We start from the raw sequence: 115,343 nt of genomic DNA on the forward strand, positions 1-115,343 counted from the left end.
CAGCCCTCGGCGTAGGCCTGCATCATGGCGTACTCGATGCCGTTGTGGACCATCTTCGAGAAGTGGCCGGCGCCCACCTTGCCCGCGTGGACGTAGCCGTACGGGCCCTCCGGCTTGAGCGCGTCGAAGATCGGCCGGAGCCGGTCCACGTGCTCCTTGTCGCCGCCGACCATCAGGGCGTAGCCGTTCTCCAGGCCCCAGACGCCGCCGGAGACACCGGCGTCGACGAAGCCGATGCCCTTGGCGCCGAGTTCGGCGGCGTGCTTCTCGTCGTCCGTCCAGCGGGAGTTGCCGCCGTCCACGACGGTGTCGCCGGCCTGGAGCAGGCCGCCGAGCTCGTCGACGACGGACTGGGTGGGCGCGCCGGCCGGGACCATCACCCAGACGGTGCGCGGGGCGTCCAGCCGCTCGACGAGTTCCGCGAGGTCCTTGACGTCGGAGAGGTCGGGGTTGCGGTCGTAACCGAGGACGGTGTGGCCGGCGCGGCGGATGCGCTCGCGCATGTTGCCGCCCATCTTGCCGAGACCAATCAGACCGAGCTGCATATCAGTTCACTACTTCCTGAGTTCGCGGTAAACGGCCACGAGGGCGGCGGTGGAGGGGTCGAGGCCGGGGACGTCGGCGCCGGTGGTGAGGGCGGGCTCGACCCGCTTGGCGAGCACCTTGCCGAGCTCCACGCCCCACTGGTCGAAGGAGTCGATGCCCCAGACCGCGCCCTGGACGAACACCTTGTGCTCGTAGAGCGCGATGAACTGGCCGAGGACCGACGGGGTCAGCTCGGGGGCGAGGACGGTGGTCGTGGGGTGGTTGCCCTGGAAGGTGCGGTGCGGCACCTGCTCCTCGGGCACCCCCTCCGCGCGGACCTCGTCGGCGGTCTTGCCGAAGGCGAGCGCCTGCCCCTGCGCGAACAGGTTGGCCATCAACAGGTCGTGCTGCGCCGCGAGTTCGTCGCTCAGCTCGTCGACGGGGCGCGCGAAGCCGATCAGATCGGCCGGGATCAGCTTCGTGCCCTGGTGGATCAACTGGTAGTAGGCGTGCTGCCCGTTGGTGCCGGGCGTGCCCCAGACCACCGGACCGGTCTGCCACTGCACGGGCCGGCCCTCGCGGTCCACCGACTTGCCGTTGGACTCCATGTCGAGCTGCTGGAGGTAGGCGGTGAACTTCGACAGGTAGTGCGAGTACGGCAGCACCGCGTGCGACTGCGCGTCGAAGAAGTTGCCGTACCAGATGCCCAGCAGGCCCAGGACCAGCGGGACGTTGGCCTCGGCGGGCGCGGTGCGGAAGTGCTCGTCGACGACATGGAAGCCGTCCAGCAGCTCCCGGAAGTTCGCCGGGCCGATCGCGATCATCAGGGACAGGCCGATGGCCGAGTCGAACGAGTAGCGTCCGCCGACCCAGTCCCAGAACTCGAACATGTTGTCCGGGTCGATCCCGAACTCGGTGACCTTCTCCTCGTTCGTCGACAGCGCGACGAAGTGCTTCGCGACAGCCTTCTCCTCCCCGTCCAGGCCTGCGAGCAGCCAGGAACGGGCCGAGGTGGCGTTGGTGATCGTCTCGATGGTGGTGAAGGTCTTGGACGCGACGATGAACAGCGTCTCGCCCGGGTCCAGGTCCCGGACCGCCTCGTGGAGATCGGCGCCGTCGACGTTGGAGACGAACCGGAAGGTCAGCGAGCGGTCCGTGTGGGCCCGCAGCGCCTCGTACGCCATCGCGGGGCCGAGGTCGGAGCCGCCGATGCCGATGTTGACGACGTTCCTGATGCGCCGGCCGGTGTGACCGGTCCAGCGTCCGGAGCGGACCTCCTTGGCGAAGGCGGTCATCTTGTCGACGACCCGGTGCACCCGGGGCACGACGTTCTCGCCGTCGACCTCGATCACCGCGTCGCGCGGGGCCCGCAGCGCGGTGTGCAGGACGGCGCGCCGCTCGGTGTTGTTGATCTTCTCGCCCCGGAACATGGCGTCCCGCAGCCCGAACACGCCGGTGGCGGTGGCGAGTTCCTGGAGCAGGGCCAGCGTCTCGTCGGTGACCAGGTGCTTGGAGTAGTCGACGCGCAGGTCACCGACGCGCAGCACGTACCGCTCGGCGCGCCCGGGGTCCGCCGCGAACAGCTCACGCAGATGGGTCTGCCACTGGGCGCGGTGGTCCGCCAGCGCGGCCCACTCGGGCCGCCGCGTGAGCAGGGGTGACTCAGACATGGGAGGGGGTCTCCTTGGTGCCCTCGCCCCGCAGGGCGACGGCGTACATCTCGTCCGCGTCGAGGCGCCGCAGCTCCTCGGCGATGAGTTCGGAGGTGGTGCGGACCTTCAGCGCGAGGGTCCGCGGGGGCTGGCCCGGCAGGGAGAGCGTGGCCAGGGGGCCCTCGGGGCGGTCGATGACGATGTCGCCGCCCGCGGTGCCGAGCCGCACGGCCGTCACGACGGGGCCCGCGGTGACGACCCGGTCGATCGTCACGTTCAGCCGCGCCTCCAGCCAGCGGGCCAGCAGCTCGGCCGCCGGGTTCTCCGCCTCGGCCTCCACCGCGCCCGAGACGATCGGCACCCGGGCCTGGTCCAGGGCCGCCGCCAGCATCGAGCGCCACGGGGTCAGCCGGGTCCAGGCGAGGTCGGTGTCGCCGGGGGCGTAGGAGCGGATGCGGCTCCGGAGCGCCTCGATCGGGTTCTCGACGGCGTAGAGGTCGGTGATCCGGCGCTGGGCCAGTGCGCCCAGCGGGTCCTTGGACGGGTTCTGCGGCGCGTCCACCGGCCACCAGACGACGACCGGCGCGTCCGGCAGCAGCAGCGGCAGCACGACGGAGTCGGCGTGGTCGGACACCTCGCCGTACGTGCGCAGGATGACCGTCTCGCCGGTGCCGGCCTCGGAACCCACCCGGACCTCGGCGTCCAGCCGGGACTGTGTGCGCTCGCGCGGGGTGCGGGCGTGCCGCTTGATGACGACCAGGGTGCGCGAGGGGTGCTCGTGCGAGGCCTCCTCGGCGGCCTTGATCGAGTCGTAGGCGTTCTCCTCGTCCGTGACGATGACCATCGTCAGGACCATGCCCACGGCTGGTGTGCCGATGGCGCGGCGGCCCTTCACCAGCGCCTTGTTGATCTTGCTTGCCGTGGTGTCGGTCAGGTCGATCTTCATGGCCTGCGCCAGCTCCGTCCGTCTCGTGCGAGCATCTCGTCGGCTTCCTCGGGTCCCCAGCTGCCCGATGCGTACTGCGCCGTCTTTCCGTGTGCCGCCCAGTACTCCTCGATCGGGTCGAGGATCTTCCAGGACTCTTCCACTTCCTGGTGGCGGGGGAACAGGTTGGCGTCGCCGAGCAGCACGTCCAGGATGAGGCGCTCGTACGCCTCCGGGCTGGACTCCGTGAAGGACTCGCCGTAGGCGAAGTCCATCGTGACGTCCCGGATCTCCATCGAGGTGCCCGGCACCTTGGAGCCGAAGCGCACGGTGATGCCCTCGTCCGGCTGGACGCGGATGACGATGGCGTTCTGGCCCAGCTCTTCGGTCGCGGTGGAGTCGAAGGGGGAGTGCGGGGCCCGCTGGAAGACCACCGCGATCTCGGTGACCCGGCGGCCCAGCCGCTTGCCGGTGCGCAGGTAGAACGGCACGCCCGCCCAGCGGCGGTTGTCGACGTTCAGCTTCACCGCGGCGTACGTGTCGGTCGTGGAGGCCGGGTCGATGCCCTCCTCCTCCAGATAGCCGCGCACCTTCTCGCCGCCCTGCCAGGCCGCCGCGTACTGCGCCCGCACGGTGTGGTCGCCCAGGTCGTCCGGCAGCTTCACGGCCTTGAGCACCTTGAGCTTCTCGGTGAGCAGCGAGGCCGCGTCGAAGGAGGCCGGCTCCTCCATGGCGGTGAGCGCCATCAGCTGGAGCAGGTGGTTCTGGATGACGTCACGGGCCGAGCCGATCCCGTCGTAGTAGCCCGCGCGGCCGCCGATGCCGATGTCCTCGGCCATGGTGATCTGCACATGGTCCACGAAGGACCGGTTCCAGATCGGCTCGAACATCGTGTTGGCGAAGCGCAGCGCCAGGATGTTCTGGACGGTCTCCTTGCCCAGGTAGTGGTCGATCCGGAAGACCTGGTCCGGATCGAACACGTCGTGCACGACCGCGTTCAGGTCGCGGGCGCTCGCCAGGTCGTGGCCGAACGGCTTCTCGATGACCGCCCGGCGCCAGGAACCCTCCGGCGCCTTCGCCAGCCCGTGCTTCTTGAGCTGTTCGGCGACCTTCGGGAAGAACTTCGGCGGCACGGAGAGGTAGAAGGCGAAGTTGCCGCCGGTGCCCCGGGCGGCGTCCAGCTCCTCGACGGCCGTCTTCAGCTGCTTGAAGGCGTCGTCGTCGTCGAAGTCGCCCGGGATGAACCGCATGCCCTCGGCGAGCTGCTGCCAGACCTCCTCGCGGAACGGCGTGCGCGCGTGCTCGCGGACCGCGTCGTGGACGATCTCCGCGAAGTCCTCGTCCTCCCAGTCCCGGCGGGCGAAGCCGAGGAGCGAGAAGCCCGGCGGAAGCAGCCCGCGGTTGGCGAGGTCGTAGACGGCCGGCATCAGCTTCTTGCGGGAGAGGTCGCCCGTCACCCCGAAGATGACCAGGCCGGAGGGGCCGGCGATGCGGGGCAGGCGCCGGTCGCGGGGGTCCCGCAGCGGGTTGTCCCACACAGGGATGGTGCTCATTCCGCGTCAGCTCCCTTGTTCGTGTCGGCCGCCTCGCTCGCTTCGGCTGCCTTGCTCGTCAGCGACGTCGTGACCGTGTTCAGCAAGTCCTCCCACGCCATCTCGAACTTGGCGACACCGTCGTCCTCCAAACGGGTGACGACCTCGTCGTACGAGATGCCGAGGGCCGCTACGGCGGCCAGGTCGGCGCGGGCCCGGTCGTAGCCGCCGGAGACCGTGTCGCCGGTGACGTCGCCGTGGTCGGCGGTGGCGTTCAGGGTGGCCTCGGGCATGGTGTTGACGGTGCCGGGGGCGACCAGCTCCTCCACGTACAGCGTGTCCTTGTAGGCGGGGTCCTTCACCCCGGTGGAGGCCCACAGCGGCCGCTGCCTGGTGGCCTTCGCGTCGGCCAGCGCGGCCCAGCGGCCGCCCGGCGGGGTCGAGCCGTCGGCGGAGCCGAACACCTCCTCGTAGGCCTCGTAGGCCAGCCGCGCGTTGGCGAGCGCGGCCTTCCCCTTGAGGGCGAGGGCCCCGTCCGTGCCGAGGGCCGTCAGCTGCCGGTCGATGTCGGCGTCGACGCGGGAGACGAAGAAGGAGGCGACGGAGTGGATGGCGGAGAGGTCCAACCCGTTCGCGCGGGCCTTCTCCAGACCGGCCAGGTAGGCGTCCATGACCTCGCGGTAGCGCTCCAGCGAGAAGATCAGCGTGACGTTGACGCTGATGCCGAGGCCGATGACCTCGGTGATCGCCGGCAGGCCGGCCTTCGTCGCCGGGATCTTGACCATGACGTTGGGGCGGTCGACGAGCCAGGCGAGCTGCTTGGCCTCGGCGACGGTGGCCGCCGTGTCGTGGGCGAGGCGCGGGTCCACCTCGATGGACACCCGGCCGTCCCGGCCGTCCGTGGCGAGGTGGACGGAGTGCAGGATGTCGGCGGCGGCCCGTACGTCGGCGGTCGTCATCATCCGTACGGCCTCGTCCACCGTCACACCGCGCACGGCGAGGTCGGCGAGCTGGTCCTCATAGCCCTCGCCGGTGCCGATGGCGGCCTGGAAGATGGACGGGTTGGTGGTGACGCCGACGACGTGGCGCGTGGCGACGAGTTCGGCGAGGTTGCCGGACCGGATCCGCGTGCGCGACAGGTCGTCCAGCCAGATGGAGACGCCCTCGTCGGAGAGGCGCTTCAGGGCTTCCGCGGGTGCGGTCGCTTCGGTCACTGTGATCATCTTCTTTCTGGCGTTCGGATCAACCACGCGCTGCGGCCAGGGATTCCCGGGCCGCGGCGGCGACGTTCTCGGCGGTGAAGCCGTACTCGGTGAACAGGGTGCGGGCGTCGGCGGAGGCGCCGAAGTGCTCCAGGGAGACGATGCGTCCGGCGTCGCCCACGAAGCGGTGCCAGGTGAGGCCGATGCCCGCCTCGACCGCGACCCGGGCCTTCACCGCCGGCGGCAGCACCCGCTCGCGGTACTCCCGCGGCTGCTCCTCGAACCACTCCACGGACGGCATCGACACCACCCGCGTCCCGATGCCCTCGGCCTCCAGCGTCTCGCGGGCCTCGACCGCGAGCCGTACCTCGGAACCGGTGGCGACGAGCACGACGTCCGGGGTCCCGGTGGAGGAGTCGAACAGGACGTAACCGCCCTTCGCCGCATCGGGGTCGGGCGCGTACGTGGGGACGCCCTGGCGGGTGAGGGCGAGACCGTGCGGGGCCGGGCGGGTGGCGTGCCGCTTCAGGATCTCGGCCCAGGCGATCGCGGTCTCGTTGGCGTCGGCGGGCCGCACCACGTTCAGGCCCGGGACGGCGCGCAGCGAGGCGAGGTGTTCGACCGGCTGATGGGTCGGGCCGTCCTCGCCGAGGCCGACGGAGTCGTGGGTCCACACGTAGGTCACCGGCAGCTGCATCAGCGCCGACATCCGGACCGCGTTGCGCATGTAGTCGGAGAACACGAGGAACGTGCCGCCGTAGACGCGGGTGTTGCCGTGCAGCGCGATGCCGTTCATCTCCGCGGCCATCGAGAACTCGCGGATGCCGAAGTGGACGGTGCGGCCGTACGGGTCGGCCTCGGGCAGCGGGTTGCCCTCGGGGAGGAAGGAGGAGGTCTTGTCGATGGTGGTGTTGTTGGAGCCGGCGAGGTCGGCGGAGCCGCCCCACAGCTCCGGGATCACCGCGCCCAGCGACCGGAGCACCGTGCCGGAGGCCGCGCGGGTGGCGACCGAGGTGCCGGGCTCGAACACCGGCAGCGCCTCCTCCCAGCCCCGCGGGAGCTGTCCGGCGACGATCCGGTCGAAGAGCCTCGCCCGCTCCGGGTGCGTGCCGCGCCACTCCTCGAGCCGCTTGTCCCAGGCCGCGTGGGCCTCGGCGCCCCGGTCCAGGGCGGCGCGGGAGTGGGCGAGCACCTCGGCGTCGACCTGGAAGGACCGCTCGGGGTCGAAGCCCAGCAGCCGTTTGGTTGCGGCGATCTCCTGCGCGCCGAGCGCCGAGCCGTGGGAGGCCTCGGTGTTGCGGGCGTTCGGGGCGGGCCAGGCGATGATCGTGCGCATCGCGATGAACGAGGGGCGGGAGGTCTCGTCCTGAGCCGCCTTCAGGGCCGCGTACAGGGCCGGGACGTCGATGTCACCGCTGTCGGCGGGCTCGACGCGCTGGACGTGCCAGCCGTACGCCTCGTAGCGCTTCGGCACGTCCTCGGAGAACGCGGTGGCGGTGTCGCCCTCGATGGAGATGTGGTTGTCGTCGTAGAGGAAGACCAGGTTGCCGAGCTTCTGGTGGCCGGCGAGCGAGGAGGCCTCGGCGGAGACGCCCTCCTCCAGGTCGCCGTCGGAGACGATCGCCCAGATCGTGTGGTCGAAGGGGGACTCGCCCCGCGGGGTCTCCGGGTCGAAGAGGCCGCGCTCGAAGCGGGCGGCCATCGCCATGCCCACGGCGTTGGCGGCACCCTGGCCGAGCGGCCCGGTGGTGGTCTCGACGCCGGCCGTGTGCCCGTACTCGGGATGGCCCGGGGTCTTCGAGCCGTGGGTGCGGAAGCTCTTCAGGTCGTCCAGCTCCAGTTCGTAGCCGGAGAGGAAGAGCTGGGTGTAGAGGGTCAGCGAGGTGTGGCCGGGGGAGAGGACGAAACGGTCACGGCCGGTCCACTCCGGATCCGCCGGGTCGTGACGCATCACCTTCTGAAAGATCGTGTACGCGGCCGGGGCCAGGCTCATCGCGGTGCCCGGGTGGCCGTTGCCCACCTGCTGCACGGCATCCGCCGCCAGAAGACGTGCGGTGTCGACAGCACGCCGGTCGAGGTCGGTCCACTCGAAGCTGTTCGGAGTCTGCGTGCTCATCTTCAAGAAGTCCTCGATAGGAGGGGGGTCGCTGCTCGGACGCGTTCAAAAGTAAAAGTCTGACTTTTACGAGGGAAGGTCTTCCTGTGTCAGCCTGTGGTGAAAGTGGGACATCGGCAGTGACAGCGGAACGGCACGAGAAGGACATGGCGGACAGACACCCCCAACACGGCGACGGGCGGCCCGGCGACGGGATCAGGACCTTCCCCTTCCCCGTCGAACCGGGCGCCGGCGGTATCGGCATGCGGGTCGGCCCCCTGGGCACCGGCCGCACCTGGCACCCCGACGCACCGCTGGACCGTGTGCACCGCATCGACTTCCACGTGGTGATGCTCTTCGACGACGGACCCGTACATCACATGATCGACTTCGCCGAGTACGAGGCGACGGCCGGCGATCTGCTGTGGATCCGGCCGGGACAGGTCCACCGCTTCTCGCGGGCCGACGAGTACCGCGGAACCGTCCTCGCCATGCAGCCCGGGTTCCTGCCCCGAGCCACGGTCGAGGCCACCGGCCTCTACCGCTACGACCTGCCGCCGCTGCTCCGCCCCGACGCGCCCCACCTCGCGGGGCTGCGCGCGGCACTGACCCACCTTCGGCGCGAGTACGAGGACAGCGCCACCCTGCCCCTGAGCCTGCACACGGCGGTCCTGCGGCACTCGCTCACCGCGTTCCTGCTGCGCCTCGCGCACCTCGCGGCGAGCTCGGCGGAGGCCGGGCGGCGCACGGAGTCCACGTTCACCCTGTTCCGCGACGCCGTGGAGCGGGACTTCGCCACCAACCACAGCGTCAGCGCCTACGCCGACGCGCTCGGCTACTCCCGCCGCACCCTGGTGCGCGCGGTCCGCGCCGCGACCGGCGAGACCCCCAAGGGCTTCATCGACAAACGGGTCGTCCTGGAGGCGAAACGGCTGCTGGCCCACACGGAACTGCCGATCGGCCGGGTGGGCGCGGCGGTGGGCTTCCCGGACCCGGCGAACTTCTCCAAGTTCTTCCAGTTGCACACGGGACAGACCCCGGCCGGGTTCCGGGCGGAACTGCGGTGAGGAAGGAGCGGACATGACGGCGATCGCACTGGTGACCGGCGCGAACCGCGGGCTGGGGCACGAGGTCGCCCGCCAACTGCTCGACCGGGGCCGCACGGTGCTGGTCACCGCCCGGTCGCAGCGGGCCGCCGAACAGGCGGCCGCCCGGCTCGGCACCGGCGCGCTCCCCCAGAGGGGGGACCCCAGCTGCGGCTGGACGTGACGAGCCCGGCCGACGCCGAGGCCGCGGCCGGGGCGGCCCGGGAGCGGTGCGGCGGCCTGGACGTCCTGGTGAACGACGCGGCGATTCTCCACGACACCTGGCAGCGCGCCGGGAGCGCCGACCTCGACGTCGTACGGGAGGCCATGGAGACCAATCTGTACGGTCCCTGACGGCTGACGCAGGCCCTGCTGCCGCTGCTGCGGGCGAGCGGCCGTCCGCGGATCGTGAACGTCTCCGGCGAGGGCGGATCACTGGCCGGGATGAGCGGCGGCACCCCCGCCCACTCCGTGTCCAAGGCCGGGCTCAACGCGCTCACCCGGCTGCCGGCGGGCGAACTGCGCGCCGACGGCGTCCTGGTCGACGCGGTGTGTCCCGGCTGGGTCGCCACCGACATGGGCGGCGCGGGCGGGCGGCCGGTCGCCTAGGGCCTGTCTTTCGGATCAGGCCTGTTCCGGTCCACGGGAGTTGTGAGCTTGGTCGAGCGGGGTCAGATGTGCGTGCCAGGCCCCGCGACCCCCGGCAAGATCCGAAAGAGAGGCCCTAGGGCGCCGCCGGGATCGTCCGGGCCGCCACCCTGCCGGACGGCGGCCCCACCGGCGGCTTCCTCAGGGACGGGCGCCCGCTGCCCCGGTAACGATCCGTCGGGTTCCGGGCGGGAAGGGCGACGCCGGGCGTCCGCTCCGGGGAGAGAGCGGAACCGCCCGGCGCCGCGCCGGGATCAGTGCCCGAAGGTGAACCAGTTGACGTTCACGAAGTCGGCCGGCTGGCCGCTGGTGAAGGTCAGATACACATCGTGGGTGCCGGTGACGGAGGCGATGTTCGCCGGGACCGTCCGCCAGGACTGCCAGCCCCCGGTGTTGGCCAGCGCGAAACTCCCGATCGGTGTGGCGGTACGGCTGTCCAGGCGCACCTCGACCAGTCCGCTGACCCCGCCGGCCGCACCGCTGGCGACCCGGGCGCTGAACTGGGTCGCCGCCGTCGAGCCGAAGTTGACGCCCTGGTAGAGCGCCCAGTCGCCGTTGGCGAGGGCGCCGATGTTCTGGCCGCCGCCGGTGTCCGTGGTGGTCTCGGTGATCGTGCCGCTCTGGCTGTTGTACGACTCGGCCTGGACGGCGCTGTAGGCGTCACGGCTGCCGGACGGGGGCGGTGAGGTGGGCGGCGGGGTGGTACCGCTCCCACCGGACGACAGCACCTGGACGTAGTCGACGACCATGGGGACCCCGGAGGCCGTGCCGCTGTCCAGGCCACCGCCGAACGCGTCCGGGAAGGCGCCGCCCATGGCCACGTTGAGGATGACGAAGAAGCCGTGGCTGGTGGCGTTGGACCAGGTCGTCGCGTCCACCTGGCCCGCGTTGACCGAGTGGAACTGGGTGCCGTCGACGAAGAAGCGGATCGTCTCCGGGCTCACCGAGCGGTCCCACTCCATGGTGTAGGTGTGGAAGCCCGACTGGCAGGTGGTGTTCGGACAGGCGACGGAGTTGCCGATGCCGGTCGTCTCGTTGCACGGGCCGCCGGGGTTGGTGCCGCAGTGCATGGTGGCCCACACCTGGTTGCGGCCCTGGACGTTCTCCATGATGTCCAGCTCGCCCACGGCCGGCCAGTTCTGGTAGTTGCCGCGGTAGGGCGCGCCCAGAGCCCAGAACGCAGGCCAGTAGCCCTCGGCGGCGGTGCCCGTGACGTTCGGCATCTGGATCCGGCCCTCGACGCGCAGCTTGCCGCCGGCCGCGGGCTGGAAGTCGGTGCGTACGGTCTCGATCCGGCCCGAGGTCCAGTTGCCCGCCGCGTCGCGCAGCGGGGTGATGCGCAGGTTGCCGTTGCCGTCGAGTGAGACGTTGCTGGTGCTGTTCGTCATCGTCTCGACCTCGCCGGTGCCCCAGTTGGCGGGGCCGCCGGGGTACGAAGTCCCGGTGCTGTACTGCCAGTTGCTCGTGTTGACACCGGTGCCCGCGGCGCCGTTGAAATCGTCGAGGAAGACCTGCGTCCAGCCCGTCGGGGGTGTGGGCGCGGAGGCGTTCGCGGGCAGGGTGACGGCGGCCGCCGCGGCCGCCGCCAGGCCGAGCGTGCTGAGCACGGCGATCAGCGTGCGGCGTACCGAACGCCGTCTGGCGGGCGGGCCGCCGGGGATGCCGGAGGGTGCACTCATGGGGGACCTCTCGGGTACGGGAGTGGAGAGAGCGGGTGCGTTCGACAGCGCCCTCGTTTTGAGAGCGCTCTCAAAGTGCGCCCAATGTGCTCTCAGCCACCCCGGCCGTCAAGAGGTGTAACCCGGAAATCTCTTGCGACACAGGTGAGTTCACCCGATGAACACAATGAGGAGTCAGGGTCGCGGCCTTCAGGCACTGACGAACCGTGACCCGCGAACCGCGGGTGGTTCTCCCGTCAGGCCGAGCCCGCCCATGCGCTCAGGGTCGAACCGCCGCGGTGGACTCCGGCGGTGTATTGCCGGGAAAGGTGAAGACCCCGGCGATGCACGCCCGCGCGTTGGTCCTCAGGCCGACGACGGCGCCGCCGGAGTCGGGGACGGCCCGGGCCTCCATTCCCGCGGGCCCCTCGGGCGTCAGGAACAGACCCCAGACGGCACGCCAGTCCTGCGCCCGGCCGGTGAACGGGTCGACGACGGACTCCGGCCGGGGCACCGCGCGCCGCTGGGCGACGGCGCCCTCGGGGCCCACCGAGGCGAGGGCGCGGTGCCATTCCCGCTCCGAGACCTCCCACCCCGCGACGACCCCTTCGCCGCCGTACTCCGCGTTGGGCTTGAGGATCAGTTCCGTCCTGTGGGCCATGCACTGATCGAGGAGGGCCGAATCCACGGCCGCGAGATTCTGGCGCAGCGCTCTCGTCCACGGGAGCACCCGGTCGATCAGCGCCAGTTCCTCGGCCGAGAGACCTGCGCGCACCCACGGGGCGCACAGCATGGCCAGACAGCCCTTGTTGTCGATGAGACCGGACTCCATGGGTGTCCACAGCACGGCGGTGCCGGCCTCGTGCGCGCGAAAGAGCGGCTCGGCCAGGATCTCCCCGTCGCTCTGGGCGAGCAGTTCCTCGATGGTGAAACCGCGCAGCACCACATCGACGGTGCGGCCGTCGAGCACGAGGTGATCGCCGCGCCGCCGGATCTGCTGCACCTCTCCGACGAGGCAGTCGAGTCCGTGGCGGCGCAGGACCGCTGCCACCGCCTGCCAGCCCGGGCCGTTCTCGGCAAGGCCACCGGGGGCTTCGAGGACGGCCACGACGGCGGTCCCTGTCCGGGACACCGTGCCTGCCAAAGTCTTCAGCGTCTCGGCGACGCGGTGTCCCGTGTCCACGTAACGCAGGTCGTGTTCTGCGGCGAACGGCGCGAAGCACCCCGCCTCCGCCATCACACGCGGGATCTCCCCGCCTCGCTCGACGCCGCCGATCTCACTGGTGACGTTGAACTCCAGCAGCTGGAACCGCCGGCCGTCGTACGACAGATCGGCTCGTCCGTAGAGTGGCGGAGTCCCGCCGCCGAGGCGGGTGACCAGTTGCTTCTTGCGCTCACCGATGCCCAGGGCCGCACAGTACCTGTGCAGGTCGCCGTCGAACATGCGGCGCGGCAGCGCGGTGATCAGGTCGTAGAACTGGACGAGATCTTCGGCGAAACGGGTCATGTGATCGTCCTGGACGAACAGCGGCCGCGGCAGGAACCGTGTTCCGTAGGCGGCGGTCAGGACAGGGGGCAGCCGGGCTTCACCCAGGAGCATCGGCAGTCTGCTTCCGGGGGAGGCGGACTCCCGGACGTAGGCCTCCGTGACCCGGTCGCTCATGGCGCGGCACCGGAGCCCTCGGCGTCGCCGGGGACGTGCCCCAGCCGCCCGACCGGTGTCGACTGCCAGTCCCGCCCGGCCAGCTGTTCCAGGGTGCGGGTCCACCGGAGGAGGGTGCGGTCGACATCCTCCTGCGACACCGTTCCACGACGGGCCATCGCTCCGACGCGGAGCATCGGCCGGGTCCCGTCATCGCGCGGCGGCGGATGTTCGACCATGAACAGGTCCACGTCGGCCCCCGTCGGACAGATCGACACCGCGGCCCTGGTCGCCCGCGCACCGCCCAGATACGCGTCGCGCTGCGAGCCGCCGCTCAGCGTGCCGGGCAGGAAGAGCAGGGAGAAGGAGACGCCCGTCGAGGCGGCCGAGCCGTCCAGCGCGTCCTCGATCCGCTCGTACGGCACGCGCTGATCGAGAAGGGCTGCGAAGATCTGGTCCCGGATCGCGGTCAGATGTTCCTTGACGGTTCCGGTACGGGTCGGTATGACGAGCACCGCGTCGTTGGACAGCCGGCCCACCACCGCCTCTTCCTCGGGAAGGCGCGCCGCGAGCGTCGTGGTGAGGGCCAGCGGGACGTCCGGCTGGGCGACGGCGCTCAGGGCCAGGGCCTGCGCGCCCACGGCCAGCATGGTGCCGCGTACCTGGCGGACACGGTCCCGCAGCGCGGTCGCGACGCCATCCTCCAGGTCAATCACCTGTTCGACGACGGTGGGACTCGTCGTGGACGCACCCCTGGCCACGGGCCAGTGGCGCAGGGCACCGGCCACGTCGTTGCGCCGGCGGGCTGTCGTCCCCTCTCCCTCGGCGCCACCGAGCCACTCCTGCCTGGCCCGCCGTACGCGTACGTAGTTGTCGGGCTCCGGCTCGTCCCCGTCGGCCAGGAGCTGCTCCACCACCAGGTTGGCCGACCATGCGTCGCAGACGAGCGGGTCGACGCCGATCACCAGCAGGTGGCGATCGGGAGCGGCACTGAACAGGACCCCCCGGATGCGGGGCATCAGTCCTGCCGGGAAGGGCTTGTGCGCCTCCTGCCGGGCGAGTTCATGGGCCCGCTGCCACCGCCGCTCGGGAGTGGGGGCCTCGACGGTGACCCGGATCAGCTCGGGTTCGGCGCAGTCGACCGGCTGATGCGATCCGTCGGCGTCGATGCGGGCGCGCAGCGCGGGACGCAGGAGGGCAACTCGGTGGAGCCGCGCCCGGATCACGGACTCCTCCGCCGCGCCACTGATCTCCAGGGCGGCGGTCAGGCAGTGCGAGGAGGCCGCCGCACCGCCCCCGCCCCGGTCACCGAGCGCGGCCCGTTGTGCCGAACTGTCACGGAGCACCGTGTCCGCACCCTGCCGTACCGAGCTCAAGGCCACGCTCCTGGATGGGTTCCCGTCATTGAGGGGCAGACGCTACGCAGACGGTGAGGGACGGACAACGTCCCTTCTGTGAGTCAGCTTTTGGCTGACCATCAGAGTCCGGACATCGCCGTCACCACCGGAGCGACCGTGCTTTCGTCGACTGTCCCGGGCCGGTGTGGCGCGCGATACTCGACGGGCCGTCCCCTCAGTACGGCGAGAGGGAGTGAGGGTGAGCCCGTCGAGTGTGGTGGGAGCCGGGAAGACAGGCTCAACTGTGGTTGCTCAGGAGTCCCATGTCCATGGCGACCCTGGTGAGCCCCGCCTTGTTGAAGGCTCCCACCTTCTGCCTGATGCGATGCACATACGTGTCCACCGTGGCCTTGGACAGGGTCAGCCGGGTGCCGATCTGTTTGTGCGTCAGCCCCCGCGCCACCATGGTGAGCACATCCTGCTCACGGGGGGTCAGGTCGGTGCCCTTCAACGGTTCGCCGAAGTCGGGCGGCGGCGCTCCGCCCCACTCCTGCATCAGTACGTCGGCGACCGAGAGCCCGAGGTACACCCCTCCGATTCCGACGGCTTGTACGGCGGTGACGAGTGTCGAGGAGTCGATGTCCTTGCTGACGTATCCGTGGGCCCCGGACTGCAGGGCGCGGCGGACGTTCTGGTGCCCCGTGCGCGCGGACATCACCAGGACGGGATGTCTCTTCGTCACCTCGGAGAGTGCGTCCGGGAACGGGACGCCGTCGAGGTAGGGATCGACCACCAGCACGCAGCCGTCCGACTCTTCCTGGTTTTCGGTCAGTTCATCGATCCCGCCAAGACTGCCGATGAACCGGCAGCCGGAGGCGCTTCGAAGTATTCCGATCGCCCCCAGCATGGCGAGTGATCCGTCATCCACCACGGTGACATGGACTGCCATCCCCCTTGACTCCCCCCGTTTTGCCGACCCGGCCTCAACGGAGGTTGTCCGTTCGGCTTGTTCGATGGGGCCTGCGTGGTCACTGCGGCCCATCGTGCGACTTGTGACTCCACAGTAGGTGAGATGTTCTTGAGACGAACGCATATTCGCCAACTTCTTTGCGCCATAGGCCTGGTGAGCGTGAGGTGAGAGGGTTCGACGACGATCGACTGCGGCTCGGCAGTACCGCGTGGAAGGTGTGGCGGGGATTCGTCCTCCGCAGCACCGCGCTTCCCCTGGCAGAGCTGACCGAGGCCATCGGCGGGGAGCGTCCCGCAGAGGAGCCTCCCGGCCCCGAAACCCTCGGCCCGGCACTGGACTTGGCGCGCGCGGACGTCTTCACCCAGGCGCTGCTGTGGCAGAACCCCCAGGCTCTCGACGAAGTCGTGGGCTCCCTGCTGCGGCACACCAAGGGCGAGTCCTCGACGGCGGGTGCCACCGGGCGCACGGCCCGACGGGCGGAACGCGGACGCCGGTTCAAGACGCGTATGCTCGGCCAGTACCTCCAGCGCTACTACACCAGGAACGAGAGCGTCGGCTTCTTCGGTCCGGTGGCCTGGGGAACATTCCGGGACGGGCCCCCGATGACGCTGAAGGCCGGCCCGGGGCTCACCGACCAGCGGCACGTCATGTTCGAGGACTGGGCCGTCCACGAGCTGGGCCTGAGCCTGTCCCGGCCCATGGAGATACGGCGCCGGCTGCCGCCCGCCCTCGTCGTGGGTGTCGCCCGGATGGGCCGCACGCTCCTGCGCGGCGGTGAGCGCCCGAGACGGCTGAGCCAGCCGGAGGCCGCCCTGGCCAAGCTGGTCGACGGCCGGCGCACGGCGGCCGACATCGGCACGGCGCTGGGGGACGAGGCGGCCGCGCTCGACATGCTCGACGTGCTCGAGGACGAGGGCTACATCAACTGGACCTTCGACATACCGCTGGACCTGGAACCGGAGAAGGCGCTGCTGAACCAGCTCGCGGCGCTGGAGCCGACGCCGGCCGTCGACACGGCCCTCGCCGGGCTGGGGCAGTTGATCGCCGCGCGCGACGCCGTGGCCGGGGCGGCAACGGCGGAGACCCTCTCCCGCACCCTGGAGGAGGCCGAGCGCCTGTACTCCGAGATGGCGCGGCGGCCCGCCGCCCGCTCCCGGCGGCACAACGGGAAGGGCTTCGGTCTGCTGGTCAGCGCCGAGCGCCGGGCCGTGGACCTGACCGTCGGCACCGGCCTCCTGGACGAGCTGGCACCACCACTGGGGCTGCTCCTCGACAGTGCGCGCTGGTTCTGCCGGCGGATCGGGGAGGAGGCCACGGGCTGGCTCACCGCCGGTCACCGCGAACTCGCCGCCCTGTACGGCAAGGACGACGTACCGCTCGACGCACTGATCGGCCGGGTGGACGCCAGGCTGTGGGACGAGGCGAGCTGCGCCCCCGTCCGGGAGGAGCTCAGCAGCCGGTGGGAGGAGATCCTGGCTCCCGACCCGGCGGCCCGGCGCCTCGCCTACAGCACGGCCGAGCTGGCCGCCGCGGTCGCCGAGAAGTTCGCGGGGCCGGCACCCGTCTGGTACGGCGGGCGCCACCACAGCCCGGACGTGATGATCGCCGCGGAGAGCGTCGAGGCCATCAACCGCGGTGAGTACCAGGCGGTCATGGGCGAACTGCACCCCGGTATGACCACGTTCGACTGCGACAGCATGACCTGCTGCGCCGCCGATCCGCGCGAGGTGGTGCTGCGCCCGGCGGAGGCGGCGCTCGCGGACGGCCCGCCCCGGTTCGTGCCCCTGCACCACCGTGCGGCCGGCGGGGCGACGGGCTTCGACCACCCGCCTCCCGACACCTACTCGTCCCGATACACCTATCTGTCCTTCGGGGAGCGGGCGGGGGCGCGGCAGGTGCCCTCGGAGCCGGTCGAGGCGTCCTCGGTCACCGTGGCGCAGAGGGCGGACGGGCTGGTGGCGCGGTTTCTCGACGGCACCGTGCTGCCGCTCCTGACGGTGCTGGGGGAGTACCTCATCTACCAGACCGGCACAGGATTCCGTGTGCTGCCCGCACGGCCGCACACCCCGCGCGTGACCGTGGACCGCCTCGTGATCGCACGGGAGTGCTGGCGCATACCGGTGGAAGAGTTCCTGCCGCGCCCGGGCATGTCCCCGGAGCAGCTGTACGCGCAAGTACAGGCGGTGGCCGCCGCGCACGGTCTGCCCCGGCACTGCTTCTGGAGGACGGCTCGTGCCCAGAAGCCGCTCTACCTCGACCTGCACAGTCCCCTGCTCACTCATGTTCTTGTCCACACCCTGGCGGAGGGCAAGCCCCGGCAAAGCCTCACCTTCACGGAGATGCTGCCCACGCCGGACGAGCTCTGGCTCCCGGACGGGGAGGACAAGCGGTACACGAGCGAACTGAGGATCACTGTCTCGGACGGTTGAGCGCCGTCGAATCGGATGAAGCGGGCCCGCGCGGGCTCTGTAGGGGGATCGGGAATATGGCGGTGTGTTCGTCCGGCGTGGACTCCGGTGAAGGAGAAGCGGCATACCTCGCGGGTGCCGATGTGGTCCGCGATGCGCCGTGGGGCCTTCCCGGCCTGGTGCGCTCCGTCCGGCTGCGACAGCCGGAAGCGATCGCCTGCGAGAGCGAGCGGCGCGTGCTCACGTACGCGCAACTCGACGCGCTCAGCGATGCCTTCGCCGACGACGTCCTGGGTGCGACGGGAGGCAGGCGGGGCGTCGTCGCCATGGTCCTGCCGCGCGGCATCGACATGGTGGTGGCCATGCTGGGGGTACTCAAGGCAGGCTGCTGGTACCTTCCCATCGCGCTGGACGAGCCGGACGACCGCCTCGGTTCGATGCTGGAGGTCGCCCGCCCGCTGGCCGTGCTCGGTGCGCCCGGACAGGTGCGGGAAGCCTTCGCGGGGATCCCCCGGTTGTCCGTCCGCCGCCGCGTGCCGCCGTCCCCGCCCGACCGGCCGCTTCCCCAGGCCGGACCGGACCAGCCGATGTATCTGATCTTCACCTCCGGATCGAGCGGAAAGCCCAAAGGCGTCCTTCAGGGCGGCGCCGGAGTCGTCAACCGCATCCTGTGGCAGAACCAGCGGTTCGGACTGACACCCGAGGACCGCGTTCTGCAGAAGACGCCCTACACGTTCGACGTCTCCGGGTGGGAGTTCTACTGTCCGCTCACCGTCGGCGCCCGCATCGTGTTCCTGCCCGAGGGCGATCACCGTGATCCGGTCCGGCTGGCACGGTTCGTCCGCAGGCATCGGATCACCGCCTGCCACTTCGTGCCCTCGATGCTGACGGAGTTCCTGCGTACGGTGACGGCCGCCGATGTCCGGTCCGTACGCCTGGTGTTCACCACCGGAGAAGCGCTGCCGGCCCCGCTGTGCGTCGCGTTCCACGAGATCTTCTCCGCCGAACTGACCAACCTGTACGGTCCCACCGAGGCGGCCATCGAGGTGTCGTACTGGCCGGTGCCGAAGTCGATCGAGGCGACGGACCGGGTTCTCATCGGGCGTCCGGTCGACAACACCACCCTGCACGTCATGGACGACGTGGGACGGCCCCTGCCCGCCGGCGCCATGGGCGAACTCTGGATCGGCGGGGTGCAGGTCGCCCTGGGGTACGTCAGCCGGCCGGAGCTGACGGCCCGGGCGTTCCCGGAGATCGAGGGGCGTCGCCTCTACCGCACCGGCGACCTCGTAAGGATCGTCGACGGGGAGCTGGAGTTCCACGGGCGCGCCGACCATCAGTTCAAGGTCCGGGGTGTGCGGATCGAGGCAGCGGAGGTGGAGCGTGCCCTCTCCCGGCATCCGGCGGTCGAGGAGACGATCGTCGTCGCCGTAGAGGACGGGCGAGGCAGCACGGAACTCCTCGCGGCCCTCACTCCGGCCGCTTCCGCCGAGCTGCCCGGTGACGGCGCGCTGCGCGAACACCTGCGGCGGCTGCTGCCACCGGCCTACGCCCCCAGCGGCTACCACTGGCTCACAGCGATGCCCACCCTCACCTCCGGCAAGGCCGACCGGAACGCCGTCCGCGCGCTCACGGCCGCGTGGTGGGCCGGCAGGACGCAGCCCGGTGCGGCGGACGACGGCACCGACCCGCTGAGGCACATCTGGTGGGGGACCCTGCCCACACCTCCCGGCGGCCGCGTCGAGGACCTCGGGTTCCTCAGCGCGGGCGGCCACTCCCTGCTCGCCGTCCGGATGCTCGGCCGCATCCGCGCCGACCTCGGAGCCGACCTGCCCCTGTCGGTGCTCCTCAGGGACGACGCCTCGCTGGCCGGTGTGCGTGCGCTCATCCGTGCCTCGGCGCCGTCGTCACGGCCCGGAGCACAGCCCGCCGCGCCGACGCCCGAGGGGCCGGTGCCACTCACTCCCGGCCAGCGTGCCCTGTGGCTCCTGAGCCGACTCCACGACCCGGCGGCGGCGGCGTACAACGTGGTGGCCGCGTTGAGACTGAGCGGCCGGGTGGAGCCCTCGCTGCTCGCTGCGGCGCTCGACGACGTGGTGCGGCGCCACCAGGCGCTGCGGCTGCGGATCACGGAGCGGGACGACGACCGGCCCTGCTACGAGCAGGTGCCGGACGCGCGTATCGTCCTGGAACTTCCGGTCACCGACGAGGCGCTCTCCGACAGCGGGGTCGAGGAGTTCGTCCGGGAGTTCGCGAAGCGACCGCACAGGATGTCCGAGGCACCGCTGGCGGCGGCCGCCCTGCTGCGCGGCCGGGCGCCCGACGAGGCCTGCCTGGTCGTCTCCCTGCACCATGTGATCGCGGACCAGCACACGATGGACGTGATCCTCTCGGACCTGGCCACCGCGTACTCGGCACGGGCCGGGGGACGCGATCCGGAGCTCGGCCGTGCCCCGGACTTCCTCGACCACGTCCGGGAGGTCAACGCGTCCGACGGCTCACCCCGGCGAAGCCACGACCTCCGTTACTGGACCGGTCTGCTCGCCGACGCGCCGACGGAGACCACGCTGCCCTTCCGGTACTCGGCGCAGGGGGTACCGAGCTTCGAGGGTCGCAGCGTCCTGGCCGGTTTCGACGCCCTGGAGACGCAACGCATCGACGACGTGTGCCGTGCGCTCGCCGTCACGCCCTTCACGCTGTTCCTCACCGGCCTGAGCCTCGTCCTGCGCAGGTGGCTCGGGCGCGACACCCTGGTCCTCGGCGTCCCGGTCTCCCAGCGCCGCACGGCCGAGCACGACGACACGGCCGGATTCATGCTGGGCACGCTGCCCCTGCGGGTCGACGTGGACCCGGACGACGACGTGGCCACCGTGCTGCGGCACGTCCGCGAGCGGTGCGCGGATGCGGTGGGTCACAGCGCACCGGACTTCGAGTCCATCGTCCGGGCGCTGGACCTGCCCACCCGGCCGGGCGTGAACCCGGTGTTCGGGATATGGGTGAACGACCTCTCCCACGCCGCCCCGGCCCCGGAATTCCGCGGACTCGACACGGCCTTCCACACGACCGGACACGCGGCGCTCTTCGACGTCAACCTCTACGTGCGCCGGGAAGAGCGATACACGTTGCAGCTGACCGTCGCGACGGACCGGGTGCCGTTCGATGCCGCCCCACACCTCTTGGACCAGGTCCGGCAGGTGATCCGCCGCATCCTCGACGACCCCTGCCGGTCCGTTGACGAGGCCGTACTCGGTGCCGAGGCGGGGGCCCCGCCGATGCTCCCCACCTCCCCGGCCGCACCGCTCGTCGGCGTCCTGGACCGGATCAGAGCCGTCGCCGCGCGTACCCCGTCGGCCGTCGCCGTTCGCGAGGCCGGGCGGAGCCTCACGTACGCGGAGCTGATCGACGGCGCGGACACCGTGGCGGCGCAGCTGGCCGCCGCCGGGGTGACGGCGGGCGTCCCCGTGCAGGTCCACGGCCGTCGCCGGGCCTCGTGGGTGGGAGCCGTGCTCGGCGCCTGGTCGGCCGGCGCCGTACCGGCCCTCGTGGACGCGGGGCTGCCACGCGAACTGCTGGCCCACTACCGGAAACTGGTGCGCCCGGCCGCCGATGTGACCGTCGGCCCCTTTGGCGAGGTCGGTGTGGCCGGCGCGGTCGGCACCGCCGCCGAAGCGCTTGTGCCGGGGCACATCCTGTTCACCTCCGGTACCGGAGGCGCGCCCGCGGCCGTCCTCGCCCCGCACACCGCGCTCGACCACGCCATGGACTGGTATCACGGCCACGTCCGGCCCACTTTCGAGGACCGGACCGCGCTCATCGGCGGCCTGGGACACGATCCGGTCCTGCGGGACATGCTGGTGCCCCTCGGCGCAGGCGGCACGTTGGTGGTCCCGCAGGCCGGTGTCCTGCGTACGCCGACCGCGCTGTTCGACTTCCTGCACGAGGAGGGGATCACCCTCCTGCACGCCACCCCGGCCCTTCTGGAGATGATCGCGGCGGGCCACGGCGACAGACCGGGCCGACGGCTCGGGCGGCTGCGCCTGGTGATGTCGGGCGGGGCCCCGCTCACCGCGGGACTGGCCCGGCGGGTCCGTATGTTCTGCGACGCCCGGATCGTCAACGCGTACGGCACCACCGAGACCCCCCAGGTCGCGTCCTGCCAGGTGGTCGCGGAGGCCGGCGAGCCGGTCGACCCCGCGCTCCCCCACGACGCGACACTGCCGTTCGGCCGGGGCGTGGCCGGCACCGAACTCCTGGTCGTCGACGGGCGGGGGGAGCCGTGCGCCGTGGGCCAGCGCGGTGAGATCGTCGTCCGCGGCCACCATCTCGCCGTCGGGTACCTGGGAACGGACCGGGGGAACAGCGCCTTCTCGGGGCCCGGGACACCGTCGGGTGCGCGGACCTTTCGTACCGGTGACCTCGGCCGGCCGGACCCCTGGGGAGGGGTGCTCCTGGACGGCCGCCGGGACCGTCAGGTGCTGGTCAACGGGTTTCGGGTGTCACTGGAGCACGTGGAGGCCGCAGCGTTGCGGCACGGACGGATCCGGCAGGCGCGCGCGGAGATGACGGCGGCCGGGATCGGCGACCGTCTGACACTGCGGGTGGTGCCCGAGGCGGCGGGCCGCCCACCGGGGGAACAGGAGTTGCGCACCCACCTCACCGCCCTCCTGCCCGGGTATGCGGTACCGGTGCGCATCGACGTGGTGCACCGACTGGGGACCAACCACAACCACAAGGCCGTCGGGGGCCCGGCCGGGCCCGGGGCCGGGCAGGCCCCCCACGCTCCGGAGCCGACGGCGGCGTCACCCGTCCTCGACCGGATGGGCAGGGTCGCCGAGGAGGCACTCGGCCGGCCCATGAACGTGGACGGCAACTTCTTCGACGAGGGCCTCGATTCGATCGGGCTGCTGCGGTTCCACCGGATGCTCGTCAGGCGACTGGGCCAGGAGATTCCGGTGTCCGCCCTCTTCGCCCACCCGACCCTGCGGGCACTGTCGCGGTTCCTCGGCGCCGACGGCGGCTCGGCGGAGGACGGTGCACCGCGAGCGCGGCCGAGGACGAGGCCGGCCGCGCGACGGGGCGATGCGGCGGAGCGCCGTCGCGCGCTGCGGTCCCGGCTCACCCCGCCGGACGGGGAGTGAGCCGGGACGCACGCACGGGACGGCCGGCCCGCTCGGCTGCATCGACACCCGCACCCGCCCCGAACGACAACGTCGGCCTCCAGGACCACAACCAGGTCTTGAAGGCCGACGTCACACGATCCCGGAATCGACCGGCAGCGTCGCGTTGCCCAGCAAAGGCCGTCCTTCGGGACGTCCCTCAGGACGCCGACCCGTAGGCCGCCTCCACGGTGCTGATGAAGTCCTCGTCGGTTCCCGGCATGGGGGAGGGCACCGGGACGCAGCCCGCCTCGCGGTACTCCGCCAGCCGCTCCCGCACCCGGGACGCCGGGCCGATCAGGGAGAACTCCTCCGGCTGCGGATCGCCGTAGGCGTTCAGCACATGCCGGTAGTAGGGCAGCATGCGGTACGACGCGGCCGACTTCGCCCACCGCGACCGCTGCTCCGCCTCGTCCGTCCCGGTGTACGCGGGCAGGATCGTCAGGACCGTGAAGTCCTTCTCGTCCTTGCCGAACTCCGCGCAGGCCTCGCGCACGACCGGCATCACCTGCTCGCGGACGTATCGGAGGGACGACAGCCAGATCACGATGCCCTCGCCGAGCTCCACGGCGAGACGGATCATCTGGGGCCGGAGCGCCGCGAGGTAGATCGGCACATGGCCCGGCGGGTCGGTGTACTGCGCGTGGGCGGTGAAGTGCCGGCCCTCGGCGTTCACCTCGCCGGTGCCCGTCAGGCGACGGACGATGTCCACGTACTCGCGCATCACCCCGATGGGCGGCCCCTGCTGCAGGCCGAGCACGTACTCGTTGACGAACTTGTGGCTGTAGCCGAGGCCCAGCACGAAGCGTCCGGACGACAGCTCGGACAGGGATGCCGCGGCCTGGGCCATGGCCACGGGATGCCGGGCGTAGACGGGGAGCACGGCTGTGCCGACCGAGATCGACGGGGCCGCGTGGAGGTAGGCCGACGCGGTGACCAGCGCGTCCCGTTGGTCCGGCTGCTGTTCGAGCCAGACCTGGTCCACGCCGAGCCGCTCGGCGAGCTGCACCCTTTTGACGAGTTCGTCCGTGCTCTGGTAGCGAGGTGATATCACCAGAGGTTTCTGGGCCCGCTTCATGATGTCACTCCGGTGGCCGGTGTGGGGACGGCGTCGTCGCCGATGGTGATCCGGATGTAGTCGGCCGGGTCCTGGATGCGCCGGAGATCGGACTTCAGCAGCAGCGCGGTGCCGTCCCGGCTCACTTCGGTGAATCCGGCGAAGGCGTAGGTGATCTGCATCATCCGGTTCCGGCCCGTCTCCACGAAGTCGGCGCACAGCGCCTCGGCGCCCGCCTCCTTGGCGGTGCGCATCACGTGGTTGAGCAGGATGGTGCCCACCCCGCGCGACATCGTGCGGCAGGACATCAGGAGCAGTCGCAGATGCCAGTGCGGCCGGCCGCGCTCCGCGAGGGCGAGGCCGATCGTGCCGTAGCTGCCGTAGCGGTCCGTCAGTTCGGCGACCAGCAGGACATGGTCGGGGCTGGTGCTGAGCCCGGCCAGCTCTTCGTAGGAGTAGGTGCGGCCCGTGGAGTTGAGCTGGTTGGTGCGTACGGTCAGTTCCTCGGCGCGCTGGAGGTCGTCCAGTCCGGCCCTGCGGATGGTGAACTCCATCTTCAGCTCGGCGAGGAACTCCTCGGGGGTGCCCGCGAACGTGCGTTCCTGCTCCTCCCGGACAGTCTGGCTCCGGTACATGTCTCTGCGCCTGGCCGACTCGTCGGTGACGAAGCGCGGGGTGAGCTCGGGCAGGTCCAGTGCGCCGGCCAGGTCCTCCGGCGCGAGGCAGAGCACTCCGGGCAGGGCGTGGGCCACCTCGGCGCGCTCGAACGGCTCGTCGTCGACGAAGGCCAGTGCGTCGATGCCCACGTTGAGGGACCGGGCGACCTCCCGCAGCGAACTCGACTTCGGGTTCCAGCCGATCTGCGGGTAGACGAACATGTCGTCGAGGCCGAGCTCACCGAGCCGTTCCATGGCGGCCTGCCGGTCGTTGCGGCTGGCGATGGAGTGCAGGATGCCCCGGCGGTCGAGCCGGCGGATGAGGTCGACGACCTCGGAGCGTGGAACGACCGCGCCGGACTCTTCGAGCAGGACGCCGTCCCAGAGTGTGTTGTCGAGGTCCCAGACCACGCACTTGACGCGCCCGCGGCGCGCTGCGGATTCTTCGGTGGATGGTGTCGTCATGTCCTCAGGCAGCAATCCGGTAGGCCGCGTCGGCGATGGTCAGCTGCTGGATCTCGGAGCTTCCTTCGATGATCTCCATGACCTTGGCGTCGCGGTAGTAGCGGGCGACGGAACTCTCGGGAGCGCAGCCGTTCGCCCCGTGGATCTGGACCGCCTCGTTGGCGTGCCGGGCCGCGCGCGTCGACGCGAAGTACTTCGCGATCATGGTCGCCATGATGGTCCCCGAGTCGTTGGCGTCCTTGAGCCGGCCGGCTTCCTCGTACAGCAGCCGGGCAGCGGCGGTGTCCGTGACCATGTCGGAGATCCTGGCCCGGATGAGCGGCAGTTCACGCAGCGGAACGCCGCCCACCCGTCGCTCGGTGGTGTAAGAGGCGCAGGCGTCGATGCAGGCCTGCAGAATGCCGACGGAGCCCGCCGCGACGCTCAGCCTGCCGATGTCGAGCACTCCGGTGAGCAGCATCCCCGACGCGAAGGCCTCCGGGCCCAGCAGCGCCTCGGAGCCGAGGGCCACCTCGCGCAGGTGGACGGTGGCCAGCATGCCGGCTCTGGTGCCCAGCATGCCCTCGATCGGTTCCACCTCGACACCGTTCGCCTCCGCGGGTACGAGGAAGGCCACCACACCGCCCGGGGCGCGGGCGAAGACGAGGAAGAGCCGGGCGAGCTGCCCTCCGGTGATCCAGGTCTTGGTCCCCCGCAGCACCCACGTCGTGCCTTCGCGCACCGCCGTCGTGGTGAGCTCGGTGGTGGCGTTGCTGCCGCTCCCGGGTTCGCTGACGCAGAGGGAGCCCGGCGTGGATCCGTCGGCGAGCCCGGGCAGCCAGCGCGTGCGCTGTTCGGCGGTGCCCCAGCGGTGCACCGCGAAGGAGACCATGCTGTGCACGGTCAACAGGCTGCGCATCGAGGAGCAGCCGCGCCCGACCTCCTCGTGGATCCGGCCCAGCGTGGTGAACGACACTCCCGCCCCGCCCGCCTCCACGGGCAGGAAGGGGGCCCACAGCCCCGCTTCCGAGGCCGCCTTGAGGAGACCGTCGGGCATGCGCCCCGCGCTGTCGTAGACGTCGGCGACGGGCCGGATGTGCGTGTCGGTGAACCGCTTGGCCGAGCCCCGGTCGGTGACGGCCGCCGGCGCGTCGGTCACGGGCTCGTCCGGGGACGACTGCGGCTGCCTGCTCATCGGGGCGCCTGCGATGCGGTGACGGAGGCGGGCCGGTTCCTGTCGACCAGTGCCGCTATGGAGGCGACGGTCCGGAAGTTGTCGAACCGGAGTTCCTCGTTGGGGATGGTGAAGGCGAACGTCTTCTCGATGAACATCACCAACTCCATGGCGAAGAGGGAGTTGATGAACCCGAGGGCGAAGATGTCGTCCTCGTGGGTGATGCCGATGTCGGGGAAGCGGCTCGTGATGAACCGGTGGATCTGCTCGCGGGTGTCGTCCGCCATGGTCATCCCTCCGTGGGGGCGTAGGAGTAGAACCCGTGCCCGGTCTTCCGTCCGTGGAGGCCCGCCTCGGTCATCTGCTTGAGGAGGGGGCACGGACGGTACTTGCTGTCGGCGAAGCTCTCGTAGAGGACCTCGATGCTCTGCAGGATGGTGTCGACACCGATGAGATCGGCGGTCTCCAGCGGGCCCATGGGATGGTCGAAGCAGCCGCGGAACACCTCGTCCACCGTCTGCGCGGACGCGACGCCCTCGTGGACGAGGAAGGCGGCCTCGTTGATGGTCAGCATGAGGACACGGTTGGAGACGAAGCCACTCGCGTCCCTGACCTGGATGGGCTTCTTGCCCATGGTGGCGAGGAGGTCCCTGGTACGCCGGAGGGTCTCCTCCGACGTGTGGTGCCCGGGGATGAGCTCCACGACGTGCTTGAGCGGTACCGGATTCATGAAATGCACGCCGACGACCCGGTCCGCCCGGTCCGTCGCGGAGGCGATCCGTGTGACCGGTATAGCCGAGGTGTTGGCTATGAAAACGCATTCCGGATCGCAGACGACGTCCAGTCCCGGATACAGTGCCCGCTTGAGATCCCAGCTTTCCGTGATGTTCTCGACCAGGAATTCGGCCGATGCGAGGGATTTGATGTCTGTCTCGAAGGAGATGGCCCCCAGGACGGCATCCGCATCCACTGCGGGACCGCCCAGGAGGCGACTTGTTCTGCAGTTCTGCCGGATCTGATCCTTTGCTCGCCCGAGAATCGTGGAATTCAGGTCGTTCAGGACGACGTGGTGTCCCGACTGCGCAGCCGACTGCGCCACCCCGACTCCCATGACCCCTGCACCCACGACACCGATCACAGCCATAGTCCACTCCGTCCTGTCATCGCGGCCCAGCCTTGGCTCGCCGTCGCACCGAGGTCAAGTGCCCTTGACGCAGGGGGCATCCGGAGGCGGTGGCAGTTTGTGGACGGCAGGAACCTGCCACTGCGAACGCCTGGACAGTCCCACGGCCCGCGCACCCACACTGAGGGGCAATCACGCTTGTTGACGGGGTGCGGTGGAGGGGAACCTTGAAGCTGGAACAACCGATACGTGACCATGACATCGCGGTGATCGGCATGTCGGGCCGTTTTCCTGGTGCATCGAATGTTGCCGGCTTCTGGGAGAATCTCGCGAACGGGGTGGAATCGTTCGCGCAGCTCACCGACGACGAATTGCGTGCCGCACTGGTCGACGAGCGACTCATCGCACATCCCGACTACGTCAAGGTGCGTCCGGTACTCGACGACATCCGCGGCTTCGACGCGCGGTTCTTCGGGTACAGCCCCCGCGAGGCCGAGATAGCCGATCCTCAGCAGCGCATCTTTCTGGAGTGCGTGTGGGAGGCTCTGGAGGGCGCGGGGTACGGCAGGGCCGACACGCGGGGCCGGGTCGGCCTCTTCGCGGGCGCCAACTTCAGTATGTACATGATCAATCGGTTCGCCGGTCCCGCGGGCATCGCGCACATGGACCCGTACGAGATGATGATCGGCAACGACAAGGACGCGCTCGCGACCGTCATCGCCTACCGCCTCGACCTGACCGGCCCGGCGGTCTCCGTGCAGACCTTCTGCTCGACCTCGGCGACCGCCATGCACCTCGCCTGCCAGAGCATCAGGCGCGGGGAGAGCGACATCGCCCTGGCGGGTGGCGTCTGCGTGCGCGTTCCCGACCGGGTGGGGCACCTGCACTTCGAGGGCGGGATGGAGTCGCCCGACGGCCACATCCGCACGTTCGACGCCGAAGCGCGCGGGGGCGTCTTCGGCGACGGCGCGGGCGTCGTCGTCCTGAAGTCGATGCGGCAGGCGGTCGCCGACCGTGACAACGTGCTCGCGGTGATCCGCGGCAGCGCGATGAACAACGACGGTGCCTCCAAGTTCAGTTACACAGCGCCGAGCATCGTCGGGCAGGCCCGCGCGGTGGAGGACGCGCTGCGGGACGCCGACGTCTCACCGAGAGACATCTCCTACGTCGAGGCGCACGGCACCGCCACCGAGCTGGGGGACCCGATCGAGGTCGCGGCCCTCTCCCGGGCCTTCAAGTCCGCGGAACGCGGCCGCACCGGGGAAGAGCTGGACGAACGCGGCTACTGCGCCATCGGTTCGGTGAAGACCAACGTCGGCCACCTCGACCGCGCTGCCACGGTGACCGGGATGATCAAGGTGGTGGAGGCGCTCCGGCACGAGCACATTCCGCAGTCCCTGCACTTCGAGAACCCCAACCCGGAGATCGACTTCGCCCGCAGCCCGTTCTACGTCGCCGGCAAGCCGGTCCGCTGGAGCCGGCAGCCGGGCCGGCCCCGGCTGGCGGGACTCAACGGCCTCGGCATGGGCGGCACCAATGTGCACATGATCGTGCAGGAGGCGCCCGCCCCGCGGAACCGGCCCGCCGACCCCAGGCGCTGGCATGTCCTGCCCCTGTCGGCGCAGGTGAAGGAGGCGGGCGAGGAGCAGCGCACCGATCTGGCTCGTCATCTGATGACGCAGCCCGACACCGCGCTCGGGGACGTCGGTTTCACCCTGCACATGGGGCGCTCGCTGTTCTCGCACCGCCAGGTGTGCGTCGCCGGTTCGACGGACGGCGCCGCCGCGGCGCTGTCGGGCGAGAAGGCACCCGACGCGACGCTGCTGGTCCGGCACGATCCCGCGCGCAGCCGGCGTGTGGGCCTGGTCTTCGCGGGCGTCGGCGAGCACTACACGGGGATGGTCGCCGAGCTGTACAGGACGGAACCCGTCTTCCGTAAGCACCTGGACCACGGCCGGGGGCTCCTCGCCGAGTACACCTCCATCGACGTCGTCACGCCGCTCACCGCCGAGCGCTCCGCACAGGGCGGCGGCCTGGCCGCTCTGATGGGACGGGACTCCGGGCCCGCGGACGATCCGTTCGCCGACACACGTGTCGCGCAGCCCGCGGTGTTCCTGGCCGAGTACGCGCTCGCCGCGACGCTGATGGAGTGGGGGCTGAAGCCGGCCGCCGTGCTCGGGTACAGCGTCGGTGAGTACGTGGCGGCCTGCCTCGCGGGGGTCCTCTCGCTCCCCGACGCGCTGCGTCTGGTGGCCCACCGGGCCGAACTGATCGCGGAGCTCCCCGCGGGGGCGATGCTGGCCGTGGGGCTCACCCGGCAGGAACTGTCCGCCAAGGTGCCGGACCTGGAGGCGCGGGGGCTGGACCTCAGCGCGGTCGTACCGGGGCAGGCCGTGGTGGCGGGTCCCGTGGACGCCGTACGCGAACTGGCCGCGTTCCTGCGGGACGAGGAGATCGTGTGCCGCGAACTGCAGACCACCCACGCCTTCCACTCCCGCATGCTGGCCCCCAAGGCGGACGAGCTCACCCGCTGGATCGCCGAGCACATCACCCTGTCCGCACCCGTCCTGCCGTGCCTGTCGAACGTCACGGGCGGGGAGATGGACGCGGACCTGGTCACCGACCCCGCGTACTGGGCGCGGCACATGTGCTCTCCCGTGCGGTTCGAGGAAGGCCTCGGCGAGATGCTGGGCCAGGACGACATGACGCTGATCGAGATCGGGCCGGGCAGGTCGCTGGGCGCGATGGCGCGGGCCCACGAGGCCTGTGACCGTTCCCGCTGGCCGCTGATCGTCTCCACACTGCCCGCCGCGAGCGAGGACACGGGGGACGACCGGACTCTCGCCGAGTGCCTCGGTGAACTGTGGCTGTGCGGTGTCGACATCGACTGGGACGCCTACCACCGCAACGCGCGCGACTTCGCGCCGGGCCGCGTACAGCTGCCGACCTACCCGTTCCAGCGTCAGGAGTACTGGTACGAGTCCGGCTGGACACCCCCGTCGCAGGTCGTCGGCGGCCTGCCGGAGGGCGCCGAACAGGCCGGCGGGTACGAGGAGCTGCCCCTGCTCCCCGAGTCGCGGTGGATGCATCTGCCCGTCTGGCGGCAGCGCCTCCCGCAGCCCGCGCTGAACGATCAGGGCGACGAGTGGACCGTCTTCACGGACAGCGGTGAAGGCGACCGGATCGTCGAGGAACTCCGCGGGCGAGGTCCGGCGAGCGGGCGCAGGATCGTCGAGGTGCGCCCCGGCGATGCCTTCGCCCGCGACGGCGACAACTACCGGATCCGGCCGGGCAACACGCAGGACACGCTGGAGCTGTTCGCCGCCCTGAGCGAGCGCGGGCAGCTGCCCGACCGCGTGCTGCACCTGTGGAACCTGGGGGACGCCGAGGCCGAGGAGACGGTGCGGCGCGGTACCCACACCCTTATCGCGCTGGCCCGTGCCGCGCACGAGATGGTCTTCGGGTCGTGGAAGCTCGACGTCGTCACCTCCGGCGTCCACCAGGTCACGGGCAGCGAGATCATCCGTCCCGAACGGGCGACGGTGCTCGGTCCCTGCACGATCATCCCGGTGGAGTGCCCGGGCGTCACCCTGCGCTCCCTCGACCTCCTGGACGGCGCTCCCGCGCCGGTGGCGGAGGTCGTCGAGGAACTGCGTTCCGAACCCGGGAACCAGGTGGTCGCGCTGCGGGGCGGAAAGACCTGGACACTCGACTACGAGGCGCTCGAACTTCCCGCGGGACAGGACCTCACCGAGCCCGCCACCACGGTACGCCCGGAAGGGGTGTACATGATCACCGGCGGTCTGGGCGGCATCGGCCTGGCCATGGCGTCACGACTGGTCGACGAGTACCGGGCCAAGGTGGTACTGCTCGGACGCACTCCGGTGCCGCCCCGTGAGCAGTGGGACGCGATCCTCTCCGATCCGTCGGCGAGCGACGAGGTACGCCGCCGTATCGCCGCGCTGTGCGAACTGTCCGCCAAGGGTGCCGAGTTCATGGTGGTGCAGGCCGATGTGTCGGTCCCGGCCGAGGTGCAGCGGGCGGTGGCAGCGGCGACGGAGCGGTTCGGTGCGCTCCACGGCGTCCTCCACGCGGCGGGAGTGCCCGGCAGGGGCATGATGCAGTTCAAGTCCGCGGAGGACGTCGACCGCGTGCTCGCCCCCAAGGTGGCGGGGACCCTGGCGCTCGCCCGGGCGCTCAAGGACGTACCCCTCGACTTCCTGGCGCTCTTCTCCTCGGTCTCCTCGGTCACCGGGGCGCTGGGACAGGCCGACTACTCCGCGGCCAACGCCTTCCTCGACGCCTTCGCGAGCAGCGGCCTGCTGCCGCAGGCGAGGATCGTCTCGATCGGCTGGGGCGAGTGGGAGTGGAACGGCTGGAAGTCCGGCCTCGACGGTTATGAGCCAGTGCTGCGCGAGTTCTACGAACAGCACCGGGACCGGTTCGGTATCGGCTTCGACGCGGGATGGCGCCACCTGCAACGGGCGCTGGCCCGCCCCGAGCCCCATCTGTTCGTCTCCACGCAGGACTTCTCCATGATGGTGCGGGGCAGCCGGAGCCACACCATGGAGGACATCCAGGAAGGTGCCCGGCGCGGCCGGGGCGAGAAGCGCCATCCGCGGCCGGAGCTGTCCACCCTCTACGTTCCGGCACGCACGGAGACCGAGACCCTGATCGCCGAAATCTGGGCGGACGCACTGGGGATGGAGCAGGTCGGCATCCACGACAACTTCTTCGACCTGGGCGGCAATTCGCTTCTCGGGGTGGGGATCGTGGCGGCCATCCGCAGGGGGCTGGAGCTCGACAGGCTTCCGGCTCATGTCATCTACCAGGCGCCCACGGTCGCCGCACTGGCGGCGCTGGCCGTTCCCGACGCCACGCCGGAGGGCGGGCCGGAGAGCGACCACGCGGCGCACGTGAAGGATCGCGCACTACAGCGGCACGAGCGTCTGGCTCGCAGGCGCGCCGGACAGCGGGGAGGTTCCGAGTAATGACTGACGTCGACTACGACGCCGCCGTTGCCGTCATCGGCATGTCCGGGCGTTTTCCCGGGTCCACGAACGTGGAGGAGTTCTGGTCCGCCCTGATGGCGGGCCGGCCGGGGCTGCGCGAGCTGGACGAGGAGGAACTCGTCGCCGCGGGTGTCGGCCCGGCGCAGCTGGCGAATCCGTCGTACGTGCGCACCGGTGCCCCGATCGAGGGGACGGACCTGTTCGACGCGGGCATGTTCGGCTTCAGCCGGCACGAGGCCGAACTGATGGACCCGCAGCACAGGCTGCTCCTGGAGTGCTCCTGGGAGGCCCTGGAGTACGCCGGCTACCAGCCCACCGCGATGCCGGGGCGGGTCGGTGTCTTCGCGGGATGCGGCCACCCCGACTACCTGTACAACGTCGGGCAGAAGGCGATGGCCGAACCAGGCGGAGCGCTGCTGATGGCGATCGGCAACGAACGCGACTCGCTCGCCTCCCTGGTCTCCTACAAACTGGGACTGACCGGCCCCAGCGTCACGGTGCAGACCTTCTGTTCCACCTCCCTGGTGGCCGTGCACATGGCCGCACAGAGCCTGCTGAACTTCGAGTGCGATGCCGCCCTCGCCGGCGGCGCCTTCATCCCGCTGCCGCAGAACGTGGGCTATGTCTACGAGGAGGGCGGGATCCTCTCCCCCGACGGGCAGGTTCACGCCTTCGGAGCGGGCGCTCACGGCAGCGTCATCGGGGCCGGCGTCTCCGTCGTCGCCCTGAAGCGACTCGCCGACGCGCTCGACGACGGAGACCACATCGAGGCGGTGATCCTGGGCTCGGCCGTCAACAACGACGGGAGGGCCTGCGCCGGCTACACGGCTCCCGGGGTGGACGGGCAGGCCGAGGTGATGGAACAGGCGATCTCCTTCTCCGGCGTACGGCCCGAGACCATCGGGTACGTGGAGTGCCACGCCACCGGGACCCCGCTGGGCGACTCCATCGAACTGGCCGCGCTGGCCCGGGCGTTCCCCAAGGACATGGGCCGCAGGGTCGTCCTGGGCTCGCTCAAGCCGAGCATCGGGCACCTGGACCGGGCCTCCGGCACCGCGGGCCTGATCAAGGCCGCGATGGCGCTCTCCCGGCGGGTGCTCCCCGCCACCCTGCACTACGAGAACCCCAATCCGGTGCTCGCCACCGAGCGGGACCGCTTCACCGTTCTGGACAAACACCAGGACTGGCCCGAGGAACCGCAGCCCCGGCGTGCCGGTGTCAGCTCCTTCGGGCTCGGCGGCACCAACGCCCACGTCGTACTCGAAGAACCTCCGCACCGCCCGCGCGAACCGCGTGTCGCGGGTCCCCAGCTGCTGGTCCTCTCCGCGCGGGACGCCACCGCCCTGGACGAGGCGACCCGCGCCCTGGCCCAGTACCTCGACGCGAACCCGGCGGCAGACCTGGCCGACGTGGCGTTCACGCTCCAGCGCTCGCGTGCCCAGTTCCCCGTCAGACGCGCCCTCGTCTGCACGGACACCGCACAGGCGCTTGCGGTGCTCTCGAACCCCGCGAAGTGGCCCGAGGCCGCACAGGAGCGGCACCGGCCGGTCGCCGAGCTGGCGGACGCCGGTACCTGGACCGTGTCCGGCCAGTGGCGGGAGGAGCTGCGTGAGGCGGTCCTGCGTCTTCTCGGGGACGGCGGACCGGCGGAGGCGGCCGGGGGCTCCCCGACGGCCGGGGCGGCACACGAGGCGTTCGTGCGCGCCATGGCTCGCCTCGGCTGCCGGGTCGTCGCGCCGGCCGACGGCGAGGAAGAAGCCGACGCCGCGCGCATACGCCTGGAACCCTCGGACGAGGTCCCGGCGGAGCAGTGGCTGCTGAACGCCCTCGGGCGGCTGTGGACGGACGGGGCGACCGTGGAGTGGACGGCCACCGACCGCGCCGATGCCCGGCGGATCCCCCTGCCCACGTATCCCTTCCAACGCCGCAGCTACTGGGTCGACCCTCCCGAGACGCCGTACCTGCTGGGCGCGGCCGAGGAGGAGGGCCGGGCAGACGACATCGGACGGTGGACGTACGCACCCGCCTGGCGCCGTCGGCACGCCGCACCGGCCGATCTCCCCGAGCTGGTCCGCGCCGCGGGGCCCTGGCTGGTCCTCGCCTCGGAGGAGTGGGGTGAGGCGCTCGCCGCGCAGGCGCGGGCGGCGGGCGGCGAGGTCGTCGTGGCCCGGCCGGGCCCCGCTTTCGGCGGCGACCGGGAACAGGGCTTCACCTTCAGGCCCGCCGAGTCCGACGACACCCACCGGCTCCTGGGCGCGCTCGGCACGCCGCCCCGGACCGTGGTGCACGCGCTCGGTCTCGGCAGCCTCGGCCGGCCCTTCGAGGAACAGCAGAACGTCGGATTCGACGCGGTCCGTGCGCTGGCGGGCGCGCTGGCGCTGCACGCCCCCTCACAGGCGATCGACGTCCTGTGCCTGACCAGGGAGTCCGTACAGATCGCGGGCTCGGTCCCGCGTGATCCCGCGCAGGCCGCGCTGGCCGCGCTCCTGCCGGTCCTCGCGCAGGAGAACCCCGGCTGGACATGCCGGCACATCGACCTCGGCCGGGCGGCCGGCGGACTCTCGGTTCCCGCCCAGGTGGCCGCCGTCCTCGGTGAGGCGGGTGCCGTGTACGAGGGTCCGGTCGCCCTGCGCGGCACCGAGCGCTGGGTCCGGGAACACGAGCCGCTGCCGCTCGCCGCCGTGTCCGAGCCGGACGGCCCGCTCACACCGGGCTCGACCGTGCTGATCACCGGCGGGCTGGGCCATGTCGGGCTGATTCTGGCCCGGCACCTGGCCGTAGCGCGCGGCTGCCGGGTGGTACTCACCGGGCGTACGGCCCTGCCCGCGCGGGAGCGGTGGAAGGACCACCTCGAGCAGGAGGCTGATCCGTCGTCCAAGATCCACCGCTGTGTCAAGGCGCTGGTGGAGATCGAGGAGGCCGGCGGCCGCGTCCTGGTGGCCGCGGCCGACGCCTCCGACGCGGCGCAGATGCGCGCGGTGGTGGAGAACGCCGAGGAGCACTTCGGAGGGCTCGACCTCGTGGTGCACGGGGCGGGCGTCTCCGACGCCGCGGCCTTCGGTCCCGCGCACATGGTGGACGCCGCGGGGAGCCGTTCCCACTTCACCGCGAAGATCGACGGCTTCCGCAGCCTCCAGCAGGCCCTGGGTGACCGGCCCGTCCCGGGGATCACGATGTCCTCGCTCTCGGCGGTGCTCGGCGGCCTGGCGCTCGGCCCCTACGCCGCGGCCAACGCGGCGCTGGACGCCTGCGCCCTGGGCGAGCGGGCCTCCGGCGGCAGGACATGGCTCACGGTGAACTGGGACACTTGGCGTCCCGACGCCCAGGACCACACGCACAGCGGTGAGTTCGACATGGCACCCCAGGAGGCCGTGGAGGTCTTCGAGCGCGCCGTCGGTGCCCTCGACCGCGTCGACCACCTGGTGATCTCGACCGGCTCGCTGCCGGCACGCCACGACCGGTGGGTCGTGCGCCACGGCCGCGACGAGGACACCGGGGCGGACGAGGACATACGTGACCCCCGTCCCGATCTCTCCATCCCCTACGTGGCTCCCGAACCGGGAACCGAACAGGAGCTGGCGGCCATGTGGGCCGCCGTCCTGCGGCTGGACAGGGTCGGCGCCGACGACGACTTCTTCCGCCTCGGCGGTACGTCGGTGGTGGCCATCCAGCTGATCGCCCGGGTGCGCAAGGAGCTGGGCATCCCGGTCCCCACCACCGCGCTGCTCGGATACCCCACGGTGCGCGGCCTGGCCGAGCAGATCGACACGGCGCGGGGCGAGGCGTAGCAGCAGCGGGGGGACCGCCGGGTGCGGGTGTCAGGCGACGGGCGGCGCGGACTGCTGCGCCGCCCCCACCCGCACACCGGCCTGGAACCTGCTGACGGCATCCAGATCGCGCAGCACCGCGGCGATGTGCCGGCGGCAGGTACGCACGGAGATACCGAGCCTGCGCGCCACCGCCTCGTCGGTGAGGCCGTCGGTCAGCAACTGGACGATGGTGAGGTGCAGGCTGTCCGTCACCGTCCGGTAGCCGCTCTCCTCGGCCGAGTACTGCTGCGCGCCGGACCAGGAACATTCGACGAGGTCGAGGAGAAGGCCCACGGCTGAGCGGCTCCGGATCAGCACGCCCGCGGGCTCGTCCGCCCCGCCTCCCTCGTTGAGGAGGAAGGCGACCTCCTCGTCGAACACCATGAGCTGACGGCCGAGTTCACCGGTGGTTCGGACCTCCGCCCCGTTGACGTGGAGCTCGGTGAGGACCTTGCGCGCGCGGATGTCGGCGCGTACGGCGTGCTGGAGGAGCAGCCGGACCCGGACTTTGCGGGCGAGGAGGCCCAGCGCGCCGCCCGCCATGCGGGCGGAGGCCTCGTCCCCCGTGGACAGGAGTCCGTTGGGCAGGAAGGCGACGTACGCGCCGGAGCAGTGTTCCGCCGCCTGGTACAGGTGCCCGGCGAGCTCTTCGGCGTCCCGCAGCTCCACCAGGGAGGGATCGCCGTCGCCCTCGATCCTGCGGGTCTCCAGATAGCGCGGCCGGAAGTCGTTCAGGCGGCGTCGGAGCTGACTGATCGTGGCCCGTCGGCGGTACACCTCCTCGTCGATCGGCAGGATCAGCGACGCCTGGGCGACGTCCGGATCGACGGGGAAGAGGACGGCCGGTCCCTCGGTTCCCCTCTCCTCGCGCAGCAGGTGGAGCTCCTTGAGCTGGGCCACCGCGGCGCGGACCCCAGCGGGGTCCAGCCCGAGCTCCGCCGCGAACAGCTCGTCGTCCTCGACGAGGCTGCCGCGGCGCAGCGCGTGTGCGTACACGAGGTCCGGCCCGGAACCGGGCGCGTCTCCGCTTGCCGTACCGAGGCCGACGAATCCGTCTGACAGCGACATCTGTGTCCTTTGCATACGACTGGCCTCCCGTCACCGCTTCTGAGCCGCGTCGGGATGCTGGAGCGCCTCGTCGACACGGCGCGCAAGGTCCCGGACGGTCGGGTACTCCAGAACGGCGACCCCCGGCACGCTGACCCCGAGGGAGTCCCGGATGCGCACGGCCAGCTGCACGGCCACGAGGGAATTCCCGCCGAGGTCGAAGAAGTCCTCGTCGAGGCCGATACGGGGGAGTCCGAAGGCGTCCTGCCACAGTTCGACGAGACGCCCCTGCGTGGTCGTCACGGCCTCCGCGGCGACCGGGGAGGCGCGTTCCGTACGCTTGGCGACCCCGGCAAGCTGTCCGCCTGCCGCCGCAGCGATGGACGCGGCCATCCCGGAAATGCGCCGGACCCGCTCGGTCAGGGGCTCACGGCTGACGACGTACTGCGCCTCACCATGGGTGTTGAGCACCCGCCACAACAGGGCGAGCCCCTCGTCCGGAGTGATCAGCAGCTCACCCGAGGGGGAGACGGACGAATCCCCGGACGCCACGGCTGCGGCGGGAGCGGCCCGAGGGGTTTCCCGGTCCCGGCCCGGCGCGGGTGCGGAGGTGGCCGGGGCGCCGTCCGTGGCGGAGGGCGCCTCTGCCGGGCCGTGTCCGTCACCGAGCGCCGCCACATCGAGGATGCGCACCGTGAAGCCTTCGACGGTGGCCACCTCGCGGCCCCGCTCGTCCAGGATGCCGATGTCATGGGTGGCGCTCGAACGGTCCTCGGCGATCTCGAAGGACCTGATGTGGCTGTGCAGGCGCGCGGGCAGGGCCTCACGCACGATCAGCTTGTCGAACCCGATGGGCAGGAAGCTCGTGCCGCCGCCCACGAGATCCGGGATGAACAGGCTGAGCGACGTGGCCCCGTCGAGCAGGGAGGGGTGCACGACGAACTCGCCGAGGTCCTCGCCCCGGCCTTCCCGCAGTCCCAGAGTGACGAGGTGCTCGCCCTTGCCGACCTCGTAGATCTCCATGGTGGGCCAGTGCGGCCCGAACTGGACCAAGTGCTCGTCGCCGCCCGGTTCGGGAGCCCAGGTCAGCTCGTCGCAGCGGGACCTGATGCTCCCCAGATCGTGCCGCTCCGGCTCGGCGGGTCCCGCGTACCGGGTGATCGTGGCCCGCGCGTGGTGGTTCCACGGTGCCTCGGGGGCGTCCACGGCCCGGCTGCGGACGGTGAAGTCGTAGGCTCCGGAGCCGGTGAGCTGCCCGCGCACCTGGACTTCGCGCCGATGGTCGACGGCGAGCGGGCGGCTGAAGAGCACGTCCCGCACCTCGACCGGCCCGTCCTCGACACCGCCCTGGTACGCGGCGCACATCATCTCGATGAACGACGTGCCGGGAAAGACGGCCGAGCCGCCCATGCGGTGATCGGTGAGCACCCAGTGGAAATCCGCGTCGACCAGGGCGGAATACGTCACCTCCGCGCCGTCCCCGGTCTCCAGCCGGCGGCCGAGCAGGGGGTGCCGGACCTGGGTGGAGGAGATGCCCTGTTCCAGCTCGCGGAAGGCGCGGGGCGCGTTGGTACGGGTGTCACCGATCATGCCGACCTCGGTCCAGCCGCACCAGTTGACCGCGATCGTGCGGCACCGGCTCCGGGTGCGCCGCGCCTGTGCGTAGGCGTCCAGGAACGCGTTGGCCGAGCAGTAGTCGACCATCCCGTAGTCACCGGACACCGAGACGATCGAGGAGAACAGCACGAGGAGTTCCAGCTCGTCACCGAGCAGCCGGTCGAGTACCAAGGTGCCCTCGACCTTGGGGGCGAGCACCTCGCGTGCCTGGTCCTCGGTCCGCAGTGCGGCGAGACCGCCGCCCGGCACGCCGGCCGCGTGGAACACGCCGTGGATGCGGCCGAAGCGTTCCTTCGCCGTGTCGACGACCTTCCGCATCGCCGCCTCGTCCGTGACGTCGGCGCGGACGACGAGGACCTCGCCGCCCAGCTCCTCCACCTCCCGGACCCCGAGGATCCGCCTGCTCGTCCGGTCGTCCGGACCGTGCGCGGCCAGGTGGGCGTCCCACTCCGCCCGCTCGGGCAGAGCGCTGCGGTTCACCAGGACGAGCCTGGCGCCGGCCGTGCGGGCGAGCTCCTTGGCGGTTTCGAGGCCGATGCCCCCCATACCGCCCGTGATGAGGTAGACCCCGCGGCGTCGCAGCGTCCTCGGAAGTTCGGCCCGCTGTGGCAGGGCGACTCGCTCGTGGTCCGACACCCACCTGCGGCCCGCCCGGTAGGCGACCAGCGGATCGGAGACCGGCGTACCCAGTTCCTCGGCCAGTTGCCCGACGGCTCCGGCGTCCGTCAGGGCGGCCGGTTCGACGTCGACCAGCTGGAAGGTGAGAGCGGGCGACTCGTGGGGGATCACCAGACAGGGCCCGATCAGCAGCGCCTTGGCCGGTTCCACGGGATCGCTGCCCGAAACGTCGAAGGAACCGGTCGTCAGGACCCGGATGTCCGCGTGGCTGTCCGGCCACCGCTCCAGCAGCGCCTGGGAGAGGTGGAGCAGGCTGAGGAAGCCCGCCTCGCGCACCCGGTCGGTCTCGGCCGTGCCGACGGCACCGCCCGCCGCGGGCGCGGCGCTCCAGCCGTGGAGTACGTGCGCGGGGCGCCCGGGACCGGTGTCGAGCGCCGTGCACAGCGCGTCGTAGTCGGAGCGTCGCGAGGGGTTCATCGTGAAACGCCCCTCGCCCAGGTCGGCGAAGGTCTCGCCCGCCACCACGTGGACCATGCGGACTCCGCGCTCGACCAGGCCGCTGACCAGGGTGTTCGCGGTTCCGGCAGTATCCTCCAGGACCAGCCAGAGCCCGCCGTCGGCCTCCTCGGACCTGATGGCCGCCGGGTCCAGCGGCCGCCTGCGCCAGGTCGGCAGGAACGTGGAGTCCTCGGCGGGCAGGACCAGTGGCTCGGCGGCGGCGGGACGCTGCTCCTCGGCCTCCGGGTCCGGCTCGATCCAGTGCCGTACGCGTTCGTACGGATAGGTGGGAAGCACGACCCGGCGGCGGGTGCCCGAGTGCAGCCGGGCCCAGTCGATGCCGACGCCGTGCGACCACAGAGCGCCGACGGCCTCGGCGAGGCAATGGCTGTCCGAGCGCTCGGAGTTCGCCCGCCGAAGGGAGGGCACCACCGCGGTGCCGCGGGACAGGGTCTGGCGCGCCAGGGTGGTGAGGCTCTGCCCGGGTCCCGTCTCCAGCAGGACCGTCGCGCTCTCCGCGACGGTGGCACAGGCTTCCGCGAAGCGGACGGTGCCGCGGAGCTGGTCGGCCCAGTAGCCGGGGTCCGTTGCCTGCTCGTCGGTGATCCAGGTACCGGTGAGGGTGGAGACGAAGGGAAGCCGCGGCGGCTGCGGGTTCGCCACGGCCACCGCCTCGCGGAACGGCGGCATCACCGGGTCGAGCATGGAGGAGTGGAACGCGTGCGAGGTCTGGAGCCGCTGGCTGCGTATCCCGTTCGAGGCCAGCCAGTCGCCCAGCAGCTCCAGTTCGGACTCGGGGCCCGAGACCACGCAGTTCTTGGGGCTGTTGACCGCGGCCAGACTCAGCTCGTCGGGGAGCAGAGGGGCGAGGTCGCTCTCGGAGAGCGGCACGGCCAGCATGCCGCCGCTCGGCATGGCCTGGGTGAGGCGGCCGCGGACGGCGACGAGGCGCAGCGCGTCGTGAAGGGTGAAGACGCCCGCGAGGCACGCCGCGGTGTACTCGCCGATGCTGTGGCCGACCATCGCGGCGGGTTCGACGCCCCGATCCATCCACAGCCGGGCCAGGGCGTATTCGGTGACGAACAGGGCGGGTTGCGCGAGATCGGTCCGGTTCAGGCGCTCGCTCGCCCCGTCGGCGTCCTGCTCCTCTCCCGTCCCGCACAGCAGCGGGCGCAGGTCCAGGCCGAGGTACTCGCGCAGGACATCGGCGCATTCGTCGACGATCTCGCGGAACAGGGGCTCCGAGTCGTACAGTTCGGCCGCCATGCCGACCCGCTGGGTTCCCTGGCCGGGGAAGAGGAGAGCGGGCTTCGGATCCTTTCCCGCCTCCGTACGGGGGGAGTTCTCACGCTCCAGCGCGGCGATCGCCTCGTCGGTGTCCCGGCAGGTGAAGGCCGCCCGGTGCGGCAGCTCCCGGCGGCCGACCTGCAGGGTGTGGGCGACGTCCTCGAGGGCGAGGCCGGGGTGCTCGCGCAGATGTGCGGCGAGCTCGGAACAGAGGGTGGCCAGCGCCGTCCCGGTCCTCGCCGACAGCGGCAGGATCTGGTGGGACAGGTCGCGCTCCGCCGCCCTGCGGGGCTCCTGCTTCGGTGCTTCCTCCACGATGACATGGGCGTTGGTGCCGCCGATGCCGAAGGAACTCACCCCTGCACGCTTCGGGCCGCCGCGTTCGGGCCAGGGGGAGCGCTCGACATTGACGTAGAACGGCGTTTCCGAGAAGCCGATACGGGGATTGGGGGTCGTGAAGTTGATGGCGGGCGGAATCACGTCGTGCTGCATCGACAGCACCGCCTTGATCAGCCCCGCGACCCCGGCCGCGGGGCCCAGGTGTCCGATGTTCGCCTTGAGCGACCCGATGGGACACGCCTGATTCCGCGTCGCTCCCGCAGCGCGGTACGCCGTCGACAGCGCCGACACCTCGGTGGGGTCGCCGACGGCGGTCGCCGTGCCGTGCGCCTCGACGTAGCCGATGGTGTCGGGGGAGAGGCCGCCGGCGGCGGCGAGCGCCTGGGTGATGACGGCGGCCTGCCCGTCGTGGCTCGGTGCGGCGAAGCCGTTCCTGCGCGCGCCGTCGTTGTTGACGGCGGTGCCGATCAGTACGGCTTCGATGTGGTCGCCGTCGGCGAGGGCGTCCTCGTACCGCTTGAGGACGACCGCGCCCGCGCCGGTGCCGAAGTTGGTGCCGGCCGCGTCCGCGTCGAAGACCCGCACATGGCCGTCGAGGGCGTAGATGCTGTTCTCCGCCCACTTCTGCCCCGCGTAGTAGGGGAGAAGGATGTTGACGCCACCGGCGATCGCCATGCTGCAGTCGCCGCTCGCCAGCGCCTGGCACGCGGAGTGGATGGCCACGAGGGACGTGGAGCACGCGGTGACCATGGAGACGGCGGGGCCCTCCAGGCCGAGGGCGTGCGCGACATGGGTCGCGAGGTAGTCGAGGTTGTTGTTGGTCTCGATGGCCATGTCGCCGACCGCGGCACGGACCCGGCTGTTCTCGTAGACGTTCCTGAAGTGGTACGCCACCGGGCCGCTGCCGCCGTACACGCCGATCGCGCCCTCGTACCGCGCGGGATCGTATCCGGCGTGCTGGAGCGCCGTGTGGCAGACCTCCAGGAAGACCCGCTGCTGCGGGTCGGCGATGTCGGCCTCACGCGGGCGGTAGCCGAAGAAGCCGGCGTCGAAGCCCTCGACGTCGTCCATGAGGGGTCGCCGCCGGATGTAGTGCGGGCTGCCGATGGTCTCCTCGGACACGTCGCTCAGGCGCAGTTGCTCATCGGTGAGCTCCGTGAGGGACTCCACGCCCTCCACCAGGTTCGCCCACAGCTGCTTGACGTCCCGCGCACCGGGAAATCGGCCGGCGAGTCCGATGACGGCGATGCGCCGCGCCGCCGATTGCCCGCCTGCGTGTGCCGTAGTCATGTACTTCCCCCTACAAAGCTGGCTGGGGTGGCTGAACCTACTGGCTGGAGGTGATCGCGAACCACGTCAGTTTTGGGTGATGGCGCAAGGACCCGCACCGGCTCGGCCGGTCGCGGCGCCGAGCCCCCGGAAGCGGGGATCTTTGCAGTGCACGGCCTGATGGACAGACAAATGTGACGTTGTTCCGTCCGAACGCCGTTCCTAGGCTGAGCCGCCCAGTCGACACAGCGGTGCAGGGGGAACAGATGGCGGAAGAGCCGCGAGCGGACCACATCGCGATCGTGGGGATGGCCTGCCGCTTTCCGGGGGCGAACACTCCGGAGGAGTTCTGGGCGAATCTCGCCGCCGGTACCGAGTCCATCACCCGTCTCTCGGAGGACGACCTGCTCGCGGCGGGGGTCGAGTCGCGCGAATTCCGGCACCCGCGCTTCGTCAACGCCGCGCCCCTCGTCGACGACGTGGCGGGGTTCGACGCACGGTTCTTCGGATACACGCCACGAGAGGCCGAGGTTCGCGACCCCCAGGGGCGGCTCTTCCTCGAGACCTGCCACGCCGCCATCGAGGACAGCGGATACGACGTCTCCCGCATGGAAGGCCAGGTGGGCGTCTTCGGGGGAATGGCGAACAACTACTACGGCGAACGGAACGTGGCCCGCAACGCCGCGATGAAGGCCGCCGTGGGCAACATGGCCATCGAGGTCAGCAACAGCCCCGACTACCTCGCCACCACTGTCTCCTACCGGCTCGGCCTGCGCGGCCCGAGCATCAATGTCCAGACGGCGTGTTCCACCGCTCTGGTGGCCGTCCACCTGGCGGCCCAGTCGCTGCGCGACGGCGAATGCGACTACGCCCTGGCCGGCGGGGTCGAGGTGGAACTGCCCTACGGCACCGGCTACACATGGTCCGAGGGCGACATCTACTCCCGCAGCGGCCACATCCGGCCGTTCGACGCCGATGCCGACGGGACCATGTTCGGGACGGGCTCCGGGACCATCGCCCTGAAGCGCCTCGACGACGCGATCCGCGATCACGACCACATCTACGGCGTGATCAGGGGCTCCGCCGTCAACAACGACGGGGGCGACCGCGCGGGCTTCACAGCCCCGGGCGTGCAGGGGCAGGTCCAGCTCATCGCCGAGGCACTGGCGGTCGCCGAGGTGCACCCGGACACCATCGGCTTCGTCGAGGCCCACGCGACCGGAACCCTGGTGGGCGACCCGATCGAGGTCGCGGGCCTCACCCAGGCGTTCCGCACCGCAGGAGCCGGCGGCCTCCAGAGCTGTCCGATCGGCTCCGTCAAGGCGAACGTCGGCCATCTCGGGCCGGCGGCCGGTGTCGCGGGTCTGATCAAGGTGTGCATGGCCCTGCGGCACGAGGCCATCCCACCGAACATCAACTTCGACACACCCAACCCGAGCCTCCAGCTCGACACCAGCCCCTTCTACGTCCCCACCGAGCTCACCCCCTGGAAGGCGGGGGAGAGCCCCCGGCGCGCAGGTGTCAGCTCTTTCGGGATCGGCGGGACCAACGCCCATGTGGTGATCGAGGAAGCCCCGGTCCGCCCCGCCCCCGTGCCCCGGGGGCGCCGCTGGTTCACGCTGCCCGTGTCGGCCCGCACCGGCACGGCGGCCGAGGAGGCGGCACGCAGGTACGGCACGTTCCTCGGCAAGCACCCTGAGACCGACGTGGCGGACGTGGCGTTCACCCTGCAGACCGGAAGGACCGCCCATCCGCAACGGCGGGTGGTGGTGGCGGACTCCACGGCCACGGCCGCGTCGGCTCTGCAGGCCACCCGTTCGAGCAAGCAGATCTCGGCCCCGTCGGCCGCGACCACCCGGCAGCCGGTGATGATGTTTCCCGGACAGGGGGCGCAGCACGTCGGGATGGGACGTGACCTCTATGCGACCGAGCCGGTCTTCCGGTCGGCGCTCGATACGTGCGCCGACCTCCTGCGCCCCCATCTGGGTTGTGACGTGCGGGACCTCCTGTACCCGGAGAGCGGGCACGAGGAGGAGGCCCGGACGCGTCTTCGCGAGACCCGGTTCAGCCAGCCGGCGCTGTTCGCCGTCTCCTACGCGCAGGCGAAGCTGCTGGAGGCCGCGGGGGTCAGTCCCACGGCGATGATGGGGCACTCGGTGGGCGAGTACGTGGCAGCGCACCTCGCGGGCGTCTTCACTCTCCCCGACGCGCTCGGTGTCGTCGCCGCACGGGGCCGGGTGATGAACGCGATGGCGCCCGGCGGGATGATCGCCGTCGCCGCCCCGGAGGCGCAGGTCGCGCAGTTGCTGACCGAGAGGGTGGAGATCGCCGCAGCCAACGGGCCCAGGAGCACGGTCGTGGCCGGCCCGTTCGAAGCGCTGGAGGCCATGACCCGGTCATGTGAGGCGAACGGTCTGGCGGTCACCGTTCTGCAGACCTCGCACGCCTTCCACACCGCGTCGATGGAGCCGTGCCTGGACGAGTTCGCGGCCGAGCTGGCCGGGATTCCCCTCGCGGCACCCCAGCTGCCGTTCGTCTCCAACGTCAGCGGCACCTGGATCACGGACGAGCAGGCACAGGACCCCGCCTACTGGACCACCCATCTGCGCTCCACCGTGCGGTTCGCGGCGGGTGTCGAGACGCTCGCCGCAGGCGACGACCGCATCCTGGTGGAGGCGGGTCCCGGAGACACACTGACGCGTCTGGCGCGTCAGTGCGTCGGGTACGACGCCGTACCGATCGTGCCGACGATGCGTCATCCGCGCCGGGACCGCCCGGACGACGCGGTGTTCGCGGAGGCCGTCGGCACACTGTGGGTCAACGGCGTGGCCGTCGACTGGCAGACCTGGTCGGGGGAGGGCCGGCGGCTTCCGCTGCCGACGTACCCCTTCGAACGGCGCCCCTACTGGGTCGACCCGGACCCCGTGGTCCCGGGCGGCGCCGAGGCCGTGGAGGAGCAGGGCACGCTCCCCGCGGAGCGATGCGCCTTCGCGCAGAACTGGCAGGAGGCGCCGCTGCCCGACCAGGGGCCGCCGACGGCCGAGGGGCACTGGCTGGTGTTCGACTCCGGCCATCCGGTCGTGCACCAGGTCGTCGAGGAGCTCTCGGCCGCGGGAGCGAGCGTGACGGTGGTGCGCGCCGGGACGGAATTCGCCCGGCAGGCGGAAGGGCGGTACACCCTCAGGCCCGACTCCGCCGAAGACCTGGACCTGCTGCTGACGGCGCTCGCGGAGAACCCGCCGGGAGCTGTCGTGCACGCCTTCACGCTGACGGACCCCGAGACGGATCCGCTGGCCGGCGAAACGGTGGCCGACGCCCTGGCCAAGGGCTTCTACAGCCTGCTCCACCTGGGGCAGCAGCTGGACAGGGCCGACCTGGGCAAGGACGTCAAGGTGTTCGTCGTCTCCAGCAACGTCCAGGAGGTCTCGGGCACCGAGCGTCTGGAGCCGTCCAAGGCGACACTCCTCGGCCCCGTGCTGCTCATGGAGCGAGAGATCGCGGGCGTCACCTCCCGCAGCATCGACCTCGCCCTGCCGGCCGACCAGTCCGCGGAGGTGCTCGCCCGCCGACTGATCGCGGAGTTCGGCACGCCCACGGCGGACCGCCAGGTCGCCTGGCGGGGCCGCAAGCGGTGGCGTCTGGACTACCGGACCGTGCAGCTCGACGAGCCCCGTGCCGACGCGCCGGCGATACGGCCCGACGGCACGTACCTGATCACCGGCGGATTCGGCGGGATCGGCCTCGCGGTCGCCGAGGACCTGGCCCGGACCGGACCCGTCACGCTCGTGCTGATGGGCAGGTCGTCGCTGCCGCCCAAGGAGCGGTGGCAGGGGCTGGCGGACTCCCCGGAGACCGAGGAGGCCCTGCGGGGCAAGCTGCTCAAACTGCTGGCGATCGAGGAGCGCGGAGCCATCGTCGTGCCCGTACGGTGCGATGTGTCCGACGAGGCGGCGCTGGGGGAAGCGCTCGGTGCCGTGCACGCGGAACACGGCGCCATCCACGGGGTCTTCCACTCGGCGGGCATCGCGGGCGGCGGCATGATGGCCGTACGGAGCGACGAGGACGCGGCCCGTGTCCTCGCGCCGAAGGTCGCGGGCACACTCGGGCTGCACCGGCTGCTCGGTGGCGGGCTGGACTTCATGATGCTGTTCTCCTCCGAGATCGCCGTCACCGGCGCCTTCGGCCAGGTCGACTACTGCGCGGCCAACAACTTCCTGGACCGGTTCGCCTCGTGGTCCTGCCAGCAAGGGCTCCCCGTGGTCTCGATCGGCTGGTCGGGGTGGAGCGAGTTCGGCATGGCGGCCGACACCGAGACGGCGGCGCCTCACGCGTTCCGCAGGCTGGAGACCGGAGTCAGGTCCGAAGCCGCCCGGCATCCGCTGCTCGACCGCGTGACCCGCAAGAAGGACGTGATCGAGTTCAGCACCGTGCTGGAGCCCGGAGGCCACTGGATCGCCGGTGAACACCGCATGGGCGGCTCGGACGTGGTGGTGGGCACGGCGCTGCTGGAGATGGTGGAGGGCGGCTACCGCGAGGGCGTCGGAGGCACCGCCGCGATCAGCGACGTGGTCTTCCTCGGACCCATCGGTGTGCAGGAACCGACCGAGCTGCGCGTCTCCCTGACCCCGGACGGCACCGCTCACACGGCCTCCGTCGCCGTCACGGCGGTGGGGCCCGAGCCGCGGATCTGGACGGAGCGGATGAAGTGCCGCCTGGAGCCGGTCGCCGCGGAGCCGGTGCCGCAGTGGGACCTGCAAGAGATCGCCGCCCGGTGCGAGAAGTTCTCCGTCAGCCAGGAGATGCTCTCCGAGCCGGGCCGGCTGGTCCGATTCGGACCGCACTGGACTGGCGCGGTCAAGAGCATCTCGGTGGGAGCGGGCGAGGAACTGGCCCGTGTCGAGCTGGCCGAGGAGTACCGGCCCGAGACGGCCCTCTACCGTCTGCACCCCGCCCTGCTGGACACCGCGGTCAACGCGAAGGACGACGCCGCGCGGCGGGCGCGCGGTGACGCCTATCTGCCCCTGGGATACCAGCGCATCCGCGTGCACGAGCCGGTCCCGTCCGAGTTCTGGGTCCACATCCGGCACACCTCCGACAGCGACGTGGAGGTGGACACCACGGATGTGGCCATCCTCGACGACGACGGCCGCGTGGCCGTCGAGATCACCGGCTACGCGGAGCGCCGCGTCGACCCGGCGGCCATCCGGGCCGTGGTGAGCGACGTGACCGACAAGCCGGTGGCCACCGAACCCGCCACGTACGGCGAGGCGCTGGCCGAGGTCGGGATCTCGGCCGAACTCGGCCTGGACGTGCTGCGGCGCATACTCCAGCGACGCCCCGAACCGCATCTCGTCGTCTGCCCCGAGGGCCTGCGGCGCGCCCTGCGGCGTTCGGGTGCGCTGAGCCTGGACGTGGTGCGGCGCGAACTGGAGGACACCCGGCTGACCGACGGCTCCACGGCCACCGAGGACAGGCCGCTCGACACACCGTACGCACCGCCGGAGACCGAACTCCAGAAGAAGCTCGCGGAGCTGTGGAACGGCACCCTCGGTGTCAGCGTCATCGGCCTCGACGACGACTTCTTCGAGCTGGGAGGCAACTCCCTGGTCGCGGTGCAGCTGGCGGCACGTATGCGCGACGGCCTGTCGCTCACGCTGCCGATCGCGGGATTCTTCGACCACCCGACGCTCAGGGAACTCGCCGCGCACATCACGAGCACGGGCGCCCAGTCCGGAGCCGGCGAGTGAGCCGCGTCCTGCGCGCAGGCGCATCCGCGCCGGAACCGTGGATCAGATTCGCCGCGCGCCCGGCCGGGCCGCCACGGCTCCGGCTGCTGTGCTTCCACCACGCGGGCGGAGGCGCCACGCTGTTCAGGGAGTGGCCGGGCGTCCTCGCACCCCGAGGCATCGAGGTGTGGCCCGTCCAACTGCCCGGCAGGGAAACCCGGATCGGCGAGCCGAAGCCGACGGACCTGGCGGAGCTCACCTCCGAACTGGCCGACGTTCTGGCCGGTCCCCTGAAGGGTGTCCCGTACGCCGTCTACGGGCACAGTGTCGGCGCCTATGTGGGCAGCGCCTTCGCCCTCCGTATGTCCGAACGGGGACTGCCCGGGCCCCGGTACGTCGTCACCGGCGCCGCACGTCCCCCCGGGCACCCGGATCCCGACGCCCCGATCCACCTGATGGGCGACAAGGAACTGCTCGCGAAGCTGGAGACCTACGGCGGGATACCTCCGCTGCTGCGCTCCTCGCCCGAGCTGATGGATATGGCCGTCGACATCGCCCGGGCGGACCTCCGCCTCGTGGAGACCGCTTCCTGGCCCGACAGGCCGTGGTTCACCTGCCCGCTGACCGCTGTGGGCGGTGAGCGGGACGCCACCGTGCCCGTGGCGCTCCTGCCGCTCTGGGACGCGACGACGAGCGGCCGGACCGGAGTCCTCACCCTCCCGGGCGGGCACTTCCCCGACTCCCGGGCCGCACGAAGGCTCATGGAGGTGATCAGCCATGAGACGGACAGGAGCGAAGGAGGCGTCGGCGGCATCTGAGACCGATCCCGTGGCTGATTCCGCGGCCGGTCCCCTTCCCGACCGAGCAGTGCGCTCCGTCGAGTACGTCATCGAATTGCAGCAGCTGACCAAGTTCTACCCCGACCGCAAGGACGCGGAGGGCAACCCCTTGGCGGCGGTCCAGGGCATCGACCTGCGGGTACCCGCGGGACAGGTCTTCGGGCTGCTCGGCCGCAACGGCGCGGGCAAGTCGACCCTCATCCGGATGATCGCCACACTGCTGGAGCCGACCTCGGGCACCATCCGTGTCTGCGGTCTCGACGCGGGCCGGCACCGCCGCCGGGTGAGATCGCTGCTGGGCGTGGCCCTGGGTGGAGAGAGAAGCGTCTACTGGAAGCTCACGGCGCGTCAGAACCTCGAGTACTTCGCCGCTCTCCACGGCACCTCGCGCAGGCGGGCCAGGGGCCGTATCGGCGAAGTACTGGAGGAGATGGACCTCGCCGACCGCGCCGACGACTACGTGGAGCGGTACTCCACGGGGATGCGCCAGCGTCTGGTGATCGCCAGAGCAATGCTGAACCGGCCCGGTGTACTGCTTCTCGACGAACCCGCCAGTGGACTCGACCCGCACGCCGCCAACAACCTCCACGACCACATCCGCAGGCTGCGCGAAGCGGGCCACACCATCCTGGTCACCACCCACGACATGGCCGAGGCCGATCTGCTCTCCGATCGCGTGGGGATCATCGACAAGGGCTGCCTGGTGGCCACCGGAACGCCCGAGGAACTGAAGCGCGCGGTGGGTGCCGCACGGCTCCTGCATCTCCAGTTCCGCGATCCCGGCCCGGACCGGCTGCGACTGCTGGTGTCGGAACTGGAGGAGAACGCGACCGTACGGGTGAACGCCCGCCCCGACGGGCCACCCGGCGACATCGTGTCCTTGACCTTGTCCAGTTCCCATCGGGAGGACCTGGGGCCCTGGCTCTTCTCGGTATCGGCCCGTCACGGGACAACGATCCTGCGGATGGAGAACGAGTTGGTCACGCTCAGAGACGCGTTCCTGTCCCTGACGGGAGGAGTGCCGGACGATGAGCCCGCTACGGACTGAGGCCGTCTCCTTCGCCGCGACGGTACGCAAGGAGTGGCAGGTACTGATCCGCTATCCCGGCAACCTGGTGATGGTCGTGGTGATGGCGGTGATCGTGCCGGCCTCCTTCGTCGCGCAGGCCAGCGGTTTCTCCGGGGGCGGCGACGACGACGCGGTCGGCGCCTTCGCCGCACGGTCGGGTACGACGCAGTGGGCCGGCTTCATCTACCTGGGCTGGGCGGTCTACCTGTGGATCTCGATGATCCTCTGGGGGCCCGGTTCGGCCCTGCGCACAGAACGCATGCAGGGATCGCTGGAGATGGTGCACCTCACGCCCGTCTCCCGCTTCACCGTCCTCTTCGGACCGGCGGTCGTCGAAATGGTCCCGGCCGCACTGCTGTTCAGCGCGATCGGCGTGATGCTGAAGTTCGTGTTCGGCGTCCCCATCGGCTTCGGGCAGCTCCTGGCGGGACTCCTCGTGGTCCTCGCGTCGATACCGGCGCTGTTCGCCCTCGGCGGGCTGATGGCCGTTGTGGCGCTCCGGTTCCGTGATGCCGAAGGCGTCACGGAGGCCCTGCGGGGGACACTCGGGGTGGTCTGCGGTGTCACGTACCCCATCGCTGTACTCCCCGGCTGGGTGCAGCCGGTCAGCGAACGCCTGCCACCCACGCAGGTACTGGACCTGCTGCGGGACGCCGTGCTCCGGCCCTCACTGCCCGACGGCACGGGGACACGGCTGCTGGCGCTGCTCGCGGTGGGCGCCGTGCTCGGTGCGGTGGCCGTCCTTGCGCTCGGCCGGGCGCTGAAGAGCGCACGGCTCACCGGACAGATGGGGCAGTTTTGATACAGGCGTCCGGCGCAGTGGTGCTGCGCGAGCTCCGCGTCCAATGGCGCTATCCACTGAGCATGATCAACTTGGTCCTGCTGACTCCGCTCTACGAGATGGCGATCCCCACCCTGCTTCTGGGGACGGCCTTCATGGTGGACAGCTCTGCGGTCGGCCTCACCCGCATGGTCGGCACCGAGGATCTCGCGGCATGGGTCGGCCTCGGGGTCCTGGTGGCTTCCGTGCTGACGGGTGCGGTGCGAGGTGTGTCGGGGATGCTCCAGTCCGACCGGCAGACCGGGGCCCTGGAGCACTCCTGGGCCAGTCCGGCCTCGCGCGAGGCGTTCGTCCTCGGCGCGGTGGGGGCGGGAACGATCTTCACGGCGGCGGCGAGCGCGCTGCTGCTCGCCTTCGCCATCGGTGTGCTCGGTGCCGACTACGATCCCACCGGTGTGCTTCTGAGCGTGCCGGTCGCCGGGGCGCTGCTGGTCGGCAATTGCGGCTTCGGCTATCTCGCGGCCGCCGCCGCGCTGGTGCTGCGCCGCCCCGGGCCCCTGCTCGACCCGCTCACCGGCCTGGTGGCCGCGTTCTCCGGGGTTGCCTTCCCGCTCACGGTGCTGCCCGAGCCCGTGCGCTGGCTGACGTACGTGCTGCCCTCGACCTGGTCCCTGGACCTCATGCGCTGTCTGACCCTGGACACACGGACGCTGGTCCCGATGCCCTACGAGGTGACCGCGCTGGTGGTGACCTCGCTGGGCTTCCTCCTCTTCGGCCGTCGGGTCTTTCGGCGGGCTGAGCGAAAGGTGCAGACGACGGGGGCGCTGACCCAGTTCTGAAGGTCCTTCTGCCGTGGCGGTCGGCCCGGGCAACCTGCTCTTCGAGGCCCGGGCCTCCGTCTCAGCGCGGGTCGGTGATCTCCGGGGCGAACACCAGGCTGAGCGGTTCCGGGCCGACGTACTGCTGGCAGTTGCACGGCCGGGATTCGTACTGGAGCGGCTTCCGGTCGGCGTCCCACAGCGTCGGCGTCGCGACGGTCTCATGGCAGGCACCGGCCTTGTCGTGCTTGGCAAGGTGGTGGGTGCAGCCGCACACCGGCTCCGGTGGTTGGTTCGCGGCGACCAGTGCCTGTTGTTGCCGCTCGGTGGCTTTGATCAGCTCCAGCTTGCGCTTGTGCCGGGTCTTCAGCGCGCTCCGAGCGGCTTCTGCGATCCGTCCCCCACCGATGATCACCGCTGGGATCAGCAGCCAGAGCCAGCCGTCCATGCGGAACCCCCTATGCAGCAGGTGAATTGAATCGTACCGCCCTCACACCTTCGCTCCCAGACGGAGGCGAGTGCGGACGGCGCGTCACGAGCCCTCGAAGTTCGGGGAGACGCTCCCTAGAGCGCGCTGCCCGCCTTCCAGTCGGCCCAGGAGAGGTTCCAGCCGTTGAGGCCGTTGGCCGGGTCGACGGTCCGCTCGCCCGAGTTCTTCACGACGACCACGTCCCCCAGCATCGAGGCGGCGTAGAACTTGTAGCCCGGTACCGAGGAGTCGTTCGCGCCCTTGGCGTCGTGCAGGCCGACACAGCCGTGGCTGGTGTTCTGGCTGCCGAACACCGAGGTCGAGGCCCAGTAGTTGCCGTGGATGAAGGTGCCGGAGGTGGTCAGCCGCTGGGCGTGCGGCACGTCGGAGATGTCGTACTCGTCGCCGAGGCCGACGGTGGAGGACTCCATGCGGGTCTCCTCGAACCGTTCGCTGATCACCATGATCCCGGACCAGGTGGTGTGCTCCGCGGAGCCGCCGGAGACCGGGTAGGTGGCGAGCGTCGCGCCGTCCCGGCGCACCACCATCCGCTTGGCCGACAGGTCGACGGTGCTGATCTGCTCACGGCCGATGTGGAAGGTGACGTCCTTCGACTGGGTGCCGTAGACGCCGTCCGTCCCCTCGACGTCCTTCAGCCGCAGGCTCAGCGTGACCGTTGTGCCGGCCGCCCAGTACGTCTCGGGCCGGAAGTCCAGCCGGGTGTCGCTGAACCAGTGCCCGACGATTTCCACGGCCGGCTCCGCCGTCACCGTGATCGCCTTCTCGACGGCGGCCCGGTCGGACACGGCGTGCGTGAAGTCGATCGACACGGGCATGCCGACGCCGGAGGTGGAGTTCGCCTCCGGGGTGAAGTAGCCGACGAAGGTCTCGCCGGGCGCCTTGGTGACGAAGGTGGTGGTCTGCGCCACGTCCGCGCCCGCCGCCCGTGCGGTGACCGTGTACTTGGTCCCGGAGTACGGGTGCGTGGTCGACGTCCAGGTCGTCTTCGCGGCGTCGAGGGTGCCCTCCAGCGTGGAGCCGTCGTTGCCGGTCACCTCGACGGAGGCGAGGGTGCCGTCGGTCACCGTGACCGTGACGGGACTGGTGAAGGCGGCCTTCTTCGTGCCGTCGGCGGGCGAGACCGAGATCACCGGCTTTCTGGCGGCCGCGGAGGCCTTCGCCGCGCCGGACGCCGTCGTGCCCGTCTGCTCCGAGGCGTCGGCCGCCCCGGAACTGCACCCGGTCAGCGCCACGGCCGGTACGGCGGCACCGAGTGCGGCCAGGACCCCGCGCCGGGACCACCCCTGCGACTGCTGCTCGGACCGGTTCGATATGTGCGAGACGCCCACGCCAGGCCTTTCTGAGATGTCCACCTTTGTGCCTGCATCCTGCGCTCCGCACCTGGGGCGTTCCTTTGAATGGCCGGGCCGCAGCCTGAGATTTCCGTGAGGACGGGCCGGCCCTCGTCCTGCCTGGTGGGAGGGCACGTCCGCCGTCACCGCCCGGTGGGCCCGCGTCCCTGGGCTAGTCACGGGAGCGCAGAGCCGAACCGCCCGGTTCGTCGTCCTTTAACTATCAGCGCTTACCTACGGCTCCGTAACCTCACGGCCTGCTCTGCCGCATGTTCCCGTTCACCCCACGGAAAGGGACGTTTCCGAAGTGAAGCCATCCAGCTCAGGGCGAGTCGTGTCAGGGCGATCCGCTTCAGGAAGAGCCGCCATCGGGCGCGTCGCGCTCGCCGCCGTCTGCGCCCTGGCGGGCGCGGGAATCGCCGCGCCCGCCGCCGCACGGGCCGCGACGCCGGGCGTGTGTGCCGCCGCCGACGCCGACATCTACCGGCCGCCGGACGGTGCGCCGGCCGCGCCGGGCGACGTGATCGCCTGCCGCGAGGTCGGTTCGCTGCCCATGGTCGTGACCTCCACGCCGTACCGGGCGTGGAAGCTGCGGTACGGGTCGACGGACGGCCGGGGGCGGCCGGCCGTCGTCGCCGGGACCGTGATCGAGCCGCTCACGCCGTGGACCGGGCCGGGGAAGCGGCCGGTGGTCGCCTTCGTGCCGGGCACCCTCGGCATCGGTCCCCAGTGCGCCTTCTCCAAGCAGCTCGCCGGGGAGTACCAGGACGCCTACGAGGGCGCCAACCTCGCGGCCCTGCTCGACGCCGGGTACGCCGTCGCCGTCACCGACGGTGCCGGATACCTCGACGGCCAGGTCCATCCGTACGTCGTCGGAGCCGACGCGGGGCACGCCGTCCTCGACATCGTCCGGGCCGCGCCGGACCTCCCGGGCGGCGGGGTGGGCGCGGGCGCGCCGGTCGGGATCTGGGGGTACTCCGAGGGCGGGGCCGGCAGCCTGTGGGCCGGGCAGCTCGCCGCGTCCTACGCCCCCGAGCTGGACGTCGTCGGCGTGGCGGCCGGCGCGGCGCCCGCCGATCTGAAACAGGTCGCCGCCAACCTCGACGGCGGGATGTTCGCCGGGTTCCTGGTGGACGCGGTGATCGGGCTGGCCTCCACCCACCCGGGCCTGCCCTTCGACGAACTGCTCAACGACCGGGGCCGCGAGGCCGTCCGGGACGCCGAGTCGCTGTGCGCGGTGGGCACGGTCACCCGTTTCGCGGGCGCGCGCTTCACCGACTACACCAAGGACCGGCTGACGCTCGACCAGATCTACGCCCTGAAGGCCCCGGACGGGACGACGTGGAGCGAGGTCGCCGACGCCAACCGGCTCGGTGTCGGCGTGGGCCGTCCCGGCTCCGGCGCGCGCCACGAGATCGGTTTCCCCGTGTTGCAGTACCGAGGGCTGCTCGACGAGGTCATCCCGGCCGAGACCGCCCGCGCCAACCGGCAGGCCTACTGCGCGGCGGGGATCCCGACCGAGTGGACCGCGTACGCGGCCGACCATCTGCTCGGGGACTCCCTCGCCGTGCGCGACACGGTCACCTGGCTCACCGACCGCTTCGAGGGGCGCACCGCGACGAACGACTGCTGAGCGAGGCGGCCGCCTGAGCGTGACCGCCGACCGAGGCGGCTGCCTGCGCGACGTGGCCGCCGAGGGAGGTGATCGCCTGGGCGAGGCGGCTGTCTGAGGGAGGTGATCGCCTGGGCGAGGCGGCTGCCTGAGGGAGGTGATCGCCTGGGCGAGGCGACCGCCGCCGCCCCTCCCGTGGGCCGGTGAGCGCGTCGCCCCCACCGAGACGTCCCCGCGCCGGAGCCCCACGGCGCGGGGACTTCCCCTTCACGGCGGCCTGCCGGGCCGGGCCGTCCGCCGGACCGTCCCCCGGGGAATCCGGGAGTGCCCGCCCCTCACTCCCGCAGGCTCACTCCCGCCCCTCCGGCCGCCACCCCAGCGCCCGTGAGATACCCCGTGCGGCGAGCCGTACCGCCGGGGCCAGGACGGGTACCTGGGCGTCGGCCCGGGGGACGACGACCGACACCGCGGCGACCACCGCGCCGCCGGGGCCGCGGACCGGTGCGGCCACCGACAGGGCGTCGTCGGTGACCTGACGGCTGCTCACCGCCACGCCCGTGCGCCGCACTTCGGCCAGGACCCGGCGCAACCGGGACGGATCGGTGAGGGTGTGGGCGGTGTAGGACGCCAACGGTCCGGCGCAGTAGCTCTCCTGGAGCTCGGGGCCGCCGTGGGCGAGGAGTGCCAGGCCCACACCCGTGACATGCAGGGGCCAGCGGGCGCCGACGCGGATGTGGACGCCGACCGCCGACCGTCCGGAGAGCCACTCGGTGTAGACGACCTCGGTCCCGTCGCGGACCGCGAGCTGCACGTTCTCGTGCGTGGCCTCGTACAGGTCCTCCAGATACGGCAGCGCGATCTGCCGCAGGGCCAGGCCGCGCGGCGCGAGGGCGGCGACCTCCCACAGCCGCAGCCCCACGTGGTACGTCCCGGAGCCGTCCCGTTCCAGCGCGCCCCACTCGGTCAGCGCGCCCACCAGCCGGTGCGCGGTGGTGAGGGTGAGCCCGGCCCGCCTGCTGATGTCGGTCAGGGACAGCGCCGGATGCGTGTGGTCGAACGCGGCGAGCACGGCCAGCAGCCGGTCGGGCGCGGACCGGGAGGTCATGGCGAGGGCGCCCGGGTCCGTGCGGCCCGTACGGTCCAGGGGGTCCACGGAGTGCTCCTCACGGCATCAGGCGAGCCCGTCCTGGGCGACCCGCAGCAGCAGTGCGTGCAGCGTCTCGCGGTCGGCCGGGTCCAGCGGGGCGAGCAGGTCGTTGGTCACGCGCAGACCCGCCTCGTCGGTGCCGCGCAGGAACGCCCGGCCGTCCCCGGTGAGGACCACGATCCGGCTGCGGCGGTCGTCCGGTGCCGGGCGGCGCTCGGCGAGGCCCAGCTTCTCCAGGTCGTCGACCAGGCCGACGATCGCGCTGGGATCGTAGCCGAGCCGGGTGCTCAGTTCCCGCTGGAGGGCGCCCTCGGCGGTGGCCAGGAACCGCAGCACGGCGTAGTGGCGCAGCCGCAGTCCCGACTCCTGGAGGAACGTGTTGAACAACTGCCCCGAGCGCAGGCCCAGCCGGTAGAGCAGGTAGCCGGTGTCCGCGTGCAGTCCGCGCATCCACGGTTCGTTCCCGTCGATCGGGGCGGCGTTCACGGCGTTGTCCTGGCGGGCGATGGCGGGCTCCCTGGTCTCGGCCCCCTCGCGGGAGCGGTTACGTCGTACGGATTCCAGCATGACGCACCCCTCGGTGCACAACAACTATTGACGACAACAATTATTGCTCTTAGCTTCGATCTCGGCTTCGCTCTCGCAGCCGCACCCCACCGCCACCCCTGTCGTGGTCGTGGCTCCTCGTGAAGGGACCCGCTCGTGCCCAGCATCGATCTCACCGGCAAGGTCGCCGTCGTCACCGGCAGCGGCCGGGGCCTCGGCCTCGCGTACGCCCAGGCCCTGGCCGCCCACGGCGCCCGTGTGGTGGTCAACGACATCGACGAGGCGGTGGCCGACGCGGCCGTGAAGTCGATCACCGAGGCCGGCGGCACCGCCGTCGCCGAGGTCGTCCCGGTCGGCACCGCCGAGGCCGCCGACCGGCTGGTCGGCCGCGCCGTCGAGGAGTTCGGGCGGCTCGACATCCTGGTCACCAACGCCGGCATCCTGCGCGACAAGGTGCTCTGGAAGATGACCGACGACGACTTCGACGCCGTGATCACCACCCACCTCAAGGGCACCTTCACCTGCGCCCGCGCCGCCGCCGTACGGATGCGCGAGCAGGGCGAGGGCGGCACCCTGATCCTGGTCGGCTCCCCGGCCGGGCAGCGCGGCAACTTCGGCCAGACGAACTACGCCGCCGCCAAGGCGGGCATCGCCGCCTTCGCCCGCACCTGGTCGATGGAGCTGGGCCGCGCGGGCATCACGGTGAACGCGATCGTCCCGGTCGCCGCGACCGCCATGACCGAGACGATCCCCGGCTTCGCGCCGTACGTCGAGGCCCTGCGCGCCGGTGAGCCGCTGCCGGACTTCCTGCGCAAGGGCGAGGGATTCGGCACCCCCGAGGACTGCGCGGCCCTGGTGCCGTTCCTGGCCTCCGAGGCCGCCCGCCGGATCACCGGCCAGGCCATCGGCATCGGCGGTGACAAGGTGGCACTCTGGTCGCATCCGCAGGAGATCCGCGCGGCCTACGCCGACGGCGGCTGGACCCCCGACACCCTGGCCGACGCCTTCCCGACGTCCGTCGGCGCCGAACTCCAGTCGGTCGGCATCCCGGCGCCCGTGTTCCCGGAGGCGTGATGGACCTGAACGAGCTGGTCGCGATCGACGTCCACACCCACGCGGAGGTGTCCTCCCGGGGCCACTCCTCCCTGGACGACGACCTGCACGAAGCGTCCTCCGCCTACTTCAAGGTGCAGGGAAAGCGGAAGCCCACCATCGAGGAGACGGCCGCCTACTACCGCGAGCGGAGGATGGCCGCCGTGATCTTCACGGTGGACGCCGAGTCCGCCACCGGCACGGCCCCCGTCCCCAACGAGGAGGTCGCCGAGTCGGCGGCCGCCCACCCGGACGTCCTCATCCCCTTCGCCTCCGTCGACCCCTTCCGGGGGAGGGCGGGCGTACGGCAGGCCCGCCGCCTGGTCGAGGAGTACGGGGTGAAGGGCTTCAAGTTCCACCCCAGCATCCAGGGCTTCTTCCCCAACGACCGCGCGGTGGCGTACGCCCTGTACGAGGTCATCGAGGAGACGGGCACCGTCGCCCTGTTCCACACCGGCCAGACGGGCATCGGAGCCGGCGTCCCGGGCGGCGGCGGCATCCGTCTCAAGTACTCCAACCCGCTGCACGTGGACGACGTGGCGGCCGACTTCCCGCACCTCAAGATCATCCTGGCGCACCCGTCCTTCCCCTGGCAGGACGAGGCCCTGGCCGTCGCCACGCACAAGCCGGGCGTGCACATCGACCTGTCCGGCTGGTCGCCGAAGTACTTCCCGCCGCAGCTCGTGCAGTACGCCAACACGCTGCTGAAGGACAAGGTCCTCTTCGGCTCCGACTTCCCCGTCCTCACCCCCGACCGCTGGCTCGCCGACTTCGACAAGCTGACGATCAAGGACGACGTGAAGCCGAAGATCCTCAAGGAGAACGCCGCCCGACTGCTCGGGCTCACCACACCGTAAGGGGCGTAGCCGATGCGCAACGAGGGACTGGGTTCCTGGCCCGCACGCCGGGCCCGCAAGACCCCGCACCGCACCGCCCTGGTCCACGGCGAGCGGCCGACGGACTACGGCACCCTGTACGCCCGCGTCACGCGGCTGGCCCACGCGCTACGCGCCCGGGGCGTCCGGCGCGGCGACCGGATCGCCTACCTCGGCCCGAACCACCCCTCCTACCTGGAGACCCTGTTCGCGGCCGGCACGCTCGGCGCGGTCTTCGTGCCGCTCAACACCCGCCTCGCGGGCCCTGAGATCGCCTATCAGCTCGCCGACTCCGGCGCCAAGGCCCTCGTCTACGGCCCCTCCCACACAGGACTGGTCGCGGGCCTGCCCGGCAGCACGGACGTGCGGACCTACGTCGAGGTCGGCGCCGAGTACGAGGCGGCGCTGGCGGAGGCCCCGGACGAGCCGATCGACGAGCCCGTCACGCCCGACGACACCTGCATCATCATGTACACCTCGGGCACCACCGGCCGGCCCAAGGGCGCCATGCTCACGCACGGCAACCTCACCTGGAACGCGGTCAACGTCCTCGTCGACACCGACCTGATCGCCGACGAACGGGCCCTGGTGTCGGCGCCGCTGTTCCACACGGCCGGCCTGAACATGCTGACGCTGCCGGTGTTCCTCAAGGGCGGCACCTGCGTCCTGGTGGAGGCCTTCGAGCCGGAGGCCACCTTCGACCTGATCGCCCGGCACCGGATCACCTTCATGTTCGGGGTGCCGACCATGTTCGACCAGATCGCCCGGCATCCGCGCTGGGCCGGCGCCGACCTCTCCAGCCTGCGCATCCTGACCTGCGGCGGCTCCCCGGTCCCCACCCCGCTGATCGCCGCCTACCAGGAACGCGGACTCACCTTCCTCCAGGGCTACGGCATGACCGAGGCGTCCCCCGGCACTCTCTTCCTGGACGCCGAGCACGCGAGCGGCAAGGCGGGTTCGGCCGGCGTGCCGCACTTCTTCAGCGACGTACGCGTCCTGCGCCCCGACCTCGCACCGGTGGAGCCGGGCGAGACCGGCGAGGTGGTGGTGCGCGGGCCGCACGTCATGCCCGGCTACTGGGGGCTCCCCGAGGAGACGGCCGCCTCCTTCGCCGACGGCTGGTTCCGCAGCGGGGACGCGGCGAGAGTCGACGAGGACGGCTATGTGTACATCGTCGACCGCATCAAGGACATGATCATCTCCGGTGGGGAGAACGTCTACCCCGCCGAGATCGAGGACCTTCTGCTCGCCCACCCCGACATCGTCGAGTGCGCGGTGATCGGCGTCGCCGACGACAAGTGGGGCGAGGTGCCGCGCGCGGTCGTCGTGCCCCGCGAGGGCGCCTCGCTGGATTCCGCCGAGGTGCTGGCGTCCCTCGCCGGCCGGCTGGCCAAGTACAAGATCCCCAAGTCGGTGGTGATCGCGGACGAACTGCCGCGTACCGCCTCCGGAAAGCTCCTCAAAGCCCGGGTGCGCAAGCGCTTCGGCTCCGACTCGTAGCAAAGGCAACCACATGAGCGTCACCGTCAACGGCCTGGACGAGCTGAAGAAGCTCGCGGGCAGCGATCTCGGCACCAGCGACTGGATCGAGGTCACCCAGGAACGCATCGACACCTTCGCCGACGCGACCGGCGACCACCAGTGGATCCACGTGGACCCCGAGCGCGCCGCCGCCGGCCCCTTCGGCGCCCCCATCGCCCACGGCTACCTGACCCTCTCCCTCTTCATCCCGCTGTTCACCGAACTCCTGGACGTCCAGGGCGTGACGACGAAGGTCAACTACGGCCTGAACAAGGTCCGTTTCCCCTCGCCGGTGAAGGTCGGCTCCCGGATCCGTCTGGTCGGCAGGCTGACCGAGGTCGAGGACGTGCCGGGAGGGGTGCAGATCACCGTCGACGGGGCGATCGAGATCGAGGGGGGCGCCAAGCCGGCGGCGGTACTGCAGAGCCTTTCGCGTTTCTACGCGTGAGGCTCCGCCCCTGACGCCGCAGGGGCCGATGCCGTGGGGAACCGCGCCACCGTGGTGGCTGGTCGCGCAGTTCCCCGCGCCCCTTTCGGAGGCGCTCTCAGCGCACGACGTCCACGAAGATCGGGTTCGAGTAGAACCACGTGTCGGCCCACGGGTCGCCGTCGCCCGGGGCGTGGGGGATCGGGCCGTGCGGGTCCACGGAAGCGCCCAGGTAACCGGCTCCGTGCCTGTTGCCGTCGCTGCCGCGCAGCCGGACGTAGAAGGACTCCGCGCCGACCGTCACCGGGACGCGCAGGGTGTACGTCCCTTTCCGGCCGCTCACGTCCTTGGACCAGGCGACCTCGGTGTCCGGAGCCTTCCAGGCGTCCCGGTCGGAGACGGGACCTCGCACCGCGCCCCGGATCACGTCCACGTGCGCCAACCGCGGCAGGATCCCCTGCGGGTTGGGGCGGGAGGCACTGGTGACGGTGATCTCCAGGGTGAGCTTCTCGCCCCTGCGCACCCGGAGCCGGCCGCCGAGCGTGACGCCCCGTCCGCTGCCGTGCTCCCGCCGCAGCCGTACCTCCAGCCCGTCGAGAAGATGCCCGTGGTCGACCCAGACCCGGCCCTCGCGCAGCCCCGTCATCACCGCCCGGTAGCCGTAGCGGGTCACACCCACATGAGTGCGGCTGAACTGCCCCGGCCAGAAGTCGCTGCCCGGCTGCGGGGTGTCGGTGTTCACCGGATCCGGCAGCCTGCCGGTGTTGTCGAAGTTCTGCCCGGCCGGCCAGTCTCCGTTCTTCCAGGTGTCGAAGACGGTCCGGTGGTTGTCGGAGTTCGTGGTGACCGAGAACAGCCGGCCCTCCGCCAGCATCGAGTCCCACAGGCCGCCGACGGTCGCGGTCGCCCAGTCGAAACCGCCGTACGTGACGTAGGCGTCCGCCGGATAGCCCGCGTACGACTGGGCGGACGGCTTGTTCTCGTACTCGCCCCGGACGGACGTGCTGCCCCGCCGGCCGGGGATCGCGGCGCCTTGGGCGCCGGGCGCGCCCTCCATGCCGATCATGATCTCGGGGGCCGCGTCCCGCCAGTTGCGCATCTCGTGCGGCGAGTCGATACCGAGGCGCAGCGGGTGGTTGGCGAGGACGAGGACGTCGTCGACGTACCCGGTACGGCGCTGCTCGGCCAGCCACTCGATCGCCTTGACGGCGTGCGCCTCGTTGCGGGCGGTGTCGGCCGCGCCGGCGGAACCCTCGGTGTAGCCGAGCAGCTTGCCGTCGTAGGCCAGCTCGAACCGCGTCAGCAGGTCCGTCTCGTGCGGGCCGGGTGCGGCGAACACCGTGCAGTGCTCGGCGGCCGGGATGTACCACTCCAGGCCCTGGAAGATCAGCTGGCGGGGGTTCTCGGCGCGGGCCCGGACGATCTCCCGGTGCTCCAGGGCGGCACCGTAGGAGGCGTGCCCGAAGTTGGAGTGCTCGTTGAACACCATCCAGTCCAGGCCGTACCGGGCGGCGGCTCGGGCCTGCTGGGAGAAGGTGTACTTCGCGTCGTGGCTGTAGACGGAGTGGATGTGGTGGTCGCCGACGAGGTAGGCGAGGCACGGGTCCTCCCCGCCGTACCCCCGGCCGGTGGCGGCGACGGCCGGGGCGGCCGCCCCGCCCAGGGCGAACGCGGCCCCGAACAGGCCCGCGCGGCGCAGGAGTCCGCGCCTCGACACGCCCTGGTCGTCGAGGTCGGCGGGGGAGACGGAGGGGTCGGCCCAGACGGGCAGCTGCTGCTCGGTCACGATGATCCTCGGAACGGGGGTCAGTGGTTCATGAAAGAGGTCACGGGCAACGCGCGGGCGACGATGCGGACGTCGCCGAGGCGGCCGTGCAGGATCTGGTCGATCGTGCCGCCGTACTCGTAGCCGCCGAGCAGCCACGGCAGTCCGACCGAGGTGATGCCGACCGAGGCGGCCTTCGGGTTGCGCACGACCGGGCAGCCCTCGACGTAGAGCGTGGTGTGCCTGCCGTCGTTGACGACCGCGAGGTGCCACCAGGTCTCCAGCGGCGTCTCCTGGCCCCAGTTGGTCGCGATGCCCTGCTGGTTCAGCGGGCGCATCGCCCACTGCGGCTCGCGGTCGTTGGACAGGGAGAGCGTGGCGAGGGGCTCGTCGGGGTCGTCCCCGGTCCGGCCGGCGGCGCCGCCCGTGCCCGTGCGGCCGATCAGTCCCGACCAGGCGTGGTGCGCGGGGTCCCAGTCGGCGGGGAGGCGGTAGAACGCCTCGATGGTGTAACCGGACTCGAACGTCGCGGAGTTGAGCGGCGCTCCGTCGACCGTGCGCAGGTACGCCCCCTTCAGCGGCGACTTGAACCCCTGGAACTCCAGGCTCCCGTGGCCCGGCTGGTCGGGGTGGTGATCCGGCGACCAGCCCAGCGCGCCGCCGCCGACCGTGACGACGGTGAGGTCGTTGCCCCGCCCGGACAGATCGCGGACCGTGCCGGAGGAGACCGCGGAGTCGAACCGCCAGTACGCCGCCGTGCCCGGGACGACGACCTTCGACGCGGGCCGGGCGGGGCGCGCCGGCACCGGGTCGAAGCCGGAGAAGCGCTCGGCGAAGTCGATGTCGACGGTGAACCGGTCGGCGTCACCGCTGAGTTCGCTCTCCCGCCGCTCCAGCTCGTTGAGCCCCTTCGCGGCCCGGCCGAGGATCCACGGCGAGACCGTCTCGACATCGATGACGTTCCGGTCGAGGTCGAAGCGGTACAGGCGGATCATCGCCGCGCCGCCGAAGTACCGGTTCTGGTAGTTCGTCAGGTGCAGGTGGACGTCATGTCCCGCCGTGTTCCTGCGGGTCGCCCGCCCGGCGGGCCAGTAGTGGCCGTTGAGGGTGAGGAAGATCTGGTCGTGGTCCGCGATCAGCCGGTCCCACAGCTGCTGCCCGTACGCCGACAGGGAGTCGTCCCCGGCGACGAGTTCGTGCGTGGTGAGGACGACGGGCGTGTGCGGATGCCGGGCCAGGACGTCGTGCGCCCACGCGTACCCCTGGTCCGACAGCCGCCAGTCCAGCGCCAGCACCATCCAGGAGCGCCCGGCCGCCCGGAACAGGTGGAAGGTGTTGTAGCCGTCCGGGGAGGACCCGCCGAACGTGGCTCCGCCTCGCAGCCGCTGCGGGCCGAAGGTGTCCAGGTAGGCCGACGCGCCGCGCTGGTCGGTCGTCGACGACCGCACGTCGTGGTTGCCGGCCAGCACGCTGTAGCCCGCCCCGCGCCGGTCCAGCAGCGCGAACGCCTCGCCGACCGCCTCGAACTCGGCGGCGGCGCCGTTCTGCGTGAGGTCGCCGAGGTGGGACAGGAACACGATGTTCTCGGCGTTCTCGCCCCCATGCTCCAGCAGATAGCGCAGCGACGCCTCGACGGGTGCCTTGTCGATGCTCGGCCCGTCGAAGAGGTACTGCGTGTCGGGCATCACGGCGAGCGTGAAGCGACGGCTGTCGGGATCGGGGCGCCACCGGGCGGGGGCCGCCTCGGCGGCGGCCGGCAGTGCGACCGTGGCGGTGGCGGCGGCGCCCAGCAGCGCGGTGGCCCGCAGGAAACCGCGGCGTCCGGCACCGGCCTGCGCGGCCTCGCCCGGGTCATGGGCATGCGAAGTGCACACGTGTGCTCCGTAGGAAGCTCTGGGGAAGTCGGTGCGGGGAGGTGGTGCGGGGAGGTGGTGCGGGGGAAGTGGTGAGAGGGCAGTGGTGCGGGGGAAGCGGTGAGGGGGAAGCGGTCACAGCACGCGCAGGGTCCAGCTCCAGCGGTGGACGCCCGGTGCGACGAGGTAGGAGGGGAAGGTGTCGGGGCCGCACGAGGCCGTGCCCAGGCCCCGGTGGGCCGCGTCGAGGTGCACCACGCATCCGGCGCGCGGCACCAGCTCGTCGTGGTGGGCGACGGCGGTCAGGTCCTCGGCGCGGTACCGGGTGACGGACACCTGCCGCGGCTCGTCCAGCGCCACCGCGAGACCGGTGGCGTCGGACGCGGAGAGCGTGAAGTGCCGCACGCCGTGCCGGCCGCCGCTCTCCTGCGGGCGCAGATACGGGGTGAACAACGCGTCGACGGGAAGGGCGTGATGACCCACCGGCGCGCCCCCGCTGCGGTCGGGGTACGACTCCCAGGGCCCCTGCCCGAACCACTCCAGCAGATCCAGCCCCGCGACCGTCTCGAACACCGTCCCGACCCGGGCCACGTCGTCGAACTCCGCGGGCAGTTCGGCCTGTTCGTCGATCCGGACGCCCCCCTCGACGGGGGTGAGGACCTGCCGGTGCCGGACCACGCCGGTGGTCCCCGCGTACTCGGCGAGAACGGTCACCGAGGGGCCCTCGCGCCGCACCGAGACGACCTTGCGCACCAGCGAATCCAGCCCCCAGGCCCGCCAGCGCGGCGCCATGCCGCCCAGTTCGTCGTTGTCGGTGGGCGCCCGCCACAGCGACAGCGTGGGAGCGACGGTCAGCAGCGGATGGACCAGCAGCCCGTCGGCGTCGGCCTCGACCGGCCTCGTCACCGCCGGCCCCGTCGCCGCGGGTTCCCTCACCGCCGCTTCCGGCGCCTGCGCGCCCGCCCGCAGCAGCACCTGCGGTGTGCACACCTCCGTGCCGCGCGGCGCCCACGCCAGATCCTCCGCGGTCGTCACGCGCAGCGTCAGCCAGGCCTCGCCGCCGTCCGGCGGCAACGCGAGCGGAAACGGCACCACGGCCGTCTCCCCGGGCAGCAGCGCGGGGAGTTCGGCGGCGGCGGTCAGCGTACGGCCGTCCGCCAGCACCAGCTCCCAGGTGCCCCTGAGCCAGTCCAGACCCCGGAAGTGCTGGTGGTTGGAGACGACCAGACCCTCGTGCCGGAACAGCTCCAGTCGCAGCGGCGCCGCGAGTTCCCGGTGTTCGTACATCACGGGCTTGGGGGTGCGGTCGGGGAAGACCACGCCGTCCGCGACGAACGCGCCGTCATGGTCCTTCTCGCCGAAGTCGCCGCCGTACGCCCACCGGTACCCGGGCGCGGCGACACCGTTGTCGTAGAGCCCGGCGCCCCCACGCCCGACCGGTCTTCCGTCGTTCACGCTCTGGAGGATCCCGTGGTCCCAGAACTCCCAGATGAACCCGCCCTGAAGCCCCGGGGTTGCCTCGATGGCAGCCCAGTGGTCGGCCAGCGTGCCGTTGCTGTTGCCCATCGCGTGGGAGTACTCGCACTGGATGAGCGGCTTGGTCTGCTTCCCGGACAGCGCGTGCGCGACGCACTCCTCGAGCGGCGCGTACATGGGGCAGGCGATGTCGGAGGCGACCTCCGGGTCCGCCCAGCCGCGCTTGGCGGCGCCCTCGTACTGGAGCGGCCTGCTCGGATCGTGCCGGCGCACCCAGCCGGCGGCCGCGTCGTGGTTCGCCCCGTAGTCCGACTCGTTGCCCAGCGACCAGATGACGACCGAGGGGCGGTTCTTGTCCCGCAGCACCATGCGCGAGACCCGGTCCACGAACGCGTTCAGATGACGGGGGTCGTCGGCGATCTCGTGCGCGTGGTCGTGGGACTCGATGTCCGCCTCGTCGACGACGTAGAAGCCCAGCTCGTCGGCCAGGTCGTACAGCGCGGGGTCGCCCGGGTAGTGCGCGGTGCGGATCGCGTTGAAGCCGAACCGCTTCAGCAGCACCAGATCCGCGCGCAGGTCGTCGTAGGTCACCGTCCGCCCGGTCAGCGGATGGAAGTCGTGCCGGTTCACGCCCCGGATGTAGACGCGCTCGCCGTTGACCAGCAGGTCCCGGCCGACGACCGCGACGTCCCGGAAGCCGATCCGGTGCCGTGAGGTGTCGGCCACCGTGCCGTCGGCGCGGTGCAGCCGGACCGTCAGCCCGTACAGCTCGGGCGTCTCCGCGGTCCAGGGCCGTACCTCGGGCACGCGGGTGCGCAGCCGTGCCTCGCCGAGGAAGGCGGAGACCCGCTCGTCCTCGGCGTTCTCCCGGTCGAACGCGGTGTCCTGGGCGAGCGCCAGCCCGTCCAGCTCCCCGTCGAGGTACCACCCCGCGGGCAGGGCCCCGCCCGTGTCCCGCACCCGGCAGTCGACCCGCAGCTCCCCGTCCCGCCCGGCCCGTACGTCGACGTCGGCCAGATACAGCGGGTCGGTGGCGTACAGCAGCACCGAGCGGGTGATCCCGCCGTGCCACCAGTGGTCCTGGTCCTCGAGGTGCGAGGCGTCCGACCACTTGACGACGGTCAGCCGCAGTACGGCCCGCCCGCCGGGACGCACGAACTCCGTCAGCTCGAACTCGGCGGCCAGGTGGGAGTCCTTGGACACGCCGACGGGCCGCCCGTCCACGTGCACCAGCAGCACGCTCTCGGCGGCCCCGACCTGGAGCACGATCCGCCGGCCGGCCCAGCCGGCGGGGACGTCGATCTCCCGCTCGTACACCCCCGTGGGGTTGTCCTCGGCCGGTGACCTCGGCGGGAACTCGGCGAACGGCATCCGGACGTTCAGGTACCGCGGCAGGTCGTCGGTGTCCTGCATCGTCCAGGCCCCGGGGACGGTCGCGGTCGACCAGGCACCGCCGACCGGCGCGTGCGGAGCGGACAGCAGCTGGAAGCGCCAGCCGCCGTCCAGGGAGTGTGCTCCGGCGCGCCGGTCGACGGCGTTCATGGGCAACCGTCCCCAGGAGGTGACCTCCGGCGCGTCCCAGGGGCGCAGCGCCAGCAGGGGGTCGGTCACTTGATGGCTCCCTTGGCGAGGTCCCCGATGATCTGGCGGGCGCCGATCGCGAACACGATCAGGAGGGGGACCAGCGCGAGCAGTGCGCCGGTCATGACCATGCCGTAGTCGGTCGTGCCATGGGTGCCGTTGAGCTGGGACAGCGCCACCTGAAGGGTGACGTTGTCCGGGTTGGTGAGGGCGATCAGCGGCCAGGCGTAGTCGTTCCACTGGCCCATGAAGGTGAAGATGCCGAGGAAGGCGAGGCCCGGCCGGACGACCGGGAGGGCCACGTGCCAGTACTGGCGCAGGAAGCTCGCGCCGTCGATACGCGAGGCGTCGAGCAGCTCGTCGTGGATGGCGCCCCGCATGTACTGGCGCATCCAGAAGATGCCGAACGCGTTGGCCGCCGCCGGCACGATCAGCGAGGTCATCGAGCCGATCCAGCCGAGCTTCGCCATGATCACGAACTGGGGGATGGCCGCGAGCTGCGCCGGCACCATGAAGATGACCATCAGCAGCGCGAACAGCACCCGGCGGCCCGGGAACGCGAACTTGGCGAAGACGAAGGCCGCCAGCGAGTCGAAGAGCAGGACCAGGAAGGTCACCGACCCCGCCACCAGCAGCGAGTTGAGCATCGACCCGAAGAAGTCGACGGTGTCGAAGAGACTGCGGGCGTTCTCGAGGAAGTGCGTGCCGGGCAGCAGCTTCGGCGGGTAGGAGAAGATCTCGCTCGACGTGTGCGTCGACATGATCACGGCCCAGTAGAACGGGAAGGCCGAGAGGACGAGTCCGACGACCAGGACGGCGTGCAGGGCGATGCCCCGGCCGCGCGTTCCCCTGATGGCCTTCGGCCGGCGTGTGCTCTGGATGGATGCCATGGTGAGCGGCCTCCCTAGTCTTCGCCCCGGCGCTGCACCAGGCGCCAGTTGATGATCGAGAAGAGGATGACGACGAGGAAGATGCCCCACGCCACGGCGGCGCCGTAGCCGAAGTCGTTGTTGTCGAAGGTCTGCTGGAAGAAGTAGAGGACCATCGTCCGGCCGGCGTGGCCCGGACCGCCCGAGAACGTCGAGTCGTTGGCGGTCGTCTGGAGCAGCACCTGCGGTTCCGAGAAGCTCTGGAGGCCGGTGACCGTGGACACCACGAGCACGAACAGCAGCACCGGCCGCATCATCGGCAGCGTGATCCGGAAGAAGGTCTGCACGGGACCGGCCCCGTCCATCCGGGCCGCCTCGTACAGCTCGCCGGGGACGGTCTGGAGTCCGGCGAGGAAGATGATCGCGTTGTAGCCGGTCCACTGCCAGGTCATCAGCGTGGCGATGGCGACCTTGATGCCCCACGGCGTGTTCAGCCAGGCGATCTGGTCGATGCCCACGGCCTGCAACAGGGCGTTCACCAGGCCGAAGTTGGTGGAGAACACCGAGCCGAAGATGATCGCGACGGCGACCACCGAGGTGACGTTCGGCAGGAAGTAGGCGAAGCGGTAGACGTTCTTGAAGCGGACCGCCGAGTTGAGCATGACCGCCGTCACCATCGCCAGGAAGATCATGGGGAAGGTGGCCAGGGCCCAGATGACGATCGTGTTCCCGACCGAGCTCCAGAAGTCGGTGTCGCCCAGCAGGTACCGGTACTGCGACAGCCCCGCCCACTCCATCGTGCCGAGCCCGTCCCAGCGGTGCAGGGAGACGTAGAGCGAGAAGCCGACCGGGATCAGGCCGAAGCAGAGGAAGAGGAGGTAGAAGGGGGAGATCGCGGCATACAGGTGCCAGTACCTGCGCAGGCCCTTCCTGGGCTGCGGGGCCGCCGGCCGGCGGGTGGCCGCCGGGGGTGTCTCCAGTGTGGTGGCCATCAGTGGCTCACCCCCAGGTGCTGCGCGATGCGGCGGCACTTGCTCATGGCGTCACTCCAGGCCTTCTCCGGGTCCTTGCCGAGGACGCCGACGTTCTTGATCTCGTCCTTGAGGGGCTGCCCGAGCGCCACGTCGTACGGGCTGTTGTAGGCGACCGTGATCTTCTGCGCGGCGGGCCCGAAGACGTCCATCGTGACCTGCCCGCCGAAGAACGGGTCGGGCTCGCGGAGCGTCTTGAGGCCGTAGGAGGCGGGGGTGGAGGGGAACAGACCCGCGTCCACGAAGCCCTGTGCCTGGTTCTGCGCGTCGAGGATCCACGTGATGATCTCGAAGGCCTGTTCGGGCTCGCGGCAGGCCTTGGTGATCGACAGGAACGACCCGCCGTTGTTGGAGGGCCGAACCGGCATCTGGGCCACCCGCCAGCGGCCCTTGGTCTTCGGTACGCCGTTCTTGAGGTCGCCGGTGTTCCAGGAGGCGTTGAGCTGGCTGGGCAGCTTGCCGTCCTGGACGGCGGAGAGCTGGTCAGGAGTGCCGCTCACCAGGTCGGAGACGATGTTGCGCCGCTTCGCCTCCACGGCCAGGGCCCAGGCGTCGCGTACATGCTCCTGGTCGCCGATGAAACGGCGGTCCTTGTCGACGTAACGCCTGCTGCCCTGCTGCACCACGTTCTCGAAGACCACGTTGATGTCGGTGAGCAGATAGGTCCCCGGAAGGCGCCGGCGCAACTGCTCCCCGGCCGCGAAGAACTTCTCCCAGGTGTTCATCCCCGCCGACACGTCGTCGGGCTCGTACGGCAGGCCGGCCTTGCGGAAGACCTCGTACTGGTAGTAGTGCGCGACCGGACCGCAGTCGATCGGGAAGCCGACCATCGTGCCGTCGTCGGCGATGCCCTGATCCCACTTCCACGACAGGTACCGGCTGCGGTACTTCTCCGCGCCCAGCGTCCGCAGGTCCACGAACTGGTCCGCGTTGGGAAGGTAGGACGCCATGTCCTCGCCCTTGAGGCCCGCGATGTCGGGGACGTGGGCCCGGCCGGCCATGGTGGTGATCAGCTTCGAGCGGTAGTAGCCGCCGATCTTGATGGCATCCAGGTCGACCCTGTCGCCGTAGCGGGCCCTGGCCTTCTCGACGACCGTGTCGCCCAGGCCGCCGTCCCAGTACCACAGGACCATGTTCCGGCCGGTGGAACCGGCCGGAACCGCGCAGCCGGACGCCAGGCCGCCGAGCGCCGTGGCGGCCGTACCGGCCAGGCCCGCGCGGAGCAGGCCTCTTCGTGAGAGCCGCACAGCTCCCACCGCCTTTCGGATCTGTTCGGGACTTCGCATGAGTACGTGGGGGGAGGGGGTCGGCGCCGCCGGGGGAGTGGGAGTGGGGAGCAGGTGGCCCGGGGCGGGAGGGGACGGGGGCAGGAGGGGGTGGTCAGCGCCGCGGGGCGGGTGGGGTGACCGGTGCGTACCGGACCGGTGGTCCGGGGTCGGCCGGGATGCGGTCGGCGAGGAAGCCGTAACTCCGCCGCAGCGGGGGATCGGTGAGCGAGCGCCACCACCGGTCGACGCCGTGCCAGCCGGGCGCCGCCAGCGCGCCGCCGTGGTGCCGTACGGAGAGGCCGGCCGCCAGGACGGCGAAGCGCAGCCGCTCCTCCAGCGGCCAGCCGCCGAGGGAGGCCGCGACGAAGCTCGCGCCGAAGACGTCACCGGCACCCGTCGCGTCCAGGACATCGATGTCGAGGGCCGGGACGTCCGCGTACTCCCCGGTGATCTGGTCGACGGCGACCGCGCCGTCCCCGCCCCGGGTCACCACGGCGACCGGCACCAGTTCGGAGAGCGTGCCGAGGGCCGCGACCGCGCTGTCGGTGCGGGTGTAGGCCATCGCCTCGGCCTCGTTGGGGAGGAAGGCGTGGCACAGGGCGAGCTGGTCGAGGAGGTCGGTGGACCACCGCTGCGTGGGGTCCCAGCCGACGTCCGCGAAGATCCGGGTGCCGTTCGCGGCGGCCTTGGCGAGCCAGCCCTGCGGCTCGGCCTCCAGGTGGACGAGGGCCGTGCGCGCCTCGGGCGGATCGCCCATCAGCGCGTCCTGCCCGTACGGGGGTTCCTGGCCGTGGGTGACCAGGGCCCGGTCGGTGCCGTGCGCGAGGGCGACGGTGACCGGGGTGGGCCACCCGTCCGCGACCCGGGAGAGCGAGAGGTCGACGCCCTCCTGGCCGGCCAGCACCTCGTGGCAGTGGCCGCCGTAGAAGTCGTCGCCGAACACGGTGGCGAGGGACGTCCGCAGGCCGAAGCGGGAGGCGGCCACCGCCAGGTTGGCGATGCCGCCGGGGCCGCAGCCCATGCCGGCCGTCCAGACCTCCTCGCCCGGTGTGGGCGGTTTGCCCAGTCCCGTGAGGACGAGGTCGTAGAAGAGCAGCCCGGTCAGCAGCACATCGGGCCGGTCGTCGTCCACGAGCGCACTCCTCTCGTCCGAAGAGCCCGTGCCTGCCGGAGCAGCTCGTCAAAACTCTTCATTTCGTGACCGGAATCGTGCGCCGCCCGTTGCGATTGGTCAATACCCGAGCAGAAGCGAGCATAGAAATGATTGAAGATGACGAGTAGTGTTCATGGTGTGCTGGCAGAACGACGACATCAACTCATCCTGCGGGCCCTGCGCTCCGGCGGTCCCGCGGCCGTGACCGATCTCTCCGAACGGCTGGGTGTGAGCCCGGCCACGATCAGGCGTGACCTGGTCAAACTCGAGGAGGACGGCCTGCTGACCCGCGTCCACGGCGGCGCCGTCGCCGACGAGGGCGACCAGCCCTTCGCCGAGGTCGCCGAGGTGCGGGTGGCCGAGAAGGACGCCATAGCCGCGCACGCGGCGGCGATGGTCGCGGACGGCCAGTCGGTGCTGCTCGACATCGGCACCACCGCCTACCGGCTGGCCCGCCAGCTGCACGGGCGCCGGCTCACCGTGATCACCAGCAACCTGGTGGTCTACGAGGAACTGGCCGACGACGAGGGCATCGAGCTGGTGCTGCTCGGCGGCATGGTCCGCCGCGAGTACCGCTCCCTGGTCGGCTTCCTCACCGAGGACAATCTGCGCCAGCTCCACGCGGACTGGCTCTTCCTCGGCACCAGTGGAGTGCGTCCCGGCGGGCAGGTGATGGACACGACGGTCGTCGAGGTCCCGGTGAAACGGGCCATGATCAAGGCCGGTGACAAGGTCGTCCTGCTCGCCGACGCGGCGAAGTTCCCGGGTACGGGCATGGCGAAGGTCTGCGGTCCCGAGGACCTGGACGTGGTGGTGACGAACGCGCCGGTCGACCCGGTGACCCGCTCCTCGCTGGAGGAGGCGGGCGTCGAGGTGACCGTGGCAGGAGAGGTGCAGACGTGAAGCTGACGATTCTGGGCGGCGGCGGGTTCCGGGTGCCGCTCGTGTACGGGGCACTCCTCACTGACCGCGCCGAGGGGCGGGTCACGGAGGTCGTCCTGCACGATCTGGACGACGGCCGGCTCCGGGCCGTCGCGCGGGTCCTGGCCGAACAGGCGGCCCGCGTCCCCGGCGCGCCCGCCGTGACGGTCACCACCGACCTGGACGAGGCCCTGCGCGGCGCCGACTTCGTCTTCTCCGCGATCCGGGTCGGCGGCCTGGAGGGCCGCGCGAACGACGAGCGGGTGGCCCTCGCGGAGGGGGTCCTCGGCCAGGAGACGGTCGGCGCGGGCGGGATCGCCTACGGCCTGCGGACGGTCCCGGTCGCCGTCGACATCGCCCGGCGGGTGGCCCGGCTCGCCCCCGACGCCTGGCTCATCAACTTCACCAACCCGGCCGGTCTCGTCACCGAGGCCATGTCCCGCCACCTCGGCGACCGGGTCATCGGCATCTGCGACTCGCCGGTCGGCCTCGGCCGCCGGATCGCCCGGGTGCTCGGCGCGGACCCGAAGGAGGCGTGGATCGACTACGTCGGTCTCAACCACCTCGGCTGGGTCCGCGGCCTGCGGATCGCCGGCCGCGACGAACTGCCGCGCCTGCTCGCCGACCCCGACCTGCTCGGCTCCTTCGAGGAGGGCAAGCTCTTCGGCGTCGACTGGCTCCGGTCCCTCGGCGCGATCCCCAACGAGTACCTGCACTACTACTACTTCAACCGCGAGGCCGTCCGCGCCTACCAGCAGGCGGAGAAGACCCGCGGCGCCTTCCTCGCCGGCCAGCAGGCCCGCTTCTACGAGGAGATGCGCGACCCCGGCGCGGCGGCCCTGGACGCCTGGGACCGCACCCGCGCCGAGCGCGAGGCCACCTACATGTCCGAGAACCGGGAGACGGCCGGCGCGGGCGAGCGCGAGGCCGACGACCTCTCCGGCGGCTACGAGAAGGTCGCCCTCGCCCTGATGCGGGCCATCGCCCGCGACGAACGCACCACGCTCATCCTGAACGTGCGCAACGGCGGCACCCTCTCCGCGCTCGACGCGGACGCCGTGATCGAGGTCCCCTGCCTCGTCGACGCCAACGGCGCCCACCCGGTGGCCGTCTCCCCGCTGCCCGGCCATGCCACGGGACTGGTGTGCGCGGTCAAGGCGGTGGAGCGCGAGGTGCTGGCCGCCGCCGATTCGGGGTCCCGCGCGACGGCGGTGAAGGCCTTCGCGCTGCACCCGCTCGTCGACTCCGTGAACGTCGCCCGCCGGCTGGTCGAGGGCTACACCGAGGTCCATCCCGGGCTGGCGTACCTTAAGTAGCGCAGTACTGGAAAGCGCTTTCCCTCGGCCTTTCCCCTGGCCTTCCCCCAGCACGCCCTCTCCCTCACTGGAGACCTTTCATGCACGACGAACGCCGCCGGATCGAGGAGCGCGTCGAGCGCGTCCACCACCAGCGCATCAAGCCCGCGATCTACGCGGCCACCGTTCCCTTCGAGGTCGAGGCCTGGCAGGCGCCGGGGGAGCCCGTCCCCTTCCAGGAGGCCGCCGCCGCGACCTACGGGCCGTTCGCCATGGACACCCCCTGGGGGCCGCCCTGGGGCACGACCTGGTTCCGGATGCGCGGCGAGGTGCCCGCCGCGTGGGCGGGCCGGCGCGTCGAGGCCGTCATCGACCTCGGATTCGTGGGCGACTGGCCCGGCAACCAGGCCGAGGCGCTGGTCCACCTGACCGACGGCACCCCGCTCAAGGCGGTCAACCCGCTCAACCAGTACGTGCCGGTCGGCAACCCGGCGCAGGGCGGCGAGCGCGTCGACTACCTGGTCGAGGCGGCCTCCAACCCCGACATCCTCGCGAACGACTTCGCGGGGCCGACCCCGCTCGGCGACGTCCTCACCGCGGGCGACAAGCCGCTGTACACCTTCAAGCGGGCCGACCTCGCCGTCCTCGACGAGAACGTCTGGCACCTCGACCTCGACCTCCAGGTGCTGCGCGAGCTGATGGTCCACCTCGGCGAGCACGAGCCGCGCCGCCACGAGATCATGCACGCCCTCGACCGGGCCATGGACACCGTCGACCTGGACGACATCTCCGGCAGCGCCGCGGCCGTCCGCGAGGTGCTCGCCCCGGTCCTGGCCCGGCCCGCCCACGCCAGCGCGCACGTGATCTCCGGTGTGGGGCACGCCCACATCGACTCCGCCTGGCTGTGGCCGATCCGCGAGACCAAGCGCAAGACGTCCCGCACCTTCTCCAACGTCACGTCCCTGGCCGACGAGTACGAGGACTTCATCTTCGCCTGCTCCCAGGCCCAGCAGTACGAGTGGGTGCGCGACCACTACCCGCACGTGTGGGCCCGCATCCAGGACTCGGTGAAGAAGGGCCAGTGGGTGCCGGTCGGCGGCATGTGGGTGGAGGCCGACGGCAACCTGCCCGGCGGCGAGGCCATCGCCCGCCAGCTCATCCACGGCAAGCGGTTCTTCATCGAGCACTTCGGCGTCGAGACCAAGGGCGTCTGGCTGCCGGACTCCTTCGGCTACACCGCCGCCTACCCGCAGCTCGCCAAGCTCGCCGGCAACGACTGGTTCCTCACCCAGAAGATCTCCTGGAACCAGACCAACAAGTTCCCCCACCACACCTTCTGGTGGGAGGGCATCGACGGCACCCGCATCTTCACCCACTTCCCGCCGATCGACACCTACAACGCCCGCTTCAGCGGCGAGGAGATGGACCGCGCGGTCCGCAACTACTCCGAGAAGGGCGCCGGCACCCGCTCCCTCGCCCCCTTCGGCTGGGGCGACGGCGGCGGCGGCCCCACCCGCGAGATCATGGAACGCGCGCGCCGGCTCGCCGATCTGGAGGGCTCGCCCAAGGTCGTCGTCGAACACCCGGACACGTTCTTCGCCAAGGCCCGCGAGGAGTACCCGGACGCCCCGGTCTGGGTCGGCGAGCTGTACCTGGAGCTGCACCGCGCCACCTACACCTCCCAGGCCCGTACCAAGCAGGGCAACCGCCGCAGCGAGCACCTGCTGCGCGAGGCCGAGCTGTGGGCGACGACCGCGGCGCTGCACGCGCCGGACTACGGCTACCCGTACGACAAGCTCGACCGGCTCTGGAAGACGGTTCTGCTGCACCAGTTCCACGACATCCTGCCGGGCTCGTCGATCGCCTGGGTGCACCGCGAGGCCGAGGCCGAGTACGCCCGGGTGGCGGGGGAACTGGAGGAGCTGACGGCCGAGGCGGTCGCGGCCCTGGGCGCCGGCCCCGCCCGGGTCTTCAACACCGGCCCGTACGACCGCGCCGAGGTGGTCCGCACGGCCGACGGCGCGCCGGCGTACGTGGAGGTGCCCGCGAGCGGCAGCGCGCCCCTGGCCGCCGCACGGCCCGAGCTGCCGGTGACAGCCGTGGGCCGGGTCCTCGACAACGGCCTGGTCCGCGTCGAGGTGGCCGAGGACGGCACGCTGTCGTCCGTGTACGACCTCCGGGCGAACCGCGAGGTCCTGGCGGGCCCCGGCAACCTGCTCCGCCTCCACACCGATCTGCCCAACTACTGGGACGCCTGGGACATCGACAAGCACTACAAGAACCGCTTCACGGACCTGCTGCACCCGGACGCGGTGACGGTGGTCGAGGAGGACCCGCTGGTCGGCGCGATCCGCGTCACCCGTTCCTTCGGCAAGGGCTCGACGCTCACCCAGACGATCACCGTCCGGGCCGGCAGCGCCCGCGTCGACTTCGAGACCGAGATCGACTGGCACGAGGCCGAGAAGATCCTCAAGGCCGGCTTCCCGGTGGACGTCCGGGCCGCGCACTCCTCCGCCGAGATCCAGTTCGGCCATGTCCAGCGCCCCACGCACACCAACACCACCTGGGAGGCGGCCCGCTTCGAGGTCTCCGGCCACCGCTGGGTGCACATCGCCGAGCCCGGCTACGGCGTCGCGGTCCTCAACGACTCGACGTACGGCCACGACGTCTCCCGCACGGTCCGCGAGGACGGCGGGACGACCACCACGGTCGCCCTCAGCCTGGTCCGCGCCCCGCGCGTGCCGGACCCCGAGGCCGACCAGGGCCGGCACCGCTTCACCTACTCCCTGCTGCCCGGTGCCACGATCGGGGACGCGGTCGCCGAGGGCTACGCCCTCAACCTGCCGCTGCGGGTGGCGGACGCGGCGGGCGCCCCGGAGCCGGTGGTCTCCTTGGACGGCGACGGGGTGACCGTCGAGGCGGTCAAGCTCGCCGACGACACGTCCGGCGATGTCGTGGTCCGGCTGTACGAGTCCCGCGGCGGCCGCGCCCAGGGCGTTCTGCGCACCGGCTTCCCGCTGGCCGGAGCCCAGGTCACCGACCTGCTGGAGCGCCCGCTCGAGGACGCGGAGGTCACCGAGGACGGCACGGTCGCCGTCGCCCTGCGCCCCTTCCAGGTGCTGACGCTGCGACTGCGGCGCGGCCGGTAGGGCCTGAGCCGGGGGCGGGCACGGACACCCTGCCCGCCCCCGGCCGAAGTCACCTTCTTCGTCGAGGAGTTCAGCCGTGCCCATGCAACCCTGGTTCACCGACGCCAAGTTGGGAATCTTCGTCCACTGGGGGATCTACGCCGTGGACGGTGTGCAGGAGTCCTGGTCGTTCTACGACGACATCGTCCCCTACGACCGGTACATGTCCCAGCTCGACCGCTTCACCGGCGCCCGCTACGACCCGAAGGCCTGGGCCGCCCTCTTCGCCCGTGCGGGCGCCCGGTACGCCGTCCTGACCAGCCGTCACCACGACGGCGTCGCCCTGTGGGACACCGAGTACGGCGACCTCGGACTGGGGCGCGACTACCTCACCGGGTACGCCGACGCGCTGCGCGAGGAGGGGCTCAAGGTCGGCCTGTACTACTCGCACTCCGACTGGAGCCACCCCGACTACGCCTCGACCCGCAAGCCGGGCCGGCCGCCGGAGCAGGAGGACAACCGGTACTCCGAGGTCGCCGCCGAGCGCGAGGACCTCGACGCCTGGGAGAGGTTCCTCGCCTACCGCGACGGCCAGATCCGCGAGCTGGCCTCCCGCCACCGGCCCGACCTGATGTGGTTCGACGGGGAGTGGGAGCGCAGCGAGGAGCAGTGGCGGATCCCCGAACTCGCCGCGCTCGTCCGGTCGTACGCACCGGACGTCGTCTTCAACGCGCGCATGCTCAGCGAGGGCGACTACGCCACCCCCGAACAGGGTGCCCCCATCGAACCGCCCGCCGGGCCATGGGAGTTGTGCCTCACCATCAACGACTCGTGGGGCTACCGGCACGACGACCACCACCACAAGTCGCTCGCCCAGCTCATCCGCTACTTCACCGAGACCATCGGCGGGGGCGGCAACCTGCTGCTCGACGTCGGCCCCAGGGAGGACGGCACCATCCCGCGGCCGCAGGTCGAGCGCCTCGAAGGGCTGGGGGAGTGGATCCGCCGGCACGCCGACGCCGTGTACGGGACGGTGCGCGGGCTGCCGGCCGGGCACCACTACGGGCCCAGCACCCTCTCCGCCGACGGCCGCACGCTCTACCTGACCGTGTTCGACGTCCCGCGCGCCGAGATCGGTCTGCGGGGCCTGGTCACGCCGGTGCGCCGGGTCACGGTGCTCGGCACCGGCACCGCACTCGGCCATCGGGTGGTCGGCGGACTGCACGAGGCCGTCGGCGTGCTCTGGATCGACCCGCCGGCCGCGGCCGACCTCGACCCGTACGCCACGGTGCTCGCCGTGGAACTGGACGGTGAGCTGGAGCTCTACCGGGGATCGGGCCGCTTCTGAGCCCCGCCCGGCGGTGGCTCTCATCACCCGCCGTTCCCGGCCCCCGCTCCGGGCCCGGGGCCGGCCCGGTGGCGTACACCGCCCCGCCCACGCCGCGGCTCGTGCAGTCGCCGGTGTTCGTGCTCTCGTCCGTACGCTCCGGATCGACCCTGCTGCGGGTGCTGCTCAACAGCCACAGCCGGATCCGCGCCCCGCACGAGATGCATCTGCGCACCCTGCACGTCCGGCTGAGCCGGGACTTCACCGGGGAGGCGATGAAGGCGCTGGAACTCGACCGGGCCGAGCTGGAGCATCTGCTCCGGGACCGGGTGCTGCACCGCGAACTCGTCCGCAGCGGCAAGGACGTCATCGTCGACAAGACCCCGCCCAACACGCTCATCTGGCCCCGGCTGCACCGATGTTGGCCCCAGGCCCGGCACATCCTGCTGCTGCGCCACCCCGGCGCGGTGATCGCCTCCCTGACCGACCGCCGCAAGGACCCCGACCACCCGGCGATCCGCGCCGAAGTGCTGGGCCACGCCGAGAAGCTGGAGGAGGCCCGGCAGAACCTCGACGCGTACGTGGTGACGTACGAGGACCTGACCGCCGACCCGGAACGTGCGACCCGGGGCCTGTGCGCGTACCTCGGCGTGCCGTGGGAGCCCACGATGCTGGAGTACGGCAACCGCGACCACGGCGCCTTCCGGCCGCAGCTGGGCGACTGGTCCCGCACGATCAGGTCGGGGCGCATCCAGCCGGCCCGCGTCGCCGATCCGGGACAGGAACTCCCGCCGCGGCCGGCGGAGATCGCGCGGGCCTGGGGGTACACGGCCGGCTGAGGGGCGGTGTCCGGGGCAGGCCGGCGGCCGCGGACGAAGTCTGTCGGCCGGGCGGGGAGGGACGAGCGGGCGGCCGCTCCCCGTGACAGCGGCCGACCGACCCGGTCCCCCGTGCTCCGGAGATCCCCCATGATCTCCGGCTTCCCCCGTTGACCCGGTGGTGCTTCCCCCCGGGATCCCCGTGCTTCCCGCGGGCCCGCCGGGTTTCCCCCGTCGCTTCCCCCGATGTCCCGGCGGGCCTTCACGGTTACACCCTTAAGAGCACGCCCTCGGGCCCCTGATACACCCCCACGAAAAAAAGTCCCCCCGGACCGGAATCCGGGGGGACCTTCGGGTGCGGTCTAGCCGGTGAAGCCGGCCGTGATCGAGGTGAACTGCCAGGTGCTCTGGCTGATGCCCGAGCAGTTGCTGGTCACTCCGCCGCCGGGGCAGGGCCGGTCGCGGTTGACCGACCAGTAGGCGAGCCGGGCGATGTGGTGGGAGTTGGCCCAGTCGCGGATCTGGGTCCAGATCGCCGGCGTGGTGTTCTCCTGCTGGTCCGACAGACCGTTCATGCCGGAGATGCCGATGTGCGCGTAGGCGGTGGCGTCGTCCCAGCCGAAGGTGGACTTCAGCTTGTTCTTCAGCCCCTCCGTCGCGTTGACCGTGTTGCCGTACATGTCGGCGCCGCCGCCGAAGTCGAACGGCATGATGGTGAACACGTCGATGTCGGCGTTCAGCGACTTGGCCTGCTCGACGAGCCGGTTGCCGTAGTACGTCGGACCGGTGGTCGAGGTCCCGAAGGTGACGATCGTCTTCAGACCGGGGTTGTTGGCCTTGACGGTCTTCAGCGCGGTGAGGATCCGGGCCTGCACGGCCTCGTTCTCGAATTCGTCCGTGTTCTCGATGTCCATGTCGATCGCCTTCAGCGAGTAGGCGTCGATCACCTTCTGGAGCGCGGCCGCGAGCGCGCTCGCCGAGGAGCAGTTGGCGCCGAGCTTGCTGCCCGACCAGCCGCCGAACGACGGCACGATGTCACCGCCCGCCGAGCGGATCTGGTTGATGGCGCTCTGGTCGACCCCACCGGTGAGCGGACGGCTGCTGTCCCACATCGGGTTGCAGCCGCCGCCGTCCAGCACGAACGCCATCGTGAACCACTTGATCCCGGTCGAGCTCATCACCGTGGACACGTTCGGCGGGTCGCCCCAGCCCTCGTACAGATAGGGCGCGGCCTGCTTGAACCCGGTCCCGCCGCTGCCCGCGTTCGTCGTGACGGACACGGAGTTGGAGGCCCCGGAGGTGTTCCCGGCGGCGTCACGGGCCCGCACCGTGAACGTGTATCCCGTGCTCGGCGACAGCCCGCTGACCGTCGCGGAGGTCCCGGAGACGCTCAGCACCTGCGCCGAGCCGCTGTAGACGTCGTACGCGGTGACCCCGACGTTGTCCGTCGAGGCGTTCCAGGACAGGGACACGCTGGAGGAGGTCTTGCCGGTCGAGGTCAGCCCGGTGGGCGCGCTCGGCGCCTGGGTGTCCGAGCCGCCGCCGCCCGGCCCGTCCAGGCTGATGTCGTCGGCCTGGTAGGTGCCCTGGGCGTACCAGCCGTGCACGTAGATCGTGGCACTGGTCTGCGCGGCTCCGGTGGTGAAGGACACCGACAGCCGGCTGTACGCCGACGGCGACGACACCCAGGTGGAGGCACCGCCGTCGACGCCGAGGTACACATAGCTGCCCCGGACCCAGCCGCTCAGGGCGTACGCCGTGTTCGGCTGTACCGGGACGGTCTGGGAGCACTTGGCGATGTCGCTCGAACTCACCGCCCCCGCAAGGGCTTTGGAGCCGCCGTGCACCGGGGAGGAGACGATCGAGCCGAGGTTGCCGGAGCAGGACCAGGGCGACAGCGCGCCCGACTCGAAGCCGGGGTTGGTGAGGACGTTGGCCGCCTGGGCGGTGCCGGGGAGGGCGACCGCTCCGGCGAGGGCGAGAGCGGCGGTGCCGAGCAGGGCGAGGAGACGGCGTCTGGAACGCCGGAGGAATGTGGTGCGCACGCGATCTCCCTGAAGATGTGGGGTGTTCGGGAGTGCAGAGAGGTGTGCAAGAGGGTGCGCAACAAAGTTGGTATGGACCAATCCCGCTGTCAAGGTGATGCGCGGAGATTGGTCCATACCGGTGAGGTGGAGACGCGGCTCGCCGCCGCGATGACTCAGAGCGGCAGCGCCTCCGCCGCGGACGCCGACGACGGCGCCGCATTGACGGACTCGACGGCCTGGACGGCCTGGACGGCCTGGACGGACTCGACCGGGTCGGCGGGCGCGGGCACGGCCGGCAGCAGCGGCTCCGTGGTCTCCCCGACCCGCGGGTGCGGCAGCGACACCGCACGCAGCGGCCGCGGCCCCGACACCACCGTGTAGGCCTGCCCCAGGAACGGCGGCACGACCTGCCCCGGGTCCTCGCCCAGCGCCAACTGCACGGCAGCCCAAGGGGCGTTGACCCCACAGAGGGACAGCTGGTGCAGCCCGCCGGCCGGACGCGTGTTGACGTCCATCAGGACCGGCTGCTCGCCGAACATCCGGAACTGGATGTTGGACAGGTAGTGCAGCCCGAAGCCCTCGGCGATCCGCCGGGCCGGCTCCAGCCACTGCTCGTGCAGGGTGAAACCGCGGCGGCGGCCGTTCTTGGTGCGGCCGATCGCCATCCGCAGGTGGTTGTCGGGACCGGTGAGGCAGTCCACCGACACCTCCGGCTGCTCCAGACGCGGCATGACCAGCCAGTCCACGCCCTCCTCGGCCCGCTGGAGCGCGTCCACGACCAGGTCCAGCTGGACGTACGGGGTCGGGAAGCCGCTGAGGTGCACCAGCGAGAAGGGGGTGCGCGTGATCACGCGGAAGCCCACGCCGCCCGCGCCGGACGCCGGCTTGAAGCACGCCCTGTGTCCGGCCTCCTCCAACTCCTCGACAGCGGCGACCAGTTGGTCCGCCGTACGGACCCGGTACCACGGCGGTACGGGCACGCCGATGGCCTGGACCGCCTCGTAGGCGACCACCTTGTCCTCGAAGACGGCCACGGCCTCGGGCGTCGGCGCCAGCAGGGCCGTACCGACCGCCGCGAAGTCGGCGCGGTGCGCCACGATCGCCGCCTGGTGCAGCCGGGGCACGAACACGTCGATGCCGCGGCGCTGGCACTGGTCCAGCGCGTACTCGACGTACGCGGCGGGGGACAGGCCCTCGGGCTCCAGGTCCGCGGTGTCGGCGGCGGCCAGCACGGGGGAGTCGGCGTCACCGTGCGTCGCATGGATCTCGACGGCGCGATCACTGGGATTTCGCCGCAGCTGATCCATGAAGAACACGTTCTCCGCGTACGTGCGGTTGAGCCAGACGCGTACGCGAGAGACCATGCGAGGCCGCCTTTCATGGTTCGCGGGCAGGGCGAAGCAGGCCCGGCCCGGGCAGGGGGAGTGGAGGGTCACCAAACCGCCCTGCGTGAAGGGACGTCCATGGCGGTGGTGTTGGGGCGATCATACGGCTTCCCGGGGGTGCCGCGTGCAACGCCCGTGTTACGGATTTTCTGATCTTGTTCACGAATGTCGCGGCGTCGGGTAAGGACCTGACCCGTGGGTAACCGGACGACCGCGGGCCGTGGTCCGGCGCCGCCTTGTTCCCCGGCGGCGAATGTGTTGTGGTGGTGGTCTTCGAGGGCTCGGAACGGGGGACGCAAGGTGACGTCGAAGGCCGGCGGTGGTGCCGGACAGCTGCTGGCCATCAGTGATCTCCACATCGGTTATCCCGAGAACCGCGCGCTGGTCGAGGAGATGGCACCGGAGACGGACGACGACTGGCTCCTGGTCGCCGGGGACGTCTCGGAGAACGTGGCCGACATCCGCTGGGCGCTGAAGACCCTCGCGAGCCGTTTCCGGAAGGTGATCTGGGCCCCCGGCAACCACGAGCTGTGGACCCACCCCTCCGACCCCGTCACGCTGCGCGGGGTCGCCCGCTACGAGCACCTCGTCGACGTCTGCCGTGACCTGGGCGTGGTCACGCCCGAGGACCCCTACCCGGTGTGGGAGGGCCCCGGCGGCCCGGTCGCCGTCGCCCCGCTCTTCCTCCTGTACGACTACTCCTTCCTCCCGGCCGGCTGCACGACCAAGGAACAGGGGCTGGAGTACGCGCACGGCACCGGGATCGTCTGCAACGACGAGTACCTGCTGCACCCCGACCCCTATCCGACCCGCGAGGCCTGGTGCCGGGCGCGGGTCGCCGAGACCGAGCGCAGACTCGCCGAGCTGCCCGCCGACCTGCCGACGGTCCTGGTCAACCACTACCCGACGGACCGTCACCCGATGGACGTCCTGTGGTACCCGGAGTTCGCCATGTGGTGCGGCACCTCCCTGACCGCGGACTGGCACCACCGCTTCCGGGTCGCCGCCATGGTCTACGGCCATCTCCACATCCCCCGGACCACCTGGCACGACGGCGTCCGCTTCGAGGAGGTGTCGGTCGGCTACCCGCGCGAGTGGCGCAAGCGGCCGCAGCCGCCGGGCCGGCTGCGCCGTGTCCTGCCGGCGGAGGTGGCGGCGCCGTGATCGAGGATCTGCTGCCGGCCTCGGTGGTCGCCGTCGAGGCCTTCGGCGAGGAGGGCGTGCGCGAGTTCGGCGACAGCCCGCTCTTCCCCGAGGAGGAGGCGCTGGTGGCCCGCGCGGTCGAAAAACGCCGCCGTGAGTTCACCGTCGTACGGGCCTGCGCGCGCCGGGCGATGGAGAAGCTCGGCGTGGCCGCGCGGCCCGTGCTGCCCGGCGAGCGGGGTGCGCCGGGGTGGCCGGACGGTCTGACCGGCAGCATGACCCACTGCGAGGGCTACTGTGCGGCCGCGCTGGTGCGCGCCGCCGACCTGGCCTCCCTCGGCATCGACGCCGAGCCGCACGCGCCGCTGCCGGAGGGGGTGCTGTCCGCCGTGGCGCTGCCCGCCGAGCAGGAGCGGCTGCGGCGGCTGGCCGCGGACCGGCCCGAGGTGCACTGGGACCGGCTCCTGTTCAGCGCCAAGGAGTCCGTCTACAAGGCGTGGTTCCCGCTCACCCGGAAGTGGCTGGACTTCAGCGAGGCCGACATCGACCTCGCCCCCGGTCCCACCGGATCCGCCCCCGGGCTCATCGGATCCGACCCAGGCCCCTCCGGCACGTTCCGGGCCCGCCTCCTCGTGCCGGGCCCCCTGGTCGACGGCCGGCGCGTGGACCACTTCGACGGCCGCTGGACGGCGGAACGCGGCCTGGTGGCGACGGCGATCGCGGTCCACCACGGCTGAGCCCGCCGCGGCTGAGCCCCACCGGGACGGGCCCCCGTCGCGGTGACGCCCCGACGGGGGCCGCCCGGCCGGTCGCGCGCCGGCGGGCCGGTCACGCCCCCGTCACGGTCCGCTCGGGCCCGGCGGCCGGTCACCGTCACGCTCTGGGGCACCAGCTGTTCAGCAGCCGGAAGAACTCCTCCTCGTTGCCCGTGAGGCCCGCCTCCGCCAGGGCGCGGTCGGCCTCGGCGAGCACGGCGGGCGGCACCATCGGCGGGAGCCGGTCGTGCGGCGGCCCGGAGGTCTCGTCGCCGAAGGCGGCCCGGACCGTGTGCAGGAGCCGCAGATAGGCCTGGACGGCGGTGCGCTCGCGGTCGGTCAGTACGGCTGTGGGCATCGGTCGGCTCTCCCCGTGTCGGCATCGGTCCCACGCGCCCGGACGGCGCGTACGCCGCCACACGACGGCGCACCCCCCAGCTTGCCGCCCACCACTGACAATCCGGCCGCGCCCCACGTCGGTTCGCCCGCTTAGCGGAGGTGAAACCTCCTTGAAATCCCCTGGGGGAAAGGCTCCCTACGCTGGAACGAAGGGCTTTCGGCCGACCGCCGACGGCCAGGGGTCACGGGAGGCGAGCGGGTGGTCGACGTACCGCAGCGGCGCCCCGCGCGCGCCGCACGGCTGCGCCCGGTGGGCGACGGGGAACTGGAGCTCCAGTACCGGGTCGTGCACGGCTACCGCCGTGCTTTCCGCATGGCGGGCGAGGGCCCCGCCCTGGTCCTGATCCACGGCATCGGGGACTCCTCGGCCACCTGGGCCGAGCTGATCCCCGACCTCGCCCGCACCCACACCGTCATCGCCCCCGACCTCCTCGGCCACGGCGCCTCCGAAAAGCCCCGCGCCGACTACTCGGTGGCCGCCTACGCCAACGGCCTGCGCGACCTGCTCAGTACGCTCGGCGTCGAGTCGGCGACCCTGGTCGGGCACTCGCTCGGCGGGGGAGTGGCGATGCAGTTCGCCTACCAGTTCCCCGAACGCACCGAACGGCTGATCCTGGTCAGCGCCGGCGGCGTCGGGCGCGAGGTCAACCCGGCCCTGCGGCTGGTGTCGCTGCCCGGCGCCCATCTGGCGCTGTCCGCGCTGCGGCTGCCCGGCATGCGGCTGCACGTCGGTCTCGCCGTCGGTCTGATGAGGCTCCTGGACACCGACCTGGGCCAGGACGCGCCGGAGTTGCTCACCCTCGTCGACGCCCTCCCCGACGACACCTCGCGCAACGCGTTCATCCGCACCCTGCGCGCGGTCGTCGACTGGCGCGGCCAGGTCGTGACCATGCTCGACCGCTGCTACCTGACCGCCGGCATGCCCACCCTGCTGCTGTGGGGCGAGCGGGACAGCGTGGTGCCGGTCCGGCACGCCCACGGCGCCCACGCGGCCATGCCGGGCAGCCGGCTGGAGATCTTCGAGGGCGCCGGGCACTTCCCGTTCCACAGCGACCCCGCCCGGTTCCGCGCCCTGGTCGAGGAGTTCACCCGCACCACCGCCCCGGCCGACTGGAGCCGTGACCACTGGCGGGCGCTCCTGCGCGAGGGCCGCCCGGCGACCCGGGCCGGTGCCGTGCGGGAGGGAATCGTGACGGATCTGCGCGAGGCGAGCGAACGCAGCGCGACCTGATCGCCGTACGGGTCAGCCCTGCGGTCCCAGGTATCCCAGGGACGCCTCGATCCGCCCCGCCAGATGGTCGCGACGGCCGCGCCGTACGGACGAACCCGGCAGCAGTGTGCGGCACTTGCTGGCCAGCAGCAGACCGAAGCTCTCGGCCTCCTTCTCGTCGGCCAGGTCGAACCGGGTGCGGGCGGCGACCCGCAGGACCGTCGCCTGGAGGTCCGCCCCCTCGTTGAGGAGCCGGGCCGCGACGGCCGCGCCCCCCACGTGGTGGCCGCAGTGCCCCGCCTTCATGTGCCACAGCTCGTGCCCGAGGATCACCAACTGGTGGTCGGGTGCGGTGCGTTCCTCGATGACGACGAGGTCCTGGTCGGCCATGTCGAGCCAGAGCCCGCTGGCCGTGTCGGCCGGGAAGGCGGCCATGCGGAAGTGGACGGGGCGGCCCCGGCGTCTGCTCATCCCGTCGCACAGACCCGTGTACAGGTCGGCCGGTGCCGTGGCCGGCAGGTTCAGCTCGGAGACCAGTTCGCCGCACAGGCGGCGCATTTCCTTCGCGATGCCCACAGTTCTCCCCCGGATCACGACTCGGGCCGCTTCACGCTCTCCAGGAGCATGTCCAGCCACTCGGCGACCTTGTCGCGGTGCTGGTCCGTGGGCAGCTGTGCGGCCCGCCAGGCGATCCCGCGCACGCCGTGGTCCTGCAACAGTCTTTCCAGCGGGTCCTCGGCGGCCGCGGCCGCCTCGCGCGCGGCGAGTTTCTGGAGCAGCTCCTGCTCGGTGTGCTGGAGGGTGCCCATCAGGGCCTCGGGGTCCTCGGCCGTGAGGAAGCCGGCGTGCACCCGGAAGAACCGCTGGATGGCGTCGCAGTGCTCCATGGTGGGGCGGCGGTCGCCGTTGATGAGGGCGCCCGCCTGCTGCCGCGACATGCCGGCGCCGTCGGCGATCTCCTGCTGGGTGTACTTGCGCCCGTTGGGCTTCAGCCGGGTGCGGCGCAGCAGGTCCAGGCGCTGCAGGAAACGTGCCTGGACGTCGGGCTCGCCGGCCGGGCGGCCGCTCAGCAGAGCCTTGACCACCGGCTCGGGGACACCGGAGGCGACGGACAGCCGCCGGGTGTCGAAGACCTCCGCATGGGCCACGCCGAGCCGTTCGGCGAGTGCGGCGACACGGGCGACGACGGCCGACGGCAGTACCGTCGCGGTGGCGCCCGGAACCTCGAAGCCATCCGACACCGACAGGTCTCCTACGTCTCTCACGTCCCTCTCACAGGCACAGACGGGCGCCGTGAACTGCGTGGAGAGTAACGGGTCTTTCGAACTCACATCCAGGTCTCGCCACAACTGTGGCCAATTTCAGCCGTCAACGAGCACGGAATGCCACGATAGTTGACACGACTCGCGTCCGGGCAGCAGGATCGGCAAGCCGCGTGAAGGCCGCAGAGGCAAGAGGGGTGACCGCCCGATGGCGTATCAGGCAGGAGGGCAGCGGTCCGCACCGCGGCCCGTCCCCGAGAGTCTTGAAGCGCAGGCCTACCTCCAGGACTACGCCGGGTACCTCGAAGCCGTTCCCTTCCCGTCCGTCGTGCTGGACCACCGCTGCGACGTGGTCCTCGCCAACACCGCTTTCGAGACACTTTTCCAGGGTGTGAGCCCGCATCCGACGGCCTTGCCCGGCGACAACTTCCTGCGGTTCGTCCTCTTCCACCCCGACGCGGCCACCCTGCTCGGCGACCACGAGTCCAGCTGGTGCCTGCCGATGCTGGCCCGCTTCGCCGCGGCCCTGGAGCGCCACGGCCATGACCACGGGCTCCAGGCGATCCGCCGGGAGATCGCCCAGGATCCGCTGATGGAGGCCGCCTACCGGCAGGGCCTGCCGCACTGGATCCGCGCGGTCGGCGAGGGGGCCGTGGAGCACGACGGGGCGATCCGCCCGCTGCTGCACCCCGACCCGCGCCGCGGCGTCACCGAGTGCCGGATCGTCTGCGACACCCCGAGGACCCTCCAGGACATGGGCTACGCCCGGCTGACGATGATCCTGCGCGAGCCCCGCACCGCACCCGCCCCCCGTAAGGCCCGCACCGCGCGCCGCACCGCGAGCCACCTCAGCGTGGTCCCCGCCCCCCGGGTCTGACCGGGCACCGTCGGCGTTCAGGTCGCCGACGGCGCCTCGGTCAGGAACCCGCCCCGGTCACCTTTCGCAGCGGCTCGTCGCGGGGTTCGTCCCGAAGCCGTGCGGGCCCCTCCTGGGCGGGCCCGCGCTTCGCCGCCTGGATCTGCTCGTACACATGGGTGCGCAGCTCGGCGAAGCGCGGCGCCACCCGCGTGTGCAACTGGTCGCGCTCGCGCGGCAGATCGACCGTCAGCTGTTCCTGTACGACGGTGGGGGAGGCGGAGAGCACGAGCACCCGCTCGCCCAGGTAGACGGCCTCGTCGATGTCGTGCGTGACGAAGAGGATCGTGATGCCGCGCTCCCGCCACAGCCCCCGCACCAGATCCTCCAGATCGGCCCGGGTCTGCGCGTCCACCGCCGCGAACGGCTCGTCCATCAGGAGCACCCGGGGCTCGTAGGCGAGCGCCCGGGCGATCGCCACGCGTTGCTGCATCCCGCCCGACAGCTGCCACGGATAGGCGCCGGCGGCGTCCGCGAGCCCCACCGACGCCAGCGCGTCGGCGACCAGCTCCCGCCGCCGCGCCCGGTCCAGTCCCTTCTGCCTCAGCGGCAGTTCGACGTTCTCGCCCACCCGTTTCCACGGGAAGAGGCTGCGACCGTACTCCTGGAACACGAACGCCATCCCGGGCGGCGGCCCGGTCACCCGTTTCCCCTCCAGCAGCACCGCGCCGGAGGTCGGGGCGAGCAGCCCGCCCATGCATTTCAGCAGGGTCGTCTTGCCGCAGCCCGACGGGCCGACCAGGCACACGAGTTCACCCTCGTCGACGGTGAAGGTCAGGTCGCGCACCGCCTCGACCCGCCGCCCGGATCCCTCGTAGACCTTCCGCAGGCCGGATACGTCAAGAAGCGCGTGCATGGACCGCCCTTTCACGAGGGGCACATGGGTCATGGGGACCGCCGGGTGGACGCGCGCAGTCCGTGGTACCAGCCGAGCACCCGCCGCTCGACGAGCTGGAAGAGGACCGACAGGACGAAGCCGAGCATGCCGAGGAGCAGGATCCCGGTCCACATGTCGGGGATGGCGAAGCCCCGTTGGAACTGCACGACGGCGAAGCCCAGCCCGTTGCTCGCGGCGAACATCTCGCTGATGACCATCAGGATGATCCCGATCGACAGCGCCTGCCGCAGCCCCGCGAAGATCTGCGGGCTCGCCGCCGGCAGCACGAGATCCTTCAGCCGGGCGACGCCCTTGATGCCGTACGAACGGGCCGTCTCCGCCATCACCGGGTCCACCGCGCGGACCCCCTCGACCGTGTTGAGCAGGATCGGCCACACACAGCCGCTGGCGATGACCACGACCTTCATGGTGTCGCCGATGCCCGCGAACAGCATGATCACCGGGACCAGCACGGGCGGCGGCACCGCCCGCAGGAACTCCAGCACCGGCTCGCACACCGCCCGCACCCTGCGGTACGAGCCGATGACCGTGCCCAGCGCGATCCCCGCCACGGCCGCGCTCGCGTAGCCGCCCGCGAGCCGCAGCACGCTCGGCCGGACGTCCGTGCGCAGCCGTTCGCCCGTCCACACGTCCGGGAAGGCCTTCAGGATCGTGCGCAGCGGCGGCCAGTACACGTCGGTGCTGCCGGCGGACGCCAGCCACCACACGGTGACCAGGACGGCGGGCAGGGCGACCGCGAACAGCAGCCGCCGCAGCAGACGTCTCACACCGCCACCTCCCCGCGCACCGACTGGTGCCAGGCCAGCGCCCGCCGCTCCACCGTGCGCGCGCCCACGTTGATCAGCAGTCCGAGCACCCCGGTGACCACGATCAGCGCGTACATCTCCGGCACCGCCTGCGAGGTCTGCGCGACCGCGATCCGCGCGCCCAGCCCCGGTGCCCCGATGACGAGTTCGGCGGTGACGGCGAGGATCAGCGCGACGGCCGCCGCGAGCCGCACCCCGGTCATGACGTACGGCAGCGCGGTCGGCCACAGCACGTGCCGGACCCGCGCCCAGGTGCCGAGACCGTACGACCGCGCCGTCTCCTCGGCGACCGGGTCGACGTCCTGGACGCCGTACAGGACCTGGACGAGGATCTGCCAGAAGGAGGCGTAGACGACGAGCAGGAGGACCGAGCGCAGTTCGGTGCCGTAGAGGAGGACGGCCAGCGGGATCAGGGCGACCGAGGGGATCGGGCGGAGGAACTCGATCGTGGAGGCCGTCGCCGCGCGCAGATGGGGGACGACCGAGAGGAGTACGCCCGCCGCGATGCCCGCGCCGACCGCGATCGCCAGTCCGATCGCCCAGCCGGTGAGGGTGTCGCCGAGGGCCGTCCAGAAGGCGGAGTCGGCGAGTTCGTCGCCGAGCGCGCCGGCGATCCGGCTCGTCGGCGGGAAGTACGCCTCCTTGACCAGGCCGAGCCGCGGCACCGCCTCGCCCAGGGCGAGGAAGGCCGCGAGCCCGGTCGCACCGAGTGCGAGGTTCTCGCCCCTCACGGCAGCAGCTTGTCCAGGTCCGGGGTCGCCTTGAAGAGGCCGTCCTGCTCGCCCAGCTTCTCCAGCGCCTCGATGGACGAACGGTTCGCCTCGGCGGGCCACTTGGGCAGCGTCACCTGGTCCAGCACCGACGCGGGGATCTTGGTGTAGGTGGTGACGACGGCCCGGACCTCGTCGGGGTGGGAGTCGGCGTAGGCGAGGGACTCCGCCGTGGCCTCCTGGAACTTCTTCACCACGTCCGGGTGCTGCTGCGCGTACTGCGTCGAGGTGAAGTACATGGCGACGGTGAGGTTCGGCGCCACGTCCACCAGCGGGGAGGCGATCTCCACGCCACCCTGGCTCTTGACGGTGGCCAGCGCCGGTTCGACCACCATCGCGGCGTCGATCTGCCCGTTGTCGAGGGCGGCGGGCATCTGGTCGAAGGCCAGCTCCACGAAGTTCACCTTGTCCGGGTCGCCGCCCGCCTTGCGCACCGACTCCCGCACCGCGGTCTCGTTGATGTTCTTCAGGGTGTTGATGGCGACCTTCTTGCCCTCCAGGTCCTTGGCGGACTCGAGAGTGCTGCCCTTCTTGACGGTGATCGCCCCGAAGTCCTTGCCCTGTACGCCCGTCGAGGCGATGCCGTTCGAAACGGCCTGCACGGGAACGCTGTTGGACTGGGCGACCATCAGGGAGGTCATGTTGCTGAAGCCGAACTGGAACTGGCTGCTGACCACGCCCGGCACGATCGCCGCGCCGCCCTGCGCGGTGGTGATCGACAGCTTCAGGCCGTGCTTCTCGTAGAAGCCCTTCTGCACGCCGAGATAGACGGGCGCGACGTCGACGATCGGGATGAGGCCGAGTTTGACGGTCGTGACGCCCCCGGACGACGAACTCCCGCCGGACGAACCGGAGTCGTCGGACGAGCCGCAGGCCGCCGTGGCGAGCAGGAAGGTGCCGGCCGCGAGACCGGCGAACAGACGACGCATGGCTCCTCCTGTGCAGTAACAACGGTGTTCCGACAGGCTGTGCGCACACCGCACAGTAGTGCTCAACTGGCGTGCAGGGAACGTAGAACCAGCGCCGATCCCGGGTCAATGGGTTTGGCTGACGAAATTGTTGACAGTTCGGCAGAGGAGACGGCGATGTCCACCGCACCCCGCCCATCGCACTTCGTCAGGTCCTTCGAACGCGGCCTCGCGGTCATCCGCTGTTTCGACGCCGACCACCCCGCCCGCACCCTCAGCGACGTCGCCCGCGCCTGCGACCTCACCCGCGCCGCCGCCCGCAGACTGCTGCTCACCCTCACCGACCTCGGCTACGTCCACTGCGACGGCCGGCTCTTCCGGCTCACCCCACGCGTCCTGGAACTCGGCTACGCCTATCTCGCCGGACTGACGCTCCCTCAGCTCGCCCAGCCCCACCTGGAGCAACTCGTCGCCGAGGTCAAGGAGTCGTCCTCGCTCTGCGTCCTCGACGGCGACGACGTCGTCTACCTCGCCCGGGTGCCGACCCGGCGCATCATGTCCGCCACGATCACCGTCGGCACCCGCTTCCCCGCACCGGTCACCTCGGTCGGCCGGGTGATGCTCGCCGACCTCCCGGACGACGAACTCGACACCCGGCTCGCCCGGGCCCGCCCGCGCCCGCACACCACCCGCACCCTGGTCACCGCCGAGGCGCTACGGGCGGAACTCCTGCGCGTACGACGACAGGGGTACGCCCTGGTCGACCAGGAACTGGAGGAAGGACTGCGCTCGGTCGCCGCCCCGGTGCGGGACCGGGGCGGCGCGGTGGTGGCCGGCGTGAACATCGCGGTGCACGCCGGCCGTACGTCGGTGGAGTCCGTCCGCCAGGATCTGCTGCCGCCGCTGCTGGCCGCGGTGGCCCGGATCGAGGCGGACCTGCGGATCACAGATCCAGGACCAGCCGCCTCCCCCGGCACCGGGACACACAGATCATCATCGTCTCCCCGGCCTCCCGCTCCCCGGGGCTGAGTACCGAGTCCCGGTGCTCCGGAGTGCCGTCGAGCACATCCGTCTCGCAGGTGCCGCAGGTGCCCTCCGTGCAGGAGAACAGCACCTCGACCCCGGCGGCCCGCACGGTCTCCAGCACGGAGACGCCGGGCGCCACGGTCAGCGTCACACCGCTGCGGTCCAGCTCGACCTCGAACTCCCCGTCACCGTCCCCGCCCGTCGTCCGCTCCTTCGGCCGGAACCGCTCCAGGTGCAGGGCACCGGCCGGACAGCGCTCCTCCACCGCGTCGAGCAGCGCGCCCGGACCGCAGCAGTAGACCAGGGTCCCCTCGGGCAGCGCGTCCAGCACCGGCCCGAGGTCGAGCAGCCCCGACTCGTCCTGCGGGGCGACGGTGACCCGGTCGCCGTAGCGCGCCAACTCCCCGGTGAACGCCATGGAGTCACGTGTCCGGCCGCCGTACAGCAGGGTCCACTCGGCGCCCGCCGCCTCGGCCGCCGCCAGCATCGGCAGGACGGGCGTGATCCCGATCCCGCCCGCGACGAACCGGTACCGGGCGGCGGGGCGCAGGGCGAAATGGTTGCGCGGGCCGCGCACCCGCACCTTGTCGCCCTGCCGCACCTGATCGTGCACCAGGGCCGATCCGCCCCGCCCGGCCGGCTCCCGCAGCACCGCGACCCGCCACCGCGTACGGTCCGCCGGATCGCCGCACAGCGAGTACTGGCGCTCCAGGCCCGGCCCGAGGACCAGGTCGACGTGCGCGCCCGGCTCCCAGGCCGGCAGCGGCTCGCCCAGCGGATGGCGCAGGGTCAGGGCGAGCACGCCGTCGGCGACGAACTCCCTGCTCCCGACGACGAGTTCGACTTCGTGGGCGTCGCTCATGAGGTGCTTCCCGGGGGCTCGTGTCCTTCGGGGTGGCCGAGCATCCACTCCCACATCTCGACCGGGTCCTGGGCGGCGTGCTCGGCGCCGCAGTGACAGGTGCCGTGCAGCACGTCGGTGCCCGGCAGCCAGTCGACGCGGTAGATCTCTCCCGTCGGGCTGTTCACAGCGCGGGCTCCACCGGCTTGGCGCCCTCCTCGACCAGCCGGGCCAGGATCCGGCGCGCGGCCAGGCCGCCGGTGTCGATGTTGATGCTCAGCTCCTGGTAGCCGGTGCGCTCGGTGCCCAGCGTCCGCTGGAGCAGGTTGAGCGCGTCGACGTCCTGCATGACGACGGTGTGGTTGTTGCCCCGCAGGAACGCGGTGACCTCCTCGTCGTCCGTCGCCCAGTCCCGGGAGACCATCCAGAAGTCGTACACCTTGCCGTCGCAGGACGGTGTGATCGCGTACGTGATCTCGGTGTGGAAGCCGTTCGGGTCACTGCCGTCGGCCTCCGGCAGCACGCCCACCGGCGCGATCCGGCTGTGCAGCAGGTACAGGCACGGGGCGTGGTACTCGATGTCCTGCCACCGGGTGATCCGGCCCTCGATACCGGTCGAACGGGCGTAGAACGGCGGGCACTCGGCGTCGTCCATCCGCCGGCTCACCCGGACGATCCCGGCGCCCTCGTCGACCTCCGTCGTGATCGGCGTCTCCGCGACCTCGGGGGTGCCGATGTACCCGCCGTGCAGATACGTCTCGTGGGAGAGGTCGAGGAGGTTGTCCACGAGCAGCCCGTAGTCGGCGTCGATGGGCTCCATCCCCTGGACGGTGGTCCAGCCGGGGGAGTCGAGATGGCGGGCGCGCGGTACGGCCTGCGGGTCGGCGAGCGCCGGATCCCCGATCCACACCCACACCAGCGCGTCCCGCTCGACCACCGGGTAGGAGGCGACCCGGGCGGTCCGCGGGACGCGTTTCTGCCCCGGCACGTACACACAGGTGCCGGTCGTGTCGTACGTGAAGCCGTGGTAGCCGCAGACGATCCGGTCACCGTCGAGCCGGCTCTCGGAGAGCGGGAACCTGCGGTGCACACACCGGTCGTGCAGCGCGATCACCGTCCCGTCCTCCTCGGTCCGGTAGAACACGAGCGGCTCACCGAGAATCGTCCGCCCCAGCAACTCCTCCCGCCCGACCTCGTGACGGTAGGCGGCGACGTACCACTGGTTCCTGGCGAAGGCGGTGATGTGAGGCATGGCGGTCCCGTCCCTGAGAGCGGGGCGTCGTCGCCCCGCGTGCCGTGGTTGGGACTCAGAGTCGTGACGCCGGTGGTGACTCGGCAAGGCGGCTTCTGCCAGGCGGAAGGACTTCCGTGAAAGGCCCGGCCGGCCGGGCGGACTCAGGCCCGGCCGGCCGTGCGGCGGCGTCCGACGGCCGGGGGCCGTTGCTCGCCCGTGGGACGCTGCCCGGTGCCGCGGGCACGCCATTCCCTCGCGCTGCACCCGAACTGCTCGCGGAACCAGCGGGAGAAGGCGCTCGGTGCCGAGAAGCCCAGCAGGCCGGAGATGTCCGTCAGTGAGCGGCGCGGGTTCGTCACGAGTTGCTCCGCCAACTGGGCGCGTGTCGCGTTGAGGACGGAGGAGAACGTCTCGCCCGACGCCGCCAGGTGCCGGTGGACGGTCCGCCGGTCGACCCCGAGACTGCCCGCGACCTGCTCGATGGAACACCGTCCGGTCGGCAGCAGGACTTCGATCAGGTCGCGCACGCGGTCCAGCACGGTCGTGTCCCTCGACACCGCGATCGATTCGAAGAACTGCCGCGCATAGGTCCGGAGCAACGGATCCGACATGGGGTTGGGAATGTTGAGATCGCTGCCGTAGAAGACGATCCCGTTGAATTCGCTGTCGAATTCCACCACGGGCCCGAAGATACGCCGGTGGGTCGCGTGATCCGTCGGCGCACTGTGTGTGAAACACACGGACAACGCCTGCCAGCGGGCGCCGAGAAAGGTACGCAGGACCTGGTGGAAGGCGCCCATCGCGAGCTCCGTGGCCTGGCGGGCCGCCATCGCCTCCGCCAGCTCCAGGTTCACCTTGAGGGTGGCCAGGCCGTTCGCCTCGGACAGCCGGCTGTGGAGCATCTCGTTGTACATGTGCTCATGGCGGACGAGCAGCTCGACCGCGCTGCGGACATCGGGCTCCTCGCGCAGGACCAGGCTGATGGGGCCGAGCGTGGAGAAGCGGCGCCGCTCGGCGAGGAGCAGGCCGAAGTCCTCGACGTGGGCGGCCGCGGCGGAGAGTTCGAGCAACTGGATCACGGCCTCGCCGGAGATCCACCGGTCCTGGACCGCGAGGCCGGCGGGGTCCAGCCCCACGCGCTTCATGAGGGCCCGGGGGTCGATGCCGAGCGACTGGCTCAGCTCGACGTAGTTGCTCAGGGTGGCGTTGCGGACGAGGGGCTTCATGGGCGCACTCCAGAACTCTGTCCCTGATTGATAAGTCAGATGTCACGCCAAGTCAAGCGTGGTGTCACGAGGTGGCCTAGCGTTGCACCACTCGCGATGGAGTTCACCGCCCCGGTATTCGGCGTCCCGGCCGATCGGAGATCCCGACGGGGAACACCATGGCAAATCATTCACCTGTTGACCAGCCCTGGAAAAGCGGTACGGAATTCCTGACGGATGGACGACCTCCGGGCGGACATTCCCGTGCTGAAACGCGTGGGATTTTTCGCGAAGATCCGTGGGATTCCCCGCGAAGAAAGGAGGAGAGGCGTGCCCGCGGTTCACCCGAACGTGATCGACGTCTTGCGCCGGCCCTGCACGGGACCGGCCGTGTGGAGGGGTCCGGACCTGGCGGACTCCGAGGACTGGGTCCTGCGGCTGTCACCGCCCCGGATCGACGAACTGGGGGCCGCCCTGCGCACGGTGCGTGAACGGGGAGTCCCGCTGCTCAAGGTGACCGCGGACGACTTCCCGTTGCCGACACTCGCCGGCGAACTGGAACGCCTCGCCGACGTGCTGGAGAACGGCCGCGGGTTCGTCCTCGTCAAAGGCATCCCGGTCGAGCGGTACGGCCCGGCGGCGGCGAGCACCGTGTTCTGGGGGCTGGGCCGACACCTCGGCGTCCCGGTGTCGCAGAACGCGGCGGGCCACATGCTCGGCCACGCCCGGGACACCGGCCGTACCCTGGCCGACCCCTCGACACGCGGCTACCAGACGCGGGCGGAGCTGCCGTTCCACACGGACGGGTCCGACGTCCTCGGGCTGCTGTGCCTGCGGGCGGCCCGCGCCGGCGCACGCACCTCCCTCGTCAGCTCCGCGGCCGTCTACAACGCGGTGCTGGCGCGGCGCCCCGACCTCGCCGAGCGCCTGTACCGCACGCACTTCATCGACCGCCGGGAGGAGCACGCCCCCGGCGAGCACCCCTGCCACGCGGCCCCGCTCGCCTCCTGGTACGGCGGAAAGCTCAGCATCCGCTACCACCGCCCCTACCTCGAGTCCGCGCAGCGCTTTCCCGACGTGCCCCGCCTGGAGCCGGCCGACGTCGAGCTGTTCGACCTCGTCGACCGGCTGGCGGCCTCCCCGGAGTTCCGGCTGGACGTCGGCTTCGCGGCCGGCGATCTGCTGCTGGTCAACAACTACGCGGTCCTGCACTCCCGCACGGAGTACGAGGACTTCGCCGAGCCCGAGCGCAGGCGCCATGTGCTGCGGCTGTGGCTGACCCTGCGCCGGGGACGAGACCTTCCGCCGGACTTCTGGGGAGACCTGCCGGCCGCCGCCGACGGATCCGGTCGAGGCGGGGTCACCCCCCGAGACGTGATCGCGACACCCGGCTCCGCCGGCCCCGACGGCTCCTGTCGCCCCTCCTGATCGCCTCCGGCCCACACCGAACGGACAACGAATGAACAACCTCGCGGCAGCCCTGGTGCAATCGGCCCGGGCCGGCGGTGACCGCGTCGCCGTACGCCAGGACGAGACCGTCCTCACCCAGCGCGAGATCGTCGTCGTGGAGCGGACGGCCACGCGGGACGCCGGCGGACAAGAGCCGGTCTCGTGACGAGCGAAGCGGCCGCCCACCGCCCACGGTCCGCCCCCGACCCCACGACCCGGTCCACCGGGCGCGCGCGGACCCCCTCCGCGGCCGGCACCCGGCCCGCGCCGCCCGGCTCCCGGATACCCGGGCTCGCCCTCACCCTGGTCGTCGCCGCGGCCGCCACGGGAGTGGGCAGACTGCTCCCGGTCCTCGGCGGTCCCGTGAGCGGCGTCGTCATCGGCGTCCTCGTCGCCGCCGTGTGCCGGCCGGGCCCACGGCTGCGGCCGGGGATCAGCATCGCCAACAAGCCCGTGCTCCAGACCGGAGTGGCCCTCCTCGGCGCCCAGCTGTCGCTGACCCAGGTGTTCGAGGTGGGCGGAAGCTCGCTGCCGATCATGATCGGCTCGCTGGCCGCCTGCCTGACCGCCGCCCGGTTCATCGGCCGCCGCCTCGGTATCGGCGGCGACCTGCGGACCCTGATCGGCGCCGGCACCGGAATCTGCGGGGCGTCGGCGATCGCCGCGGTCACTCCGGTCATCGGCGCCGCGAGCGTGGAGGTCGCCTACGCCATCTCGACGATCTTCCTGTTCAACATCGCCGCGGTGATCGCCTTCCCCGTGATCGGCCATCTGCTCGGCATGGGCCCCGAGGCCTTCGGCCTCTTCGCCGGAACCGCGGTCAACGACATGTCGTCCGTGGTCGCCGTCGCCGCCGCCTACGGGCCCGCGGCGGCCGACCACGCCGTCGTCGTCAAACTCACCCGCACACTGATGATCATCCCGATCTGTCTGGGGCTGGCGGTCCTGGCCGGCCGCCGCGCCCGTGCCGCCGGCCGGGCCGCCGCCTCGTCCACGGTGCGGCCGGCCGGGCTGGTGCCCTGGTTCCTGGTGGCCTTCCTGCTGGCGGCCGCCGCCAACAGCGCCGGCCTCGTCCCGGCCGCGGCCCACCCCGGCCTCAAGGAGCTCTCGGTGCTCCTCGTCACCGTCGCGCTCTGCGCGGTCGGCCTCTCCACCGACCTCTCCGCCCTGCGCCGCACCGGCCCCCGCCCGCTGCTGCTGGGCGCCTGCCTGTGGGTGGTGGTCACCGTCACCAGCATCGCCCTTCAGTACGGCGTCATGCGCCTTTGAGGAAGGCGCGGAGGAGGCGTGCAGCGGTGACTTCGCTGCACGCCCCTTACGCGTTGCGCGGTGACTTTGCTGCGCCCCTTACGCGTTGCCGTTCGGGCGGGCGGGACACAGCACTCGGGCGGGACACAGCACACCGGTGGGACACAGCCCGACACAGAGGGCAGGCGGCCGACGACGTGCTACGTGCTCGCCTCGGCCGAAGCGGCCGTTCCGCGGGAGGGGCACCCGGCGCGACCGCGCCGGGTGCTCCGGTCTGCGCGCCGGGGGACGGGCCGGGGGACGGGCCCGCCGGCGGCAGGACACGGCGAGCAGACGCAGACGCGGTCCGGTGGGACGCGGCGAGCAGACGCAGACGCGGTTCGGTGGGACGCGGCGAGCAGACGCAGACGCGGTCCGGTGGTACACGGCGAGAAGCCGCAGACGCGGTCCGGTGCGGACACATCTGCGGCTTCGGCTCCGTCCCGGCGCTGCCGGTTCGGCGGTGTTCGCGGGCTTCGGGCCCGCCTGTTCACCCGCCCGGCATCGAACGGCCCGCGTAGTCCGCGAACCAGGTCAGCATCTCGGGATGGGTGACGGCACCCGCGCTGCTGACATCGGTGACACGGGCGCCCTGGAGGATGCGCTTGACCGGCACCTCCAGCTTCTTCCCGGTCAGCGTGCGGGGCACGGCGGCGATCGGCACGATGGCGTCGGGCACATGACGTGGCGACAGCCGGCGCCGGACGGCCGCGGCGATCCGCTCCCGCAGCCCGTCGTCCAGCGGGCTGCCCGGGGCGGTCACGACGAACAGGGGCATGAAGTAGCCGCCGTCCGGGCGCTCCACGCCGACGACGAGACTGTCCATGACCTCGGGGAGCTGTTCGACGACCGCGTAGAGGTCGGCGGAGCCCATGCGTACGCCCATGCGGTTGAGGGTGGAGTCGGAGCGGCCGGACACGACGACCGACAGGTCGGGATGGACGGTGACCCAGTCGCCGTGCCGCCAGACACCCGGGTAGGTGTCGAAATAGCTGGCCCGGTAGCGGGCCCCGTCGGGGTCGTCGACGAAGTGGAGGGGCATGGACGGCAGGGGCGCGGTCACCACGAGCTCGCCCTGTTCGCCGGCCAGCGGCTGCCCGGAGGGATCCCAGGCGGCCAGCGCCACACCGAGCGAAGGGCCGGGGATGCGGCCCACCCGGACGGGCAGCAGCGGGGAGCCACCCGCGAGGACGGAACAGATGTCGGTCCCGCCGCAGATCGACTGGAGCCAGACGCCCGGTGCGAGCCGTTCATGGACCCACCGCCAGGTGCTGTCGGGCAGCGACGATCCGGTCTGGAGGATGGAGCGCAGCGCGCCGAGATCGAGTTCGGCCGCCGGATGCGTGCCGGACCGCTCCACCGCGGCGAGGTAGGCCGCGCCCACCCCGACCATCGTCGCCCCGGTCTGTTCGGCGACGCGCCAGGCGCCGTTGACGTCGGGAAAGGTGGGACTGCCGTCGTACAGGACGATCGTGCTGCCGTGCAGCAGTCCGCCGACCAGGAAGTTCCATACCATCCAGCTCGTGGACGTGAGGAAGAGATATCGGTCCTCGGCCCGCAGGTCGGCGCCGAGGCCGAGGGCCTTGAGCAGTTCCAGAACGATGCCGCCGTGACCCTGCACGATCCCCTTGGGCACCCCGGTGGTCCCCGAGGACCACAGGATCCACAGCGGGTGGTCGAAGGGCACGTCGGCGAAGACCAGCGGCCCTTCGGCGGCCGGCAGCGCGGACCAGGAGTGCTGTGCGACCCCGGCCCGTCGCGACCACGGCTCGTCCGGCGCGGGAAACAGCCGGTCGATCGCGAGGACGTGCCGGACGGTGGGGAGCCCGTCCACGAGTTCGGCGACGTCCGCGCGCCGGTCGTACTCCTTGCCGCCGTGGCGGTAGCCGTCCGCGGCCACGAGGACGGCGGGTCGCGCCTGCCGCAGTCGGGCCAGGACGCTCGGGGTGCCGAAGTCCGGGGAGCACGCCGTCCACACCGCGCCGACGGCGGCCGTGGCCAGCAGGGCGACCACGGTCTGCGGCAGGTTGGGGAGATGGCCGGCCACGCAGTCGCCGGGTCCCACGCCCATCCGGCGCAGCGCCGCCGCGACGTCCCCGACCTGCCGGCACAGTTCCTCCCAGGAGATGTCCTCGGGGGTGCCGCCCTCGGCCACGCAGACCAGGGCGGGGCGGGCGTCGGTGGCCCGGGCCAGGCACCGTTCGGCGAAGTTCAGCCGGGCCCCGGGGAACCAGGTGGCGCCCGGCATGGACGAGTCCGCCAGCACCTCGTCGTAGCCGGTGACGGCGTCCAGGCCGTAGAACTCCCACACCGCCGACCAGAAGCCGGGCAGGTCGGTGGAGCTCCACCGCCAGAGGGCGGCGTAGTCGTCGAAGCGCAGCCCCCGGTCGGTACCGAGCCACCGAAGGAAGGACGCGATGTTCGAATCCTCGGTCTCGCGGCGACCGGGAGACCACAGCAGGTCGGTGTCGGTGTTCATTGTTGCCTTTCCGGGGGCTGCGTGTCGGATCGGGGGGTTCAGCCGAGGTCGAGCCGGCGGAGCAGTTCCTCCGCCCGGGGCCAGGGACCGTGGCCGGACGCGGGGTTGAGATGGCCGACCGCTCCCAGCTCCTCCCACCGGCTGCCCCAGTGCCCGGCCAGCTCGCGGACGCGCTCGACGGCGCCCAGGGGGTCGTCGGAGCTCGCCGCGACGATGCTCGGGAAGGGCAGCGGCGCCCGCGGCACCGGTGTCCAGCCGTTCTCCTCGAGCACCCCGGGGGCGGGGTAGCCCTCCGGCAGCGGAGTCTCGAAGTCGGGCGGGGTGGCCAGGAGCGCGCCCCGGACGTCGGCCGTGTGGTCCTGGGCCCAGTGCACGGTGGTGATCACACCGGCGCTGTGGGCGACCAGCACGACGGGCCCCGCGATCCGCGACACCACCGTGTCCAGGGCGGCGACCCGGGCCTGTCGGCACAGCCCGTCCTGTGTCAGCGGGGGCACCGTGCGGACGGTGCGGCCGGCCTCGGCCAGCCGGTCGGCGAGCAGCGTCTGCCAGTGCTGCTCGACATGGTCGCGCAGGCCGGGGACGATCACGACCGTCGCCTCGGGGGTGCCGCTCATGAGGACAGCTCCGATTCCTTCGCCTCCGGCTCGGCCGGGAGGCGGTCCTGGGTGATGCGGCGCAGGTCGCGCTCGTAGTGGTGGCGGCCGATCAGGAAGGCGACGGTGGCGGCGACCGCGATCAGCGGGACCAGCCGCAGCGCGCCGAGCAGGCCCATCCGGTCCGCGAGCAGGCCCGTGACCGCGGGGCCGGGCGCCAGGCCGAGCAGGCTGTTGGCCAGGGTGAGGGTGGCGAACGCGGTCGCGGAGATGGTCACCGGAGTCAGGTTCGCCACCATGGCGGCGGCCGGACCGGCCGTGCCGGCCGAGAGCAGGGCTCCCACCGCCAGCGCCGCGATCTGAAGGGGGCCGGCGGGCAGCCGGAAGGCGGTCACCAGCAGGACGAGCGCCCCGAGGCTGCAAGTGATGGCGACGGCCCACTTCCGGATCGGGAGCACCTTGCTGATCCGGTCCGAGGCGATTCCGCCGCCGATCATCCCGATGCCGATGATCAGGGCGAAGACCCCGGCGGCGGCACCGGCCTTCGCGGTGGGCAGGTCGTAGTAGCGGTTGAAGTAGCTGGGCAGCCAGGCGATCAGGGAGCCCGCGATGAACAGCTGGAGTCCGCTGCCGACGTACGCGCTGATCACCGAGACGGAGGAGAACAGCCGTGGCAGCAGCGCCCGCAGCGGCCGGGGCGGGGCGGCGGCCCCGTCCTCGCCGGCGTCCGGGGCGGCCGCGGGGCGCAGGCGCTTCTCCGTGACGACGACGCCGTAGACGGCGGCCAGCAGCAGCCCGAAGACGCCCATGACGCCGAACGCCCAGCGCCAGCCGAACCGCTCGGCCACCGCGCCGCCGATCGACACGCCCAGCACCGAGCCGAAGGCACCGCCCGCGATGAAGGCACCGGAGAGGGTCGCCCGCAGCGAGGTCGGGAAGACGCTCAGGACCACGGCGATCCCGACGCTCCCGTAGGCGGCCTCGCCGATGCCGACGAAGAGCCGGCCGACGAACATCTCCCCGTAGCTCGCCGACACCGCGCACCCCAGGGTCGCCACGCTCCACAGCGTGGCGGCGATCAGCAGGCTCCTCACCCTGCCCCAGCGGTCCGCCATCAGTGACATGGGGAAGGTGAGCAGACCGACCATCAGCGCCACGACCCCGCTGAGCGAGCCCAGCCTGGCGTCGGAGAGCAGCCATTCGGCCTTCAGCATCGGGAAGACGGCGTTGAGCACCTGCCGCGACATGTAGTCGGACAGCAGCAGCCCGAAACTCAGGGCGAAAACGATCCAGGCATAGCGGCGGGAAACCGGCCATCCGGACGGAGACGTGGTCGTCTCCGTCGCCGGGACGGAATCCGCAGTGGTGTGAAACCCCATTGTCATCACCTCACGCGCTTCTGAAGGACAGGTCAGAACGGTCTGTCGCCCACGATCCCGGCGCGCTCCATCTTGCGGACGGCGGGCCAGTAGTCCTGGACGGCGTAGTGCTGGGTGGAGCGGTTGTCCCAGATGGCGACGCTGTTCGGCTGCCAGCGCCAGCGCACCTGGTACTCGGGGACCGCCGCCTGGCTGAGCAGGTAGTTCAGCAGCAGGCCGGCCCCGGGGGCGTAGTCCTGCCCGAAGCGCACGTTCTCGGGCGTGTGGAAGTTGACGAAGTGCGTGGTGAAGCTGTTGACGAAGAGGATCCGCTCGCCGGTCTCGGGGTGGGTGCGCACCACCGGGTGCTCCGCGTCGGGGAAACGGGCCTTGAGCTCGTGGCGCTTCTCCGGCGGCATCACGGCGCCGAAGGACGCCTCGATGCTGTGCCGTGCCCGCAGGTCCTGGATCTGGGCCTTGATGTGTTCCGGCAGCCGGCGGTAGGCCTCCGCCATGTTGATCCAGATGGTGTCCCCGCCGACCGGGGGCGACTCCACACAGCGCAGCACGGCCCCCATCGCGGGTGCTTCCCGCCAGGTCCCGTCGGTGTGCAGGGCGTTCTCGTAGTGTTCGGCCGGGCTGTCGAGATCCTTGTAGATGCGGACCAGGCCGGGGTGCTCCGGGTCGCTGCCGGCCACCGGATGGTCCTCCAGCGGACCGAAACGCTCGGCGAACGCGATGTGCTCGGCGCGCGTGATGTCCTGGTCGCGCAGGAACAGGACCTTGTGCCGCAGGAGCAGGGCCTTGATCTCGGCGAACAGATCGTCGTCGCGTGAGGCGTCGCCGAGGTGCACACCGGACAGCTCGGCGCCGATGGTGCAGGTCAGCGGCTCGACCTTGACCGAGCCGCGGGAGTGGGCACGCACCAGTGCGGGTGCGCCCTGCACCGGGGTGAGGGTCTTTTCCATGGTGCTTCCTCCTGGAGAGGGTCGTGAGGCACGCGGTCGGCCGCGCGCTCAGAGGACGAAGACGGACGATCCCGTGGTCCGCCCCGCCTCCAGCTCGCGGTGGGCCCGGGCGGCGTCCTGGAGCGCGTAGCGCTGGTTGACCTCGATGGCGATGCGCCCGGAGGCGACGTGGTCGAAGAGCTCGCCCGCCAGTTCGGCCCGCTCCGCGGGGTCCGCGATGTAGTCGGCCAGTGCGGGCCGGGTCACGAACAGCGAGCCGTTGACGGCCAGCTGCATGGCGTCGATGGGCGGCACCGCACCGGAGGCGGTACCGAAGCACACCAGCAGGCCGCGCCGGCGCAGCGAGGCGAGGGAGCCGGCGAACGTCGACGCGCCGACACTGTCGAAGACGACGGGCACGCCCTCCCCGCCGGTCAGTTCGCGCACGCGCTCGGCGACGTTCTCGCGCCGGTAGTGAACGATGTGGTCGCAGCCGTGGGCGCGGGCCAGTTCGGCCTTCTCCTCGGTGGAGACCGTGCCGATCACGGTGAGCCCCAGCAGCTTGGCCCACTGGCAGACGATGAGGCCCACGCCACCCGCCGCCGCGGTGAGCAGGATCGTGTCGCCGGCCTTCAGGGGGTGGATCCTGCGGAGCAGGTACGCGGAGGTGAGTCCGCGCATGGTCATCGCGGCGGCCGTCTCGAAGCCGATCGCGTCCGGCAGCCTGATCAGCGAGCCCGCCGGCATGACCCGTTCCGTGCTGTAGGCGCCGAGCGGGCTTCCGGTGTACGTCACCCGGTCGCCCTCGGCGACGTGCGTCACTCCCTCGCCGACGGCCTCGACCACCCCCGCGCCCTCGACGCCCAGTCCGGCGGGCAGCGGCGCCGGGTAGAGACCGGTACGGAAGTAGGTGTCGGCGAAGTTGAGTCCGACGGCTGCGTGCCGGATCCGCACCTCGCCCGGGCCGGGGTCGCCGACGAGGACCTCCTCCCAGCGCAGGACGTCGGGACCGCCGGTCTCCTTGAAGCGAATGGCGTGGGCCACGGTCGTGCTCCGTTGTTCGTCGCGGACACGTCTCGCACACGAGCGGCCGCGGGGCAGGGTGGTGAGAGGGGGAGGGCCGCCGGAGTCAGGGGAATGCTCCGGCGGCCCGGGGATCCCGGCCGCAGGGGCCGTGAGCGGTCGGCCCCGGCGGCCGGGCGGAACCGCGCACACGGGATGCGGCGCGGTGGGTCCGCCGACGCGATCAGACGTCGCGCAGCATGAATCCGCGCTGACCGGGGCGGCGGTTCGGCACCATGCCGAGCCGGGCCAGGGTCTCGTCGGCGTCCGCGTAGTACTCGCCGAGCTTGTAGATCTTCCTGGCCTCGGCGCCGGTCGCGATGTCACGGCCGAGCGCCTCGGAGATCCGGACCATCTGCTCGACCTGCTCGACCGAGCTCATGCGCTCGCCCTTGCGGCGCCACAGGTTGTCCTCGTTGCCCACGCGCACATGCACGCCGAGCGCGATACCGATCGCGTTCATCGGCGCCACGGCCCGCATCGAGCTCTCCATGGTGAGGATGGCACCGTCCGGCGTGCGGCGGACGAACTCGATCAGGTCGGCGGGGTGCCGGCCCGCGAAACCGCCGCCGATGGCGACGTAGTTGAGGATCAGCGGACCGGTGTGGACGCCGGAGCGGATCAGCCGCTCCACGGTCTCCAGCTGGGCCAGCGTGGCCAGCTGGAAGTGCGGCTGGATGCCACTGGCGCGCAGGCGCGCGAGGTGCTCCAGGTAGAAGTCGGGGCCCGCCTCGACGACCATGTCGCGGTAGGCCTTGTAGTACTCCGGCTTCGCGATCGAGGTGCCTTCGAGATCGTCGTCGTTCATGATCTCGACGATGTTCATCTGGGAGGTGTTGATCGCGATCGTCACCTGGTCCGGCGCCGGGGTGAGGTCGGCCAGCAGGTGACGGGTGTCGTAGCTGAGCCACTTCGCCTCGCTGCCCTCGCCCTCGGGGGCGAACGAGATCGACCCGCCGATCTGAAGGACCATGTCCGGCACGGCCTCGCGCAGCCGGCCCAGCAGCTCGTTGAACATGGACATCCGCTTGGAGCCCTTGCCGTCCAGCTCGCGGACGTGGATGTGCAGCACGGTGGCGCCGGCGTTGTAGCAGTCGACGGCCGCCTGCACGTGCTCGTCCATCGTGAGGGGAAGGTCGTCGGTGTCACCGGGCAGCCACTCCGGCCCGTACGGAGCGGCCTGGATCACCAGCTTTTCCTGGTTCTCGGGGAAAAGTGAGTCGTCGTGGAAGTGCACGGTCCGTCTCCTTCGTCGTATCGGTGATCACTCGCCCGGCACGTCCCCGCATGCGGCACGGGGACAGGGACGCGGGGCGAGGATCGAAGCGGGGACCGAGGACGCGGGCACGTGGCGACCCGGTTGACGACCGACCGTCCGGAGAGGGAATGCACAAGGGGAGTGGCACACCCCCTCCGGCGGCCGACCGCGTCTCTGCGGTGCTGCAACGGTAGGGGCGGACAGGCCTGACCGCTTGACCCACGGAGACGGGCGACTTGCCATTTGGGGACAGCGCTCCTCGTCCCCCCGTCACCCGCCGGTGTGCACGAGATTCGCCCACCCGAGCGGGAGGCGGCGGGCATGCCGGCGCGCCTGAGCCACCGTGTGATGCAGGGCGTGCGCCGGGCCGTCGCCCTCGGCGAGCCGCCGGTGGAAGTGCCGTGCCAGCCGGAGCCCCGTCGCGTCCGGCATCGGCCAGAGAGTCCCCACGACGTCGGGATACCCGGCGATCAGGAACGCGCCCGCGATGTGGACCGACTCGTCGGTGATCTCCGCGCCGGGCCGTGCGGCATCGCACATCGACAGATACGCCAGCTCCACCGACGACAGGTCCAGCCGGGCGATGTCACCGACGGTCAGCTCGTCGCCGGTGTCGTACAGGACCAGCCGGCTCAGCGAGGGCGAGCGGGGATCGGAGCGGGTGTGGCAGGTGAGGTGCACGCGGGGGTGCCGGGGCAGTTCGGCCAGCAGCTTCGTCCGGGTCGCCGCGGCGTCCGCCAGGACGGTGGTGGCGGGATGGACCTCGGCGATCCGGGCCGCCTCGGCGTAGGCGCCCGGCAACGGCGGTTCGTCGCCGCTCGCCGTACGGCCGACCGCCACCGCCAGCAGACCGGGCTCGGCCGACGGGGCGACCTGCCGGGCGCGGACCCGTCGCAACGCCATGATCGTCGGCGTGTAGGAGGAGACGACCCGGTCCAGGACGCACCGCCCGTCGCCGTCCCGGTGGTGTCCGGCCGCGTGCAGCGGCAGGAAGCTGAGCGGCCCGGTGGGACACCACCACAGACGGGGCAGCGGGCCGTCCCCGCCCCGCAGGGGTGCCGCGACGGCGAGCACCGGTTCGGCCACGTGGTCCCAGAGCCAGGCCAGTCCGTCGAGCAGCGCCTCGTTGCCTGCGCAGTCCGGATCCGCGGCGGCCGCGGCGAACGTGCCGACGAGCGTGTCGACCGCTTCCGGGGTGACGGCGGGCAGCGGGACCACCGTGACGCCGTCCGTCCGCACCACCAGCGCGTCCGACCTCAGGGGACTGAGGTTGAGCACGACGATCGGCCCCCGGTCGGCCACCGCCAGCAGTTCCTCGTCGGTCGGCGGCGTCATGAACCGTTCGTGGCCGGGGACCTCACGGACCTGCGCCGCCAGGATCCGCAGATTGCGCCCGGCGACCCGGTACCGGTCCCCGGTCCGGCCGTCACCCGGGAGTCCCGCGGTCGCGAGGACCAGGCGCGCCCCCAGCGCCGCCGCCGACTCGTCCCGCCGCTTGAGCTGTTCGGCCAGTCGGTGGGCGAGGTCCGGCGCGGACCGCCGTAGGGCCCGTACCTCGTGGTAGAGATCGAGGTCCTGCGTCAGCAGCACGCCGCGGCCGAGTTCCAGCACCGTGAGCGCCGTCATCGGGTCTTCCGCGTGCAGGTGGCACGCGGCGCCCGCGGTGGCCATGCCGGAGAAGCGCCGCAGGACGCTTTCCTGGGACTGACGGCTGACCTCCGTGCCGGTCATCCGCCACATCGCGGTGAGGGTGCCGAGGTGGGCCAGACCGGCCTCCGGCCAGGATCCCTCGGCGATGGCGAGATCCGCCCACAGACGGGCGGCCTCGGCCTTCACCCGCAGGTCCTGGTGCTCGATGCCGGAGCACTCGCGCAGCATGGCTCGCGCGGAGCGCCGCAGTTCGGCGTCGGGGTGCCGGTCCGTGTAGTCGATCACCAGGGTGGCCATCTGCAACAGGTACGACGCCTTGAGGTCCGTCGGCAGATCGTCGGTGTCCAAGGCGCTCTTGGTGGCACGGAGACCACGCAGCAGGTCGGACGCGTCTCCCCGGAGCGCGAAGGCCAACCGTGCGCCCCGGCCGTACCGGGCCAGGTGCCGGTGCCGGTCCGGGTGCTCCCGGCTGAGCCGCATCGCCACCAGGGTGGCCTCGAACGCGCCGTCCAGGTCGGCGGCGGACCGTGTCTTCTCGTACCGCGCGAGCCAGATGTCGGCGAGCGCGCCGATCGCGACGAGCCGGCCGGGGTGGCCCTCGGGCAGGGAGCCGATCGCCAGGCGCTGAAGGGACACCGCCACGTCCACGACGCCCCGGCCTCCGTGTGCCGTGTGGCTGAGCAGCCGGGCGTAGGCCGCCTGCTCCAGGAACCGGTACCGGGCGGGATCCGACGGGCGGGCCGCGGCCAGGGCCTGCCGCGACATCGCCACGGACTCGCGCAGGACCCGTTCGTCCCCGTTGGTCGGGTACATCAGGCGCAACGCCCGGGCCAGCGCCAGCAGATGTTCCGCCCGGGGTTCGAGACCCACCGTCTCCCGGAGTACGACGACCGCGTTCTCGATGTCCCTCGGTGAGCCCGTCGCCTCGTACGTCGCCAGGCACGCCGTCCCCATCGCGTAGGCCTTCTCGGCGGTGACCGGTTCGTCGGTCCAGGTGCCCACGAACGCGGCCAGCCGGAGGGCCTGTTCCTGGAACCGTCGCTCACCGGTGCGTTCGAAGAGGGCGACGAAGACATGGCTGAGGGCGCACAGACAGGACGCGTCGGGTTCGGCGAGCGCCAGGTACGAGCGGTTCGCCCGCAGGGCGTGGTGGGCGGCGCGGTTCAGGTGATCCGTGCCCTCCTCGAACGCGGCGAGGCCGACCAGCGCAAGGCTCAGTTCGTGCGGGATCTCCGGGGCCGCGGCATCGGCGGACGCCGCCCGCTCCCACAGATCGACCGCGCGCCGCAGCGGTGCGACGTCGCCCGTCTCGCGATGCAGTGCGTGCAGGCAGCGGGCCGCCACCACCAGGGTGTCCGGACGGCGGACCTGCCGTTCGATCACCGGGTCCAGCAGGGTGATCGCCTCGGTGAGCAGGGCCGTGCGCGCGGCGTTCGGATCCGGGTCCGGCGCGGGCAGGGCGACACCCAGCGCGGTGCGCGGGGAGACCCGGTCGCAGACCCCGTTGACGATCGCCTCCATCGCGGCGTCCTCCAGGGTGGGGAACGCCGCCGGTTCTGTGCTCAGGAACCGCTCGTACAACCGGCCGGCGGTTCCGGCGCGGGAGTCCTCCTGCCGATGCGGCCTGCGGGACCGGAACATCTCACCCCCCGTCCGGGAGCGCCGCCAGCTGCTCGCTCCACTCCTGCTCGAGGTGGCGTCTGGTCCGCTCGAGGTTCGCGCGTTCCTCCGGGTTCCGGGCCAGCGCCGGATCGACCTCGGCCAGCAGCCGCAGTGCCTGCCGCCAGCGGCTGGCCAGCGCGTCGTGGTCGAGCCCCAGGGCGAGGGCCAGATGCCCGCCGGCGTAGAGGGCCTGGGCATGGTCGATCTCGCGGTACGGCGAGGGCTCGTACCGCCAGAGCACGTCGAGGGCGCCGAGCAGGTGGCGCACGTCCCGCTGCTCCTCGACCAGTGGCACCGCCTTCCACGCGCCGGCCGTGCCGGCGATGGCGACGAACCACGTCAGTGTCTCCCCGAGCGGATCCGCCGCCAGGATGCGTCCGGCCGCGTGGAGAACGGTCGCGGCGCAGAGTGCGGCGGTGAGGGGCGGCATGGACCGCAGCGGTTCGGCGACGGCGTCGATCTCGTCCACCGTCCGGAAGTCCCGCATCCTGATCGCGGCGTACAGCTTCGGCAGCACGGGCTTGAGCACGGTGTCGACGTACTCGTCCTTCGGCGAGAAGTTCACGAACGCCTCGTTCGCCTCCCGGATCAGGGGATCGATCGTCCGCGACGTTCTGCGGAACAGGGCCACGGTCCACTCCGTCCGTCGACGCGTCAGTCCGCGTGCAGGGTTTGCCAGGTGTGAGGGTCCAGGGCGCCGGCGCTCACCATGCGGATCACGAACTCGGCCGCGTTGCGCGCCGCCGCGGGCTGAGCGGTGTCGGTCCTGTCCGCTCCCCAGTCCGAGACGGCCTTCACCGGCACGGTCGTCGGCACGGTCCCCCCGGTAACTGTGGTTCGCCTGGCTGAGGTTCATGTCAGGGCCGCGACCACCGCATACCGGATGTTCGGAACACTCCGCCGTCGTGCAGTCGGTTCGGGCCCTTCGTGAAGAATCATCCGCCTCGGGTCCCGCTTCGGCAAATGAGGTGAACTGGCGGCCCATCACGGGTAGTTTGCCGATCCGGTCGATTCACCGGTGCCGCGTGCGCCGCTCGGGGGAGGTGGGCGAGATCGTGAACCCTGAGGCACAGGACGGGCTGGAGCGGGCGTTTCCCTTCTACGGGGTGTGTGACGTGTCCCAGTCCATGTGGAAGGAAGGCGTCTACCAGCCCCCGCCGACGGCCGAGGGCACGGCGGCCGGCTGAGACCGCGCTGACGCCCTCGGCATGGCCGTCAGCACGACTGGCGCCACACCCCCAGTTCCAGCTTCTTCCGCATCGAGGACAGCCTCAGCCGCCGGGACTCGGTGCAGAAGCTGCTCGTGGGCTGCGCGTACTCCACGTGGAACACCGCCTTGCCGGCGGCGATGAACGGGCTCAGCCGTGCGCACTCGCCGTACTGGGCGCACTCCTCGTTGACCGCGAAGTCGAAGTGGGGCAGGAGCTGGGGGATCTGCGACAGGTCGTTCTTCAGGCCCACGGACAGGCCGCGTTCGTGCGCGAGGTCGGCGATCATGCGGTTGTAGCGGAGCTGGTCGCGGGCGGTCAGGGCGAAGCCGGTCCTGTTGCCGTAGCCCTCCACCAGGTCGGGCTCCACCGCGTCGAAGCCCTTCTCGGCGCACATGTCGAAGCGCCGCTCCATGATCGGCCGCAGTACGGAGATCTTCCGGATGTCCAGCCAGCGCTCGCCCGCCCAGCCGTTCTCCGCACCCAGCACCGCGCGCGGGAAGGCGTCCTGGTCGGGCCGGAAGTCCTCCCAGGCGCCGACGTTGACGTAACAGATGACCTTGCGGCCGTCGCGGTGCAGCCGGGCCACGTCCGCGGCCGTGTTCTCGAAGCCGTCGATGTCGTAGACGGGCACGTCCACCGACGGGTCGACCCGGCTGTTCAGCTGCCACTGCCAGGCCAGCCCCGGGCGGGGCTTCCAGCGGGCCGGGCCGGGTGGAGGGGGCCCGGTCCCGGAACAGCCCGCCAGCGCCAGCGCGCACGCCAGCAGGACCGCTCGTACCGTGTACCGGTTCCTCATGACTCCGTTCCGGTCAGTGCGGGGGTCAACTCTGCCCAAGGGTTGGGAAGTTCGCCGGTCACGGGGCCGCAGACCGCGGCGCCCCGCTCGCCCGCGGTGCGCACGGCGAGCGGGACCAGCGCCTCCGGGACGCCGTAGACGAGATGGCAGAGCCGTTCGGGCGGATGCCGGGCGGTCCACTGCGGCCGGCTGAAGGCCGAGACGTACGTCGTCCAGTGGCCCTCGAAGGTGACGGTCAGGTCGGCGAGGCGGGCGTACCCGGGCGCCGGGTGGACCCCCGGGTTCAGCACCACCGTCCCGGCGCCCTGTCTGCGCACCGTCCGCACCAGCCGCCGGCAGGCGGGCAGGGCGTCCGGTGTGGCCGTCACCTGGTCGAGGAAGCAGCCGTCGGCCGCGTACCACTCCTGGTGCCGGCGTACGTCGGCGGCGACCGCGGCGCGCTCCCGCGTCCCGTAGTCGGTGTCGACGTAACCGAGGATCCGTGCGCCGGCCTCCCGCAGGGCCCCGGCCGCCGCCGCGAACGCGGGGTCGGGGCGCTCACCGGGACCGTTGGCCGGGTTGAGGATCACGCCGTACGTGTCCCCGGCCGCCTGGATCAGGCGGTGCCACGCGCCGGGATCGTCGGCCGGGTGCACGTACAGCGGAATCAGCAGGCTCACGGCGTGCCGTCGCCTTCCCAGAGCGCGGCCAGCGCCTCGTCGAGGGTGTGGGCCGGGCGCCAGCCCAGGGCCCGCTCGGCGGCCCCGATGTCGGAGCACTGCCAGGACACGTCGGCCGAGCGGACCGAACGGCCGCCGTCCACCGTCTCCTCGATCCGGCCCCGGAAACCGGCCCGTGCCGCCAGGCCGAGCACCAGTTCGCGCACCGGGACCGCCCGGCCCGCGCTGACGTTGAGGACCGGCGGCAGCGGACCGGGGGCCGTGACCGCCAGCTCGGCGGCCCGCGCCACGTCCCGTACGTCCACGAAGTCACGGTACGCGGACAGGTCGCCGAGCCGCAGGACCGCGTCCGGGGCCCGGCCGGCCTCCCGCAGCAGGGCGGCCAGCCGGCCCGGGAGCCCCGCGGCCGGCGCCCCGGGGCCCACCGGGTTGCCGACCCGGAGCACCACCGCGTCCAGACCGGAAGCGGTCACCGCGGCCGTGCCCGCCAGCTTGGTCGCGCCGTACGGGCCGGCCGGGCAGGTCGGAGCCGACTCCGTCACCGGGGTGCCGGGCACGCCCGGCCCGTACTCGGCGGCCGAGCCCAGGTGCACCAGCCGGGCCCCCGGAGCCGCCTCGCGCAGCGCGGCGCACAGCACCGCCGGACCGCGGGCGTTGACCTCGGCGAGGGTCACGGCGTCGCCGCCGGTCGCGCCCGCGCAGTTGACCACCGCGTCGGGCGCGGCCGAGGCCAGGGTCTTGGCCAGTTCCCCCGGACGGGCCGAGGCGAGGTCGACGCCGAACCCGGCGTCCGGGGAGCGGCCGGCGCCGAGGACGAGCGCGCCCGGCAGGGCCCGCAGCCGATCGGCGACATGGGCTCCGAGATAGCCGGTGAAGCCCAGGACGAGAATGCGCATGTGGTGCTCAGGCTCCCTTGAGCAGAAGGGACTTGCGGGTGGTGAACTCGGCGTTGGCCCGGTCGTAGTCGTCGGGGCGCCCGATGTCGAGCCAGTAGCCGTCGAACTCGTAGGCGTGCGGCTGGTTCTGCGCTCCTATGAGGTCGAGCACCAGCTCGTCGAAGCCCAGCGGGAGTCCGGGCGTGTAGCCGTCCAGGGTCGAGCGGGACAGACCGTAGACGCCCATGGAGACGCGGTAGTCCATGCTGGGCTTCTCGGTGAACGCGACCACCTTGGCCGAGTCGGTGGTCAGCACCCCGAAGTCGATGTGCACCTTGCGGGCGTACGTGGCGATGGTCAGCGGCGCCCCCGACTCCCCGTGGGTGCGCAGCACGTCCGCGTAGTCGAGGTCGGTCAGGATGTCGCCGTTCATCACCAGGAACGTCTCGGGCAGCCGCTCGCGCAGGGTGAGCAGCGGGCCCATCGTGCCCAGCGGGCTCTCCTCGGTGGCGTAGTCGATCCGCATGCCCCAGGCGGAGCCGTCGCCGACATAGGCGCGGATGATCTCGCCGAGGTGGCCGATGGCGATGGTGCAGCGGGTGAAGCCGGCCGTGGCCAGCTGGCGCAGCACGATCTCCAGGATGGCGTGCTGGTCGCCGATGGGGACGAGCGGTTTGGGCAGGGCGGTCGTGTAAGGGCGCAGCCGGACGCCCTTGCCTCCCGCCAGGATCACCGCGTGCATGGGTCTTCTCCTTCTCCGATGGGCTCGTGTGCGGTGCCGCACGGGCGTCAGATGTTGTAGATGCCGGTCTTGTAGCGGGCCAGGTGGGCGGGGTCGCGGAAGAACTCCACGGTGTGTGCGAGCCCCTCCTCCAGGGAGTGCGCGGGCCGCCAGCCGGTGGCCGCGGCGAGCCGGGTCGCGTCCGCGACCAGCCGCATCACCTCGGAGTTCGCGGGCCGGATGCGGGCGGTGTCCTCGCGCACGTCGAGCGCGCTGTCCATCACCTTGCCGATCAGCTGGACCAGGTCGCCGACCGAGATCTCCCCGCCGGTGCCGGCGTTGAAGGTGCGGCCCACCACCTGCTCGGCGGGCGCGGTGCCGACGGCCAGGAACGCCTGGGCGGTGTCCTTGACGAAGGTGAAGTCCCGGGTGGGCCGCAGATCGCCGAGGGTGATCGTCCGCTCCCCTGCGGCCACCTGGCCGATCACGGTGGGGATCACCGCACGCATCGACTGGCGCGGCCCGAAGGTGTTGAACGGCCGCAGCGTCACCACCGGGGTGTCGAAACTCGCGTGGTAGCTGTCCGCGAGCCGGTCCCCGCCCGCCTTCGAAGCGGCGTACGGCGACTGGGTGTTGATCGGGTGGTCCTCGGTGATCGGCACGGTCCGCGCGGTGCCGTACGTCTCGCTGGTGGAGGTGTGCACCAGCCGGGGCGTGCCCAGCGCGCGCACGGCTTCCAGCACGTTGAGGGTGCCGGTGACGTTGGTCTCCACATAGCTGTGCGGCGCCTGGTAGGAGTACGGGATCGCGATCAGCGCGGCCAGATGGTAGGCGGTGTCGGCCCCGTCGAGCAGACCGCGGACCGAGCCCGGGTCCCGGACGTCGCCGAGGACGATCTCCACCTGGTCCAGGACGTCCGGGTGCAGGGTCTCCAGCCAGCCGTACGACGAGAAGGAGTTGTACTGGGCCATCGCGCGGACGCGGTGTCCCGAGGCGACCAGCGC

Annotated in this window: 84 protein-coding genes and 2 pseudogenes (1 of these 86 running past the window's edge); 31 read left to right on the forward strand and 55 right to left on the reverse strand. The window is 71.5% G+C overall.

The window, feature by feature from the left end; genetic code table 11:
• The 6 genes from IE275_RS34130 to tkt form a co-directional block, all read right to left on the reverse strand.
• Positions 1-545 (reverse strand): NAD(P)-binding domain-containing protein (locus IE275_RS34130; protein ID WP_229870876.1); only part of this gene is annotated, 545 nt, incomplete at its 3' end.
• 9 nt (positions 546-554) lie between these two features.
• Positions 555-2,195, reverse strand: a complete 1,641-nt coding sequence (pgi, locus tag IE275_RS34135) for a glucose-6-phosphate isomerase (RefSeq protein ID WP_189716426.1) — start codon at positions 2,193-2,195, stop codon at positions 555-557.
• Positions 2,188-3,123, reverse strand: a complete 936-nt coding sequence (opcA, locus tag IE275_RS34140) for a glucose-6-phosphate dehydrogenase assembly protein OpcA (protein ID WP_189716428.1) — start codon at positions 3,121-3,123, stop codon at positions 2,188-2,190. Before opcA ends, pgi begins: the two co-directional genes overlap by 8 nt.
• Complete coding sequence (gene zwf, locus IE275_RS34145; protein WP_189716430.1) at positions 3,120-4,655, reverse strand: glucose-6-phosphate dehydrogenase; 1,536 nt, start codon at positions 4,653-4,655, stop codon at positions 3,120-3,122. Before zwf ends, opcA begins: the two co-directional genes overlap by 4 nt.
• On the reverse strand, positions 4,652-5,857 hold the full coding sequence (gene tal / locus IE275_RS34150; protein ID WP_189716432.1) for a transaldolase: 1,206 nt from the start codon (positions 5,855-5,857) through the stop codon (positions 4,652-4,654). The genes zwf and tal overlap by 4 nt, the downstream gene beginning before the upstream one ends.
• 19 nt (positions 5,858-5,876) lie before the next feature.
• The gene (gene tkt / locus IE275_RS34155; RefSeq protein ID WP_189716434.1) at positions 5,877-7,952 is read right to left on the reverse strand and encodes a transketolase; all 2,076 of its coding nucleotides are present in this window, start codon (positions 7,950-7,952) and stop codon (positions 5,877-5,879) included.
• A gap of 146 nt (positions 7,953-8,098) precedes the next feature.
• Here tkt and IE275_RS34160 point away from each other — a divergent pair, with 146 nt between their 5' ends.
• The 3 genes and pseudogenes from IE275_RS34160 (at position 8,099) to IE275_RS34165 (ending at position 9,625) form a co-directional block, all read left to right on the forward strand.
• Entirely contained in the window at positions 8,099-8,998 is a 900-nt protein-coding gene (locus IE275_RS34160; protein ID WP_189716436.1) for a helix-turn-helix domain-containing protein, read from the forward strand.
• A gap of 13 nt (positions 8,999-9,011) precedes the next feature.
• Complete coding sequence (locus IE275_RS46895; protein WP_268255316.1) at positions 9,012-9,200, forward strand: SDR family NAD(P)-dependent oxidoreductase; 189 nt, start codon at positions 9,012-9,014, stop codon at positions 9,198-9,200.
• Positions 9,197-9,625: pseudogene (locus tag IE275_RS34165) on the forward strand (SDR family oxidoreductase). Before IE275_RS46895 ends, IE275_RS34165 begins: the two are co-directional and overlap by 4 nt.
• A 293-nt stretch (positions 9,626-9,918) precedes the next feature.
• Here IE275_RS34165 and IE275_RS34170 read toward each other — a convergent pair.
• From IE275_RS34170 to IE275_RS34185, 4 genes are all read right to left on the reverse strand, one after another.
• A complete protein-coding gene (locus IE275_RS34170; protein WP_189716438.1) occupies positions 9,919-11,343 on the reverse strand; it encodes a glycoside hydrolase family 16 protein in 1,425 nt (474 codons plus the stop codon).
• Between the two features lie 259 nt (positions 11,344-11,602).
• Positions 11,603-12,985 (reverse strand): hypothetical protein, encoded by a 1,383-nt coding sequence (locus IE275_RS34175; RefSeq protein WP_189716440.1) that lies wholly within the window; start codon positions 12,983-12,985, stop codon positions 11,603-11,605.
• Entirely contained in the window at positions 12,982-14,340 is a 1,359-nt protein-coding gene (locus tag IE275_RS34180; RefSeq protein WP_189716442.1) for an amino acid adenylation domain-containing protein, read from the reverse strand. Before IE275_RS34180 ends, IE275_RS34175 begins: the two co-directional genes overlap by 4 nt.
• Positions 14,341-14,599: 259 nt before the next feature.
• Complete coding sequence (locus tag IE275_RS34185; protein WP_189716444.1) at positions 14,600-15,250, reverse strand: response regulator transcription factor; 651 nt, start codon at positions 15,248-15,250, stop codon at positions 14,600-14,602.
• A gap of 185 nt (positions 15,251-15,435) precedes the next feature.
• On the opposite strand from IE275_RS34185, the gene IE275_RS34190 reads away from it, so the two are divergent.
• Complete coding sequence (locus IE275_RS34190) at positions 15,436-17,700, forward strand: lantibiotic dehydratase (protein WP_189716446.1); 2,265 nt, start codon at positions 15,436-15,438, stop codon at positions 17,698-17,700.
• Positions 17,701-17,756: 56 nt separating this feature from the next.
• Positions 17,757-22,817, forward strand: coding sequence for a non-ribosomal peptide synthetase (locus IE275_RS34195; protein WP_189716447.1), 5,061 nt, complete (start codon positions 17,757-17,759; stop codon positions 22,815-22,817).
• 178 nt (positions 22,818-22,995) lie between these two features.
• Here the strand turns inward: IE275_RS34195 and IE275_RS34200 are convergent, their stop codons facing one another.
• Genes IE275_RS34200 through IE275_RS34220 form a run of 5 tightly spaced genes read right to left on the reverse strand, consistent with a single transcriptional unit; the run spans position 22,996 to position 27,310 of the window.
• Positions 22,996-23,889 (reverse strand): LLM class flavin-dependent oxidoreductase, encoded by an 894-nt coding sequence (locus tag IE275_RS34200; protein ID WP_229870878.1) that lies wholly within the window; start codon positions 23,887-23,889, stop codon positions 22,996-22,998.
• Between the two features lie 20 nt (positions 23,890-23,909).
• Positions 23,910-25,013: an HAD-IIIC family phosphatase gene (locus IE275_RS34205; protein WP_189716451.1), complete on the reverse strand. Its 1,104-nt coding sequence runs from the start codon at positions 25,011-25,013 to the stop codon at positions 23,910-23,912.
• Positions 25,014-25,017: 4 nt separating this feature from the next.
• Positions 25,018-26,187 carry an acyl-CoA dehydrogenase family protein gene (locus IE275_RS34210; protein ID WP_189716453.1) on the reverse strand — a complete coding sequence of 390 codons (1,170 nt, stop codon included), beginning with the start codon at positions 26,185-26,187 and terminating at the stop codon, positions 25,018-25,020.
• Entirely contained in the window at positions 26,184-26,453 is a 270-nt protein-coding gene (locus IE275_RS34215) for an acyl carrier protein (protein WP_189716455.1), read from the reverse strand. Before IE275_RS34215 ends, IE275_RS34210 begins: the two co-directional genes overlap by 4 nt.
• Before the next feature lie 2 nt (positions 26,454-26,455).
• Positions 26,456-27,310, reverse strand: coding sequence for a 3-hydroxyacyl-CoA dehydrogenase family protein (locus IE275_RS34220; protein WP_189716457.1), 855 nt, complete (start codon positions 27,308-27,310; stop codon positions 26,456-26,458).
• 245 nt (positions 27,311-27,555) lie between these two features.
• Here IE275_RS34220 and IE275_RS34225 point away from each other — a divergent pair, with 245 nt between their 5' ends.
• Both IE275_RS34225 and IE275_RS34230 read left to right on the forward strand, forming a co-directional pair.
• A complete protein-coding gene (locus tag IE275_RS34225) occupies positions 27,556-32,280 on the forward strand; it encodes a type I polyketide synthase (protein WP_268255320.1) in 4,725 nt (1,574 codons plus the stop codon).
• A complete protein-coding gene (locus IE275_RS34230) occupies positions 32,280-36,089 on the forward strand; it encodes an SDR family NAD(P)-dependent oxidoreductase (RefSeq protein ID WP_189716461.1) in 3,810 nt (1,269 codons plus the stop codon). Before IE275_RS34225 ends, IE275_RS34230 begins: the two co-directional genes overlap by 1 nt.
• 30 nt (positions 36,090-36,119) lie before the next feature.
• On the opposite strand, the gene IE275_RS34235 is transcribed toward IE275_RS34230, so the two are convergent.
• Together IE275_RS34235 and IE275_RS34240 are read right to left on the reverse strand one after the other, a co-directional pair.
• Positions 36,120-37,178 (reverse strand): helix-turn-helix transcriptional regulator, encoded by a 1,059-nt coding sequence (locus IE275_RS34235; RefSeq protein ID WP_189716463.1) that lies wholly within the window; start codon positions 37,176-37,178, stop codon positions 36,120-36,122.
• Positions 37,179-37,208: 30 nt separating this feature from the next.
• A complete protein-coding gene (locus IE275_RS34240; RefSeq protein ID WP_189716467.1) occupies positions 37,209-42,806 on the reverse strand; it encodes a type I polyketide synthase in 5,598 nt (1,865 codons plus the stop codon).
• Positions 42,807-43,051: 245 nt separating this feature from the next.
• Between IE275_RS34240 and IE275_RS34245 the strand changes: the two genes are divergently transcribed.
• The 5 genes from IE275_RS34245 to IE275_RS34265 are packed head-to-tail and all read left to right on the forward strand — an operon-like array spanning position 43,052 to position 52,039.
• Complete coding sequence (locus tag IE275_RS34245; protein WP_189716469.1) at positions 43,052-48,532, forward strand: type I polyketide synthase; 5,481 nt, start codon at positions 43,052-43,054, stop codon at positions 48,530-48,532.
• A complete protein-coding gene (locus IE275_RS34250; RefSeq protein ID WP_189716471.1) occupies positions 48,529-49,329 on the forward strand; it encodes a thioesterase II family protein in 801 nt (266 codons plus the stop codon). Before IE275_RS34245 ends, IE275_RS34250 begins: the two co-directional genes overlap by 4 nt.
• Before the next feature lie 10 nt (positions 49,330-49,339).
• Entirely contained in the window at positions 49,340-50,398 is a 1,059-nt protein-coding gene (locus tag IE275_RS34255; protein WP_229870880.1) for an ABC transporter ATP-binding protein, read from the forward strand.
• On the forward strand, positions 50,379-51,221 hold the full coding sequence (locus IE275_RS34260; protein ID WP_189716473.1) for an ABC transporter permease: 843 nt from the start codon (positions 50,379-50,381) through the stop codon (positions 51,219-51,221). The genes IE275_RS34255 and IE275_RS34260 overlap by 20 nt, the downstream gene beginning before the upstream one ends.
• Before the next feature lie 20 nt (positions 51,222-51,241).
• Positions 51,242-52,039: an ABC transporter permease gene (locus tag IE275_RS34265; protein ID WP_268255321.1), complete on the forward strand. Its 798-nt coding sequence runs from the start codon at positions 51,242-51,244 to the stop codon at positions 52,037-52,039.
• Positions 52,040-52,100: 61 nt separating this feature from the next.
• On the opposite strand, the gene IE275_RS34270 is transcribed toward IE275_RS34265, so the two are convergent.
• Both IE275_RS34270 and IE275_RS34275 read right to left on the reverse strand, forming a co-directional pair.
• The gene (locus IE275_RS34270; RefSeq protein ID WP_189716475.1) at positions 52,101-52,466 is read right to left on the reverse strand and encodes a hypothetical protein; all 366 of its coding nucleotides are present in this window, start codon (positions 52,464-52,466) and stop codon (positions 52,101-52,103) included.
• A gap of 116 nt (positions 52,467-52,582) precedes the next feature.
• Positions 52,583-53,836 (reverse strand): L,D-transpeptidase, encoded by a 1,254-nt coding sequence (locus tag IE275_RS34275; protein WP_189716477.1) that lies wholly within the window; start codon positions 53,834-53,836, stop codon positions 52,583-52,585.
• Between the two features lie 337 nt (positions 53,837-54,173).
• Between IE275_RS34275 and IE275_RS34280 the strand changes: the two genes are divergently transcribed.
• Complete coding sequence (locus IE275_RS34280; protein WP_229870886.1) at positions 54,174-55,472, forward strand: lipase family protein; 1,299 nt, start codon at positions 54,174-54,176, stop codon at positions 55,470-55,472.
• Positions 55,473-55,800: 328 nt separating this feature from the next.
• On the opposite strand, the gene IE275_RS34285 is transcribed toward IE275_RS34280, so the two are convergent.
• On the reverse strand, positions 55,801-56,556 hold the full coding sequence (locus IE275_RS34285; RefSeq protein ID WP_189716615.1) for an IclR family transcriptional regulator: 756 nt from the start codon (positions 56,554-56,556) through the stop codon (positions 55,801-55,803).
• Positions 56,557-56,622: 66 nt separating this feature from the next.
• Positions 56,623-57,165: a MarR family winged helix-turn-helix transcriptional regulator gene (locus IE275_RS34290; protein ID WP_373299347.1), complete on the reverse strand. Its 543-nt coding sequence runs from the start codon at positions 57,163-57,165 to the stop codon at positions 56,623-56,625.
• 135 nt (positions 57,166-57,300) lie between these two features.
• On the opposite strand from IE275_RS34290, the gene IE275_RS34295 reads away from it, so the two are divergent.
• The 4 genes from IE275_RS34295 to IE275_RS34310 are packed head-to-tail and all read left to right on the forward strand — an operon-like array spanning position 57,301 to position 61,080.
• A complete protein-coding gene (locus tag IE275_RS34295) occupies positions 57,301-58,218 on the forward strand; it encodes an SDR family NAD(P)-dependent oxidoreductase (RefSeq protein WP_308435730.1) in 918 nt (305 codons plus the stop codon).
• On the forward strand, positions 58,218-59,093 hold the full coding sequence (locus IE275_RS34300; protein WP_189716479.1) for an amidohydrolase family protein: 876 nt from the start codon (positions 58,218-58,220) through the stop codon (positions 59,091-59,093). Before IE275_RS34295 ends, IE275_RS34300 begins: the two co-directional genes overlap by 1 nt.
• 12 nt (positions 59,094-59,105) lie before the next feature.
• Entirely contained in the window at positions 59,106-60,611 is a 1,506-nt protein-coding gene (locus tag IE275_RS34305) for an acyl-CoA synthetase (protein ID WP_189716481.1), read from the forward strand.
• 13 nt (positions 60,612-60,624) lie between these two features.
• The gene (locus IE275_RS34310) at positions 60,625-61,080 is read left to right on the forward strand and encodes a MaoC family dehydratase (protein WP_189716483.1); all 456 of its coding nucleotides are present in this window, start codon (positions 60,625-60,627) and stop codon (positions 61,078-61,080) included.
• 97 nt (positions 61,081-61,177) lie between these two features.
• Here the strand turns inward: IE275_RS34310 and IE275_RS34315 are convergent, their stop codons facing one another.
• The 7 genes from IE275_RS34315 to IE275_RS34345 all read right to left on the reverse strand — a co-directional run bounded on the left by IE275_RS34315 (position 61,178) and on the right by IE275_RS34345 (position 72,034).
• Positions 61,178-62,845 carry a PHP domain-containing protein gene (locus IE275_RS34315; protein ID WP_189716485.1) on the reverse strand — a complete coding sequence of 556 codons (1,668 nt, stop codon included), beginning with the start codon at positions 62,843-62,845 and terminating at the stop codon, positions 61,178-61,180.
• 20 nt (positions 62,846-62,865) lie between these two features.
• On the reverse strand, positions 62,866-64,698 hold the full coding sequence (locus IE275_RS34320; RefSeq protein ID WP_189716487.1) for a LamG-like jellyroll fold domain-containing protein: 1,833 nt from the start codon (positions 64,696-64,698) through the stop codon (positions 62,866-62,868).
• A 114-nt stretch (positions 64,699-64,812) separates the two neighbouring features.
• Positions 64,813-67,764: a glycoside hydrolase family 2 TIM barrel-domain containing protein gene (locus tag IE275_RS34325; RefSeq protein WP_189716489.1), complete on the reverse strand. Its 2,952-nt coding sequence runs from the start codon at positions 67,762-67,764 to the stop codon at positions 64,813-64,815.
• A complete protein-coding gene (locus IE275_RS34330) occupies positions 67,761-68,624 on the reverse strand; it encodes a carbohydrate ABC transporter permease (protein WP_189716491.1) in 864 nt (287 codons plus the stop codon). Before IE275_RS34330 ends, IE275_RS34325 begins: the two co-directional genes overlap by 4 nt.
• A 14-nt stretch (positions 68,625-68,638) precedes the next feature.
• Positions 68,639-69,595 carry a carbohydrate ABC transporter permease gene (locus IE275_RS34335; RefSeq protein WP_189716493.1) on the reverse strand — a complete coding sequence of 319 codons (957 nt, stop codon included), beginning with the start codon at positions 69,593-69,595 and terminating at the stop codon, positions 68,639-68,641.
• On the reverse strand, positions 69,595-70,881 hold the full coding sequence (locus IE275_RS34340) for an ABC transporter substrate-binding protein (RefSeq protein WP_189716495.1): 1,287 nt from the start codon (positions 70,879-70,881) through the stop codon (positions 69,595-69,597). Before IE275_RS34340 ends, IE275_RS34335 begins: the two co-directional genes overlap by 1 nt.
• A gap of 133 nt (positions 70,882-71,014) precedes the next feature.
• Positions 71,015-72,034: a carbohydrate kinase family protein gene (locus IE275_RS34345; RefSeq protein ID WP_189716497.1), complete on the reverse strand. Its 1,020-nt coding sequence runs from the start codon at positions 72,032-72,034 to the stop codon at positions 71,015-71,017.
• A gap of 159 nt (positions 72,035-72,193) precedes the next feature.
• Between IE275_RS34345 and IE275_RS34350 the strand changes: the two genes are divergently transcribed.
• The 5 genes and pseudogenes from IE275_RS34350 (at position 72,194) to IE275_RS34370 (ending at position 79,565) form a co-directional block, all read left to right on the forward strand.
• Positions 72,194-72,958 carry a DeoR/GlpR family DNA-binding transcription regulator gene (locus tag IE275_RS34350; protein WP_189716499.1) on the forward strand — a complete coding sequence of 255 codons (765 nt, stop codon included), beginning with the start codon at positions 72,194-72,196 and terminating at the stop codon, positions 72,956-72,958.
• On the forward strand, positions 72,955-74,292 hold the full coding sequence (locus tag IE275_RS34355) for a 6-phospho-beta-glucosidase (RefSeq protein ID WP_189716501.1): 1,338 nt from the start codon (positions 72,955-72,957) through the stop codon (positions 74,290-74,292). The genes IE275_RS34350 and IE275_RS34355 overlap by 4 nt, the downstream gene beginning before the upstream one ends.
• A gap of 80 nt (positions 74,293-74,372) precedes the next feature.
• Positions 74,373-77,420, forward strand: coding sequence for an alpha-mannosidase (locus IE275_RS34360; RefSeq protein WP_189716503.1), 3,048 nt, complete (start codon positions 74,373-74,375; stop codon positions 77,418-77,420).
• A gap of 64 nt (positions 77,421-77,484) precedes the next feature.
• A pseudogene (locus IE275_RS34365) lies at positions 77,485-78,747 on the forward strand (alpha-L-fucosidase); the annotation flags it as partial.
• Positions 78,748-78,815: 68 nt separating this feature from the next.
• A complete protein-coding gene (locus tag IE275_RS34370) occupies positions 78,816-79,565 on the forward strand; it encodes a sulfotransferase family protein (RefSeq protein ID WP_229870888.1) in 750 nt (249 codons plus the stop codon).
• A 341-nt stretch (positions 79,566-79,906) separates the two neighbouring features.
• Here IE275_RS34370 and IE275_RS34375 read toward each other — a convergent pair whose 3' ends face one another.
• Both IE275_RS34375 and IE275_RS34380 read right to left on the reverse strand, forming a co-directional pair.
• Positions 79,907-81,589, reverse strand: coding sequence for a carbohydrate binding domain-containing protein (locus IE275_RS34375; protein WP_189716506.1), 1,683 nt, complete (start codon positions 81,587-81,589; stop codon positions 79,907-79,909).
• Positions 81,590-81,744: 155 nt separating this feature from the next.
• Complete coding sequence (locus IE275_RS34380) at positions 81,745-82,935, reverse strand: ATP-grasp domain-containing protein (protein ID WP_189716508.1); 1,191 nt, start codon at positions 82,933-82,935, stop codon at positions 81,745-81,747.
• A 321-nt stretch (positions 82,936-83,256) separates the two neighbouring features.
• Here IE275_RS34380 and IE275_RS34385 point away from each other — a divergent pair, with 321 nt between their 5' ends.
• Together IE275_RS34385 and IE275_RS34390 are read left to right on the forward strand one after the other, a co-directional pair.
• Positions 83,257-84,120 carry a metallophosphoesterase family protein gene (locus IE275_RS34385; protein ID WP_189716510.1) on the forward strand — a complete coding sequence of 288 codons (864 nt, stop codon included), beginning with the start codon at positions 83,257-83,259 and terminating at the stop codon, positions 84,118-84,120.
• Complete coding sequence (locus IE275_RS34390) at positions 84,117-84,836, forward strand: 4'-phosphopantetheinyl transferase family protein (RefSeq protein ID WP_189716512.1); 720 nt, start codon at positions 84,117-84,119, stop codon at positions 84,834-84,836. The genes IE275_RS34385 and IE275_RS34390 overlap by 4 nt, the downstream gene beginning before the upstream one ends.
• Positions 84,837-84,972: 136 nt before the next feature.
• On the opposite strand, the gene IE275_RS34395 is transcribed toward IE275_RS34390, so the two are convergent.
• The gene (locus tag IE275_RS34395; RefSeq protein WP_189716514.1) at positions 84,973-85,212 is read right to left on the reverse strand and encodes a hypothetical protein; all 240 of its coding nucleotides are present in this window, start codon (positions 85,210-85,212) and stop codon (positions 84,973-84,975) included.
• A 240-nt stretch (positions 85,213-85,452) separates the two neighbouring features.
• Between IE275_RS34395 and IE275_RS34400 the strand changes: the two genes are divergently transcribed.
• Entirely contained in the window at positions 85,453-86,484 is a 1,032-nt protein-coding gene (locus IE275_RS34400; RefSeq protein WP_189716516.1) for an alpha/beta fold hydrolase, read from the forward strand.
• 12 nt (positions 86,485-86,496) lie between these two features.
• Here the strand turns inward: IE275_RS34400 and IE275_RS34405 are convergent, their stop codons facing one another.
• Entirely contained in the window at positions 86,497-87,021 is a 525-nt protein-coding gene (locus IE275_RS34405) for a toxin-antitoxin system, toxin component (RefSeq protein WP_189716619.1), read from the reverse strand.
• Positions 87,022-87,053: 32 nt separating this feature from the next.
• On the reverse strand, positions 87,054-87,704 hold the full coding sequence (locus IE275_RS34410) for a helix-turn-helix domain-containing protein (protein ID WP_189716518.1): 651 nt from the start codon (positions 87,702-87,704) through the stop codon (positions 87,054-87,056).
• A gap of 229 nt (positions 87,705-87,933) precedes the next feature.
• Between IE275_RS34410 and IE275_RS34415 the strand changes: the two genes are divergently transcribed.
• Complete coding sequence (locus IE275_RS34415; protein WP_189716520.1) at positions 87,934-88,602, forward strand: MmyB family transcriptional regulator; 669 nt, start codon at positions 87,934-87,936, stop codon at positions 88,600-88,602.
• 40 nt (positions 88,603-88,642) lie between these two features.
• Here IE275_RS34415 and IE275_RS34420 read toward each other — a convergent pair whose 3' ends face one another.
• The 4 genes from IE275_RS34420 to IE275_RS34435 are packed head-to-tail and all read right to left on the reverse strand — an operon-like array spanning position 88,643 to position 92,044.
• Positions 88,643-89,497, reverse strand: coding sequence for an ABC transporter ATP-binding protein (locus IE275_RS34420; protein WP_229870890.1), 855 nt, complete (start codon positions 89,495-89,497; stop codon positions 88,643-88,645).
• A gap of 29 nt (positions 89,498-89,526) precedes the next feature.
• A complete protein-coding gene (locus tag IE275_RS34425; RefSeq protein WP_189716522.1) occupies positions 89,527-90,306 on the reverse strand; it encodes an ABC transporter permease in 780 nt (259 codons plus the stop codon).
• Positions 90,303-91,076, reverse strand: coding sequence for an ABC transporter permease (locus IE275_RS34430; RefSeq protein ID WP_189716524.1), 774 nt, complete (start codon positions 91,074-91,076; stop codon positions 90,303-90,305). Before IE275_RS34430 ends, IE275_RS34425 begins: the two co-directional genes overlap by 4 nt.
• Positions 91,073-92,044: an ABC transporter substrate-binding protein gene (locus IE275_RS34435; protein WP_189716526.1), complete on the reverse strand. Its 972-nt coding sequence runs from the start codon at positions 92,042-92,044 to the stop codon at positions 91,073-91,075. Before IE275_RS34435 ends, IE275_RS34430 begins: the two co-directional genes overlap by 4 nt.
• 156 nt (positions 92,045-92,200) lie before the next feature.
• Between IE275_RS34435 and IE275_RS34440 the strand changes: the two genes are divergently transcribed.
• Positions 92,201-93,052, forward strand: coding sequence for an IclR family transcriptional regulator domain-containing protein (locus tag IE275_RS34440; protein ID WP_189716528.1), 852 nt, complete (start codon positions 92,201-92,203; stop codon positions 93,050-93,052).
• On the opposite strand, the gene IE275_RS34445 is transcribed toward IE275_RS34440, so the two are convergent.
• The 4 genes from IE275_RS34445 to IE275_RS34460 all read right to left on the reverse strand — a co-directional run bounded on the left by IE275_RS34445 (position 92,967) and on the right by IE275_RS34460 (position 96,350).
• Positions 92,967-93,911 (reverse strand): PDR/VanB family oxidoreductase, encoded by a 945-nt coding sequence (locus IE275_RS34445; protein ID WP_189716530.1) that lies wholly within the window; start codon positions 93,909-93,911, stop codon positions 92,967-92,969. The two genes, IE275_RS34440 and IE275_RS34445, sit on opposite strands and share 86 nt — an antisense overlap.
• The gene (locus tag IE275_RS34450) at positions 93,908-94,078 is read right to left on the reverse strand and encodes a hypothetical protein (RefSeq protein WP_189716532.1); all 171 of its coding nucleotides are present in this window, start codon (positions 94,076-94,078) and stop codon (positions 93,908-93,910) included. The genes IE275_RS34445 and IE275_RS34450 overlap by 4 nt, the downstream gene beginning before the upstream one ends.
• The gene (locus tag IE275_RS34455; protein ID WP_189716534.1) at positions 94,075-95,142 is read right to left on the reverse strand and encodes an aromatic ring-hydroxylating dioxygenase subunit alpha; all 1,068 of its coding nucleotides are present in this window, start codon (positions 95,140-95,142) and stop codon (positions 94,075-94,077) included. Before IE275_RS34455 ends, IE275_RS34450 begins: the two co-directional genes overlap by 4 nt.
• 143 nt (positions 95,143-95,285) lie before the next feature.
• The gene (locus tag IE275_RS34460; protein ID WP_189716536.1) at positions 95,286-96,350 is read right to left on the reverse strand and encodes an AraC family transcriptional regulator; all 1,065 of its coding nucleotides are present in this window, start codon (positions 96,348-96,350) and stop codon (positions 95,286-95,288) included.
• A gap of 309 nt (positions 96,351-96,659) precedes the next feature.
• Between IE275_RS34460 and IE275_RS34465 the strand changes: the two genes are divergently transcribed.
• The 3 genes from IE275_RS34465 to IE275_RS34475 are packed head-to-tail and all read left to right on the forward strand — an operon-like array spanning position 96,660 to position 99,047.
• Positions 96,660-97,757 (forward strand): TauD/TfdA family dioxygenase, encoded by a 1,098-nt coding sequence (locus IE275_RS34465; protein WP_189716538.1) that lies wholly within the window; start codon positions 96,660-96,662, stop codon positions 97,755-97,757.
• A gap of 31 nt (positions 97,758-97,788) precedes the next feature.
• Positions 97,789-97,944 carry a hypothetical protein gene (locus IE275_RS34470; protein WP_189716540.1) on the forward strand — a complete coding sequence of 52 codons (156 nt, stop codon included), beginning with the start codon at positions 97,789-97,791 and terminating at the stop codon, positions 97,942-97,944.
• Positions 97,941-99,047, forward strand: a complete 1,107-nt coding sequence (locus tag IE275_RS34475) for a YeiH family protein (protein WP_189716542.1) — start codon at positions 97,941-97,943, stop codon at positions 99,045-99,047. The genes IE275_RS34470 and IE275_RS34475 overlap by 4 nt, the downstream gene beginning before the upstream one ends.
• A gap of 508 nt (positions 99,048-99,555) precedes the next feature.
• Here IE275_RS34475 and IE275_RS34480 read toward each other — a convergent pair.
• The 9 genes from IE275_RS34480 to IE275_RS34520 form a co-directional block, all read right to left on the reverse strand.
• The gene (locus tag IE275_RS34480) at positions 99,556-101,544 is read right to left on the reverse strand and encodes an acetoacetate--CoA ligase (protein WP_189716544.1); all 1,989 of its coding nucleotides are present in this window, start codon (positions 101,542-101,544) and stop codon (positions 99,556-99,558) included.
• A gap of 38 nt (positions 101,545-101,582) precedes the next feature.
• Positions 101,583-102,161, reverse strand: a complete 579-nt coding sequence (locus tag IE275_RS34485; protein WP_189716545.1) for an RBBP9/YdeN family alpha/beta hydrolase — start codon at positions 102,159-102,161, stop codon at positions 101,583-101,585.
• Positions 102,158-103,519 carry an MFS transporter gene (locus tag IE275_RS34490; protein WP_189716546.1) on the reverse strand — a complete coding sequence of 454 codons (1,362 nt, stop codon included), beginning with the start codon at positions 103,517-103,519 and terminating at the stop codon, positions 102,158-102,160. Before IE275_RS34490 ends, IE275_RS34485 begins: the two co-directional genes overlap by 4 nt.
• A 32-nt stretch (positions 103,520-103,551) precedes the next feature.
• Complete coding sequence (locus tag IE275_RS34495) at positions 103,552-104,466, reverse strand: TauD/TfdA dioxygenase family protein (protein ID WP_189716547.1); 915 nt, start codon at positions 104,464-104,466, stop codon at positions 103,552-103,554.
• A gap of 48 nt (positions 104,467-104,514) precedes the next feature.
• The gene (locus tag IE275_RS34500) at positions 104,515-105,489 is read right to left on the reverse strand and encodes a quinone oxidoreductase family protein (protein WP_189716548.1); all 975 of its coding nucleotides are present in this window, start codon (positions 105,487-105,489) and stop codon (positions 104,515-104,517) included.
• 202 nt (positions 105,490-105,691) lie between these two features.
• Positions 105,692-106,744: a beta-keto acid cleavage family enzyme gene (locus tag IE275_RS34505; protein ID WP_189716549.1), complete on the reverse strand. Its 1,053-nt coding sequence runs from the start codon at positions 106,742-106,744 to the stop codon at positions 105,692-105,694.
• A 291-nt stretch (positions 106,745-107,035) separates the two neighbouring features.
• Positions 107,036-110,056, reverse strand: coding sequence for a CHAT domain-containing protein (locus IE275_RS34510; protein ID WP_189716550.1), 3,021 nt, complete (start codon positions 110,054-110,056; stop codon positions 107,036-107,038).
• 1 nt (position 110,057) lies between these two features.
• Positions 110,058-110,708 carry a hypothetical protein gene (locus IE275_RS34515; RefSeq protein ID WP_189716552.1) on the reverse strand — a complete coding sequence of 217 codons (651 nt, stop codon included), beginning with the start codon at positions 110,706-110,708 and terminating at the stop codon, positions 110,058-110,060.
• 23 nt (positions 110,709-110,731) lie between these two features.
• Positions 110,732-110,893 carry a hypothetical protein gene (locus tag IE275_RS34520; RefSeq protein WP_189716554.1) on the reverse strand — a complete coding sequence of 54 codons (162 nt, stop codon included), beginning with the start codon at positions 110,891-110,893 and terminating at the stop codon, positions 110,732-110,734.
• Positions 110,894-111,132: 239 nt separating this feature from the next.
• Between IE275_RS34520 and IE275_RS46900 the strand changes: the two genes are divergently transcribed.
• Positions 111,133-111,264: a hypothetical protein gene (locus IE275_RS46900; RefSeq protein ID WP_268255319.1), complete on the forward strand. Its 132-nt coding sequence runs from the start codon at positions 111,133-111,135 to the stop codon at positions 111,262-111,264.
• A gap of 28 nt (positions 111,265-111,292) precedes the next feature.
• On the opposite strand, the gene IE275_RS34525 is transcribed toward IE275_RS46900, so the two are convergent.
• The 5 genes in view from IE275_RS34525 to IE275_RS34545 are tightly spaced (at most 47 nt apart) and all read right to left on the reverse strand, a layout consistent with a single transcriptional unit that may run on beyond the window.
• Positions 111,293-112,084: an endo alpha-1,4 polygalactosaminidase gene (locus IE275_RS34525; RefSeq protein ID WP_189716557.1), complete on the reverse strand. Its 792-nt coding sequence runs from the start codon at positions 112,082-112,084 to the stop codon at positions 111,293-111,295.
• Positions 112,081-112,743: a spherulation-specific family 4 protein gene (locus IE275_RS34530; protein WP_189716559.1), complete on the reverse strand. Its 663-nt coding sequence runs from the start codon at positions 112,741-112,743 to the stop codon at positions 112,081-112,083. The genes IE275_RS34525 and IE275_RS34530 overlap by 4 nt, the downstream gene beginning before the upstream one ends.
• Positions 112,740-113,639: an NAD-dependent epimerase/dehydratase family protein gene (locus IE275_RS34535; protein WP_189716561.1), complete on the reverse strand. Its 900-nt coding sequence runs from the start codon at positions 113,637-113,639 to the stop codon at positions 112,740-112,742. Before IE275_RS34535 ends, IE275_RS34530 begins: the two co-directional genes overlap by 4 nt.
• Before the next feature lie 7 nt (positions 113,640-113,646).
• A complete protein-coding gene (locus IE275_RS34540; RefSeq protein WP_189716563.1) occupies positions 113,647-114,360 on the reverse strand; it encodes a nucleotidyltransferase family protein in 714 nt (237 codons plus the stop codon).
• Between the two features lie 47 nt (positions 114,361-114,407).
• Positions 114,408-115,343 carry the 3' portion of a GDP-mannose 4,6-dehydratase gene (locus IE275_RS34545; RefSeq protein WP_189716565.1) on the reverse strand. It continues 66 nt past the right edge of the window, so only the last 936 of its 1,002 coding nucleotides appear in the window; its start codon lies off the right edge, out of view — the gene reads right to left on this strand; the stop codon is at positions 114,408-114,410.

The sequence above is a fragment of the Streptomyces phaeofaciens genome, from assembly GCF_014648915.1.
GTDB classification, from domain to species: Bacteria; Actinomycetota; Actinomycetes; order Streptomycetales; family Streptomycetaceae; genus Streptomyces; species Streptomyces phaeofaciens.

Coding starts and splice junctions, on each gene's coding strand:
- pgi (WP_189716426.1), bottom strand. CDS start 2,195: ATGTCTGAGTCACCCCTGCTCACGCGGCGGCCCGAGTGGGCCGCGCTG.
- opcA (WP_189716428.1), bottom strand. CDS start 3,123: ATGAAGATCGACCTGACCGACACCACGGCAAGCAAGATCAACAAGGCG.
- zwf (WP_189716430.1), bottom strand. CDS start 4,655: ATGAGCACCATCCCTGTGTGGGACAACCCGCTGCGGGACCCCCGCGAC.
- tal (WP_189716432.1), bottom strand. CDS start 5,857: ATGATCACAGTGACCGAAGCGACCGCACCCGCGGAAGCCCTGAAGCGC.
- tkt (WP_189716434.1), bottom strand. CDS start 7,952: ATGAGCACGCAGACTCCGAACAGCTTCGAGTGGACCGACCTCGACCGG.
- IE275_RS34160 (WP_189716436.1), top strand. CDS start 8,099: ATGGCGGACAGACACCCCCAACACGGCGACGGGCGGCCCGGCGACGGG.
- IE275_RS46895 (WP_268255316.1), top strand. CDS start 9,012: ATGACGGCGATCGCACTGGTGACCGGCGCGAACCGCGGGCTGGGGCAC.
- IE275_RS34170 (WP_189716438.1), bottom strand. CDS start 11,343: ATGAGTGCACCCTCCGGCATCCCCGGCGGCCCGCCCGCCAGACGGCGT.
- IE275_RS34175 (WP_189716440.1), bottom strand. CDS start 12,985: ATGAGCGACCGGGTCACGGAGGCCTACGTCCGGGAGTCCGCCTCCCCC.
- IE275_RS34185 (WP_189716444.1), bottom strand. CDS start 15,250: ATGGCAGTCCATGTCACCGTGGTGGATGACGGATCACTCGCCATGCTG.
- IE275_RS34195 (WP_189716447.1), top strand. CDS start 17,757: ATGGCGGTGTGTTCGTCCGGCGTGGACTCCGGTGAAGGAGAAGCGGCA.
- IE275_RS34205 (WP_189716451.1), bottom strand. CDS start 25,013: ATGACGACACCATCCACCGAAGAATCCGCAGCGCGCCGCGGGCGCGTC.
- IE275_RS34210 (WP_189716453.1), bottom strand. CDS start 26,187: ATGAGCAGGCAGCCGCAGTCGTCCCCGGACGAGCCCGTGACCGACGCG.
- IE275_RS34215 (WP_189716455.1), bottom strand. CDS start 26,453: ATGGCGGACGACACCCGCGAGCAGATCCACCGGTTCATCACGAGCCGC.
- IE275_RS34220 (WP_189716457.1), bottom strand. CDS start 27,310: ATGGCTGTGATCGGTGTCGTGGGTGCAGGGGTCATGGGAGTCGGGGTG.
- IE275_RS34230 (WP_189716461.1), top strand. CDS start 32,280: ATGACTGACGTCGACTACGACGCCGCCGTTGCCGTCATCGGCATGTCC.
- IE275_RS34235 (WP_189716463.1), bottom strand. CDS start 37,178: ATGTCGCTGTCAGACGGATTCGTCGGCCTCGGTACGGCAAGCGGAGAC.
- IE275_RS34240 (WP_189716467.1), bottom strand. CDS start 42,806: ATGACTACGGCACACGCAGGCGGGCAATCGGCGGCGCGGCGCATCGCC.
- IE275_RS34245 (WP_189716469.1), top strand. CDS start 43,052: ATGGCGGAAGAGCCGCGAGCGGACCACATCGCGATCGTGGGGATGGCC.
- IE275_RS34260 (WP_189716473.1), top strand. CDS start 50,379: ATGAGCCCGCTACGGACTGAGGCCGTCTCCTTCGCCGCGACGGTACGC.
- IE275_RS34270 (WP_189716475.1), bottom strand. CDS start 52,466: ATGGACGGCTGGCTCTGGCTGCTGATCCCAGCGGTGATCATCGGTGGG.
- IE275_RS34285 (WP_189716615.1), bottom strand. CDS start 56,556: ATGACCTCCCGGTCCGCGCCCGACCGGCTGCTGGCCGTGCTCGCCGCG.
- IE275_RS34290 (WP_373299347.1), bottom strand. CDS start 57,165: ATGCTGGAATCCGTACGACGTAACCGCTCCCGCGAGGGGGCCGAGACC.
- IE275_RS34300 (WP_189716479.1), top strand. CDS start 58,218: ATGGACCTGAACGAGCTGGTCGCGATCGACGTCCACACCCACGCGGAG.
- IE275_RS34305 (WP_189716481.1), top strand. CDS start 59,106: ATGCGCAACGAGGGACTGGGTTCCTGGCCCGCACGCCGGGCCCGCAAG.
- IE275_RS34310 (WP_189716483.1), top strand. CDS start 60,625: ATGAGCGTCACCGTCAACGGCCTGGACGAGCTGAAGAAGCTCGCGGGC.
- IE275_RS34330 (WP_189716491.1), bottom strand. CDS start 68,624: ATGGCATCCATCCAGAGCACACGCCGGCCGAAGGCCATCAGGGGAACG.
- IE275_RS34335 (WP_189716493.1), bottom strand. CDS start 69,595: ATGGCCACCACACTGGAGACACCCCCGGCGGCCACCCGCCGGCCGGCG.
- IE275_RS34360 (WP_189716503.1), top strand. CDS start 74,373: ATGCACGACGAACGCCGCCGGATCGAGGAGCGCGTCGAGCGCGTCCAC.
- IE275_RS34380 (WP_189716508.1), bottom strand. CDS start 82,935: ATGGTCTCTCGCGTACGCGTCTGGCTCAACCGCACGTACGCGGAGAAC.
- IE275_RS34395 (WP_189716514.1), bottom strand. CDS start 85,212: ATGCCCACAGCCGTACTGACCGACCGCGAGCGCACCGCCGTCCAGGCC.
- IE275_RS34405 (WP_189716619.1), bottom strand. CDS start 87,021: ATGCGCCGCCTGTGCGGCGAACTGGTCTCCGAGCTGAACCTGCCGGCC.
- IE275_RS34415 (WP_189716520.1), top strand. CDS start 87,934: ATGGCGTATCAGGCAGGAGGGCAGCGGTCCGCACCGCGGCCCGTCCCC.
- IE275_RS34420 (WP_229870890.1), bottom strand. CDS start 89,497: ATGCACGCGCTTCTTGACGTATCCGGCCTGCGGAAGGTCTACGAGGGA.
- IE275_RS34435 (WP_189716526.1), bottom strand. CDS start 92,044: ATGCGTCGTCTGTTCGCCGGTCTCGCGGCCGGCACCTTCCTGCTCGCC.
- IE275_RS34440 (WP_189716528.1), top strand. CDS start 92,201: ATGTCCACCGCACCCCGCCCATCGCACTTCGTCAGGTCCTTCGAACGC.
- IE275_RS34445 (WP_189716530.1), bottom strand. CDS start 93,911: ATGAGCGACGCCCACGAAGTCGAACTCGTCGTCGGGAGCAGGGAGTTC.
- IE275_RS34455 (WP_189716534.1), bottom strand. CDS start 95,142: ATGCCTCACATCACCGCCTTCGCCAGGAACCAGTGGTACGTCGCCGCC.
- IE275_RS34460 (WP_189716536.1), bottom strand. CDS start 96,350: ATGAAGCCCCTCGTCCGCAACGCCACCCTGAGCAACTACGTCGAGCTG.
- IE275_RS34470 (WP_189716540.1), top strand. CDS start 97,789: ATGAACAACCTCGCGGCAGCCCTGGTGCAATCGGCCCGGGCCGGCGGT.
- IE275_RS34480 (WP_189716544.1), bottom strand. CDS start 101,544: ATGAACACCGACACCGACCTGCTGTGGTCTCCCGGTCGCCGCGAGACC.
- IE275_RS34485 (WP_189716545.1), bottom strand. CDS start 102,161: ATGAGCGGCACCCCCGAGGCGACGGTCGTGATCGTCCCCGGCCTGCGC.
- IE275_RS34490 (WP_189716546.1), bottom strand. CDS start 103,519: ATGGGGTTTCACACCACTGCGGATTCCGTCCCGGCGACGGAGACGACC.
- IE275_RS34495 (WP_189716547.1), bottom strand. CDS start 104,466: ATGGAAAAGACCCTCACCCCGGTGCAGGGCGCACCCGCACTGGTGCGT.
- IE275_RS34510 (WP_189716550.1), bottom strand. CDS start 110,056: ATGTTCCGGTCCCGCAGGCCGCATCGGCAGGAGGACTCCCGCGCCGGA.
- IE275_RS34525 (WP_189716557.1), bottom strand. CDS start 112,084: ATGAGGAACCGGTACACGGTACGAGCGGTCCTGCTGGCGTGCGCGCTG.
- IE275_RS34535 (WP_189716561.1), bottom strand. CDS start 113,639: ATGCGCATTCTCGTCCTGGGCTTCACCGGCTATCTCGGAGCCCATGTC.
- IE275_RS34540 (WP_189716563.1), bottom strand. CDS start 114,360: ATGCACGCGGTGATCCTGGCGGGAGGCAAGGGCGTCCGGCTGCGCCCT.